We start from the raw sequence: 115,343 nt of genomic DNA on the forward strand, positions 1-115,343 counted from the left end.
ACTGCACCACCGGCATATCCAGCCGTTCAGGCGGCGTCAGGTAGCCATGTTTAATCATGTAGCGCAGCGGAAGTTCGTAAATGCAGTCGCTAAACAGGGCCTTGTCATCACCGCGCACCATGCCGTGATAATGATAGCGATAGATCCAGCCTTTCCCCAGGCGAAACGGGGTCGCCGTCAGGCCCAGCAGGCGCAGGTGAGGATTCACCGCTTTCAGGTGAGCCAGGATTTGCTGGTACTGGCTGTCGTCGTCATCGCTGATGCGGTGACACTCGTCGACGATCAGCAGCGAAAATTCGCTGCGAAACAGGTCCAGATTGCGCGCCACCGACTGCACGCTGCCAAAAACCACTTTGCCGTGGCTCTCTTTGCGCTTCAGCCCGGCGGCGAAAATATCGGCTTCCAGCCCAAGCGCACAATACTTGGCGTGGTTTTGCGCGACGAGCTCTTTGACGTGCGCCAGCACCAGCACGCGACCACGGGCCAGACGCGCCAGTTCGGCGATGACCAGGCTTTTGCCTGCGCCGGTCGGGAGCACAATCGCCGCCGGCTCGCGATGTTTACGGAACCAGGCGAGGGTGGCGTCAACGGCTTCCTGCTGATAGGGACGAAGTGTAAAAGTCATGGGGTCTCGGTTTCGTTATTCCGCACATAGTATGCCACGAAACTTTTTCCCTTGAGTGGCGCAACCAGACCATTATACTGAACCGTTCCAGACTGCTTCTTTTTTCGGACCCGTTGTCCGACTTCCAGCACCATTAAGGCTAAAAAGATTTCATGCGACTTGATAAGTTTATCGCTCAGCAACTCGGCGTAAGCCGCGCTATTGCCGGGCGCGAAATTCGCGCCAGCCGCGTTACCGTGGATGGCGACATTGTGAGAGACAGCGCGTTCAAACTGCAACCTGACCATCAGGTGGAGTATGACGGCAATCCGCTGACCCAGCAGCACGGTCCGCGCTATTTCATGCTCAATAAGCCGGAAGGCTACGTCTGCTCAACGGACGATCCCGATCACCCGACGGTGCTCTATTTCCTCGACGAACCGGTGGCGCACAAGCTGCACGCCGCAGGCCGCCTCGACATCGACACCACGGGTCTGGTACTGATGACCGACGACGGGCAGTGGTCGCATCGCATTACTTCCCCGCGTCACCACTGCGAGAAAACCTATCTGGTCACGCTGGAGTCGCCGGTGTCGGATGACACGGCAGAGCAATTCACGAAAGGCGTTCAGCTGCATAATGAAAAAGATCTGACCAAACCCGCCGTGCTTGAGGTGATTACGCCGACGGAGGTCCGTCTGACCATCAGCGAAGGGCGTTACCATCAGGTGAAACGTATGTTTGCCGCGGTGGGGAACCACGTTGTTGGCCTGCATCGTGAGCGGATTGGTGCGATCGAACTCGATCCCGACCTGGCGCCAGGCGAATATCGCCCGTTAACGGAAGAAGAGATCGCCAGCGTCGGTCTGCCTTCGCACTAATTTCAGGAGAGCTCTGTGACCACCAGGCCACACTCGTCGTTCAAAATCGTCTTCATTCTTGGCCTGCTGGCCATGCTGATGCCGCTGTCTATTGATATGTACCTGCCCGCGCTGCCGGTCATTTCCGCGCAGTTTGGCGTTCCAGCGGGCAGCGCGCAGATGACGCTCAGCACCTATATTCTTGGCTTTGCCCTCGGCCAGCTGTTTTATGGCCCGATGGCGGACAGCCTTGGACGCAAGCCCGTTATTCTGGGCGGGACGCTGGTCTTTGCAGCTGCAGCGGTGGCCTGTGCGCTGGCGCAGACCATCGATCATCTGATTATCATGCGCTTCTTCCACGGTCTGGCGGCGGCAGCGGCAAGCGTGGTGATTAACGCCCTGATGCGCGATATCTACCCGAAAGAAGAGTTCTCCCGCATGATGTCGTTCGTGATGCTGGTGACGACGATTGCGCCGCTGGTGGCCCCGATGGCCGGTGGTGCGGTGCTGGTGTGGTTTAGCTGGCATGTGATTTTCTGGATCCTGGCTCTGGCCGCGCTGCTGGCCTCGGCGATGATCTTCTTCTTTATTGATGAAACGCTTCCCGTCGAGCGCCGTCAGAAATTCCACATCCGAACCACAATCGGCAACTTTGCCTCGCTGTTTCGCCACAAGCGCGTGCTCAGCTATATGCTGGCAAGCGGGTTCAGCTTCGCCGGGATGTTCTCCTTCCTGAGCGCCGGGCCGTTTGTCTACATCGAGCTGAACCACGTTTCGCCGCAGCATTTTGGCTACTATTTCGCGCTTAACATCGTCTTCCTGTTCATCATGACCATCATCAACAGCCGTTTTGTCCGGCGGGTGGGGGCGCTGAACATGTTCCGCGCCGGGCTGTGGATCCAGTTTGTGATGGCTGTCTGGCTGGTGGTGAGCGCGTTTCTGGGCGTGGGCTTCTGGGCGCTGGTGGTCGGCGTAGCGGCCTTTGTTGGCTGCGTGTCGATGGTGTCATCTAATGCGATGGCGGTGATCCTGGATGAGTTTCCGCATATGGCGGGCACCGCCTCTTCCCTGGCGGGGACGTTCCGCTTCGGCATCGGCGCTATCGTCGGGGCGTTGCTTTCAATGGCTACCTTTACGACGGCATGGCCCATGCTGTGGGCGATGGCTTTTTGCGCAACCAGCTCGATACTCTTCTATCTTTACGCCAGTCGACCGCGAAAAGTGGCCCACTAAAACACAGAGAAGGCCCGGCAGGGCCTTTTTTGTTGATGCATATCAACCAAACCCCCGTTCGTTTATTCCGTGTTTGTTTATTTTATGTAAAATCTATTTGTGTAAAAAGTCACATCATTGTATTCAAAAAGGTTGAGTTAGATCGCAGAAACGGGTACATATAGCGCCGACGCGAGCCTGAATACCGATAAAAAAGCGCTGAAGAGTGCAGGCTGGCGATGATGTGTTACTATAAATGTAAATAAATTGTGAAGTAAATTTTGCTTCCGGGGAACGAACGTGAATACATTACAACTTTCTATTGTCCATCGCTTGCCCCAGAGCTATCGCTGGTCGACGGGTTTTGCAGGTTCGAAAGTTGAACCGATTCCGCAAAACGTCGCGGGCTGTGAAAATTGCCTGGTGGCACTCAAGCTGCTGAGCCCGAGCGACGAAAATGCGTGGCGGGTGATGGAGCGTCTCAGTCAGGCCCTGACGGATATCGAAGTGGACAGCTCCGTGCTGGAGTGTGAAGGTGAGCCGTGCCTGTTTGTGAAAAGCCAGGACGAATTTGCCGCCACCTGCCGTCTGAAGAATTTTGGCGTTGCCATTGCGGAGCCTTTCTCCGGCCAGTACCCGTTCTGACCGCTAGTCTGCCGACAACAGCTGGCGCGTGTAGCGCTGCGTTGGCGCGCTAAATACGCGCTGGCACTCTCCCTGCTCGACCACTTCTCCCTGTCGCAACACAATCACCTGATGGCATAGCGCCCGCACCACCTGAAGATCGTGGCTGATAAAGATATAGGCCAGCCGGTGCTTTTCCTGCAGCCCTTTCAGCAGGGTCAGGATCTGCGCCTGAACGGTTCTGTCCAGCGACGACGTCGGTTCATCCAGAATAATCAGCTCCGGCTTCAGGATCAGCGCGCGGGCAATGGCGATACGCTGGCGCTGCCCGCCGGAGAATTCAGCCGGATAGCGGTGGCGCGTCCCGGCATCTAGGCCCACTTCGGCCATCACCCGCATAACTTCCTGCTCTCGCTGCTGAGCGCTCAGGCCGGGCTGATGCACGCGCAGACCCTCTTCGATAATCTGTAACACGCTGAGCCGTGGATTAAGCGAGGAGTTGGGATCCTGAAACACCACCTGCATGCGGGGCCGCACGGGCAGCATTTGGCGGCGGTTCCAGCGGTGCAGCGGCATATCGTCAAAGAGGATCTCGCCCTGGGAGGCAATTAAGCGCAGCAGCGCCAGACCGGTGGTGCTTTTGCCCGAACCAGATTCGCCCACCAGCCCCAGGGATTCTCCCGGGCGCAGCGAGAAGCGGATGTGTTTCAGCACCGGATTCTGGTCGACGATGCGTCGCAAAATCCCTTTGCGGATCGGGAACGAGACGGACAGATCCTCAACGCGCAGCAGCGGTGTGCTGTCCGCCTTGAGGGGAACCGGGTCGCCGGAGGGTTCGCTGTCGAGCAAACGCTGCGTATAGGGGTGCTGCGGCGCGCTCAGCAGCGTGGACGCGGTATTCTGTTCAACGCATCGTCCGTTTTGCATCACCGCGACGCTGTCGGCCAGCTTTCTCACAATGCTCAGGTTGTGCGTGATAAACAGCAGGCTCATGTTCAGCTCGTCACGCAGCTCCCGCAGCAGCGTCAATATTTGCGCCTGTACCGTCACGTCCAGCGCCGTTGTCGGCTCGTCGGCAATCAACAGCTCGGGTCGCGTGAGCAGTGCCATGGCGATCATCACGCGCTGGCGTTCGCCGCCGGAGAGCTGGTGCGGAAAATCATTCAGCCGTTTGGCCGCATTGCGTATTCCTGTTCGTTCCAGACAGTCCAGAATTTCTCCCCGCGCGGCCTCTCTGCGCATCCCCCGGTGCAGGGAGAGCACTTCATAGAGCTGTTTCTCCAGGCTGTGCAGCGGGTTGAGGGAAACCATCGGCTCCTGGAAGATCATGGCGATTTTGTTGCCGCGAATACCGCGCAGGGTAAGTTCGTCGGCATGCAGCATCGAGCTGCCGTGAAACAGAATATCCCCTTGCGGGTAGCTCACCGGTGGGGACGGCAACAGGCGCAGGATAGAGAGTGCCGAAACGCTCTTGCCTGAACCCGATTCGCCCACCAGGGCCAGCGTTTCCCCGGTCTGGATCTGTAGCGACAGGTCGCTGACCACGTTGCGCGTCTCGCCCTGCTTTGAAAAAGCAATCGACAGGTTATCAATACTGAGAAGAGGCTGGGTCATTTTATACCGCCTTGTTCGGATCGAAGGCATCGCGCACGGCTTCGCCAATAAAAATCAGCAGTGAAAGCAGCACGGCCACGGAAAGAAAGGCGGCGATACCTAACCACGGTGCCTGCAGGTTGTTTTTGCCCTGTAGCAGCAGTTCGCCGAGCGACGGGGAACCCAGCGGTAGCCCGAAACCAAGAAAATCCAGCGAGGTGAGGGTGGTGATCGAGCTGCACAGAATAAACGGCAGGAAGGTGAGCGTTGCCACTACCGCGTTGGGCAGCATGTGGCGGAAGATAATCCCCCGGTCGCTCACGCCAAGCACCTGCGCGGCGCGTATGTAGTCGAAATTGCGGGTGCGCAGGAACTCCGCGCGCACCACGCCCACCAGCGCCATCCAGCCGAACAGGACGGTGATGCCTAACAGCCACCAGAAGCCAGGCTGCACCACGCTGGAAAGCAGGATGATCAGAAACAGCGTTGGCATGCCTGACCAGACTTCAATAACCCGCTGGCCCCACAGATCAATTTTCCCGCCGTAGTAGCCCTGAACGGCGCCCGCCACGACGCCCATTACGCTGGAGAAGATCGTCAGCATCAGCCCAAAGAGAAGCGAGATTCGCGTGCCATACAGGATGCGCGCCAGCACGTCCCCGCCGTTAGCATCCGTTCCCAGCCAGTTTTGCGCGGAGGGCGGGGAAGGGAAGGGGGATGTGGTAGCGAAGTTAATGCTGTTTGCGCCAAAGCGCACCGGCGCCCAGAGCGCCCAGCCGTGCTGTTCGATCTGCTGGCGAAGCCACGGATCCTGATACTCCGCCGGTGTTGCAAACGGGCCGCCGAAGTCGCTTTCGCTGTAGTTGGCGATAACCGGCACGTACCAGCGGTCGTTAAAATGCACCAGCAACGGCTTGTCGTTGGCGATCAGCTCCGAACACATGCTTAAGGCAAACAGCACGGCAAAAATCCACAGCGACCAGTAGCCGCGGCGGTTGTGGCGAAAGCGGGCCCAGCGGGCCTGGTTGACGGGGCTTAAACGCGGCATCAGCGGCCCTCAAAATCGATTCGGGGATCGACCAGCGTATAGCTGATATCGCTGATGATATTCAGCAGCAGGCCAATCAGGGTGAAAATATAGAGTGTGCCAAACATCACCGGATAGTCGCGCGACACGGTCGCCTCATAGCCCAGCAGCCCCAGGCCGTTGAGCGAGAACATCACCTCTATCAGCAGCGAGCCGGTAAAAAACATGCCGATGAACGTGGCCGGAAATCCGGCGATCACCAGCAGCATAGCGTTGCGGAACACGTGTTTCCACATGATCTGCTTCTCGCTCACGCCCTTGGCGCGGGCGGTAACGACATACTGTTTACGAATTTCATCCAGAAAGGCGTTTTTGGTCAACATGGTCAGGGCCGCGAACCCGCCGATGACCGTGGCCAGCACCGGCAGCGTGATATGCCAAAGATAGTCGGTGATTTTCTGATACCACGGCAAGGAGCTGAAATCGGCGGAGACTAGCCCCCGCAGCGGGAAGAGGTCGAAATAACTCCCCCCGGCAAAAAAGACAATCAGCAGGACGGCAAACAGAAACGCCGGAATGGCGTAGCCGATAATGATGAACGTGCTGCTCCAGATATCAAACCGGCTGCCGTTATACACTGCTTTGCGGATCCCGAGCGGTATAGAGACCAGATAGATAATGAGCGTTCCCCACAGCCCCAGCGTTATCGAAACCGGCAGGCTTTGCTTGATCAACGTTAACACTGACGCACTGCGAAACAGGCTGTCGCCAAAATCAAAGCGGATGTAATCCCAGAGCATCTTGAAATAGCGCTCGTGAATCGGTTTGTCAAAGCCGTAGCGGTGGGTGATCTCGGCGATCACCTCCGGATCCAGCCCGCGTCCGCCGCGATAATGGCTTTCGCTGATATTCCCTACGCCGGTTCGCGCATGGCTCGCACCCATCCCTTCACCGCCGCCGCCGGGCATGCCGCCGCTGTTGCCAAATTCAATGGCGGCAATTGCCTGATCGACCGGGCCGCCGGGGGCGATTTGCACGATAAAAAAGTTAATCGTGATGATGGCCCACAGGGTGGGGATAATCAGCAGGAGACGACGGAGAAGATAGGCACCCATGATGATTCCTTATCGCCGCTCAGCGGGAAGTCTGGCGGCTTTGTTAACGTCATACCACCAGGTATCAAAGCCCAGGGAGTAGACAGGGCGCACGGCAGGCACGGAGAACTTGTCCCAGCGCGCAAGGCGATCTTCGCCCATATACCACATCGGCAGCATGTAGTAGTTCCAGGTCAGGACCCTGTCGAGGGCGCGCCCGAGCGGCAGGAGCTTTTCTTTATCCCCCTGCGCCGCTACTATTTTCGCAATCAGCGCGTCAATCGCCGGGCTTTTTACTCCGGGCGCATTGTATGAGGAGTCAATGTAGCTGGAGGCCCAGGAAATTTGCAGGTCCGAGCTGGGCCATGGCTGGGCGGGCCACAAGCGCTGCATCATGTCGTAATCACGGCTGCGCATGCGGCTGGTGATCTGCGCGTTATCGACCTGGCGAATGTTCATGGTCACGCCCAGCCGCTCAAGGTTGTGCTTAAACGGCAGTACCCACTGATCGTTGCCCCCGGAGGAGAGCAGCAGCTCAAAGCTGAGAGGCTTGCCCGTTTTGGCATCCACACGCTTTTGATTTTTCAGGTGCCAGCCCGCGTCGTCCAGCAGTTTGCTGGCTTTCAGCAGGTTGTCGCGGTCGTAACCGTCACCGTTCGACGCGGGCGGCTGAAACACGGTGGTGAACACCTGCGGCGGCAGCTCCGCTTTCAGCGGCGCCAGCAGAGCCAGCTCGTCGGCTTTCGGGTAATCGCGCGCGGCATATTCGGTGTTCTGGAAATAGCTGTTGGCGCGGCTGTAAGCCCCGTAAAACAGCGCTTTGTTCATCCACTCAAAATCAAAGGCCAGGGAAATGGCTTCCCGCACCCGGCGGTCATTAAATACCTGACGCTGAATATTAAACGCCAGCCAGCGGGTGTCCTGGGCAGACTCATTTTTGTGCTCGTCTTTGACGATATAGCCTTTGGCGAAATTTTTGCCTATATAGCGTGTCGCCCAGTTTTTGGCGCTGCTCTCGACGCGTAAATCAAAAGCGCCGGCTTTAAATGCTTCAAACGCTACGTTATCGTCGAGGTAGTAATCATAGCGAAGCGTGTCGAAATTCCAGCGCCCGCGGTTTACCGGCAGGTCTGCCGCCCAGTAGTCTTTCACGCGAGAGTAAACGACATATTGCCCCATGCGCCAGTCGGTGATGCGGTATGGGCCGCCTGCCAGCGGCGGCGTGGAAAGCGGGTCGCTTAGCTTATGATTTTTCCAGAACGATTCAGGCATCACCGGCAGCGAGAACAGGCTAAGCATGTTCTCTTTGTTCGGTTCGCTTAGCTCGATGCGCACGGTGAGCGGCGCAATGGCTCTGACGGAAGCCCCTTTATACACGATGCGGAACTGGGGGACGCCTTCGGTCATGAATTTATGGAAGGTGAACGCGACGTCGCTGGCCTTCACCGGCGTACCGTCGTGAAAATGTGCTCGCGGATTCAGCGAAATTTCCGCCCAGGCGAAGTTATCGGCGTAACGCACGTTCTCGGCAATCAGCGGATAATAGCTGCCGGGCTCATCATCCGAGGTGACGAAGAGCGTATCGTAAAGCGATTCCGTCCGAGCGGCCGCCACGCCGCGCAGGGCGAAGCGGTTGAAGTTGTCGAATGTTCCCGTGGCGGAAAGCGTGACCTTTCCGCCCTTCGGCGCGGCAGGGTTAACGTAATCGAAGTGCGTAAAATTGACCGCATATTTCGGCTCGCCAATCACCGCGAAGGCGATATTTTCTTTGATGGCCTGCGCCTGGCTGGACAGGCTCGTTAGTGCCAACATCAGCAACATGAAGCGCATAAGCATCTCGCGGCGGCTCCCTCTTTTACAGTCCGACTCGGTTAAGCTGAATAATAAGTGACGTCACGGGCAATGTGAAATTAATCACCCCCGGGCGAAATATCAGGCCGCCATTCGCGGAACTGCGCCAGCGGCATCGGGCGGCTAATCCAGTATCCCTGCAGGAAATTAACGCCGTGTTCGCGCAGCCAGGCGGCCTGTTCCGGCGTTTCCACCCCTTCGGCGACGGTCGACATATTCAGTCGTCTTGCCAGCGTCAGGACGGCATCCAGCACCGGCGACGTCACGGTCTCAGTGCCAATTGCATTAACAAAGCCGCGGTCGATCTTGAGATAGTCCATGGTGAAATGCTCAAGATAAATCAGCGCGCTGTGACCGGTGCCAAAATCATCAATGGCTATCTCAAACCCTTCGTTGTGTAGCCATTCGAAGAGGCTGTTGGCTTCCCGATGATTGAGCATGTCGCGCTCGGTAATTTCCAGCACGATCTGAAAGTAATCCTGCGGCAGTAGCGCTTTGAAGGTGCGCATATCGTCTTTGAAGCTTTCCGAATGCAGATGCCCCGGCGCAATGTTGATGCCCACCTTTGCCCCCGGAGGTAACAGGGTTTGTAACACGGGCGCATCATGAATGATAAGGTCAAAGAGATGCAGCGTCAGCGGGACAATCAGCTTCTGCGCTTCGGCAAAGTTGATAAACGCGTCCGGCGGAATTTCCCCCATCGTCGGGTGTTTCCAGCGCATCAGCACTTCAAGCCCGGTCATCTGGAGCGATTTAGCATCGACGACGGGCTGATAAACCACATAAAACTGACCGCGCTTAATCGCGCTTAAAATCTCTTTACCCGGGTTGAGGCGAATGCTGAGGATATAGTAGTTGAGAGATCCGGCACAAATGCCGCATACCAGCCCGAAGAACAGGGCGTAGAGAATTTCATCGCTGGTCCAGGCGTCCGCATACAGGTTCATGGTCAGGGGAACGTCTTTCAGCGTCGCGGTACGGGCCGGCGTTTCATGTAGATCATGCGCAAGGACCAGCGTGCTGGACCGCGTTGACAGCGCATGATCGCCAATAATGATGGCGATGCCGGCAAATTCGTCCTGGCGCGCGGTGTAGAGCAGATAAGGCGTCAGATTGAGATTCACCGAGGTGAACACGCCGCCGTCCTTCACTAGCGGGTTACGGTACCAGATGGCAATCGCGGGCTTGTTGGGCAACATCGGGGTGCCTGGAAGCAATGCCATATCAATCTGTTTGTCGATGTGCAGCTCGGGGATCAGCTCCTCCATGGGGACATTCATCGGCCCCGTGGCAGAAGAGCAGAACGCCATTTTGTCTCTGACCAGCAGGAATGCGCGAACGTTAACGCTAAAGGCAGCGCGCGAGGTAAGTTCCTGATTGACGTCCTGGCAGCTGTTTAACGTGAGCGGCTGGAGCACATCGATAGAATTTTTTAACTCATCGAAGTAGCTCTCCATATAGATGCTCACATCGTGGATCAGGGTGTCGAATTTGACTTCCCGCTTGTGGTAGCTCCAGAAAAATTGCAACGAACCCAGGAGCAGGGCGGCGATCAGGCCTGTGATGATGCTGAGGATCAGTATTTTGCGATTGCTGGAGAAATAGCGGGTGAACATAGACGTCGTGATTCCTGAAATGCCGCTGGATGTATTCAGTGTAACGGGCAAAAAAAAACACTGCCGAAGCAGTGCTTTTTTTCATCATATCGCCAGCCAAGGGATAACCAACGATACGATAGTCATATTAACTGCGGGTCAGTACGCGGCGTGCTTCGTTGTAGCGCTTCTTCCAGTACGGTTCATTCATGCTGGAAATGGTCACACCGCTGCTGGTGGAGGCATGTACAAACTGGTCATTACCAATGTAGATGCCAACATGTCGACCTGTAGAACCGGCACGGAACAGGACTAAATCACCGGTGCGCAGTTTGGTACGTGAAATCGACTTGCCCATCTCCTGCTGTTCATAGGTTGAACGCGGAAGATCTAACCCAAATTGCTCACGGAACGTACGCTGTACAAAACCGGAACAATCAATACCTGTTTTTGTGCTGCCGCCAAGACGATAGCGCACGCCTTTCCAGTCAGCATACTGGTCCATAATGCGGGACTTCACGTCCAGATTACGTACCATATTTTCAAATTCATCCTGAGAGGCTTGCAGTGACGAGGAATCTTCCATTCCCACAACACGCGTCTCAGGATGCATATTCTTTGCGGTGTTAGATGTACTACATGCAGACAACAGTACCGCGACTGCTATCGCCGGGATCCCCCGTAAGATATATCTCAGAAACGGTTGAGATTTGACCATTTTGTTTATTATCCCTTGAAGTCCTTAACGACAAATATCGTTATAAAAATGCCAAACGTGACGAGACTAATTATCTGTTCACATTGAGACAATTCTTTCTGGTCACATTTGTGGCACAGCGCACAAAATTATTCGCCAGTGAAATAATTATCTCTATGGGGCAAAACGAGTTCGAGATTAACCGATTGCCTGGGGTATTGCGAGAAAAAAAAGCCTTTTTTTTATAAGAAAATGTGATACAGAAAGTAAAAACATAGAATTGCTCAAAATAGCGACGGATCCGCTGCGCCAGTATGCAATTGCTTCATTTTTATCATGAATATGATGACGAGAATATGACAGTGGGGAAAGATCGCGGCGAGAACGCTATCAGGGATCATGTCGATCCCTGATAGCTCACGTTAATTTAGGTTAGTTATTTGTTTAATTATTGTTGCGCCCTGCCGGGAAGATAGCGATCGAACAGCGCTATTATCCTGTCGCTCAGTGGGGTCATTAAACACCACGGCAGCGCAATCAGCGCCACGGAGAGCGAACCGACGGCAATATCGGTAAACCAGTGAGCGCCAATCATTACCCGCGGGAAGGCAAAAACCACAAAAATAATCAGGGCTATGGCAAAGGCTTTTCTGCCAAAATACCGAAGCATAATTGCGGAAAAAATAAGCAGCATCATACCGTGATCGCCGGGGAAACTGTCCTTCGACGCATCTTTTGTTGGAATATGCAGCAGTTCGCTGACGCGATAAATATCGGTGAAGAATAGCGTTGGGCTTGAGCGCTTAACCGGAATAATCGCGGTTGCCAGCTGGTTAATGGCGACGGCAAACAGCAGCATTACCAGACCGATAATGAGAATACGCCGGCGCCCGGCTTTATCCTCCTTCAGCCAGAAAGAGAGCATCAGGCAGCCCATGGCAAGCAGCGAGAAGCCGTCGAAGGCGCGGTTGTTGGTAATTGCCACCAGCCACAGGAACGCGTTGCTCTTCACCAGCTCCTGGTTGAAGAAGTGAAAAATGGCAGAATCCAGCGGGAACCAGAAACCATGATCCGCCGGGATATACCAGGAGAAGAAAAGCGCCAGACCGGCGACATTAAGCAGTAATATCAGGGGAAATCGAGTTGTCATAACGTTCTGCATAGAGTGAAAACTGGGGCAACGTTAGCCGCCCAAACTTAAACGAATCCTCAACAGGCTGGACTGGAGGGCATTCCAGTCGGCGTTAACCGCACTAATTAACTCTATTCGGCTGTCAGGCGGCGCCACATTCTGCGTTTCAATAAAGAAATCGTCACCCTGACGGTTGATCCTCACCAGCCCGTCTGGCGTGCGCATGATCCCTTTCACGCGATCGACGGGAGCAAGTCGGGCCCACTCCAGAATCCCGATGGTGTCGAAAACGGTTTCAGCATCAAATATCCATCCGCAGGCCTGATATCCCTGGCCGCTGTTCAGGTTACGACGCCAGCGCTGATGTTCCGGCAGGCTGAGAGCAGCTAAACCCTGCTTAACCGGATGACTGTGCGAATGATCCGCGCTGGCAGGCAGCTCGGTGAGGTTCAGACGAGGAAGGTCAAGCAGGGCGCTATCAATATTCCCCTGGGTGGTCTGCACCCGCGTGCGGTTGCCGCCGAAATGTTGCCACCACGCGTCCAGCGCGGCCTGGCTTTCAGGCGTGGCGCGATCTGCTTTATTCGCGACAATAACGTCAGCCGAGGCGAGCTGATCGCGGAAATTCTCATTGGCCACCGCCTTGTCATCCAGAAGCTGACGCGGATCGAGCAGGCACAGCGTTGCGCGCAGGTCGATCCAAGGCTCGTAAACCGGGGCGGTCAATAAATCGAGGATCTGCTTCGGATGGCCCAGTCCGGTGGGCTCAATCAGCAGGCGGTCGGGTTTGCCCTGACGCAGCAGCGTATTGAGCCCGACCTGCATCGGCAGGCCATTGACGCAGCACATGCACCCGCCGGGGATCTCTTTAATCATCGCGCCGCTGGATGACAGCAACGCGCCGTCAATGCCCACCTCGCCAAATTCATTGACCAGCACGGCCCATTTCTCGGCCGGATCTTTATTCGCCAGCAGGTGGAGAATTGAGGTGGTTTTACCGCTGCCGAGAAAACCGGTGATGAGGTTGGTTTTGGTCACGTGCGCTCCAGATGAGAATGGTGATGCTATAACACTATGCTCTCTATCCTGGCGAAAAACGTGACCGGTGAGAAGGGGAAGGGCGAACGGAGGCCGAATCCGTTCGCGTTAAGCGCAATAATCGTTAAACATTTAACGTTTCAATAACAGCCTGACGCGCGCCGTGGCGGGTGATGCGCTCATAAGCCTGGCTGACAGCCTCCACAAACGCGCTGTTTTGCGCGAGATCGTGACCAAAGACCTCGCTTAGCCCCAGCAGGGCGTTAACGCGGTCGGCGTCGCTGCTGGCATTGACCATCGTGCGAATTTTATCGCTGAGGGGATCGCGAACATCAATCGCGTTGCCACGGTCGTCGGTACCGCTGACGTAGCGTATCCAGCCTGCCACGCCCAGGGCCAGCAGAGACCACGGTGTTTTTCGCTCAAGATGAACGCGGATCCCGTCCAGCATTCTTTGCGGAAGCTTCTGGCTACCGTCCATCGCGATTTGCCAGGTCCTATGCTGGAGTGCCGGGTTGGCAAAGCGCTCCAGCAGGCTATCTGCGTAGGCGGTGAGGTCGACATCCTTAATGCGTAACGTGGGCGCCTGCTCGTCCAGCATCAGCCGACGGGCGGCTTCGCGGAACGCAGCGTCCTCCATGCATTCATTAATATGGGCATAGCCCGCGAGATACCCCAGATACGCCAGGAAAGAGTGGCAGCCGTTTAGCATGCGCAATTTCATTTGCTCCCAGGGCAGAACATCCTGCACCATCTGAACGCCCGCGACTTCCCACTCCGGACGGCCGGCAACAAAATTATCTTCCACCACCCACTGAATAAACGGTTCACAGCTGATGGCGCACGGATCTTCAACGCCGAGCGCGTCGGTGATTTCCGCCAGCGAGGCGTCCGTCGCGGCGGGAACAATTCTGTCGACCATCGTCCCCGGGAAGCTCACGTGGCTATCAATCCATTCAGACAGCGCCGCGGAACGCTTTTGCGCCATGCCCAGCACCGCGTTTTTCACCACGTGCCCGTTATCAGGGATATTGTCGCAGGAGAGAACGGTAAACGCAGGCAAGCCGCGCTCGCGGCGGCGGTGGAGCGCTTCGACCAGGATCCCGGGGGCGGAATGTGGCTCTGAGGGATTCTCAAGATCGTGGATTATCCGGGCGTTGTGCAGATCGAGTTTCCCGGTCGCAGGATCGATGCAATAGCCTTTCTCCGTGATGGTGAGCGACACAATAGCGACCTGAGGCTCGCAAAATTTCTCAATAATGGCGGGCAGAGAGTCCAGCTTTGCGTTCAGGCATTCATGGACGGCGCCGACGATAATCGCCTCATTGCCTTCTGCCCCTTTCTCCAGCACGGTGAACAGGTGATCCTGCGCGCGCAGCTGGCTCATCAGCACGTCGCCGCTGAAGAGGCTAATCTCACAAATACCCCAGTCGCCGCCTTTTTCATTCAGCACCCGATTTGTTAACAATGCCTGGTGCGCACGGTGGAACGCGCCAAAGCCAAAATGGACGATGCGGGAGCGTAATTGCGCGCGATCGTAGCGAGGTTGCTGAACCCGGGCAGGAAGGGCGGTGGAGGCAATTGTCTTCATGAGATACACACCTGATTAACCATTAATTAACAATGCCAGTGTAAAGTTATATGACAGCAAATAAAATTGGTGAGCCGTAAATATCCCCGTTCTGTGAGTTTGATCAATCAATGTGAGGCGGTATATTGACCCCTGGCGGCAAACATGTATGGTAGTCGTCATTGCAGTAACGCATATTGGTATAACAACTTAAGAGGGTGAGGCAATGGAACAAACCTGGCGTTGGTACGGGCCGAACGATCCGGTTTCTCTTGATGATGTGCGCCAGGCTGGCGCAACGGGTGTCGTCACGGCGCTGCATCATATTCCTAACGGTCAGGTATGGCCGGTCGAAGAAATTCAACAGCGTCAGGCGCTGCTGGCGGAGAAGGGGTTAACCTGGTCTGTAGTGGAAAGCATCCCGGTTCACGAAGATATCAAAACCCATTCAGGGGAATACCAGACCTGGATTGCTAACTATCAGCAGAGCATTCGCAACCTGGCGGCCTGCGGCATTGATACGGTCTGCTATAACTTCATGCCCATCCTCGACTGGACGCGTACCGACCTTGAATACCAGATGCCGGACGGCTCGAAAGCGCTGCGTTTCGATCAGATCGCCTTTGCGGCATTCGAACTGCACATTCTGAAACGCCCCGGTGCCGAAGTGGATTACACCGCGGAAGAGCAGCAGCAGGCGCGTGAGTGGTTTAACGCCGCCAGCGACGCGGACATCGAAAAGCTGACCCGTAATATCATTGCGGGCCTGCCGGGAGCTGAAGAGGGGTATACCCTGGATCAGTTCCGCGCGCGCCTGGCGGAATACGGCGATATTGATAAGCAGCAGCTGCGTGAAAACATGGCGTACTTCCTGCGCGCTATCGTGCCCGTTGCTGAAGAAGTAGGGGTACGCCTCGCCGTGCATCCGGACGATCCACCGCGTCCTATCCTCGGCCTGCCGCGCATTGTTTCCACTATTGAAGATATGCAGTGGCTGAAAGAGACGGTCAACAGCATCTATAACGGCTTTACCATGTGTACCGGCTCCTACGGAGTGCGCGCGGATAACGACCTGGTGCGGATGATTGAAACTTTCGGCGATCGCATTCATTTTACGCACTTGCGCGCGACCTGTCGCGAAGAGAACCCAAAAACCTTCCACGAGGCGGCGCACCTGGGCGGCGATGTGAATATGGTGGCGGTGGTAGACGCCATCCTCGCGGAAGAGGCGCGTCGCAAGCAGGCGGGCGATGTGCGTCCTATTCCGTTCCGTCCGGATCACGGCCACCAGATGCTGGACGATCTGCGCAAGAAAACTAACCCGGGCTATTCGGCGATTGGCCGTCTTAAAGGTATGGCGGAAGTGCGCGGCGTCGAGCTGGCGCTGAAGATGACGAAGTATCCGGAGCTTCTGTAAGCTCTGTTGCCCGGTGGCGCTAAGCTTACCGGGCCTACAAAAAAACCGGCCTGAGAGCCGGTTTTTGTGTTTTTGTCGGTCGGGTAAGGCGAAGCCGCCACCCGAAAAACGCCGCAATCAGTCGGCGCGACCCATATAGCGTTTTTCTTCAATATGGATGCGGATTTTCTCGCCAGCGGAGAGGTATTCCGGCACCTGCACAACCAGGCCGGTGGTCAGGGTAGCCGGTTTGTTGCGCGCACTTGCGGATGCGCCTTTGATACCTGGTGCGGTTTCCACGATTTCCAGATCGACGGTCTGCGGCAGTTCCAGCGCCAGCAGAACGCCGTCCCAGGTCAGGACCTGCATGTCAGGCATGCCGCCTTCAGGGATGAACAGCAGCTCTTCTTCAATCTGATCTTTGGTGAAGATGTACGGGGTGTAATCTTCTTTATCCATGAACACGTATTCGTTGCCGTCGATGTAGGAGAAATCAACGTAGCGACGGGTCAGGGTCACGGTATCGACGATATCGTCACCTTTAAAGCGCTCTTCCACCTTCAGGCCGGTACGCACATCGGCGAAACGCATTTTGTACAGCGTTGCTGCACCACGGGCGCTCGGGGCCTGAATGTCGATATCTTTCACAATCAGCAGTTTGCCGTTGTAATTCAGCACCATACCTTTCTTAATTTCGTTCGCTCTTGGCATTGCAGTAATCCTGTTTACGGGAGGTAAAAAATATCGCGCCAAATTACTCGCGCGCGGCCTTTCAGGCAAGTGGAATTCGTGGCTTTTGCTATCAATACGCAAAAGGTGTTACTGTGCGCGCGATGCCCGACTACGCGGGCCATCGTCAGCGAAAGAGAGCATTTATGGATTGCCGTCCCGATTGTGGCGCGTGCTGTACTGCACCGTCCATTTCAAGCCCCATTCCAGGAATGCCGGAGGGCAAGCCTGCCAATACCCGCTGCGTTCAGCTCTCGGAAACGAACCTGTGCATGATCTTTGGCTCGCCGCTGCGCCCGAAAGTCTGCTCCGGGCTTCAGCCCACTGCAGAAATGTGTGGCAGCACGCGAGGGCAGGCGATGACGTACCTTCTTGACCTTGAAGCGCTCACCGCGCCCTAAACGTCTTTAATTCTCGCCAGACAGCCGATCGTCAGGGTACACATCACCAGCGCAATCCAGAACACCGTGTGATAGTTCCAGATTTCGGCAACGACACCGGCCATTGAGCCTGCGATAATCCAGCCCACGCGGGTGGTATTAGTATAAAGGGTGGTGGCAGAGCCTGCCTGGCCCGGCATCAGATCCTGGAAATAGAGCATGCCTATCCCGGCGAGAATGCCAATATAGATGGCGTTCAGCAGCTGTAAAGCCAGCAACAGCCCCGGCGTATGTACCGTCAGCATACCAACATAGAACAGCAGACCGGCGATGGCGGCGATGCGCATTAAAAAACGCTTTCCGAAGCGCTTTGCGTAGTAGCCCGCAATGAGCATCGTCGGGATCTCAAGCCCGGCCGCGGTGCCCATCATGATGCCCGCCAGCTTTTCCGACAGGTGCAGTTCATCAATAATAAATAGCGGCATATTGATGATATACAGGCTGTTGGTGCCCCACATCAGCGTACAGATAACAAACAGGAGCAGGGCATCGCGGCGGTTACGGCGCGGCGCTTCCAGCACGCCCGTTGCCACTTTCGGCTCTTTGCGCATGGACGGCAGGAAGAACCACACCAGCGCGCCGCACACCACAAACGCGACGGCCGCGCTCAGATACATCACCGTAAAGCCAAAACCCATCGCCAGCGCGTAGGCCAGCGGCGGGCCAATCACCCATGCCAGCGACACCTGAGCACGCAGGACAGAGCTGAACATCACCGCTTCACGTCCGGTATGGTCGGCGTGTTCGCGGGCAAGCGCAAACAGCTGAGGGTTCGCCGTTGAGCCAAAGCTGCTCAGGAATACCCCCACGAAGAGCAGAATGAAATAGTTGCGGTTCCAGGCGAACAGAACGCAGGCCATGACCCCCAGCAGACAGCAGAAAACGATCAGGCTTTTACGATCGCCTTTTCTGTCGGATCGTCCCGCCAGAAACTGGCTGACCAGGATGCCGATGATGGCGCTTCCGGTAAAAAAGAAGCCGACCATTGCCGGGCGGACGTGAACCTCATTTGTCAGAAATAAGCTCAATGTCGGCGTCTGTAACGCACCGGCAATGCCCGTGAAGAAGGCAACAACCAGGAATGCCGCGGAGGTCAAATCAAAGGGCTTCGGCGAGACGGCCGCAGGGGTGTTATGCATGTTTTATAATTAGCGAGTAGCAGAGAGGGGCGGAGTTTACGCCGTCAGCTAAAAAATAAACAGTGGGTGCGGTCAATGATGCCACGAAAAATCAAAATAGCATTTCAACTTACGTCCCACCTGGCTGACCTTAGCTGAAACTGTCTTGCTGAACTTCAGCAAAATTCAGCTGAACGAAGAAGAAATGTGCTGTATCTCTAAATTCTGATATCAGAAATACGAGTTTACTTGCAAGACATTGCAGAAAGCGCAAGACTTTTTTGAAACGTTTCAGCGCTATCTTGTTTTAACAAACGGAGCAGGCTAGCGCATTTTTTCTCATTAAAGCTGAAACGATTCAAGTTCAGCAGGAGTGGAGAACCATGTTCCAGTTATCTGTTCAGGATATCCACCCGGGCGCTCAGGCCGGGGATAAAGAAGAGGCTATTCGCCAGGTTGCCGCTGCGCTTGTGCAGGCGGGTAACGTCGCGGACGGCTATGTAAACGGCATGCTGGCCCGTGAGCAGCAGACCTCAACCTTCCTCGGCAATGGCATTGCCATTCCGCACGGTACAACCGACACCCGCGATCAGGTACTGAAAACCGGCGTTCAGGTTTATCAATTCCCGCAGGGCGTGCTCTGGGGCGACGGTCAGGTGGCGTATGTGGCTATCGGTATCGCGGCCAGCAGCGACGAACACTTAGGCCTGCTGCGTCAGCTGACGCATGTCCTGAGCGATGACGATGTGGCTGAACAGCTGAAGTCCGCGACCACAGCTGAAGAGCTGCGCGCCTTGCTGATGGGCGAAAAACAGAGCGAAGCGCTGAAGCTGGATAATGAAACGCTGACGCTGGACGTGATTGCCTCCGATCTGGTCACGCTGCAGGCGCTGAACGCGGGTCGTCTGAAAGAAGCCGGCGCGGCGGATGCCACGTTTGTGACGCGCGTGATTAACGATAAGCCGTTGAATCTGGGTCAGGGTATCTGGCTGAACGACAGTGCTGAAGGCAACCTGCGCAGCGCTATTGCCGTGAGCCGCGCGGCCAATGCGTTTGACGTGGAAGGCGAGCATGCGGTCATGCTGGTGACCGTGGCGATGAACGACGATCAGCCGGTTTCCGTGCTGAAGCGTCTGGGCGATCTGCTGCTGAACAACAAAGCTGAAAAACTGCTGAACGCTGATGCCTCCACCGTGCTGGCACTTCTGACCAGTGATGATGCGCCGACCGAAGACGTGCAGTCCGCTGAGTTCGTGGTACGCAACGAGCACGGCCTGCATGCCCGTCCGGGCACCATGCTGGTGAATACCATTAAACAATTCGAGAGTGAGATCGCCGTGGCGAATCTTGATGGCACGGGCAAACCGGCCAACGGCCGTAGTCTGATGAAAGTTGTCGCGCTGGGCGTGAAGAAAGGACATCGTCTGCGTTTCACCGCACAGGGTGCCGATGCTGAACAGGCGCTGAAAGCGATTGGCGACGCCATCGCGGCGGGTCTGGGGGAGGGCGCATAATGAGCAGACGTGTTGCGACTATTACGCTGAACCCGGCTTATGACCTGGTAGGATTTTGCCCGGAAATTGAGCGCGGCGAAGTCAACCTCGTGCGTACCACTGGCCTGCATGCTGCGGGTAAAGGGATTAACGTCGCGAAAGTGCTCAAGGATCTCGGTATCGACGTCACCGTGGGTGGATTCCTCGGTAAAGATAACCAGGATGGTTTCCAGCAGCTGTTCAGCGAGCTGGGCATTGCCAACCGTTTTCAGGTTGTTCAGGGCCGTACCCGCATCAACGTTAAGCTGACGGAGAAAGACGGTGAAGTGACCGATCTGAACTTCTCTGGCTTCGAAGTGACGCCGTCAGACTGGGAGCGTTTCGTTAACGACTCTCTGACCTGGCTCGGTCAGTTTGACATGGTCTGCGTCAGCGGCAGCCTGCCGTCCGGCGTCAGCCCGGAAGCGTTTACCGACTGGATGACGCGCCTGCGCAGCCAGTGCCCGTGCATCATTTTTGACAGCAGCCGCGACGCGCTGGTTGCGGGTCTGAAAGCCTCTCCGTGGCTGGTGAAGCCGAATCGCCGCGAGCTGGAGATTTGGGCGGGTCGTAAGCTGCCAGAATTAAAGGATGTGATTGACGCTGCCCATGCGCTGCGCGAGCAGGGTATCGCTCACGTAGTGATCTCTCTTGGTGCAGAAGGCGCGCTGTGGGTTAACGCGTCTGGTGAATGGATCGCCAAACCGCCGTCAATGGAAGTTGTCAGCACCGTTGGCGCAGGGGATTCCATGGTTGGCGGCCTGATTTATGGTCTGCTGATGCGTGAATCCAGTGAACATACTTTACGTCTTGCCACCGCCGTTGCTGCCCTGGCCGTAAGCCAGAGCAATGTCGGCATTACCGATCGTACCCAGTTAGCCGCGATGATGGCGCGCGTTGACTTAAAACCTTTTAACTAACAGCAGGAGAGGAATAATGAAAACGCTGCTGATCATTGACTCCGGTCTCGGACAGGCCCGCGCCTATATGGCGAAGACCTTGCTGGGCGCGGCGGCACAAAAAGCACATCTGGACATTATCGATAATCCAGGCGATGCAGAACTGGCCATTGTACTGGGCGACAACATCCCGGCTGACAGTGCGCTGAACGGCAAAAAAGTGTGGCTGGGCGATATTAATCGCGCGGTGGCACACCCGGAACTGTTCCTGAGCGAAGCGAAAGGGCACGCGTCTGTCTACAGCGCGCCTGTCGCGACGGCACCGGCTGCGGCCACGGGTCCGAAACGCGTTGTTGCGGTGACGGCCTGCCCGACGGGCGTGGCTCACACCTTTATGGCGGCTGAAGCCATTGAAACCGAAGCGAAAAAACGCGGCTGGTGGGTTAAAGTTGAAACGCGCGGCTCCGTCGGTGCCGGCAACGCTATCACCCCTGAAGAAGTGGCTGAGGCCGATCTGGTGATCGTGGCGGCGGATATCGAAGTGGACCTGGCGAAATTTGCCGGTAAGCCGATGTACCGCACGTCTACCGGCCTGGCGCTGAAAAAGACCGCGCAGGAGTTTGATAAAGCGCTTGTGGAAGCGAAGCCGTATCAGGCAACCGGCGCGCGTCAAACCGCGACGGAAGGTAAGAAAGAGTCTGCAGGCGCATATCGCCATCTGTTGACCGGTGTGTCTTACATGCTGCCGATGGTGGTTGCGGGCGGTCTGTGTATTGCCCTTTCGTTCGCATTTGGTATTACCGCGTTTAAAGAGCAAGGTACGCTGGCCGCTGCGTTAATGCAGATTGGCGGCGGTTCCGCGTTCGCGCTGATGGTACCCGTCCTGGCAGGCTTTATTGCCTTCTCCATTGCTGACCGTCCTGGCCTGACGCCGGGCCTTATCGGCGGTATGCTGGCCGTGAGCACCGGCTCTGGCTTTATCGGCGGTATCATCGCGGGCTTCCTGGCCGGTTACGTCGCGAAGCTCATTAGCTCGAAGCTCAAGCTGCCGCAGAGTATGGAAGCGCTGAAACCGATCCTGATCATCCCGCTGATTTCCAGCCTGGTGGTCGGTCTGGCGATGATTTACCTGATTGGTAAGCCGGTTGCGGGCATCCTGGCGGGTCTGACCCACTGGCTGCAAACCATGGGTACCGCGAACGCGGTTCTGCTGGGCGCAATCCTCGGTGGCATGATGTGTACCGACATGGGTGGTCCGGTGAACAAAGCGGCGTACGCCTTTGGTGTTGGCCTGCTGAGTACCCAGACCTACGCGCCAATGGCAGCTATCATGGCGGCAGGCATGGTGCCTCCTCTGGCGCTCGGTCTGGCGACGATTATTGCCCGTCGTAAGTTCGATAAAGCGCAGCAGGAAGGCGGCAAAGCGGCGCTGGTTCTGGGCTTGTGCTTCATTACCGAAGGGGCGATTCCATTCGCGGCTCGTGACCCAATGCGTGTACTGCCGTGCTGTATCGCGGGTGGTGCAGTGACGGGTGCGATCTCCATGGCGATTGGCGCGAAGCTGATGGCACCACACGGCGGTCTGTTTGTCCTGCTAATCCCTGGCGCCATCACGCCGGTACTGGGCTACCTGCTGGCCATCGTTGCCGGTACGCTGGTGGCGGGTCTGTCATACGCAGTGCTGAAACGTCCTGAAACGGAAGTTGTGGCGAAAGCAGCGTAAACAAGGTGTCGGGTGGCGGCTTCGCCTTACCCGACCTACAAAAAAAGCCGGGTTGCATTATGCACCCGGCTTTTTTTATGCCGCCTGTTCAGCAGTTTGCTGTGCCTTCAGCCAGGCAATTTCTTCTGCCCAGATGTCCGGATTAATGGTTTCCAGCACCATCGGAATACCGTCGAAGCGGATGTCCTGCATAATGAAGCGGAACGCATCGTGGCCAATGTTGCCTTCACCCAGGCTATGGTGGCGGTCAACGCGGCTGCCAAAGGCGCTTTTCGCATCGTTCAGGTGCATGCCGCGCAGGTACTTAAAGCCCACAATGCGCTCGAACTCATCGAACGTGGTTTTCGTTGCCTCGGTGGTGCGCAGGTCATAGCCGGCGGCAAACGCGTGGCAGGTATCAATGCATACGCCAACGCGGGATTTATCCTCCACGCCGTCGATGATCGCCGCCAGATGTTCAAACCTAAAGCCGAGGTTGCTACCCTGACCGGCGGTATTCTCTATTACCGCGGTGACGCCTTTGGTCTTGTCCAGCGTGATGTTGATGGATTCGGCAATGCGCGCCAGGCAGGCATCTTCATCGATTTGCATCAGATGGCTGCCCGGATGGAAGTTCAGCAGCGTCAGCCCTAGCTGTTCGCAGCGCTGAACTTCATCAAGGAACGCCTCGCGGGATTTTTCCAGCGCCTCTTCAACCGGGTGACCGAGGTTGATCAGGTAGCTGTCGTGGGGAAGGATCTGGCCTGGCCCGTAGTGGTACTTCTCACAGGCGGCTTTGAAATCATCAATCACTTCAGCGGTGAGCGGCGCGGCGCGCCACTGGCGCTGGTTTTTGGTGAACAGGGCGAAAGCGGTCGCCTCGATTTCGGCGGCGCGAATGGCGGCATTCGCAAGACCACCTGCAGCGCTGACGTGCGCTCCAACATATTTCATAAAAAAACTCCTGCTAACCCGAAACGCTTATGATAGCGGGTTAGCAGGAGAAGGACGAGATGGTTTATGCCATCAGGCTATGGACCGCGAGGTTAATCGCACCGCCCCCGACAATCAGCCAGATGAAGAGCACCAGCGCCATCAGCAGCGGTTTGGCACCGGCTTTTTTCAGCGCGCTGACGTGTGTGGTGACCCCCAGTGCCGCCATGGCCATCGCCAGCAGCACGGTATCCAGCGTCACCAGCATATCCACCACCGCTTTCGGCAGCAGGTGGAAGGAGTTGAAAATCGCCACCACGATAAACAGGATCGCAAACCACGGAATGGTGATTTTGCTTTTCTCGCTGCCGCCTGCCGGCGCCAGCTGCTTAACCCGCGCCGCGAGGAAAATCAGGAACGGTGCCAGCATCATCACGCGCAGCATTTTGGCAATCACCGCCGCGTTTTCGGCTTCCGGGTTAATGGCATGTCCTGCCGCCACTACCTGAGCCACTTCGTGCATGGTTGAACCGATGTAGATGCCATAGGTTTCCGGGCTAAACCAGTGGGCAACCAGCGGATACATCGCCGGGTAGAGGAAGATCGCCAGCGTACCGAAGATCACCACCGTCGCCACCGCCACCGTCACCTTGCTGGCTTCGGCTTTAACGACGGGCTCTGTTGCCAGCACCGCCGCGGCCCCACAGATACTGCTCCCGGCACCTATCAGCCAGCTGGTTTGCTTATCCAGGCCAAATATTTTCTGGCCGATAAAGCAGGCCAGTAAAAAGGTGCTGGTCAGGGTCAGGACGTCGATGGCAATTCCGCTCACGCCCACGTCCGCAATCTGCGAAAAGGTGAGCCGGAAGCCGTAAAGGATGATCCCGAGACGCAGCAGGTGCTGTTTGGCAAAGATCACGCCCCCGTCGCAGGATTTCCAGATATGTGGGTAAACCGTATTTCCCACGACCATGCCCAGCAAAATGGCCAGCGTCAACGCGCTAAAACCTGCGCCCGCGATAGCCGGGATGCTGCCGCCCCATAATGCTACGGCGGTCACTGCTGCGCTAAGCGCGAGGCCCGGCACGAAGTGCCACATTGTACGATGATGTTGTAAGGTGATTTCTGACATAACCTTCTCCTTTGTCTGGCTAAAGGTTACGGTGCTCTGGCTTAAAAATAAAATTGATTATATACTTATAATTAATCTATATAAGTGGTAAGCAACCATGCACATTACATTGCGTCAGCTGGAAGTGTTTGCCGAGGTGCTGAAAAGCGGTTCGACAACCCAGGCGTCACAAATGCTGGCGCTCTCGCAGTCTGCGGTCAGCGCGGCGCTGACCGATCTTGAAGGGCAGCTGGGCGTGCAGCTGTTCGACAGGGTAGGGAAGCGGCTTGTGGTCAACGAGCACGGTCGTCTTCTTTATCCACGGGCGCTGGCGCTGCTGGAGCAGGCTATCGAAATCGAACAGCTGTTCCGCGAGGACAACGGCGCGATCCGCGTCTATGCCAGCAGCACCATTGGGAACTACATCCTGCCGGAAGTGATTGCCCGCTATCGCCGGGATTTCCCGACCCTGCCGCTGGAAATGAGCGTAGGCAATAGCCAGGACGTTATCAACGCGGTGATCGATTTCCGGGTGGATATCGGCCTCATCGAAGGGCCCTGCCATAACGTCGATATCATTGCCGAGCCCTGGCTGGAAGATGAGCTGGTGGTGTTTGCATCCCCGGCCTCATCGTTACTGCAGGGCGAGGTGACGCTGGAGCGCCTGGCGCAGGCGCAGTGGATCCTGCGCGAGCAGGGCTCCGGCACGCGTGAAATTGTCGATTATCTGCTGCTTTCCCATCTGCCGCATTTCCAGCTGGGGATGGAGCTGGGGAACTCAGAGGCGATTAAGCACGCGGTGCGTCATGGCCTGGGGATCAGCTGTCTTTCCCGGCGCGTCATTGCCGAACAGCTTGAGACGGGGTCGCTGGTTGAAATCCCGGTTCCATTGCCGAAGCTGGTGCGCACGCTATGGTGCATTCATCACCGCCAGAAACACCTTTCCAGCTCTCTGCAGCGTTTTCTGCGCTACTGCGCCATTTAACGTTCCCCGGTGGCGCTTCGCTTACCGGGGCTACGCGCGCCTGTCACCCCACATTTTTATGCTTTACTTATAATCCTGGCCGAGTCATGAAGCTCTCTTATAACTGAGTATTTCTGCCGGAAGGAACGCGGATCGTCTGCTACAATCGCGCCTCATTTATTAAATGGACAGCATTTTCATATGGTTTCAGAAATTAAAACCACAGAAGCGCCCACGCTACGTCGTGAACTCAAGGCGCGTCACCTGACGATGATCGCCATTGGCGGCTCTATCGGTACAGGTCTTTTCGTTGCCTCTGGCGCAACGATTTCGGCAGCAGGCCCGGGTGGGGCACTCTTCTCTTATATCCTGATTGGCCTGATGGTGTACTTCCTGATGACCAGTCTCGGCGAACTGGCCGCGTACATGCCGGTATCCGGTTCGTTCTCGACCTACGGTCAAAAATACGTTGAAGAAGGCTTTGGCTTCGCGCTGGGCTGGAACTACTGGTACAACTGGGCGGTCACCATCGCCGTTGACCTTGTCGCCGCACAGCTGGTGATGAACTGGTGGTTCCCGGATACGCCGGGCTGGATCTGGAGCGCTCTGTTCCTGGCCGTCATCTTCCTGCTGAACTACATCTCCGTGCGCGGTTTCGGCGAGGCGGAATACTGGTTCTCTTTGATCAAAGTGGCAACCGTCATCATCTTTATCGTCGTCGGTGTGGCGATGATCGTTGGTATTTTCAAAGGCGCAGAACCTGCGGGCTGGAGTAACTGGGCGATAGGCGATGCGCCGTTTGCCGGTGGCCTTTCGGCGATGATTGGCGTGGCGATGATTGTCGGCTTCTCCTTCCAGGGGACAGAGCTGATTGGTATCGCCGCCGGTGAGTCAGAGAACCCGGAGAAAAATATTCCGCGTGCGGTTCGTCAGGTCTTCTGGCGTATCCTGCTGTTCTATGTGTTCGCGATCCTGATTATCAGCCTGATCATCCCGTACACCGATCCAAGCCTGCTGCGTAATGACGTAAAAGACATTAGCGTCAGCCCGTTCACGCTGGTCTTCCAGCACGCCGGTCTGCTTTCAGCCGCGGCGGTGATGAACGCCGTTATCCTGACCGCTGTGCTTTCAGCCGGTAACTCCGGGATGTACGCGTCCACCCGTATGCTCTACACGCTGGCATGCGACGGTAAAGCCCCGCGTATCTTCGCGAAGCTGTCCCGTGGCGGCGTACCGCGTAACGCGCTTTACGCCACAACGGTGATTGCCGGTCTGTGCTTCCTGACCTCTATGTTTGGCAACCAGACGGTGTACCTGTGGCTGCTTAACACGTCCGGGATGACGGGCTTTATTGCCTGGCTGGGGATTGCCATTAGCCACTACCGTTTCCGCCGCGGTTTCGTCAAGCAGGGTCACGATGTTAACTCGCTGCCGTATCGCTCCGGCTTCTTCCCACTGGGTCCTATTTTCGCCTTCATTCTGTGCCTGATCATTACGCTGGGACAGAACTATGAAGCGTTCCTGGCGGACACCATTGACTGGGGCGCCGTGACGGCGACCTACATTGGTATTCCGCTGTTCCTCGTCATCTGGTTTGGCTACAAGCTGACGAAAGGAACAAAATTCGTTCGCTACAGTGAAATGGAATTCCCGGAACGATTTAAACAATAATCGAACTTCCTCTCTTTTAACCCGCTCATTCGAGCGGGTTTTTTTATGCCCGCATCCTGAAACAAAGATATATTTCTTAACAATTTAATTGATAATAATTATCGTTTGCTTTATCGTTATCAAAAATAAGCGTGTCACCGACCCACCGCAGACGTGGGCGGCAAGGAAGACGCTGTGAGCAATGATGATTTGATTTAGTTGTATTTACCTCATGGAGATATGGAATGTTTAGGTTGAATCCCTTCGTCAGGGGAGGACTTTGTGCGTCCGCAATGTCCCTGGCCCTGCCTGTTATCGCAGCGGAATCCGGCGACACAATGGTTGTAACGGCCTCCGCGACCGAGCAAAACCTGAAAGACGCACCGGCAAGCATCAGCGTAATTACCCAGGAAGATTTGCAGCGCAAACCCGTTCAGAATCTGAAAGATGTGTTACGGGAGGTGCCGGGCGTTCAGCTCACGAGCGAAGGGGACAACCGTAAAGGGGTAAGTATTCGTGGACTGGACAGCAGCTATACGCTGATCCTGATCGACGGCAAGCGTGTTAACTCGCGTAACGCGGTATTCCGCCATAATGATTTCGACCTCAACTGGGTGCCGGTTGACGCCATCGAACGCATCGAAGTGGTGCGCGGACCGATGTCTTCTCTGTACGGTTCCGATGCGCTGGGCGGCGTGGTGAACATTATCACCAAAAAAATCGGCCAGAAATGGACGGGTACCCTGAGCGCCGATTCCACGATTCAGGAGCACCGCGACCGTGGAGACACGTACAACGGTCAGTTCTATACCAGCGGTCCGCTGGTGGACGGCCTGCTGGGGCTGAAAGCCTACGGTAGCCTCGCGAAGCGTGAGAAAGACGGTCAGCAGAAATCCTCCACCACGGCGAGCGGTGAAACGCCGCGCATTGAAGGCTTCACCAGCCGCGATGCGAATGTGGAATTCGCCTGGACGCCGTCTGAAAATCACGACTTTACGGCGGGCTACGGTTTCGACCGTCAGGATCGCGACTCGGATTCCCTCGACAAAAACCGTCTTGAGCGTCAGAACTACTCTCTCAGCCACAACGGCCGTTGGGGCGTCGGCAACAGCGAGCTGAAGGTTTACGGCGAAAAGGTGGATAACAAAAACCCGGGCAACAGCAATCCGATCACCTCCGAGAGCAACGCGGTGGACGGAAAATACGTGCTGCCGCTTGGCGAAATCAACCAGCTGCTGACCTTCGGCGGCGAATGGCGTCACGATAAGCTGAAAGATCCGGTCAACCTGACGGGCGGTTCCAGCAGCAGTACCTCGACAAGCCAGTATGCCCTGTTCCTTGAAGATGAGTGGCGTCTCTTTGAACCTCTGGCGCTGACCACCGGCATCCGTATGGACGACCATGATACCTACGGCGATCACTGGAGCCCGCGTGCCTATCTGGTCTATAACGCGACCGATACCGTAACGGTGAAAGGGGGCTGGGCGACCGCGTTTAAAGCGCCGTCACTGCTGCAGCTGAGCCCGGACTGGGTCACCGGCTCGTGCCGCGGTGCCTGTGAGATTGTCGGTAACCCGGATCTGAAACCGGAAACCAGCGAGAGCTTCGAATTCGGTCTGTACTACAGCGGGGAAGAAGGCTGGTTAGAGGGCGTGCAGGCCAGCGTCACCACCTTCCAGAATAACGTGGATGACCGCATCAGCATCAGCCGTACGGCCAATGCAAAACAGGCCCAGGGCTACCCTAACTACGTTGGACTGAATGCGGACGGCGAACCAATTTTCCGCTACTACAACGTTAACAAGGCGCGCATCCGCGGGGTGGAAACCGAGCTGAAATTCCCGCTGGCGGACGACTGGAAACTGACCCTTAACTATACCTATAACGACGGTCGTGATATCAGCAACGGCGGCAACAAGCCGTTGTCGGATCTGCCGTTCCACACCGCCAACGGTACCGTTGACTGGAAGGCAACGCAGGACTGGTCGTTCTACGTTCAGGGCAACTACACCGGTGAGAAACGCGCGCTGACCAGCAGTGCACCAACGCCGGGTGGCTATGTCATCTGGAATACCGGCGCCGCGTGGCAGGCGACGAAAAGCGTGAAGCTGCGTGCGGGCGTGCAGAACCTGCTGGATAAAGATCTGAGCCGTGACGATTACAGCTATACGGAAGATGGCCGTCGCTACTTTGTGGGCGTGGATTATAAGTTCTGATGCGGCCAGGGTAAAAGCAAAACGGCAACGTAAGTTGCCGTTTTTAGTGTTTGTTCCCTCTCCCTGTGGGAGAGGGCCAGGTTGAGGGCATCAGAGCGCACGCAGCCGCACTTACCCAAACAAATGCTCCGCATGGAAGCGGAGATGATCCTCAATAAAGGACGCGATGAAGTAATAGCTATGGTCATACCCCGGCTGGATGCGCAGCGTCAGCGGCCAGTCCTTCTGGCGTGCCGCTTCTGCCAGCACCGCAGGCTGTAGCTGTCCGGCGAGGAACTGATCCGCATCGCCCTGATCGACAAGCATCGGGATCGCATTTGCTGAGCTGCTGGCCAGCATCAGCGCACAGCTGTCCCATTCTTGCCATTTTGCTTCATCTTCACCCAGATAGTTTGTGAAGGCTTTCTGCCCCCACGGCACCTGCGCTGGATTCACAATTGGCGCAAATGCCGACACGCTGACGTATTTTCCTGGATTTTTTAGCGCCATGATCAGCGCTCCGTGTCCGCCCATAGAATGTCCGCTGATGGCGCAGCGGTCGCTTACCGCAAACCCGGACTGAATCAGCGCGGGCAGCTCGTCGCGAATGTAATCATACATGCGGTAGTGGCGCGCCCAGGGCTGCTCGGTCGCATTGAGATAAAACCCGGCGCCTTTGCCCAGGTCGTATCCTGCATCGTCGGCTACATCATCGCCACGCGGGCTGGTATCAGGCATCACCAGCGCAATACCCAGCTCGGCGGCAAGTCGCTGCGCGCCCGCTTTAGTGGTGAAGTTTTCGTCGTTGCAGGTCAGGCCTGAAAGCCAGAACAGAACCGGCGGATTTTCCGTCGGCGGAAGGAAAATGCTGAACGTCATCGCACAGTTCAGGACGGTGGAGTCATGCCGCCAGCGCTGCTGTCGACCTTCAAAACAACGGTGCTCTTCGAGCAGTTCCATGCAGGGCTCCTTAATGAGAATGCGTATTCATAAAAACCATAATACAGCCTTTTCATTGACCTGTGAGTAACTTTCACTTTCGCCAGACGGCGAGATGCTGCATCATAAATTTACTTTTCTTTAACAATTGGAGCGGTCATGGCGCTGCGTATTGCGCTCAGTGGGTTTGTCGTTCTGGTGGTGGCGATGGGGATAGGGCGCTTTGCCTTTACGCCTCAGGTGCCGCTCATGATTGCTGCAGGACAGCTTACGCTGACCAGCGCGGGTCTGGTGGCGGCGATGAACTATCTGGGCTATCTGGTGGGCGCATGGGATGCAATGCGTGCACACCGCTTTGTGGAAACGCGCCTCTGGCTTGGCATCACCGGTGCGGTTGCGCTGACGCTGCTCTCCGCGGCGGCGGATAACGCCGTTGTGCACGGCCTGCTGCGCTTTGTGATTGGCTGCATGAGCGGCTGGTCGATGGTACTTATTGCCGCCTGGACCAACGAGCGGCTGGGGCAGCTGGGTAAACCGGGTCTGAGCGCCGCCGTGTTTGCCGGACCGGGAGCGGGCATTGCCCTGAGCGGGCTTCTCGCCGTCTATATCCAGGCGAAATCCCTTTCGGCGGGGGCGGCATGGCAAATCTACGGCGTGCTGGCGCTGGTGCTGATTGCGCTGGTGGCGCGCTACCTTCCGCGATCCGGTCAGCTCCATCGCCCCGGTACCGCGCCGGAGCCGCTGGTGCTGACGGCGGATTTAAAGCGCCTGGTCTGGAGCTACAGCCTGGCCGGGTTTGGCTATATCCTCCCGGCGACATTCCTGTCGCAAATGGCGGCGGTGCGTTTTCCCGGCAGCCTGTTTGCCCAGTTTGTCTGGCCGATTTTTGGTATCGCCGCCGTGGTGGGCATTGCGCTCAGTATTCTTTTACGCCACACCTCAACGGCTAACCGCAGGCTGGCTATCGTGCTGTGGTTACAGGGGGCTGGCGTGCTGGCGGCCTGGCTGCTGCCGGGGATTGGCGGTTTGCTGACGGGCGGGCTGCTGGTGGGCGGCGGCTTCTTGTGTGCCGTGCAGCTCTCTCTTTTATACGGTCGCGAGCTAGCGCCAAACCACACGCGCTATATGGCAGGCCTGCTAACCACCGGGTATGCGATTGGTCAATTGATTGGCCCGGTCACCTCGGCGTTATCAACCTGGCTTACCCACCGGCTGGAGCCCGCGCTGGGGCTTGCGGGCATTGCGCTGTTCGTCGGGGGAGCCCTGGTCTGGAATCGTCACGCTGAAAGGCAACAGCAATTGCAATAATTATCGTCGTGAATACTGGATTATGTGCGCCGCCTCACGCACAATGAGCGCATACTTTTGCCACAACGAGGGCAAAAGACGCCACACCTGCAGGAGAACAAAATGTCATCACTCAGTAAAGAAGCTGCCCTGGTCCACGAAGCCCTGGTTGCGCGCGGTCTTGAAACGCCACTGCGTCCGCCCGTACAGGATTTGGACAATGAAACCCGCAAGCGTCTGATTGCCGGTCATATGACCGAGATCATGGAGCTGCTGAATCTCGATCTGAGTGACGACAGTCTGATGGAGACGCCGCACCGCATCGCGAAAATGTACGTCGACGAAATTTTCTCCGGGCTGGATTACGCCAACTTCCCGAAAATCACCGTCATTGAAAACAAGATGAAAGTGGACGAGATGGTGACGGTACGCGATATCACGCTGACCAGCACCTGTGAACACCACTTCGTGACCATCGACGGTAAAGCGACCGTGGCGTATATCCCAAAAGATACGGTGATTGGCCTGTCGAAGATCAACCGCATCGTGCAGTTCTTTGCCCAACGTCCGCAGGTGCAGGAGCGTCTGACGCAGCAGATCCTGACCGCGCTGCAAACGCTGCTGGGCACCAATAACGTGGCCGTTTCTATCGATGCGGTTCACTACTGCGTTAAGGCGCGCGGCGTGCGTGATGCGACCAGTGCAACGACCACGACGTCGCTGGGCGGCCTGTTTAAATCGAGCCAGAATACTCGCCAGGAGTTCCTGCGCGCCGTACGTCACCACAACTAAGTCTTACAGGGCAGGAACCATGGAGCGAAACGTCACGCTCGATTTTGTTCGCGGCGTCGCCATTCTCGGTATCCTGCTGCTCAATATCAGCGCCTTCGGCCTGCCGAAGGCGGCTTATCTCAATCCTGCCTGGTATGGCGACATCACGCGCAGCGATGCCTGGACCTGGGCTGTCCTCGATCTCTTCGCACAGGTTAAATTCCTCACGCTGTTTGCCCTGCTGTTTGGTGCAGGTCTGCAACTCCTCCTCAAACGCGGTACGCGCTGGATCCAGTCGCGCCTGACGCTGCTGGTTCTCCTCGGCTTTATCCACGGCCTGTTCTTCTGGGACGGCGATATTCTTCTCGCGTATGGGTTAGTCGGGCTCATCTGCTGGCGTCTGATTCGCGATGCGCACAGCGTAAAAAGCCTGTTTCACACCGGCGTGATGCTCTATGTCATGGGGCTTGGGGTCCTGCTGCTGCTGGGGATGATCTCCGGCGAGGCGACGAACCGTTCCTGGATCCCGGATGCCGCTAACCTGCAGTACGAACAGTACTGGAAGCTGAAGGGCGGTACGGAAGCGATAAGCAACCGCGCGGATATGCTGGGGGATAACCTCCTTGCGCTGGGCGCGCAATACGGCTGGCAGCTGGCGGGCATGATGCTGATGGGGGCGTCACTGATGCGCACCGGCTGGCTGAAAGGGGAGTTCAGCCTGCGTCACTATCGGCGAACGGGTGTCGGGCTGGTGCTGATCGGCGTGCTGATTAACCTCCCGGCGATAATCACGCAGTGGCACATCCACTGGGATTACCGCTGGTGCGCGTTCCTGCTCCAGGTGCCGCGCGAACTGAGCGCGCCGTTTCAGACTATCGGCTACGCGGCGCTGATCTATGGCTTCTGGCCAACGCTTTCCCGCCTGTGGATCGTCAGCGCTATCGCCTGCGTGGGCCGCATGGCGTTGAGCAATTACCTCCTGCAAACGCTTCTTTGCACCACGCTTTTCTATCATCTTGGCCTGTTTATGAAATTCGACCGCCTCACGCTGCTGGCGTTTGTTATCCCGGTCTGGGTGATTAACCTGGCGTTTTCTGTTCTCTGGCTACGCTATTTCCGCCAGGGACCGCTGGAGTGGGTGTGGCGTCAGTTAACCGCACATGCTTCAGGGGTATCATTGAGGAACACATCCAGATAACGATCTGGATCACAATCATTAACAAAACGGATGTAAGCGTTTTCATGAGTGTGAGCTTCTTCACGTAGTCCCCTTTCTCTCGCTGCCAAAATAGCCACCTTGCTAAACACAGGGGGTGTCTGTGAGTTGCTGCAATTCTTTGAAGGATGGTGAATATGATCACCATTCGTGACGTCGCCCGCCAGGCGGGCGTTTCTGTGGCTACCGTCTCACGCGTGCTGAATAATAGTGCGCTGGTCAGCCCTGAAACCCGTGAAACCGTAATGAAAGCCGTGACCCAGCTCGGGTACCGGCCAAATGCCAATGCCCAGGCGCTTGCGACGCAGGTCAGCGACACCATCGGCGTGGTGGTGATGGATGTATCAGATGCCTTTTTCGGCGCGCTGGTCAAAGCGGTCGACGTGGTCGCCCAGCAGCATCAGAAATATGTTCTGATCGGCAATAGCTATCATGAGGCGGAAAAGGAGCGCCATGCCATCGAAGTGCTGATCCGCCAGCGCTGTAACGCCTTGATTGTCCACTCAAAAGCCTTGAGCGATGAAGAGCTAACCGGATTTATGGATCAGATCCCGGGCATGGTGCTGATCAACCGCATCGTCCCCGGCTATGCCCACCGCTGCGTCGGGCTGGATAACGTCAGCGGTGCCATGATGGCGACGAAAATGCTCATCAACAACGGGCATCAGCGGATCGGTTATCTGGCCTCCAGCCATCATATTGAAGATGACGACCTGCGGCGCGAGGGGTGGCAAAACGCCCTGAAAGAGCACGGCATTACGCCGTCAGAAAGCTGGACGGGCACCGGTACGCCGGACATGCAGGGCGGCGAGGCGGCAATGGTGGAGCTGCTGGGCCGCAACCTGCAGCTTACCGCGGTGTTTGCCTATAACGACAGCATGGCGGCAGGCGCCCTGACGGCGCTGAAAGATAACGGCATTGCGGTGCCACAGCATTTATCACTCATTGGTTTTGATGATATTCCGATTGCCCGTTACACCGACCCGCAGCTGACAACGGTGCGCTATCCCATTGCCTCTATGGCGAAACTGGCGACTGAGCTGGCGTTACAGGGGGCGGCAGGGCTGCTGGATCCGGGGGCAACACACTGTTTCATGCCGACTTTAGTGCGTCGGCACTCTGTCGCGGCCCGGCAAATTGTGGTTCCGATCACTAACTGATTACTTGAGGTGATGTAACCGTTTTCAATCTGTGAGTAAATTCACAGTATCTTAACAAGGCGCTGACTATGATGTCAGCGTTTTAGGGGCTGAAACGCTATGTAACGGTGATTATTCACTTTCACTATAGCCAATGTGCCGCAAACAACGAATAAAACGCATTTCTGGATCGTTACCGAACACGGAAGATAGAAATTTTATAAGTGAACTTCGGCTGTCAGTAACGTTTTATTAACACCTGCCCGCCGATCGTTATTCACAAGAACTACCCTGCATAAAAAAACCGGAGATACCATGAATAAGAAGGTGTTGACCCTGTCTGCCGTAATGGCAAGCATGCTTTTTGGTGCAGCAGCGCACGCTGCGGATACCCGTATTGGTGTGACCATCTATAAATACGACGACAACTTCATGTCTGTTGTGCGTAAAGCGATTGAGAAAGATGCGAAAGCAGCGCCAGACGTTCAGCTGCTGATGAACGACTCCCAGAACGACCAGTCCAAACAGAACGACCAGATCGACGTTCTGCTGGCGAAAGGCGTTAAAGCCCTGGCCATCAACCTGGTTGACCCGGCTGCAGCAGGCACGGTTATTGAAAAAGCGCGCGGCCAGAACGTGCCAATCGTCTTCTTCAACAAAGAACCTTCCCGTAAAGCGCTGGATAGCTACGACAAAGCGTATTACGTCGGTACCGACTCCAAAGAGTCCGGTATTATTCAGGGCGATCTGATCGCAAAACACTGGGCGGCGAACCCGAACTGGGACCTGAACAAAGACGGTCAGATTCAGTTCGTGCTGCTGAAAGGCGAACCAGGCCACCCGGATGCTGAAGCCCGTACCACTTACGTTATCAAAGAGCTGAACGACAAGGGTCTGAAAACCCAGCAGCTGGCGTTAGATACCGCGATGTGGGATACCGCTCAGGCGAAAGATAAGATGGATGCGTGGCTGTCCGGCCCTAACGCAAACAAAATCGAAGTGGTTATCGCCAACAACGATGCGATGGCAATGGGTGCGGTAGAAGCGCTGAAAGCACACAATAAATCCTCCATCCCGGTATTCGGCGTAGATGCACTGCCAGAAGCGCTGGCGCTGGTTAAATCCGGTGCGATGGCCGGTACCGTTCTGAACGATGCCAACAACCAGGCGAAAGCGACCTTCGATCTGGCGAAAAACCTGGCCGATGGCAAAGGCGCGGCAGATGGCACCGGCTGGAAAATTGAAAACAAAATCGTTCGCGTACCTTACGTGGGCGTAGACCAGTCCAACCTGGCTGAGTTTATCGGTAAATAAGTTAGCGGTACTGTCTCCACTGGGCGCAATTCGTTGCGCCCTTTTATAACGCGATATGCGAGGCCAACAAGGTATAATTATGGTCAGCACAACTACTCAGTCATCCGGTGAATACCTGTTGGAAATGAGCGGTATCAACAAGTCTTTTCCCGGCGTTAAGGCACTCGATAATGTTAATTTAAAAGTGCGTCCTCACTCTATTCATGCTTTGATGGGTGAGAACGGTGCGGGTAAATCAACATTATTAAAATGTCTTTTTGGGATCTATCAAAAAGATTCTGGCAGCATTCTTTTTCAGGGGAAAGAGATCGATTTCCATTCAGCCAAAGAAGCACTGGAAAACGGTATCTCGATGGTTCACCAGGAATTAAACCTGGTGCTGCAGCGTTCAGTCATGGATAACATGTGGTTGGGACGTTATCCAACCAAGGGTGTCTTTGTCGATCAGGACAAAATGTATCGCGACACCAAAGCGATTTTTGATGAGCTGGATATTGATATCGATCCGCGCGCCCGCGTGGGAACATTATCCGTCTCCCAGATGCAGATGATCGAAATCGCCAAAGCGTTCTCCTATGATGCGAAAATCGTCATCATGGACGAACCGACATCTTCATTAACGGAAAAAGAGGTTAATCACCTTTTTACCATTATTCGTAAGCTAAAAGATCGCGGCTGCGGCATTGTGTATATCTCCCACAAAATGGAAGAGATCTTCCAGCTATGCGATGAGATTACGATCCTGCGCGACGGTCAGTGGATTGCCACGCAGCCGCTGGAAGGGCTGGACATGGACAAGATCATCGCCATGATGGTCGGCCGTTCCCTGAACCAGCGCTTCCCGGACAAAGAAAACAAGCCGGGCGAAGTGATTCTGGAAGTGCGCAATCTGACCTCGTTACGCCAGCCGTCTATTCGCGATGTCTCCTTCGACCTGCACAAGGGGGAAATCCTGGGGATTGCCGGTCTGGTCGGGGCAAAACGTACCGATATCGTGGAAACCCTGTTCGGTATCCGTGAGAAAGCCGAAGGCACTATTACGCTGCATGGTAAGAAAATTAACAACCACAACGCCAACGAAGCCATTAATAATGGTTTTGCGCTGGTGACGGAAGAGCGTCGTTCGACCGGTATTTATGCCTATCTGGATATTAACTTTAACTCGTTAATTTCTAACATTCGCAATTACAAAAACAAAGTCGGACTGCTGGATAACTCCCGCATGAAGAGCGATACCCAATGGGTTATTGACTCCATGCGCGTGAAAACGCCGGGACACCGCACCCAAATTGGTTCGCTGTCAGGCGGTAACCAGCAGAAAGTCATTATTGGCCGCTGGTTATTAACCCAGCCAGAAATTCTGATGCTGGATGAACCGACCCGCGGCATTGACGTCGGCGCGAAGTTTGAAATTTATCAGCTGATTGCCGAGCTGGCGAAAAAGAATAAAGGGATCATTATTATTTCTTCCGAAATGCCGGAATTGTTAGGGATCACGGATCGTATTCTGGTTATGAGCAATGGTCTCGTTGCCGGTATTGTTGACACCAAAACGACAACGCAAAACGAAATTTTGCGTCTTGCGTCTTTGCACCTTTAAGATCAGGGGCTCCTCATGAGTGCGTTAAATAAAAAAAGTTTTCTCACTTACCTGAAAGAAGGCGGTATTTACGTTGTTCTTTTAGTACTGCTGGCTATCATCATTTTCCAGGACCCTACGTTCTTAAGCCTGCTGAACCTGAGTAACATTCTGACCCAGTCCTCCGTGCGTATTATCATTGCGCTGGGCGTGGCGGGCCTGATCGTAACCCAGGGGACGGACCTTTCTGCCGGTCGTCAGGTGGGGCTGGCGGCGGTTATCGCGGCAACCCTGCTGCAGTCGATGGAAAACGCCAACAAGGTGTTCCCGGAAATGGCCACCATGCCGATTTTCGTGGTGATCCTGATTGTCTGCGCCATCGGTGCGGTGATTGGTCTGATCAACGGTATTATCATCGCCTACCTGAACGTGACGCCGTTTATCACCACGCTGGGTACGATGATCATCGTTTACGGTATCAACTCCCTGTACTACGACTTTGTCGGTGCTTCCCCAATCTCGGGTTTTGACAGCGGCTTCTCGACCTTTACGCAAGGGTTTATCGCGCTGGGCAGCTTCCGCCTGTCGTATATCACCTTCTATGCGCTGATTGCGGTGGCCTTCGTCTGGATCCTGTGGAACAAAACGCGCTTTGGTAAAAACATCTTCGCAATCGGCGGTAACCCGGAAGCGGCGAAAGTGTCCGGCGTGAACGTTGCCCTGAACCTGCTCATCATTTATGCCCTGTCCGGCGTGTTCTACGCTTTCGGTGGTATGCTGGAAGCGGGCCGTATCGGTTCTGCAACCAACAACCTTGGCTTCATGTACGAGCTGGATGCGATTGCAGCCTGCGTGGTGGGCGGCGTCTCCTTCAGCGGCGGCGTGGGTACGGTACTGGGCGTGGTGACCGGTGTGATCATCTTCACCGTCATCAACTACGGCTTGACCTATATCGGCGTGAACCCGTACTGGCAGTACATCATCAAAGGCGCCATCATTATCTTCGCGGTTGCGCTGGATTCACTGAAGTACGCGCGTAAGAAATAATTGCTCCTCGCGTTATCCGGCCCGCTCACCGAGCGGGCTTTTTTATGCCTTATGCCAGCTGTGACTCCTCTCGGGTCACAATGCGCTCAAACCAGTCGAGTTCAGAGAGCTTGCAGGCGACCCACTGTTCGGAAAAGGCGTTGCCCAGGCTGTCGGTGAGGTACTGACAGCGGGTAAAGGTCTCAATCGCCTCCTGCTGAAACAGCGGCAGTTCGGGTTGATCGTGCTGCGGTTCGGGCAAATCCTCGTCGTCGGTGTTTTCCAGCCCGTACAGCATGCCGGTCAGGATCGTGGCAGCGACCAGATACGGATTGGCATCGGCCCCGGCCAGCCGGTACTCGATACGACGGTTGTGGTCATCCGAGCAGGGAATACGCAAAGCGGCGGAGCGGGTGTTATAGCCCCAGGAGTTAAATACGGGCTCCGTCAGGTTTTTACGCAGGCGACGAAACGCGTTAACGCCCGGCGCAAGAATGGCGACAGATGCAGGCATCAGCGCCAGCTGCCCCGCGATGCACAAACGCATCATGCTGTTAAGCGCGTTCACCGGGGAAGCAAAGACGTTTTCGCCGTGACGATTGTTCAGGCTGAAATGGAAGTGCAGGCCGCTGCCGGACAGCTGGCTGAAAGGTTTAGCCATAAAGTTGGCCTGCAGGCCGTGCTTTTCGGCAACGTATCGGGTCAGGCGACGAAGCGCCAGCACATTATCGCAGACCTCAACGACGCGATGGCTGTGCTTCAGGTTTAATTCGTACTGACCCGACTCGGCTTCCGCCACGATCCCGGACAGCGGGATGCGCTGAAGGTGCGCCAGCTGTTCCAGCTCGTCAAACAGGGCCGCATGGGCCGTCGTAGTATCCATGTGAAAACAGCCCTGATTTTGCGGATCCCGATCGCCCTGTCCCGTCAGGTAAAACTCGATTTCCGGGGCAATCACCGGGAAGAGACCGTGCTGGTGGAAGCGGGCCAGCACGTTCTGCAGTATCACGCGCGGCTCAAGCGGGCAGGGAGTATCGTCGCTGTCTTTCATCGTCAGCAGGATCTGCGCGTTGTGCTGCGGATCCTGCGGGGAGGGGCGCAGGGAGCCGGTGACAGGAACGCAGAGCCGGTCCGGTTCATCGTGAAGCGGGGCGGCGATTTTTCCTTTCTGATCCATCGAGTAAACCGAAAGGGGAAAATAACAGCCTTTTTCCAGGCTCAGCATGCTCTCCACCGACAGACGCTTGCCGCGAATCGTGCCGTTGATATCGTTCAGGTAAACGTCTACATGTTTCGTCTGCGGGTAACGTTCCAGATAATCTGCCACTTCCACTGAAATGTTGTGCTGCAGGGCGTCAATTTTTTCATCAAGCCAGAGACCGGAATTGAGTGCGCCAGGAAGTGATAAACCGGGAAAGTTAAAATACGGACGGAGACTTTTGAGGAAAAACGCATTCATTATTGAGTTCATAGTCATTCTTCAATGAAGCCGTAGCGGCAGTGAACTCAGCTTAAAAGAGCCGACGTAAAGGGGGGATAAAAAGCGTCAGGCCCGGCGTAAAGAAAGTATAAAGAAGGTCCCGCTATTTCTCTTTTTTCTGCATATCAAGTAGCTGCTCGGGCGTGACGGCCGGGTAACCCTGCGCGTCTTCCGGCACTTCGTGCATCGCCGGAATCGGCACCAGCGGGCCTAAAAAGCGCGGTTCGCGTTTGAAGATATATAGATCGGCCAGGGCGCCAAAGCGCGCGCCGAACTCACGGACGCGCACGCTCAGCATGTCCTTTGGCGACGGCACCGCGTAACACTGTGCCTGAATGCCCATATGCAGCGCGATAAATAGCGCGCGCTCGCAGTGGAAGCGCTGGGTGATGATGATGAAGTCGTTGGTGTCGAAGACTTTGCGCGTGCGCACGATGGAGTCCAGGGTGCGGAATCCGGCGTAGTCGAGCACGATATCGGCAGGGTCCACGCCCGCGGCAATCAGGTCCTTACGCATCGTCACCGGTTCATTGTAGCTTTGCAGGGCGTTATCGCCGCTCAGCAGCAGGTAGTTCACCTTGCCGCTGTTGTAGGCGTTCAGCGCACCCTGAATGCGGTAACGGTAATACTGGTTAATCACGCCGGTGCGGTAATACTTGGCGGTGCCGAGCACCACGCCAACCTGACGATAGGGCAAGTCCTGCAGGTCATCAAAGATGTAGGGGGCGGTTTTCCAGCTCATCCAGCGGTCGAGACCCAGCACGATCAACAGCAGTATGCCGACCAGGACAGACAGGCTGTAAAAAACGCGCTTTAACATGGAGATGGCTCGTTCGTGGATGAAATTTAACTCAGGCTACTTTACCCGCCTGGTTAGCGCAAGAAACAGCGACTCAACTGAGGGGTTTTTCAGCAAACTGGCGGGCATTTCTGCCCGCCGGAAGGATTACGCAAGCAGTACGCGGTCAATCGTCGTGCAGCCCAGCGCTTTAAGCGTCGCGGCGGTCGCATCCCACTGAATCAGCGGCGCATCGGCAATTTCTGCCAGAATAGCGCGCTGAATGTCCGGATAGTCATAGCCGTTCAGACTCAGCAGGTTAAGCGCGCCCTGCAGCGGAGGCAGGGTTGGGTTAAATGCGGCGTTTTCCGCGTAGCTGCCGCTAAAGATCCGGCCATCGCGGCACTGCAGCGCCACGCCGCTCGGGGACTTGCTGTACGGCGTGTGGCTTTTGTTGGCCGCGCGAATGGCCGCCTGGCTCAGGTCATCGCCGGACAGGGCGTAACCGTGGTCCTGCTCGTCCATCAGCAGCGTTTTGATCTCCAGATCTTTCGGGCCAAACGCGTCAGGCAGATAATCTCCCAGCGTGTGCGGCGCGCGGCCTGGCAGGTTGATGCGCAGCTGTAGCCCGCTGTTCAGCTCGTTCATAAACTGACGGCAGTGGCCGCAGGGGGTGTAGTTAACGGTAATGGCGCTCAGGGCTTTTTCACCGCGCAGCCAGGCGTGGCTGATGGCGCTCTGCTCGGCGTGAACCGTTTGCTGCATGGTCGCGCCCAGGAACTCCATGTTGCCGCCGAAGTACCAGGTTCCGCTGACGCCGCGCGCAATGGCCCCGACGTTAAAGTGGGAGAGATCGGCCCGCGCACAGGCGGCAGCCAGGGGAAGCAGTGCGAAAGCCAGCGCGTCTTCGTCCAGTCCCGTTGCCTGTTTCAGCATCGTGACCTGCTCCGCGTTCAGCAGGGCGGGGAAGTGTGCATCTGCCAGAACGGGAGCCAGGGCTGACTGCAAATTCTCTGCAAGCCGGGCGAAAGCAGCTTGAAAACGTGGGTGCATGGCGTATGCCTCATAAAGGTTAATGGATCGGTAGTTTACGGAGCCGTCAGGGCTTTATATGTGATCCACTTCTCATTATGTATGCAACTTATGAAATCAAAATGAAATTTGCGCGACGCATCGCAAATTTTAGCCCGTCACCGCCAGAATCAGCGGGAAAATGAACGGGGCCAGCAGGGAGGTGATAATCCCGCAGATCACCAGCGCTAGCGAGCTAAACGCCCCTTCCTGATAATCCAGCTCCGCACAGCGGGCGGTGCCCAGGGCGTGGGAGGCGGTCCCCATCGACAGCCCCCGTGCCGCTTTAGTATGAATACGCATCCCGTTCAGCAGGGTGTGACCAAACACCGCCCCGAGAATACCGACGAAAATGACGCACATCGCGCTGATGGCCGGGATCCCGCCAAGGCTGCCACCGACCGCCATCGCGATAGGCGTGGTCACCGATTTAGGCAGGATAGAGGCGGCGATCTGCGGGGAGGCGCCCATCAACAGCGCTACCGACGTGCCGGTGATCATCGCCACCAGGCTGCCCACAAAACAGATGGTAATGATGGATTTCCAGCGGGCGCGGATCTGGTGAAGCTGCTCATATAGAGGAAAGGCGAGCGCCACAACGGCAGGCTGCAGCAGGTCGTTTAAAATTTTGCTGCCGGCAAAGTAGCGTTCGTAGGGAATGCCGGCGAGCAGCAGGAACGGAATAATCACCACCATTGCCACCAGCAGCGGGTTCAGCAACGGCATTTTAAAACGTGCGGCAAGCTTGCGCGCGGCGAAGAACACCGCCAGGGTTAACGGCAGCGACCACCAGATATTGGCCATCATTTTTTTGTTTTCTCCCCGACCACGTTACGTTCGCCATGCACCAGATGCGAACTCCAGCTCACTACCAGGAAAACCACCAGCGTACTGACCGCGCAGGAGACCACAATCGGGCCGAACTGGGCTTTGAGCAAATCAAAATACTGCATGACCCCGACGCCGATAGGCACGAAAAGCAGCGCCATGTAGCGAATAAGGACGAAGCAACCGGGATTGACCCATTTTGCGGGCAGGATTTGCAGCGCCAGCAAAACGAAGAGGATCAGCATGCCGATAATGCTGCCGGGAATGACGATCGGCAGCAGCGACGCGATGAAAATCCCGGCATACAGGCAGGCGTAAATCAGGACGAATGCGCGCAGATATTGCCAGATAATGTTCAATGATTTGCTCATGGAGTTAGTCCTTGCTGAAACGCATTCATCATACAATTAAACCTAAAAATGTGCCACGGATCACATCATGAAATTTGAGCATACCAGACATTCCAGAATGGAACGTCCGGTATCACCTTACAGGGGCAGGCTACAGTTTAGAGGAAAGGGAGTGCGGTGGCGAAGTGACGCGCCAGAGATTGCATCAGCGTCAGGCGGTCAGTTTATCGAGAAAAGAAAACAACGCCTGATTCATTTCGCGATAATCATGCGAGCGAAGTTTTTCCGCCGTTTCGACAAAACGGAATTCAGCCGCGCGGCGGAGGTCGTTCTGCGAATGCTCAATCAGCAGCTCTACGACCTCCGGCGTCAGTTCCATATGGCACTGAAAACCGTAAACCCGTTCGCCGTATTGCACGATCTGTCGGGGACAGCCCTCGCTGTAAGCGAGAACCTTAGCCTGTGGCGTCAGCCCTGGCATGTCGTTATGCCAGTGACCGACGTTCAGCTCGTGGCCAAAATCCTTAAATAGCGGGTTCGCCTTGCCTGCATCCGTGAGCCTGACGGGAAATTTGCCGATCTCTTTTTCCGGGCTATGGCAAAACGCGGCGCCCAGCGCTTCACCGATAAGCTGCGAGCCCAGACAAACGCCAATCACCGTTTTACCTGCCTCAATTGCGCGGCCTATGAGTGCCTTTTCCGCCTGCGCATCAAACCAGGGGCACTCCTTAAGCGTGGTGGCAGGTGACTGCGGGCCTCCCATGATGATAAGCAAGTCTGTGCTCAGCAGATCCTCGGGTAACGGATCGCCCTGATAAACTCTGGAGTAGCTCATACTACAGCCGCGATTTTTCCCCCAGATTTCATATGCGCCTGGCGCTTCGAAATGTTCATGAATGATAAAATGAATGTGCATTGCGTCTCTCTCCGGTTACGTGTACAAGCAGCATCATAAGAGGAAGGGAGGAATGTGAAATGCCAACCGTTATCGATAAAACGCCAATTCACGACGATGTCATCGGATGGTCCAGAGGGGCAATTCGCTATACGCGCGGCGAAATCGATCCGCCTCACCAGCATTCACAGGGGCAGCTTTTGTTTGCCATCAAAGGGGTGATGTTGGTCGAAACCGGCAATAAGCGTTGGGTCATACCGCCACAGCGCGCGCTGTGGATCCCTCCCTTTCAGGAACATACCTACAGCGTGTTATCCGCAACGGAGCTCCGCGCGGTCTGGTTTAGCCCCGCGCTGATATCGCAATGCGGATCTTTTAAACGGAAAGAAGAGGTTCACGTGATTATGGCGACAGCGTTGTTCAAAGAGCTGATTGCCGGGCTGTTCAGTGAGCAATACCGGCCAGCCAGTCAGCGCAGCATGGCCGTTTTGCTGCTCGAAATCCTCAGCGAGGCGCAGCAGATTTCGGCCGAATTACCGATGCCCGTGGATGAGCGGTTACATCGCGTTGCCTGTGACATCATTGCCAGCAATCTCTGGGACGTTTCGATGGACAGGCTGGCGGAACAGGCCGCGATGTCTGAACGCACATTCTCACGCGCGTTTATCAAAGATACCGGCTTTAGCTTCCGGGCCTGGCGACAGCGAGCAAGGATTTGTGCCTCGCTGGACCTCCTCGCCAATGGATACCCGGCTAAGCAGGTGGCCTGGATGCTGGGGTTTTCCGGGCAGGCGGCATTTGCGGCGGCGTTTCGCGCCATTGTCGGGGCAACGCCGGCTGACTTTCTCCCTGAACAGAAGCGCTTCCCAGCGATATAGAGAGCGGCTACTATAGCGCGTCTTTTTTCACAGGTACTGCTATGCGTGTTTTACTGGCCCCAATGGAAGGCGTGCTCGACTCCCTCGTGCGCGAGCTTCTGACCGAGGTGAACGATTACGATCTCTGCGTGACGGAATTTCTGCGCGTGGTCGATATGTTGTTGCCGGTAAAATCCTTCTTCCGCCTGTGCCCCGAGCTGCACAACCAGAGCCGGACCTCTTCCGGCACGCTGGTGCGTATTCAGCTGCTCGGCCAGTATCCCGAATGGCTGGCGGAAAACGCCGCCCGCGCGGTTGAGCTGGGTTCTTACGGGGTGGATCTCAACTGCGGCTGCCCGTCGAAGCTGGTGAACGGCAGCGGCGGCGGAGCGACGTTGCTGAAAGATCCTGAGCTGATTTACCGCGGCGCGAAAGCCATGCGTGAGGCCGTGCCTTCGCATCTGCCGGTGACGGTGAAGGTGCGCCTGGGATGGGACAGCGACGCGCGGCAGTTTGAAATCGCCGATGCGGTGCAGCAGGCCGGGGCCACCGAGCTGGTGGTGCATGGCCGCACCAAAGAAGATGGCTACAAGGCCGAGCGCATTAACTGGCAGGCGATCGGCGAGATCCGCAAGCGCCTCACCATTCCGGTCATCGCCAACGGTGAAATCTGGGACTACGAGAGCGCGCAGGCCTGTCTGGAGGCCACCGGCTGCGATGCGGTGATGATCGGTCGCGGCGCCCTGAATGTGCCGAACCTCAGCCGGGTGGTGAAATATAACGAGCCGCGAATGCCGTGGGTAGATGTCGTTACTCTGCTGCAAAAATACAGCCGACTGGAAAAGCAGGGCGATACCGGTTTGTATCACGTCGCGCGAATTAAACAGTGGCTGAGTTATTTACGCAAAGAGTACGATGAAGCGCTGGGATTATTTCAGGAAATTCGGACATTACAGACTTCGACTGATATTGCCCGGGTGATTCAGTCAAAATAATAAGCGTTAAATTGCTCACACTTTTTTAAACCAGAAAACAGTTCTGGTTTTCAACGTGGCGCGACGGTGTTAATGTGCCACTGTTTTCAACGCAGGATTGTTACTGGCTAACAGGCAAAACCTAAGCGTTTCACAGCATTTTTGCTGTGGAGCGCTTAGGTTTTTTTTTGCCTCTCGTTTACGCAGGAGAGAAATTTGGCTTAGCGCTTTTTACTGATTTTAAAAAAATGAAATATCGACAGGAAATAGAAAAATTTCCTGCGGCCGGTTACGCACAAAATACTCAATCACAGGTTGTTATCATGGCATATAAAAATAAACTCTATGCGTTCGCCTTATTGACGATATCCCCGCTGTCGGTGGCGCAAGACTGGAACGGAACGGTATTGGGCTTTGAGGCTCCACCGGCTCCCCTTCTCGGCGATATGCTCGGCGTGCGTAAAATCCTCAACGATAACGGCTTTACGTACAATCTCGGCTATTTGAATGAGATCGGCTGGAATGGCGGCGGTGGCTATAATCACGATCCCCACGTGGCGTATATCGACCAGTTTGCGCTGACCTTCAACCAGGATCTGGAGCGCTGGACCGGTATACCGGATGCGCGTATCGAGGGGAACATCGTCAACCGCAACCACAATGACGACCTCACCACCAAACGCGTACAGGATCCGCGCGTTAACTTTAACGATCTGACCCAGGAGAGCTGGGGCGGGCAGTCGATTACTCGTCTCGGCTGGCTGACCTTTGCCCGCAGCTTTGACGACCGGCGTCTGACCTGGCGCATCGGGATGATGAACAAGGTGCAGACCTTCGATCAAATCATCCCCTGCGATTTCCAGCTGCTGTCGCAGTGCGGCGGGAAGTCAGCCAACTCGCTGACGTGGAACAACTGGAACGTTCACACCTGGGGCACCACGCTTGCCTATAAATTAACGCCGACGCTGACCTTAAAAGGTGGCGTGATGGAGCAAAATCCGGAGGCCTCCAGCCGCAGCCACGCCTGGAGCTGGTCGACGAAGGGCAGCAAAGGGGTTTTACTGCCGGTTGAAATCGAAGCGCGTCCGCTGATTTACGGCCTGCCGGGCGCGTACAACCTGGGCGTGGTGTTTACCAATGCGCCGCAAACCGATCTCTATCGCGGCAAATCCGGCGGTGCGGGCGCGACGGACCCGAACGGCTTTGATACCCACAGCCGGACCTGGTTCATGTACGCCGGGCTGAACCAGCAGCTTACGCAGCATCAGGATGACCCGAATCGCGGGTTGAGCACCTCTTTCAGCATGAGCCTTGCGGATCAGCGCAGCAATTACATGCATCAGGTGTATGCCGCCTCGCTGCGCTACCGCGGGCTGTTTGACGCGCGACCGGAAGACTGGATTGGCTTTGGCTTAACCTGGATTGATATGAGCAGCCAGTACGCCCGCAATCAGCGTTACCTGAACAGCCAGAGCGGCGTTAGTGATTACAACAATCCGGCATATCACCCGGTGCCGGGCCATTCCCTGAACGGCGAGTTTTACTACCGTTTTCGTCCAGTGCCGTGGCTTGAGCTGCAGCCGGGCATTCAGTACTGGCACCATCCCGGCGGCGTCAGCCGCACCCAGGATGCCTGGGTTACCGAGCTGAAAACGGTGGTGAGCTTCTGATATCACCGTAGCAAGTTCGATCCACGTCACGTTTCTGACGCGTGACGTATTGAGGCTATGAATGAAACTGATAGAGTGCCAGAACTGGATTGTTACTGCTTAGGCAGGCAAAACCTGATTTTCTGGCATCTGCCGGAGGTCAGGTTTTTTTGTTTCTGGGGTTCAGATGAAAATCGCCAAGATACTCAATAATAACGTGGTGGTTGTTCAGGATGAGCGCGGGCGCGAACAGGTGGTGATGGGCCGTGGGCTGGCCTTTCAGAAGCGCGTCGGTGAAGCGCTGGATACCGCGTTGGTTGAAAAGGTGTTTGCGTTACAAAGCGATGAACTGGTGCGTCGACTCGGGGAGCTGCTGAGTCAAATTCCGCTGGAGGTAATGACCACCTGCGACCGCATCATCGGGCTGGCGGCGCAGCGGCTGGGCAAGCTGCAGGAGAGTTTGTATATCACCCTAACCGACCACTGCTACTTTGCGATTGAGCGGCAGAAGAAAGGGCTGGCCATCAAAAACGTGCTGCTGTGGGATATTAAACGGCTGTATCCGAAGGAGTTCGAATTAGGGCAGGAGGCGCGGGCCATTATCGCCAGACGCCTGAACGTCGCACTGGAGGAGGATGAGGCCGGATTTATCGCGCTGCATCTGGTCACCGCGCAGCTGAACAGCGAAATGCCGGAGGTGATGCACGTGACGCGGGTGATGCAGGAGATCCTGCAGCTGGTTAAGTATCAGCTGCAGCTTGAGTATGATGAAGACTCGCTCAGCTATCAGCGTTTTGTCACCCACCTGAAGTTTTTTGCCCAGCGGATGCTGACCCGCACCGTGGTGGAAGATGACGATGTCTCGCTGCATACGGCAGTAAAAGACAACTACGCGAAAGCGTGGAAATGCGCCGAGAAAATCGCGCAGCACCTGAACAAAAGCTATCAGCGAGAGCTGACAACGGAAGAAATTATGTTCCTAGCCATTCATATCGAGCGGGTGAGAAAAGAGGGGCGTTAAGCCTCAAAACAGGATTGTTACTGCATCACGCAGGCAAAACCTGAGCGCGGCCTTCGTCAGAAGGTCGTTCTCGGGTTTTTTTATTTTTTGTACTCAGTCAACAGGTGCCTGCAGGCATCGGATGTAAGGAAATCGAGATGGAATACCAGGCTTTAGCGAAGGATATTCTCGGCCACGTTGGCGGAAAAGAGAACATCGTCAGTCTTGTACACTGCGCGACCCGGCTTCGCTTCAAACTAAAAGAGAATCAACGGGCGGATGCGGAAGGGCTCAAGAAAAACCCGGGCGTCATCATGGTGGTCGAAAGCGGCGGCCAGTTTCAGGTAGTGATTGGCAACCACGTCCACGACGTCTGGCAGGCGGTGCGCAATGAGGCAGGCCTTACCGATGACGCGCCCGTCGTGGAAGAGAGAGGCGAAAAGAGTAATCTGCTGGGCCGCCTGATTGACATCGTCTCCGGGATCTTTACCCCGTTTATCGGCATTCTGGCCGCGTCCGGTATTCTGAAAGGGCTGCTGGCGCTGGCCGTGGTGTGCGGCTGGCTCAGCACCGAGAGCGGTACCTATAAAATCTGGTTTGCCGCCAGCGACGCGCTGTTCTTCTTCTTTCCGCTGGTGCTGGGCTATACCGCCGGGAAAAAATTCGGCGGCAACCCGTTTATTACTATGGTGATCGGCGGGGCGCTCACCCATCCAATGATGATTGCGGCGTTTAACGCCAGCCAGCAGCCGGGCGCGGTATCGGAAGCCTTTTTGGGCATTCCTGTCACCTGGTTTAACTACAGCTCGTCGGTGATCCCGATTATCCTCGCCGCGTGGGTGAGCTGCTGGCTGGAAAAACAGAGCACCAGGCTGCTGCCTTCATCGATGAAAAACTTCTTCGCGCCGCTGATCTGTCTGGGCGTGACCGTACCGCTGACTTTCCTCGTTATCGGGCCGCTGGCGACCTGGCTGAGCCAGATGCTGGCGAACGGCTATCAGAGTATTTACGTTCTGGCACCGTGGCTGGCGGGCGCGGCGATGGGCGCGCTGTGGCAGGTCTGCGTTATTTTTGGTCTGCACTGGGGGCTGGTGCCGCTGATGATTAACAACCTGGCGGTGCTGGGGCATGATTCCATGCTGCCTATGCTGCTGCCAGCCGTATTCGGACAAGTCGGGGCGGCGCTGGGGATCTTCCTGCGAACCCGCGATGCCCGCCAGAAGATGCTGGCTGGTTCATCGGTGACGGCCGGGATATTTGGTATCACCGAACCGGCCGTTTATGGTGTGAACCTGCCGCTGCGCCGCCCGTTTATTTTTGGCTGCGTGGCGGGGGCAATCGGCGGGGCGATTGTCGGCTTCAGCGATACCCACGTTTACTCCTTCGGCTTCGCCAATATCTTTACCATCGCCCAGATGATTCCGCCGGGTGGGATAAACGCCACGCTATGGGGCGGCGTGATCGGCACCGCGGTAGCGCTGGTGCTGAGCTGCGGCCTGACGCTGGTGGCAGGTATGCCGGGACGCACAGCGCCGGAAGCTGCGGTTACGGCAGGGGAAAACGATGTCTTATCCCCGATGACCGGAACCGTTCTGGCGCTCGACCAGGTGCCGGATACCACGTTTGCCAGCGGCCTGCTGGGCAGCGGTGCCGCGATTATTCCCTCCGATAACAAAGTGGTGGCCCCGTTTGCCGGCGTGGTGGCCTCGCTGTTTCAGACCAAACACGCCATCGGCCTGCTCAGCGACAGCGGTATTGAAGTGTTGATCCACGTGGGTATCGACACCGTGAAGCTCGACGGCAGGCCGTTTACCGCCCACGTGAAGGTGGGCGACAGGGTACAGCCCGGCGATCTGCTGCTTGAGTTTGACCGACAGGCGATTATCGATGCCGGATACGACCTGGCGACCCCGATCATTATCAGTAACAGCGATGAGTATCGTGACGTGGTGACCGTGGCGGCAACGTCCGTCAGCGCCGGTGCGCCGCTGCTCAGCGTAAGCCATCAATAACAGGAGAACGTAATGAAAACTTTCCCGGACGATTTTTTATGGGGCGGCGCGGTTGCCGCGAATCAGGTAGAAGGCGCATATCTGGAGGAGGGGAAAGGGCTGTCCACCTCAGACGTTCAGCCGCAGGGTGTCTTCGGCCCGGTGGTTGAGCGCGTGGCGGGCGACAGCGGCATCAAGGACGTCGCCATCGACTTCTATCACCGCTACCCGGAAGACATCAAACTGTTCGCTGAGATGGGCTTTAGCTGCCTGCGCGTCTCCATTGCCTGGACCCGCATTTTTCCGAACGGCGACGAGCAGCAGCCTAACGAAGCGGGGCTGGCGTTTTACGACCGGCTGTTTGACGAGCTGGCCGCGCACAACATGACCCCGCTGGTGACGCTCTCGCATTACGAAATGCCGTGGGGGCTGGTGAATCAGTACGGCGGGTGGGGCAGCCGCCAGACCATTGGGTTCTTCGAGCGCTACGCCCGCACCGTGTTTGCGCGCTACAAGGAGAAGGTGAAGCTCTGGCTGACCTTCAACGAGATCAATATGTCTCTGCACGCGCCGATGACCGGCGTGGGCCTGCCGGAAACCAGCAGCAAAGGGGAGGTGTACCAGGCGATCCACCACCAGCTGGTGGCCAGCGCGCTGGCCGTGAAGGCCTGCCACGAGATTATCCCGGATGCCAGAATCGGCAACATGCTGCTGGGCGGCCTGATGTATCCGCTGACCTGCAAGCCGGAAGATGTTCTGGAGACGCTGCAGGAAAACCGCGCGTGGCAATTCTTTGGCGACGTGCAGTGCCGTGGCGCCTATCCGGGGTATATGCAGCGCTTCTTCCATGACAACGGTATTCAGCTTGAGGTAAAGAATGCCGACCGCGAGGCGCTGAAATCGACCGTCGATTTTATCTCCTTCAGCTACTACATGACGGGCTGCGTCACCGCAGATGAGGCCCTCAACCAGCAGGCGCGCGGCAACATCCTGAGCATGGTGCCAAACCCGCATCTGGCAAGTTCCGAATGGGGCTGGCAGATTGACCCGATAGGCCTGCGTACCCTGTTAAACGTGCTCTGGGATCGCTATCAGAAGCCGTTGTTTATTGTAGAAAATGGCCTGGGTGCGAAGGATAAACCGGACGCTGACGGCGTGGTGCAGGACGACTATCGAATCAGCTACCTTAACGATCACCTGGTGCAGGTGCGTGAAGCCATTGACGACGGCGTTGAGGTGATGGGGTATACCAGCTGGGGGCCAATCGACCTGGTGAGCGCGTCTAAAGCTGAACTCTCTAAGCGCTACGGCTTTATTTACGTCGATCGCGATGACGGCGGAAAAGGCACCTTAGCGCGCAGCCGCAAAAAGAGTTTCTACTGGTATAAAGAGGTTATTGCCACGAAAGGGGCTTCGCTGAAAGCCTGATATCAATGACGTTGCCCGGCGCTGAGCCGGGCAAATAGATCAGAAAATCATTTTGAATACGCCGGTGACCACTAAGAGCCCTATCAGAAATATAATCAAAATAATCCACAGTAATATTTTCATTCCCTTCTCCCGCTCATGTATGTCCTGAATAAGTGTAGCAGTGTATTCATGGTTGGCATGAATGCATTAAGTTTAATTATTATTTTTAGGAATAAATCTCCAGGTATTAAAATGTATGACAATTTGCGGATTGCCACGCATTACTAAAAAAACGAACAACATCGAGCGTAACGTGCGCCTTTATTTTTTGAGCTTATGGCGTCATGAAACGTTCTCTTATTCTATCTCTGAGTGTTCCCTTCGTTTTTATTCTGTCTGCCTGTGCACCTGAACATGCCACGGTGTCCCCCATTAAAACGCAAACTACTGCGGCGTCGGTGAATACGGTGCTGAATCATCAGGACTGGCCGAAAAATGAGTGGTGGAGAGAGTATAACGATCCGGAACTTAATTCGCTGATTGCGAAAGCGTTGAGCGATTCGCCGGATATGCAGATTGCCCGTCAGCGCATTACGCTTGCCGAAGCCCAGGCCAAAGCCGTTATGGCCACCGATGGCCCGCAGATTGATTTTTCCGCCGATGCGGAACGCCAGAAAATGTCCGCCGAAGGGGTGATGGGGCCTTTTGCCCTTACCGACCCGGCGGCAGGCACCACCGGCCCGTGGTACACCAACGGCACATTTGGCCTGACCGCGGGCTGGGATCTCGATCTGTGGGGTAAAAATCGCGCCCGGGTCGAGGCCCGAATTGGCAAAGTGAATGCGCAAAAAGCGGAGCTGGAGCAGACCCGCCAGCTGCTGGCCAGCAGCGTGGCGCGGCTTTACTGGGAGTGGCAAACTCAGGCCGCCGCGCGGGAGGTTCTCGCACAGATCAAACATGAGCAGGACAATATTATTGGCGCCGATCGCGAGCTGTATCAGCAAGGAATCACCTCCTCCGTGGAGGGAGTGGAAACCGATATCAACGCCAATAAAACCGAAGAGCAGCTGGCAGAAGTCAACGGGAGGATGAAAGCCGTAGAGGCGCGTCTGGTCGCGCTGACGAATTCTTCCTCCGTGACGCTTACGCGCCATGCGCTGCCGACGGTAGACGCCTCGTTACCGCCGACGCTCGGTTATGAACTGCTGGCACGCCGTCCGGATCTTCAGGAAGCGCACTGGTATATCGAAGCCTCTATGAGCGAGGTGGAGGCCGCCAGAGCGGCTTTCTATCCTGACGTGAACCTGATGGCGTTCTTACAGCAGGATGCCCTCCATCTGAGCGATCTGTTTCGCTCTTCAGCGCAGCAGATGGGCGTGACCGCCGGGCTGACGCTGCCAATCTTCGACAGCGGCAGGCTGAACGCCAGTCTGGATATCGCCCAGGCGCAGAACAACCTCTCGGTCGCGAACTACAACAAAGCGGTGGTCGAAGCGGTCAATCAGGTGGCACGCACGGCAAGTGAAGTCGAAACGCTGACGGCGAAGAACCGCCATCAGCAGCAGGTCGAAAAAGATGCAGCGCGGGTTGTGGCGCTGGCGCAGGCGCGTTTCAACACGGGGATCGTTGCGGGCTCCCGTGTCAGCGAAGCCAGAATACCGGCCCTCAGGGAAGACCTCGCCGGATTGTTGCTGAAAGGCCAGTATGTCGACGCCACGCTGCAGCTCACCTCGGCGCTGGGCGGTGGCTATCACCACGGCTAAAAAGGTCATTATCTATACTTACCTCTTTGCAGTTTTTCAGGAGGTGAGTATGACCAGAGTAGCGATAGTGACCGCATCGGATTCCGGGATTGGTAAAACCACGGCGCTGATGCTCGCAGAGCGCGGGTTTGATATTGGCGTCACCTGGCATTCGGATGAAAAAGGAGCGCTGGAAACCTGCCGCGAAGTCGAAGCGCAAGGGCAGCGCGCAGAAGCTATCCATCTTGATTTAAGCACGCTGCCGGAAGGCGCAGAGGCGATTGAAACGCTGATTGCGCGGTTTGGTCGGCTGGACGTGCTGGTCAACAATGCGGGGGCGATGACCAAAGCGCCGTTCCTTGATATGCCGTTTGACGACTGGCGGAACATTTTCACCGTCGACGTGGACGGCGCGTTTCTCTGTTCACAGATTGCCGCCCGCCAGATGGTGAAGCAGGGGGAAGGGGGGCGAATTGTGAACATTACCTCGGTGCATGAGCACACGCCGCTGCCGGAGGCCAGCGCCTACACGGCGGCAAAACACGCGCTCGGTGGGTTAACCAAATCCATGGCGATGGAACTGGTTAAGCACAATATTCTGGTGAACGCCGTCGCGCCGGGTGCCATTGCCACACCGATGAATGACATGGACGACAGCGAAGTGAAGGAGGGTTCAATGCCGGAAATCCCGCTGGCAAGACCGGGCCACACCAAAGAGATTGCCAGCCTGGTCGCGTGGCTGTGCGACAGCGACGCCAGCTACACGACGGGGCAATCGTTTATTGTCGACGGGGGCTTTATGCTGGCGAACCCGCAGTTTAAGCCGGAGGGGTAGTTTTCCCCTCTCCCTGTGAGAGAGGGGGTTTTTAGTTCCCTCTCCCTGTGGGAGAGGGTCAGGGTGAGGGCATCAGGCCGCACCCGGCTACTCCTCATCCCGCGTCTTTTCCCGATGCTTCAGCCACAGCCTGACCCCAATCACCGCCACCACCACCAGAATCAGCCACGCCCAGTGCTTCAGGTGCTGGTCGAGATTATGCAGCCACGGGCCAATCACTTCGCCCCCTACGTAGCCGAGCGTCGTAAAGATCAGCGCCCAGGCAATCGCACCAAGAACATTGAGCGGCAGGAAAATTTTTGGCGGCAGATGGCTGGCGCCAATCAGTATCGGCCCGATAATGCGAAAGCCATACATAAAGCGCGTGCCGATGACGAACAGATAGGGATGACGCTGAATGAGCCGTTGAGCACGACGGATTTTCTTCTGGTGCTTTGCGAAACGCTTAAGCAGCGTGGGTCCGAAGCGCAGCCCGAGAAAGTAGAGTAGCTGATCGCCAATCATTCCACCGAGCGCGACCGCTGCGACGACCAGCGGGAATTTCAGCAATCCTTGATGCGCGGCCACGCCGCCTAACAGCGTGATGGTTTCACCTTCTGCCACGCTACCGACGACCAGCGCGGCATATCCATATTGTTCAATAAGTGCGTTAATATCCATTACCTGAATGTTATCTCCCTCTGCTTACCTCGTTTAATCATATACCCCATGAATCAACAGCGGGGAAATCAACGGAAATTTCCCACTGTACAGAAAATAATCTAAAGCCTGCATTATACTTAAGGTATCGCTGACGGGCCGACAACAAGGGGGCGCTATGAACCATGTCTGGGGACTTTTCTCCCATCCCGATCGTGAAATGCATGTCATTAAAAGTGAGAACGAAACGGTCTCGCATCATTACACGCACCATGTGCTGCTGATGGCTGCGGTGCCGGTAATATGCGCCTTTATCGGAACAACACAAATCGGCTGGAACTTCGGTGATGGCACCGTGGTTCAGCTTTCCTGGTTTACCGGGCTCTATCTGGCCATCGTTTTTTATGGCCTGATGCTGGCGGGTGTGGCGGTAATGGGGCGCGTCATTCACTGGATGGCGCGTAACTACCCGCAACGTCCATCGCTGGCGCACTGTATGGTCTTTGCCGGATATGTCGCGACCCCGCTGTTCTTAAGCGGTATTGTTGCGCTCTATCCACTGGTCTGGCTGTGCGCGCTGATCGGTACTATTGCCCTCTTTTACACCGGATATCTGCTGTATCTGGGGGTTCCAACCTTCCTGAATATCAATAAAGAAGAAGGCCTGAGCTTTTCCAGTTCAACACTCGCTATTGGGGTGCTGGTGCTGGAGGCGCTACTGGCGCTGACGGTTATTCTTTGGGGTTACGGATACCGTCTCTTCTGAGTTCATTGCATTGCTGGCGTAAATGCCAGCAATGCAGCATCTGTTCACGATTATCCGCTGGCGACAACGCCCGGTGACCGCTATGATGCCGAAGCCAGCCTGTGTTTATCCGTTGATACAGGCGGTGTACGTCATGACGTGCGTGAATAATTATCAGAAGTCTCACCATGCTGAAATTCCGAGTCTCTTTACTTAGCCTGGCACTGCTGCTGGGCGCGTCCGCTGCCGTGCCGGCCGTCGCTAAAACGCCCGCGGTGACCGCCGCCGCCGCCCAACCGCAAATTGCGTCCGGCAGCGCGATGATTGTCGATCTCAACACGAATAAGGTGATCTACGCCAGCCATCCGGACCTGGTGCGCCCGATCGCCTCGATTACCAAATTAATGACCGCGATGGTGGTGCTTGATGCACATCTGCCGCTGGACGAAAAATTGAAAGTGGATATCAGCCATACGCCGGAGATGAAAGGGATCTACTCTCGCGTGCGGCTGAACAGTGAAATCAGCCGTAAAAATATGCTGCTGCTGGCGCTAATGTCGTCTGAAAACCGTGCGGCGGCGAGCCTGGCGCACCACTATCCGGGCGGCTACGACGCCTTTATCCGCGCGATGAACGCGAAAGCCAAAGCGCTGGGAATGACCAATACGCATTATGTTGAACCGACGGGACTGTCGATTAACAACGTCTCCACGGCCCGCGATCTGACGAAACTGCTGATTGCCAGCAAACAGTATCCGCTGATTGGTCAGCTCAGCACCACCCGTGAAGAGATGGCGACCTTTGCGAACCCGGCCTATACGCTGCCGTTCCGCAACACTAACCATCTGGTATACCGCGATAACTGGAATATTCAGTTAACCAAAACCGGCTTTACCAACGCGGCAGGACACTGTCTGGTGATGCGCACCGTGTTTAACGGTAAACCGGTGGCGCTGGTGGTGATGGATGCCTTCGGCAAATATACCCACTTCGCGGACGCGAGCCGCCTGCGTACCTGGATTGAAACCGGGAAAGTGCAGCCCGTTCCGGCCGCAGCATTGACGTATAAAAAGCAGAAAGCGGAACAGATGGCGACGGCGCAGAACGACTGAGTCGTTTGTGCGTGCTGATGCCCTCACCCCGACCCTCTCCCACAGGGAGAGGGAGAAAACACTAAAAACGGTAACCCAGGTTACCGTTTTGCGTTTATTCCGGCAGCGTCCAGTCCCCATCGTTGAGCGAGCGCTGCATAATCACCGTATCCCGCCAGTCACCTTTTTTATAGCCTACGCTGCGCAGCTGACCGACAATCTCGAAGCCGTGCTTTTTATGCAGCCGCAGCGAGCCGGAATTATTGTTGCCATCTCCCACAACGGCAATCATCTGCCGCCACGGGCCTTGCTCGCAGCGGGCGATTAGCGCATCCATTAATGCCGAACCAAAACCGCGCCCGGTTATGCTGGCATCCACGTAAATCGACTCTTCCAGGGTATAGCGGTAGGCGTGTCGCGGGCGGTAAGGCGTGGCGTAGCAGTAGCCCACCACGATGCCGCGATACAGCGCGATAAGCCACGGCAAACCGCTCTCAGCCACGCTTTTCATACGCTGACGCATCTCGTCGATGGTAGGGGGGACTTCTTCAAATGACGCGCGCCCGTGCAGCACATGCCAGGCATAGATGGCGGCGATGGCATGCACATCATCGGGAAGGGCATCGCGCACTTCCAGTTCGGTCTCGGATAAAACATCAATAGCCGACATGATGTGCCTGCTCCTCGTTATAGAATGCCGGAGAAACGTTCCTCCGGCGTCAGAGCGTCACTCTATTACGATTAAGGCACGCTAAACAATCTCTCAAATTTGGCTGTAGGAATTAATCAGACGCTTGCGTTACGCGCTGCTCCACATCTGCCTCTTCTTTCCAGTATTTCTTCCGCGTTGTTTTACCAATGCCGGGATTCATGCTGTTTGTAGGGTCATTCTCGCGATAAAACTGCTTAAGTGCGTCAGGGGCTTTATAAAGATGCCCGACGTTATGTTCCGCAGGATATTGTGCGCCGCGTTCACGCAGCAGGGCGAGCATCTGCTCCTTCAGCTCGTGCGCATCGACTCCTTTTTTGACGATGTAATCCTGGTGGAAGACGTAACACATAAAGTGGCCGTAATAGAGCTTATGCACCAGCTTGCTGTCGATTTCCGGCGGGAGGTGCTCAAACCACTCGGTGTCGTTACGTCGCAGGGCGATATCCAGCGCCAGAATATCTTCCACCTCTTCGGAATGCACCGCCTGATAACGGATGGCGGCGCCTGCGGCGGCAAAACGGTGCAGGAACGCTTTGCTACCCTCTTCAGGCGTACAGGCAAAGAAATCCCCTTCGGCGGTTTTGAAGAATTCGGTCAGCCAGGACTGCGCTTCGGCAATTCCGTCCCCGGCCATTTTCAGCAGCAGGTGGTGCTCGTACTTATCGCGCCAGGTTTTCATTCGCTCCGGTAAGTGCGCCGGGAAAACGTCGCCCAGCTTCTGCATAAAGCGGTCGGTGAAGTGGGGTTTGAACAGCGACACTTTCTCCAGCATCGCGTCGGTGCGGCCCTTCATGGTGAAGAAGAACGGCATTTTGTCGGTGCCGAGCTTGTCGATCATCAGGAACGTATCTTTTCCGTAACGCTCGGCGATGTCGTAAATGTCCCGGTGCATGTACTCGCCCGCCACCGGCAGATGGGTGAATTCGCCCAGAATATGACGACGAATTTCGGTCAGAACCTCAGGCTGATTGGTGCCAATGTAAAACACCTGCTGCTTTTTCTCCGCCGGGAAGGTATCCAGACGTACGGCAAACACGGCCAGCTTCCCGGCGCAGCCGGAGGATTCAAACAGGCGGTCCGGGTCGGCGTTGTAGCGCGCCGGCGTATCGGCGTCGATATCCCGCACGCGGGTCACGTAGTCGTGATCGTGCGCATGACGACCGTCGTGCTGCACGTCTTCGTCCTTCACGCGATCGTCGTCGAGCTTGCTGAGGATCTGCTCTGGCGTCACGCCGAGATCGATTCCCAGATGGTTCACCAGCGTCAGCTTGCCGTTTTCGTCAATACGGGCAAACAGCGACATCTCGGTGTAGGCTGGGCCGCGCTGGACCAGCGAGCCGCCGGAGTTGTTGCAAATCCCGCCAACCACCGAGGCGCCAATACAGGAGGAGCCAATCACCGAGTGCGGCTCACGGCCCAGCGGCTTAAGCGCTTTTTCCAGGGAGTAGAGCGTCGTGCCGGGGAACGCGAGCACCTGCTCGCCTTTATCCAGCAGGTGCAGCTTGTCGAGGCGCAGGGTGCTGATAATCACGATGTCGCGATCGTAATCGTTGCCGTTCGGCGTGGAGCCTTCGGTTAGGCCGGTATTGGCGGCCTGCATTAAAATAATCTTGTCGGCGGCGACGCAGGCGCTCAGCACGCGCCACAGCTCCAGCAGCGTGCCGGGGAAGACCACCGCCAGCGCCTCGCCCTGACCGGAGCGGAAACCTTTGCGGTAGCGGGCGGTTTTGGCCGGGTCGGTAAGCAGGTGAGAGGAGCCAACCAGGCGCGACAGTTCGTTAATAAAAGCCGTGTTATCGTTTGTTCGAACAGAAGTCATCTTCCACTCCTTGTGGTGGGGCAAATTTCTCGCTGTAAAGCATAGCGCGATTAACTGTTAAGCGGTCGAGTATTCACGAGAAAAATCAGAGAATAACCCTGCAACGTTTCGAGGGTTTGTGGCACACTGCGCTTTTCGCACGGTATGGCCGAGATCGTCCGGCGGTTATTGATGAGAGAGTAAAACGACATGAAATGGCTATGTTCTGTAGGTGTCGCCGTCAGCCTGGCGCTGCAACCTGCGCTGGCAGAGGATTTGTTTGGTAATCACCCGCTCACGCCTGAAGCACGGGACGCGTTTGTCACGGAATTGCTCAAGAAAATGACGGTTGATGAGAAAATCGGCCAGCTGCGTCTTATCAGCGTCGGTCCGGATAACCCGAAAGAGGCCATCCGCGAGATGATTAAAGACGGGCAGGTTGGGGCCATCTTTAATACTGTCACCCGCCAGGATATCCGCAAGATGCAGGATCAGGTGATGGATCTCAGCCGCCTGAAAATTCCTCTGTTCTTTGCCTATGACGTGGTGCACGGTCAGCGTACCGTTTTCCCGATTAGCCTCGGTTTAGCCTCCTCCTTTAACCTCGACGCGGTGAAAACCGTCGGGCGCGTGTCGGCTTATGAAGCGGCGGACGACGGCCTGAACATGACCTGGGCGCCAATGGTGGACGTCTCGCGCGATCCGCGCTGGGGCCGCGGCTCGGAAGGCTTTGGTGAAGACACCTATTTAACCTCCACGATGGGTAAAACCATGGTGGAAGCGATGCAGGGCAAAAGCCCGGCGGATCGCTACTCGGTGATGACCAGCGTCAAACACTTCGCGGCCTATGGCGCAGTCGAAGGCGGCAAAGAGTACAACACCGTCGACATGAGCCCGCAGCGCCTGTTCAACGACTACATGCCGCCGTACAAGGCAGGGCTGGATGCGGGCAGCGGTGCGGTAATGGTGGCACTGAACTCGCTGAATGGCACGCCTGCGACCTCTGACTCCTGGCTGCTGAAAGACGTGCTGCGCGACCAGTGGGGCTTTAAAGGCATCACCGTTTCTGACCACGGCGCGATTAAAGAGCTGATCAAACACGGTACCGCCTCCGATCCGGAAGACGCCGTGCGCGTGGCGCTCAAGTCCGGCATCAACATGAGCATGAGCGACGAGTATTACAGCAAATACCTGCCGGGGCTGGTGAAGAGCGGCAAGGTAACGATGGCGGAGCTGGACGATGCCGCGCGTCACGTGCTGAACGTGAAATACGACATGGGGCTGTTTAACGATCCTTACAGCCATCTGGGACCGAAGGATTCTGACCCGGCAGATACCAACGCCGAAAGCCGTCTGCACCGCAAAGAAGCGCGTGACGTGGCGCGCGAAAGCCTGGTGCTGCTGAAAAACCGCCTCGACACGCTGCCGCTGAAAAAATCCGGCACCATTGCCGTGGTGGGCCCGCTGGCCGACAGCAAGCGCGACGTGATGGGCAGCTGGTCTGCCGCGGGCGTGGCTGACCAGTCCGTGACCGTGCTGACCGGGATTAAGAGCGCAGTGGGTGATAACGCCAAAGTGGTGTACGCCAAAGGGGCGAACGTCACCAACGATAAAGATATCGTCACCTTCCTCAACCAGTACGAGGAAGCGGTGAAGGTCGATCCGCGCACGCCGAAGGAGATGATCGACGAGGCGGTGAATACCGCGAAACAGTCTGACGTGGTTGTCGCGGTGGTGGGCGAAGCGCAGGGTATGGCGCACGAAGCCTCCAGCCGTACCGACATCACCATCCCGCAGAGCCAGCGCGACCTGATCGCCGCTCTTAAAGCCACCGGCAAGCCGCTGGTGCTGGTGCTGATGAACGGGCGTCCGCTGGCGCTGGTGAAAGAGGACCAGCAGGCTGACGCCATTCTGGAAACCTGGTTCGCCGGTACCGAAGGCGGTAACGCCATCGCCGACGTGCTGTTTGGCGATTACAACCCGTCGGGCAAGCTGCCGATGTCCTTCCCGCGCTCCGTCGGGCAGATCCCGGTCTACTACAGCCACCTCAACACCGGTCGCCCGTATAACGCCGACAAGCCGAACAAGTACACGTCCCGTTACTTCGACGAAGCTAACGGCCCGCTGTATCCGTTTGGTTACGGCCTGAGCTACACCACCTTCAAGGTTTCTGACGTGAAAATGTCGGCACCGACCCTGAAGCGTGACGATAAAATTACCGCCAGCGTTGAGGTGACCAACACCGGCAAGCGCGAAGGGGCAACGGTAATTCAGATGTACGTGCAGGATGTCACCGCCTCGATGAGCCGTCCCGTCAAGCAGCTGCGTGGCTTCGAAAAGGTCAACCTGAAGCCAGGCGAAACCCAAACCATCTGCTTCCCGATTGACGTGGACGCGCTGAAGTTCTGGAACCAGCAGATGAAATACGATGCGGAGCCAGGCAAGTTTAACGTCTTTATCGGGGTGGATTCCGCCCGCGTGAATAAAGGCGAGTTCGAGCTGCTGTAACCTTCCCTCCTTTGCATCCCCCGACTTCCGGGGGATGCGTCTTACGTTATGCTAAAAAGGCATTTTGCCGGGTAAATCCGCTGTTTTAAGCTACGCTTTTCTCTCAAGCCTCTGAAAAAGGCGATAAAAAAATGAGGATAGCGGAATGACGATTGCAAAGGGGATGTTGGGATCTGCGGTGCTGCTGGCGGCGCTAAGCCTGCCGTTACAGGCGGCGGAGCCGGTAAAAGTGGGCTCAAAGATCGATACCGAAGGCGCGCTGCTCGGCAATATTATTTTGCAGGTGCTGGAAAGCCACGGCGTGAAAACCGTCAATAAAGTTCAGCTGGGCACCACGCCCGTCGTGCGCGGGGCGATTACCTCCGGCGAGCTGGATATCTATCCGGAATACACCGGCAACGGGGCATTCTTCTTCAAAGATGAAAACGATCCGGCATGGAAAAACGCCAAAGCCGGGTATGAGAAAGTCAAAAAACTCGACGCGGAACAGAACAAGCTGGTCTGGCTGACGCCGGCCCCGGCCAACAACACCTGGACTATCGCCGTTCGCAAGGACGTGGCGGAGAAAGGTAAGCTGACGTCTCTGGCGGATCTCAGCCGCTATCTGAAAGAGAAGGGCGACTTTAAGCTGGCTGCGTCCGCAGAGTTTATCGAGCGTCCTGACGCGCTCCCGGCGTTCGAAAAAGCCTACGACTTCAAGCTCGACCAGGCGCAGCTGCTCTCGCTGGCGGGCGGGGATACGGCGGTAACCATCAAGGCGGCGGCGCAGCAAACTTCTGGCGTTAACGCGGCAATGGCCTACGGCACAGACGGCCCGGTGGCGGCGCTCGGCCTGCAAACCCTGACCGATCCAAAAGGCGTTCAGCCGATTTACGCTCCGACCCCGGTCGTACGTGAGTCGGTGCTGAAAGCCTATCCGGATATTGCAGAATGGCTCAAACCGGTCTTCGAAAAACTGGATGAAAAAACGCTGCAACAGCTGAATGCCAGCATTGCCGTCGAGGGGCTGGATGCCAAAAAAGTGGCCGCCGACTTCCTGAAACAACAAGGGCTTGTGAAGTAACGGGAAAGGGCTGTGCCAATAAAATGTCATAACCGCGTACTGCTGCTGCTGGCCTGCGTGGCCATCGCGGCGGTCGCGCTGCCGTTTGTGAATGTCGCACCTAACCGCCTGATGTCAGGGGAAGGGCGCTATCTCTGGGAAGTGTGGGCGTTCACGCCGTGGTGGCTGGCCGCGGCGCTGGGCGCGTGGGTTGCGCTATCGTTCTGGCAAGGGCGCACGGCGCAGTGGCTGACGCTGCTCCTCGCTGAAGGGCTGTTTATCATTCTGTTCTGGAGTGGCGGGCAGGCGGCGACGCATATGGCGTCGGCGGAAAGCCCGCTGGCGAGAACCACGGTGGGCAGCGGCCTCTGGCTGTGGCTGGCGCTGTGTCTGCTGGCCAGCAGCGATGCCATTCGTCGACTCATCTCCAGCGCCGTCTGGCGCTGGGTGCTCAACGCGCAGATATGGTGTATTCCCTTGTTCCTGCTGTTCAGCGGTGAGCTGAACAATCTCTCGTTGCTGAAAGAGTACGCCAACCGTCAGGAGGTGTTTGATGATGCCCTGGCGCAACACCTGACGATCCTTTTTGGCACGCTGATCCCGGCTCTGCTGATCGGGATACCGCTCGGCATGTGGTGCTATCGCCATCCTTCACGCCAGGGTGGGATCTTTGCCGTGCTCAACGTGATCCAGACCATACCTTCCGTCGCGCTGTTTGGCCTGCTGATTGCCCCGCTGGCGGGGCTGGTGAAGTCATTTCCGGTGCTGGGAACGCTTGGCATAGCCGGAACGGGGTTAACGCCCGCGCTTATCGCGCTGGTGCTGTATGCGCTGCTGCCGCTGGTGCGCGGCGTGGTCGCGGGCCTGAGCCAGATCGCGCCGGATGTGCTTGAAAGCGCCCATGCGATGGGGATGAGCGCGCGGCAGTGTTTCTGGAAAATTCAGCTCCCCCTGGCGCTGCCCCTGCTGCTGCGCAGCCTGCGGGTGGTGGCGGTACAAACCGTCGGCATGGCGGTGATTGCGGCGCTGATTGGTGCGGGCGGCTTTGGCGCACTGGTGTTCCAGGGGCTGCTCAGCAGCGCCCTCGATCTGGTGTTGCTGGGCGTGGTGCCCACGATTGCGCTGGCGGTTGTCGTCGACGCGCTGTTTGCCTTATGGCTCGCGCTGCTCAGGAGAAGAGCCAATGATTGAATTTCATGATGTCAGTAAAACCTTTGCCGGTCGCCCGGCGGCGAGCCATCTGAACCTGAACTTTGCCGAGGGGGCTTTTTCCGTGCTGATTGGCACCTCGGGCTCGGGAAAATCCACCACTCTAAAGATGATCAACCGCCTGGTTGAGCATGACAGCGGGGTGATCCGCTTTGCCGGAGAAGAGATCCGCAGCCTGCCGGTGCTGGAGCTGCGTCGCCGGATGGGCTATGCCATTCAGTCTATCGGCCTGTTTCCCCACTGGACGGTGGCGCAGAACATCGCCACCGTGCTGCAGCTGGAGAAATGGTCGCGGGCAAAAATCGCTGACCGGGTAGATGAGCTGATGGCGCTCCTGGGCCTGGAGCCCGCGCTGCGCGATCGCTATCCGCACCAGCTTTCCGGAGGCCAGCAGCAGCGCGTGGGCGTGGCGCGCGCGCTGGCGGCTAACCCGCAGGTGCTGCTGATGGATGAACCCTTCGGCGCGCTGGATCCGGTCACGCGCGGGGCGCTGCAGGCGGAGATGACCCGCATTCACCGCATTCTCGGACGCACGATCGTTCTCGTGACGCACGATATTGATGAAGCTCTGCGCCTGGCCGACCATCTGGTGCTGATGGATCATGGCGAAGTGGTGCAGCAGGGCTCGCCGCTTGAGCTATTAACATGGCCGAAGAACGACTTTGTGCGCGAGTTTTTTGGCCGCAGCGAGCTGGGCGTGAGGCTGCTCTCACTGCGGACGGTTAGCGACTATATGCGTCGGGAGGAGGTTCCGGTGAGCGGCGAACCGCTGCAGGCGCAGATGAGCCTGCGGGATGCCCTCTCGGCGTTTGTCGCGCGCCAGTGCGAGGTATTGCCCGTCTCGGACTCGCGCGGTATGCCGTGCGGAACCTTACATTTTCGCGATCTGCTGGCCGGGGAGGTGACGCGTGAAGGCACTGCGTGATCCGCTCCTCTGGCTGGTAGCGCTCTTTGTCGCCTTACTGTTTCTGATGCCCCACAGCGCGGCGCTATTTAATGCTCTTTTCCCGGGGCTGCTGCGGCCGGTCTATCAGCAGGAGAGCTTTATTAATCTCGCTCTGGCGCATCTCTGGCTGGTGGCGCTCTCAAGCGCCATCGCGGTTGTGTTGGGGGTAGGGGCAGGCATCGCGGTCACGCGGCCTGCGGGGAAGGAGTTTCGTCCGCTGGTGGAGACGATAGCGGCGATTGGCCAGACGTTTCCCCCGGTGGCGGTGCTGGCAATAGCGGTTCCGGTGATGGGCTTTGGCCAGCAGCCCGCCATTATTGCGCTGATTTTATACGGCGTATTGCCGGTGCTGCAGGGCACGCTGGCGGGCCTCGCGGCGGTACCGGCGTCAGTGCTGAGCGTGGCTGAAGGGATGGGGATGAGTCGCGGCCAGCGGCTGCGCAAGGTTGAACTGCCGCTTGCGGCACCGGTGATTATTGCCGGGATCCGCACGTCGGTGATTATTAACATCGGGACGGCGACCATTGCGTCTACGGTCGGTGCCAATACGCTGGGAACGCCGATTATTATCGGCCTGAGCGGGTTTAATACGGCTTATATCGTGCAGGGGGCGGTGCTGGTCGCGCTGGCGGCAATCGTCGTCGATCGCCTTTTTGAGCGGCTGGCGCTGTACCTCAGCCGACACCGCCGCGAACAATAAACGAGTATCCTGCCAGCATCACGCCGCCAATACCGCTCACGGCCATCAGGACAAAAAGGGTAATAATGGCCAGTTTGGTTGCCTTCATCATGTGCTCCTGTTGTTAACGGAACAATTATACGGTGAAGCGCAGCTGTTAATGAACCATTAAATGCCGTTATGGCTCATCCGGGCCAAGGGAATAAACCGGGTAACCATTCTCTCGCCATTGTGTCAGCAGCTGCTGCTGCGTGGCGGAGGGCACTTCCCCACACCAGACCAGCAGGGTCTGACCGTCGAAAAACTCGGGCTTAAGCTGCGCCAGCGAGTGCGCCAGGACATCCACGCGCCAGCCCTTCTGGGTCGCAATCCACGCTTCCAGCCACAGGCGGGTGGTATCGTGCACGTTCCAGCCGACCACCAGCGCATCTTTTCCGGCTTTGTTCTTCGCTGAGGCAAGGCAGACGGCAATATAGTTGATCAGCACCCCGTCGAGCATGCTGAGCAGCGCCTGCAGGGTGGACTGCTGGCACTGAAGACGTCGACGGAGCGGAATGAAAAGATGGCTGATCAGCGTCTGTGCCGGATAGTCGCGGCCCTGCTCTTTTATCCATGCGCGCAGGCGCTGAAGGTTGCCCGCCTGCAGGAGTCTCAACAGGGTTTCCTGTTGTTCGCGCCAGAGGTGTTGCGTGTCCGGGTCGTCATGGCTCAGCAGGGACTTCACTTTGCCGACCTGCACTCCGTTGTCGATCCAGCTTTTAATTTCGCGGATGCGGTCGATATCGGCCTCATTGAAAAGGCGATGCCCACCGTCGGTCCTCTGCGGTTTAAGCAATCCATACCGTCGCTGCCACGCCCGTAGGGTAACGGGATTGATATCACAAAGGAGTGCCACTTCACCTATCGTGTAAAGCGCCATATTCGCCCCCTGGCTTACGCGTTCCCAGCTTAACTGTAGACCCACTTTGGCGAACCAGGAAGGATTGATTGATTTTTGAACAAACAATGCGAAGCATGCGCGATATTCAGAAAAAGGTGTGATAACGGACACGATTTTGCGCTTTTTTGGGATTCTTCAAAGAAAGTAAATCCGCATCAGTGTATGTTACGCGTTTTTAGCGTGTGCGGTTTTGAGTATGTACGAGTTTAATCTGGTGCTGCTGTTGCTTCAGCAGATGTGCGTGTTTCTGGTCATTGCCTGGCTGATGAGCAAAACGCGCCTGTTTATCCCGCTGATGCAGGTCACCGTCCGCCTGCCGCATAAATTCCTCTGCTACGTCGTATTTTCTATATTCTGCATTATGGGGACCTGGTTTGGTCTCCATATCGAAGACTCTATTGCCAACACGCGCGCTATCGGCGCGGTGATGGGCGGTCTGCTGGGCGGTCCCGTCGTCGGTGGGCTTGTCGGCTTAACCGGGGGGCTGCATCGCTATTCCATGGGCGGGATGACGGCGCTCAGCTGCATGATCTCCACAATCGTGGAAGGGCTGCTCGGCGGGCTGGTGCACAGCTACATGATCAAACGCGGCCGCCCGGATAAAGTCTTTAGCCCGCTTACCGCCGGTGCCATTACCTTTGTGGCCGAAGTGGCGCAGATGGCGATCATTCTGCTCATTGCCCGTCCGTTTGAGGATGCGCTGCACCTGGTCAGCAGTATTGCCGCTCCGATGATGGTCACCAACACCGTGGGTGCGGCGCTGTTTATGCGCATTCTGCTCGACAAGCGCGCCATGTTTGAGAAGTACACCTCGGCGTTTTCCGCCACGGCGCTGAAGGTCGCCGCCTCGACCGAAGGGATCCTTCGCCAGGGGTTTAACGAAGAAAACAGCATGAAGGTCGCGCAGGTGCTCTACAAGGAGCTGGATATCGGCGCGGTGGCCATAACCGACCGCGAGCGGCTGCTGGCCTTTACCGGCACCGGGGACGATCACCATCTGCCGGGTAAACCGATCTCCTCAGCCTATACGCTGCGCGCCATCGAAACCGGTGAGGTGGTGTATGCCGACGGTAACGAAGTGCCTTACCGCTGTTCGCTGCATCCGCAGTGCAAGCTGGGCTCCACGCTGGTGATTCCGCTGCGCGGGGAAAATCAGCGGGTGATGGGGACTATCAAGCTGTATGAGGCCAAAAACCGTCTGTTCAGCTCCATCAACCGCACGCTGGGGGAGGGGATAGCCCAGCTGCTGTCCGCGCAAATCCTCGCCGGGCAGTATGAACGGCAGAAAGCCCTGCTGACGCAGTCCGAAATTAAGCTGCTGCATGCTCAGGTCAACCCGCATTTCCTGTTTAATGCCCTCAACACGCTCAAAGCGGTGATCCGCCGCGACAGCGATCAGGCCGCGCAGCTGGTGCAGTTTCTGTCGACCTTTTTCCGTAAGAACCTGAAACGGCCGTCTGAGATCGTGACCCTCGCCGATGAGATTGAGCACGTGAATGCCTATCTCCAGATCGAGCAGGCGCGTTTCCAGTCGCGCCTGCAGGTGTCGCTCTCCGTTCCGGACGAGCTGGCGTATCAGCATCTCCCTGCCTTTACCCTGCAGCCTATTGTCGAAAACGCCATTAAACACGGCACGTCACAGCTTCTGGGAACGGGGGAGATAACCATTGCCGCCAGCCGTTTCAACCACCATCTGGTGCTGGATATTGAAGATAATGCCGGGCTTTACCAGCCTTCCGCCTCGGGCGGTTTAGGGATGAGCCTTGTGGATAAACGCCTGCGCGCCCATTTTGGCGACGACTGTGGCATTACCGTCGCCTGTGAGGCAGACCGATTTACCCGTATTACCGTACGACTGCCGCTGGAGGAAAACGCATGTTAAGAGTGCTGATCGTGGATGACGAGCCGCTGGCACGAGAAAACCTGCGCGTTCTGCTGCAGGAGCAGCCAGATATCGAGATTGTGGGCGAGTGCGCGAACGCCATTGAGGCCATCGGCGCGGTGCACAAGCTGCGCCCGGACGTGCTGTTCCTCGATATTCAGATGCCCCGCATCAGCGGGCTGGAGATGGTCGGCATGCTCGACCCGGCGCATCGCCCCTATATCGTGTTTCTGACGGCGTTCGACGAATATGCCGTTAAGGCCTTTGAGGAGCACGCGTTTGACTATTTACTCAAGCCGATTGAAGAGAAGCGTCTGGAAAAAACGCTCGCCCGTTTACGCCAGGAGCGAACCGTACAGGACGTCACGCTGCTGCCGGAAAACCAGCAGCCGCTGAAGTTTATCCCCTGCACCGGGCACAGCCGGATTTATCTTCTGCAGATGGATGATGTGGCGTTCGTCAGCAGCCGACTGAGCGGGGTGTTTGTCACCAGCGCGGAAGGGAACGAAGGGTTTACCGAGCTGACCCTGCGCACGCTGGAGAGCCGCACGCCGCTGATCCGCTGCCACCGCCAGTATCTGGTGAACATGGCGCACCTGAAGGAGATCCGCCTGGAAGATAACGGCCAGGCCGAGCTGGTGCTGCGTGCCGGGCAAACGGTACCCGTCAGCCGTCGCTATCTCAAGAGTTTGAAAGAGGCGATTGGCCTGTAAAACTGGTACACTGCGCGCCATTGCATCATCGACATTCGAAGGCTCTATGCTAAGTAACGATATTCTTCGTAGCCTGCGCTACACCCTGAAAGCAAACAATAACGACATGGTGCGCATTCTTGCGCTGTCGGACATGGAATCCACGTCTGCCGGTTTCGATACCTGGATGACCAAAGAAGACGAAGAGGGCTTTGTTCGCTGCCCGGACATCATTCTGTCGGGTTTCCTGAACGGTCTGATTTACGATAAGCGTGGCAAAGATCCGGCCGCGCCGGAGCTGGCGCTGGAGCGTCGCGTGAACAACAACACGGTGCTGAAAAAGCTGCGCATCGCGTTCTCGCTAAAAACGGACGATATTGTGGCGATCATGACCGAGCAAAAATACCGCGTATCCGTGCCGGAAGTGACCGCCATGATGCGCGCGCCGGATCATAAAAACTACCGCGAGTGCGGCGACCAGTTTCTGCGCAATTTCCTGCGCGGGCTGACCCACCGGGTGCATCACCCGAAGGCGTGATTTTAGCCGGGTGGCGGCTTCGCCTTACCCGGCTTACAAAACCCGTAGTCCCGTGCAAGCGTAGCGCCGCCGGGCAAAAAAAAGCCGGAGAGAATCTCCGGCTTTTTTGTTATTTCACCTGCTGCCCAGGCTTCGCGCCTTCGTCAGGGCTTAACAGGAAGATATCTTTCCCGCCAGGGCCTGCGGCCATTACCATCCCTTCAGAGATGCCGAAGCGCATTTTGCGCGGCGCCAGGTTCGCCACCATCACGGTCTGACGACCGATCAGCACCTGCGGGTCCGGGTAGGCTGAACGGATGCCGGAGAAGACGTTACGCTTCTCGCCGCCCAGATCCAGCGTCAGGCGCAGCAGCTTGTCAGATCCTTCCACGAATTCCGCGTTTTCGATCAGCGCCACGCGCAGGTCAACTTTGGCGAAATCGTCAAAGGTAATGGTTTCCTGAATCGGATCGTCTGCCAGCGGGCCGGTAACCGGTGCCGCAGCCGCCTTCACCTCTTCTTTAGACGCTTCCACCAGAGCTTCAACCTGCTTCATCTCGATGCGGTTGTACAACGCCTTGAAGGTGTTCACCTTGTGGCCGAGCAGCGGCTGCTGGATGGCATCCCAGTTCAGTTCGGTGTTCAGGAACGCTTCAGCACGGGCTGCCAGCTGCGGCAGAACCGGCTTCAGGTACGTCATCAGCACGCGGAACAGGTTGATGCCCATGGAGCAGATGGCCTGCAGGTCGGCATCGCGGCCTTCCTGTTTCGCGACAACCCACGGTGCCTGCTCGTCGACATAGCGGTTCGCCAGGTCAGCCAGGGCCATGATTTCGCGCACCGCTTTGCCGAACTCACGGGTTTCCCACGCGTCGCCAATGGTGGCTGCCGCGTCGGTAAAGGTTTTGTACAGGGCAGGATCAGCCAGTTCAGCGGCCATCACGCCGTCAAAGCGTTTGGCAATAAAGCCCGCGTTACGGGAGGCCAGGTTCACCACCTTGTTGACAATGTCCGCGTTCACGCGCTGCACGAAATCTTCCAGGTTCAGGTCGATGTCGTCGATGCGGGAAGAGAGCTTAGCGGTGTAGTAGTAGCGCAGGCTGTCCGCGTCGAAGTGGTTCAGCCAGGTGCTGGCCTTAATGAACGTCCCGCGAGACTTGGACATCTTGGCGCCGTTCACCGTCACGTAGCCGTGTACGAACAGGTTGGTTGGCTTGCGGAAGTTGCTGCCTTCCAGCATCGCCGGCCAGAACAGGCTGTGGAAATAAACGATGTCTTTACCGATAAAGTGATACAGCTCTGCCGTGGAATCTTTCTTCCAGTATTCGTCGAAGCTGACGGTGTCGCCACGCTTGTCGCACAGGTTCTTGAAGGAGCCCATGTAGCCGATTGGCGCATCCAGCCAGACGTAGAAGTATTTGCCCGGCGCGTTCGGGATTTCAAAGCCGAAGTACGGCGCATCGCGGGAGATATCCCACTGCTGCAGGCCGGATTCGAACCACTCCTGCATTTTGTTCGCCACCTGCTCCTGCAGCGCGCCGCTGCGGGTCCACGCCTGCAGCATTTCGCTGAAGGACGGCAGGTCGAAGAAGAAGTGCTCGGAGTCACGCATCACAGGCGTGGCACCGGATACCACGGATTTCGGCTCGATAAGCTCGGTCGGGCTGTAGGTCGCGCCGCACACTTCACAGTTATCGCCGTACTGGTCCGGGGATTTACATTTCGGACAGGTGCCTTTGACGAAACGATCCGGCAGGAACATGCCTTTTTCCGGATCGTAAAGCTGAGAGATAGTGCGGTTTTTGATAAAACCGTTCTCTTTCAGACGGGTGTAGATCAGCTCCGACAGCTCGCGGTTTTCGTCGCTGTGCGTGGAGTGATAGTTGTCATAGCTGATATCAAAGCCAGCAAAATCGGTCTGATGCTCCTGACTCATTTCGGCAATCATCTGCTCCGGGGAGATCCCCAGCTGCTGCGCTTTCAGCATGATCGGCGTGCCGTGAGCATCGTCCGCACAGATGAAGTTAACCTCGTGGCCGCGCATTCGCTGGTAACGGACCCAGACATCAGCCTGGATATGCTCCAGCATGTGGCCGAGGTGGATTGAGCCGTTGGCGTACGGCAGTGCGCACGTTACCAGAATTTTCTTCGCGACTTGAGTCATAGTAGGCATTACTTCTTTTAACTGTGAAAAGGGTTTTTGATATTACCAAAAGGGGCATTATTAAGTAAGCACAAACCACGGCCTTTCAGGTAAACTTGTTCATCTAAGGTCTTATTCACAAGAACAAAGGAGTCGGGATGAGTTCTCAATCCCAGGCCAAATCACCGGAAGCCTTACGAGCAATGGTCGCCGGGACGCTGGCTAACTTTCAGCATCCAACCCTGAAGCACAATCTCACTACGCTGAAAGCGTTACACCACGTTGCCTGGCTGGACGATACCCTGCACATTGAGCTGCAGATGCCGTTCGTCTGGACCAGCGCTTTTGACGCGCTGAAAGAGCAGACCAGCTCTGAGCTGCTGCGCATTACCGGTGCGAAGGCGATCGACTGGAAGCTGAGCCACAGCATCGCCACGCTGAAGCGCGTGAAAAACCAGCCTGGCGTGAACGGCGTGAAAAATATCATTGCCGTCAGCTCGGGCAAGGGCGGGGTAGGGAAATCTTCTACCGCCGTTAACCTGGCGCTGGCGTTGGCAGCGGAAGGGGCAAAGGTCGGTATTCTGGATGCCGATATCTACGGTCCGTCTATTCCGAACATGCTGGGCGCGGAAAACCAGCGGCCCACCTCGCCGGACGGGACCCACATGGCGCCAATTATGGCTCACGGTCTGGCGACCAACTCGATCGGTTACCTGGTGACCGACGATAACGCCATGGTCTGGCGCGGCCCGATGGCCAGCAAAGCGCTGCTGCAGATGCTGCAGGAGACAATGTGGCCGGATCTGGATTATCTGGTGCTGGACATGCCGCCGGGCACCGGTGACATTCAGCTGACGCTGGCGCAGAACATTCCGGTCACGGGGGCGGTCGTCGTGACTACGCCGCAGGATATTGCGCTGATCGACGCCAAAAAAGGCATCGTGATGTTCGAGAAGGTGGAAGTGCCGGTGCTCGGTATCGTCGAGAACATGAGCGTGCACATCTGCAGCAACTGCGGTCACCACGAACCTATCTTCGGTACGGGTGGTGCAGAAAAACTGGCTGCGAAGTATCACACTCAGCTGCTGGGGCAGATGCCGCTGCACATTACCCTCCGTGAAGATCTGGACAGCGGAAAGCCGACGGTGGTCAGTCGGCCGGACAGCGAATTCGCGGAAATGTATCGCCAGCTGGCGGGATGCGTTGCGGCGCAGCTCTACTGGCAGGGCGAAATCATTCCGGGGGAAATCGCGTTCCGCGCGGTGTAGTTCCTCAGCTCCGAATTGCCGGGTGGCGCTTCGCTTTACCCGGCCTACAAATTGCACCATCACGTAGGTCGGGTAAGGCGAAGCCGCCACCCGACTTTAACCCAACCGATAGTGCATCAAATAATACTCTCCGTCCGGAGAATCACCCGTCGCCTCAATATGCCAGCCGTGTCGCTGGTAAAACGCAATAGCCCGCGCATTCTTCACCAGGCACTTAAGCGAACCCGTACTGGTAAACGTTTTCTGTACGTGCTCAAGCAACTCATGCCCGACGCCCATGCTCTGATACTGCGGATCGACAAACAGGTTGTGCAGGAAATTATCGTTCGTCCAGACGGAGGCAAAACCCAGACGATGACCGTTCTGAGCAGCAACCCAAATCACTTCGTCACGGGTTGCTGCGTCAAAGTCTTCAAGCTGCCAGTCTGCACTGTCCAGCCATGGCCAGGCTTCACGCCGGGCGTGGAGGTAGAGCGTGCGCAGGAAAGGGCGGTCACTTTCCTGCCATGGGCGAATCACAATTGAGTTAGCGGTGATAGAAAATATCTCCATTGTAGGCTTTGTAGATCTTGCCATCGGCATCGCCGATCAGCACGTAGTTCTCACCCATATAGGTCCAGTGGGTTCCGGCATCCGGAGCCGGCAGGTTACGTAACTGGTACTGTTTGATGGTGTACTCCGGCGTTTGATACTGCGCCGGCGCCGTGTCGCCAATCTTGAATTTCGTAAAGTCAGCGATGAACTCTTGTTCTTCATAGGCCTTGATGCCCGATGGCGCAGCGGCCGTTTGCGGGGCAGCGAATGCAGATCCCGCCAGAGACAGTAATACACCCAGAAGCAGCAATTTACGCTTAGCCATTTTTTCTCCAGTGATATCGTTACAGATACTTTTCGTCTGCAGGTCGTGCAAAGCGGAGCAGACAGTCCATTTTAAGTATCAACGCAGGGTATGTTTGAAAAAAAATGTAACAAAAGTGGACGGTTTTGTGTAGTCGAATGGGATGATGTTTATCACTGTGGTGAATATTGCCTGCTCTTTATATTTTTAAAATTTATTATTTCACTAATTAATTCTGAAAATAACTTTTGACATCAAAATTGGACTGATGTGTGAATGCTTTCTCTCTGAAGACGATTTAATATGCCTTCAGGTGAAGCGGTCTGACTTCCTTTTTTCTTACAGGGTTGAGTATTGCTTTCGTGTCTTAGAGAGAGGTTTGTCCACATTTTACAATGTCAGAATTTCATATTGCATGAAAATAATCAATTAAATTTCATGGCGTTAGGTTTGATCTCTTTGCAGGGTTAACGATAAGCGCAACGTTAAAAAGAAATATTTATACAAATGAAAAGTACAACTGCATTTTCGCTGTTATTTCTCACCGTTAGTCAGTTAACGGGGTGTGTATTTTCCCCCGGCCAGAACTTAAGTGTGTCCGGGAAAAAAGTCATTGCGGCAGAAGACGTTAATTATAATCTTGATAAGCGCGTGGAAATTTTCCCATTAACGCCGGGATTGATTGAAAAACTGCGTCCGACCGTATCGAAATCTCAGGCAAATCCTAATCTGGATGAGCAGATCAAAAACTGGGAATACCGTATTGGCACAGGCGACATCCTGACGGTCACCGTCTGGGATCACCCTGAATTAACGACGCCCGCGGGACAATATCGTAGCGCAAGCGATGCAGGCAACTGGGTCAACGCCGATGGTACGCTCTTTTATCCCTACGTCGGTAAGCTGCGGGTCGCGGGAAAAACGGTTTCACAGGTACGTGAGGAGATTACAGAGCGACTGGATAAAGTCATTGAGAGCCCGCAGGTGGACGTCAGCATTGCCGCCTTCCGTTCGCAAAAAGCCTATGTCACCGGAGAGGTCGAAAAATCGGGCCAACAACCCATAACGAATATTCCACTGACGGTGATGGATGCGGTTAACGCCGCTGGCGGTCTTTCTGCGGATGCCGACTGGCGTAACGTCGTGCTCACGCATGATGGCAAGGATTCCCGACTTTCGCTCTATGCGCTGATGCAGCATGGCGATTTGACTCAAAATAAACTGCTTTATCCGGGTGATATCCTGTTTATTCCCCGGAACGACGCGCTGAAAGTGTTCGTGATGGGCGAAGTGGTCAAGCAGAGTACGCTTAAGATGGATCGTAGCGGCATGACGCTGGCCGAAGCCCTGGGAAATGCTGGTGGACTTAACCAAAATATGGCCGATGCAACCGGCATTTTTGTTATTCGGCAGGTATCTAAAAAAGGCGACACGGACAAAATTGCCAATATCTATCAACTGAATGCGGAAGATGCGTCAGCCATGGTGCTGGGTACGGAATTCCAGCTGGAGCCGTATGACATCGTTTACGTCACTACGGCACCATTATCACGCTGGAATCGCGTAATCACCCAGCTGGTGCCTACCATCAGCGGCGTCCATGACCTGACCGAAACCGTTCGTTACATCAGATCGTGGCCGCAGTAATGTTTCAGTCAATCTTAGTGGTCTGCACCGGCAATATTTGCCGCTCACCGATTGGTGAGCGGCTGTTGCGTCAGCAATTACCCGGCAAGCAGGTGACCTCAGCAGGTATTTTTGGACTTGAAGGACGCCCGGCGGATGCGGCTGCGCAGGCTGTCGCCTGGCGTCATGGCGTTTCGCTGGAAGGGCATGTTGCCCGAAAGGTGACGCGCAGCCTGTTGCAACAATCCGATTTGATTCTGGTAATGGAGCCGGAACACCTCCGTTTTATTGCCGCAATGACCCCGGAGAACCGGGGAAAATCGCTGCTCTTTGGACAATGGCTGGAGACCAGGGACATTCCCGACCCGTATCACAAAAGTCGCGAAGTCTATGAATATGTTTTCGAGCAATTGGGGAAAGCCAGTCAGGAATGGGCTCGTCGTTTGAGTCAACAAGGAATGAAGCCGTAATGTCGTCTTCTAAATCAGACAAATATAGTGCTGCGACACCGCAGAATAATGAAATCGATCTTCTTCAGTTGCTTGCTGAGATGTTTGACAACCGGGTGACGATCGCGTGCGTCACGCTCTTGCTCACGGTATGCTCGGGTATCTACGCGTTCAGCGCCACGCCAGTTTATCAGGCTGATGCCATGGTGCAGGTAGAAGCGAAGCAGAGTAACTCACTGCTCAAGAATCTGACCCCTTTCGAGTCTGAACTCTCGCCAGAGGTCGCGCCGGAACTTTTACTCCTTAAATCACGGATGATTCTGGGAGAGACCGTTGATCAATTAGGGTTGACGTACAACGCCAGGCGACGCGTGTTTCCTGTCATCGGGCCGTTATGGGAACACGTGCGGGGACGTAAATCCGATGAAATAACGATTGGCGCGCTGACTATTCCCCTTCTGGAAGGTAAGCCACAAACGCTTTTACTCACCGTACAGGGGAAAGGGCGGTATCGTCTTGAGGGAAAAACGCTTCAAGCAGAAGGCACAGTGGGGAAAACGCTGGTTAAAGACGGAATGTCGCTTCTGGTGACATCCCTCAGCGCGGAACCAGGAACCGAGTTTACCCTCGAAACCATAACAAGGCTTGACGCGATCAACGCCATTCAGAACAGGCTTACGGTTGGTGAGTCGGCGAAACAGAGCGGTATGATCGCATTAACGTTAATGGGTGAAGACCCCGCCAGGATCGCCACGGTACTTAATACCATTGCTGAAAATTTTCTCAGCCAGAATATTGCGCGCCAGGAAGCCAAAGATTCCCGCAGCCTCACGTTCTTACAGGAGCAATTACCTAAGATCAGTCGGGAGCTGGATGAAGCTGAAGCGCGTCTGAATGCCTACAGAGAGCAACGCGATTCAGTCGACTTATCTCTGGAAGCAAAGTCAGTCCTTGATCAGGTTGTTAACGTGGAAAATCAGCTTAACGAGCTGACGTTCCGCGAAGCAGAGGTTTCACAACTTTTCAAAAAGGACCATCCCACCTACCGTGCCCTGCGGGAGAAAAAACAAACGCTTGAACGCGAGCGTGCGCGCCTGAATAATCGCGTCTCAACCATGCCTTCCACGCAGCAGGAAATCTTACGGCTGAGTCGTGACGTTGAATCCGGGCGTACCATATACCTGCAGTTGCTGACGCGTCAGCAAGAGCTGAGTATTTCGCGTTCCAGCACTATTGGGAACGTGCGGATTATTGACCCGGCCGTGGTGCAGCCAGAGCCGATCAAACCGCGCAAAGCGCTCATTATCCTACTGGGTATGCTGATGGGGTTGATGCTCTCTGCCGGCATAGTTTTAGTGCGCTCAGCCTTTAATCGGGGTATTACCTCGTCTGAACAACTAGAAGTGCAGGGGATACCGCTTCTGGCGACGCTTCCGCGCTCGGTGTGGCTCTGGAAAAAAACGCACCTGCGCAGGAGAACCTTGTTTGCTTCCCACTGGGAGCACAGGACGTCGAACGTTCCTTTTCTGCCCGTTGACCGCCCGGCAGATAGGTTTGTCGAGGCGGTGCGAGGGCTGTGCACCAGTCTGCATTTTGCCATGATGGATGCCACAAACCGGATTGTCGTGGTGTCTGGACCCACGCAGGACTGCGGAAAGACGCTGGTCAGTACTTCAATGGCGTCGATTGCCGCTCAGGCCGGACAGCGAGTGCTGTTTATTGATGCGGATATGCGCAAGGGATATGTCCACAATGTGTTCAAACTGAGCAATCATCGGGGATTATCCTGCGTGCTCGGAGGAGACATTGAATGGCAGGCGGCTGTTCAACGCGTTGAGAAAGGCGGTTTTGATGTATTGACCTGCGGACCCCAACCTTCACATCCCGTTGAGCTGCTCATGAGTGAACGCTTCCAGGCCGTGATGTCGCAGATAGATAAACTGTATGACATCGTGATTGTCGATACCCCACCTGTGCTTGCCGTAACGGATGCCTTGCTGATAGCCCGAGCAGCGGCGACCACGCTGCTGGTCGCCCGCTTTGGTAAAACTAACGTCAAGGAGATCGAGAACTGCCTGAAGCGTCTGCAGCAAATGGGCGTGCAGGTGAATGGCGCGATCCTCAATGATATCGTGAAATCTGCCGTGCTTTATTACAACTCGGGATATAGCCATTACGACTACGGTTATACCCAGGAATAAACCTGACGCGACATTTCTTTACAGCGTGATGGCATATTGCCCGTTAAGATGACCTTCGTTCAAACATGAGGTCATAATGGATAACCGCAAATTCAGTCGACTGCGCCGCTGGGCGCGGGAAGGGATAATACTCGTTCTGCTGACGCTGGCCGTAGTGTGGGGTGTTGATCGGTATCGAAAACCGTCACTCCCCGCCAGTTTTAGTGCAACACCGATGCAGAGCATCGACGGCAACGTTCATGATATCTCGGCGCTAAGCCAGGAACGCCCGCTGCTGATTTACGTCTGGGCCACCTGGTGCAGCATATGCCGTTACACGACGCCTTCCGTTAATCAGCTGGCAGAAGAAGGCGGGAACGTGATTAGTATTGCCATGCGTTCCGGTGATAACGCAAAGCTTGCGCGCTGGGTTGAAAAGAAACAGCTGAAAATGCCGGTGATTAACGATGTAAACGGTGCGTTGTCGCAGCAGTGGCAGGTGAGCGTAACGCCGACGCTGGTCATTGTGTCGAAGGGTAATGTGGTCAGTACCACGACGGGCTGGACGAGTTACTGGGGATTAAAATTAAGGATGTGGTGGGCAGGCGTATAAAATAACCCCTCTCCCGGCGGAAGAGGGGTCTGTATTACTTAGCCAGAACTTCCTGCGCGGTGCGCTCAACCAGAGACAGCAGGATTTTAATATCTTCCAGCGTCACGGTTGGGTTCAGCAGCGTCAGCTTCAGGCAGGTGACGCCGTTGTGCTCGGTCACACCAACGTTAGCACGGCCAGATTCCAGCAGCGCATCACCAATTTTCTGGTTCAGCAGGGCGATTCCCGCGTCATCCATCTGCACTTGTCCGCGGAAGCGGAACAGAACGCTTGCCAGCTGTGGCTGCATAACCAGTTCCAGAGCAGGCTGCTCTTTCACGTAGGCAGCAACCTGCTGCGCCAGGGTCACGCCGTGATCGATGATCGCCGCGTATTGCTCCTGACCCAGCGCTTCCAGGCTCATCCACAGCTTCAGCGCGTCAAAACGACGGGTGGTCTGCAGAGATTTGGACACCAGGTTAGGTACGCCCGCTTCTTCATCGAACTCAGAGTTCAGATAGGCCGCCTGATAGCGCATCAGCTCATAGTGACGCGCTTCTTTCAGCAGGAACGCGCCGCAGCTGATGGTCTGGAAGAACTGCTTGTGGAAGTCCAGGGTGACGGAATCCACCAGCTCGATGCCGTCCAGGTAGTGACGATACTGCTCAGACATCAGCAGCGCGCCGCCCCAGGCCGCATCAACGTGAACCCAGATGTTCTGCTTAGCGGCCAGCTCTGCAATTGCACGCAGCGGGTCAATAGCACCGGCATCGGTGGTACCTGCCGTCGCGACGATCGCCAGAATCTGCTCGCCGTTCGCATTGCACTGCTCAATTTTCGCAGCCAGATCGGTCAGATCCATGCGGGAGAATTCGTCCGTTTTCACCTGCACCACGGACTGGTAGCCCAGACCCATCAGCGCCATGTTTTTCTGCACGGAGAAGTGTGCGTTTTCGGAGCACAGCACGCGAATTTTGCGCAGATCGCCTACCAGGCCGTCCTGCTGAACGGAGTGGCCCTGACGCGCGAAGAACGCATCGCGAGCCAGCATCAGGCCCATCAGGTTGCTCTGGGTGCCGCCGCTGGTGAAGACACCTGCGTCGCCGGCCTGATAACCCACGCGGGTACGCAGCCACTCGATCAGCTTGATCTCAATAATGGTTGCGGACGGGCTTTGATCCCAGGAGTCCATACTCTGGTTAGTGGCGTTGATCAGCACTTCCGCCGCCTGGCTTACTACCAGGCTTGGGCAGTGCAGGTGCGCCACACACTGCGGGTGATGAACGGACAAGCTGTCTTTCAGGAAGAACTCCACGGCGCGTTCAATTGCCGCTTCGTTGCCCAGCCCTTTCGGGTTGAAATCCAGCTTAATACGGTCGCGCAGTTCTGCGACCGTTTTGCCCTGGTACATCTCAGGCTGTTTCAGCCACTGCATCACAGCCTGAGTGCTTTGTTCGATCGCCTGCTGATAAGCTTCAATGCTCTGCGCAGAGGAGAACAAAATTGGGTTTGAATCAGACATCGTAATCAATAACTCCGGTTACGCCGGGCGAACGCCCGCAGCAAGCAGTGCCTGCTCAAATTTATCCAGGAAGATTTTCAGCTCTTCGTCGCTGATCAGCAGAGACGGCAGCAGACGCAGAACGATACCGTTACGGCCGCCGCGCTCCAGAATCAGACCGGCTTCGAAGCACTTCTTCTGAATCAGTGCAGACAGCTCGCCGTCGCCCGGGAAGCAGCCCATGTGGTCAGCGGCTTCGTGTGGCTTAACGATCTCAATACCGATCATCATACCCAGACCGCGCACGTGGCCGATAACAGGATAGCGTTTCGCCATCTCTTTCAGCTGGCCTTTCAGCCATTCGCCCTGAGCGGCCACTTTGCCCGCGATGTTCTGGTCTTTCAGGATTTTCAGCGTGGTCAGGCCGGTCGCCATCGCCAGCTGGTTGCCGCGGAAGGTACCGGTGTGGTGGCCTGGCGCCCATGCGTCGAACTGCTTTTTGATACCGAGCACGGCCAGCGGCAGACCGCCACCTACGGCTTTAGACATCACGATAATGTCTGGCTCAATACCCGCGTGTTCGAAGGCGAAGAATTTACCGGTACGGGCAAAGCCAGCCTGAACTTCGTCGAGGATCAGCAGAATGCCGTGTTCCTGAGTCACTTTACGGATGCGCTGTAGCCACTCAGCCGGAGCCGGGTTCACGCCGCCTTCGCCCTGAACGGCTTCCAGAATCACCGCAGCAGGTTTACGCACGCCGCTTTCAACGTCGTTGATCAGGTTATCGAAGTAGTAAGTCAGCGCTTTCACGCCCGCTTCACCACCGATACCCAGCGGGCAACGGTACTCGTGCGGGTAAGGCATGAACTGTACTTCTGGCATCATACCGTCAACTGCTTCTTTCGGAGACAGGTTGCCGGTCACGGACAACGCGCCGTGGGTCATACCGTGGTAACCACCAGAGAAGCTGATGATACCGCTACGACCAGTCACTTTTTTCGCCAGCTTCAGAGCCGCTTCAACGGCGTCAGCACCGGATGGACCGGTGAACTGCAGGCAGTACTCTTTGCCCTGACCAGGCAGCAGAGAGAGCAGGTATTCAGAAAACGCGTCTTTAAGAGGCGTAGTCAGATCCAGGGTATGTAACGGCAAGCCGCTGGTAATGACATTTTGGATGCTTTTCAGCACATCAGGATGGTTATGGCCAAGCGCAAGGGTTCCTGCGCCTGCTAAACAGTCAAGGTATTCTTTATTATCTGCATCGGTGATCCACACGCCTTCTGCTTTAGTGATGGCTAAAGGCAGTTTGCGCGGATAACTCCTGACGTTAGATTCAAACTCGGCCTGACGGGCCAGATAGGTTTCGTTGCTTTTGTGGGCATCTACGGTGTCAATACGGACTTTATCCGTCATCATATCACTCCTACAACCGCCGCTTCGTTATGAGCCACGATTGAATAAAAAGTTAAAAAACAGATGGGGGCCTGAAAAAAACGCCGCCAATATAGAGCCTTTTGCCACGGGGCTCAATGGTTAATTTGTTTACTGTTTTGTGACATGGCGCTCAGGAGAAGGGATATCCCCTTTTTAAGAAAGAAAATTGCGCTTTATGATAAATAAAAACAGACTGTTACGTGTGTTCTGCCCCGACTGTAAATTCATAAAAAAGAGTGTGACAAATCGTGCCATTCGCTGACCAAAAAGGAGGCAGACAGCCTCCTTGTTAGCTTTATTTCTGCGATACCTGCAAAATGCCGTGGTTACGCCCCGCCGTCTTATTCCAGGACGCCGCCGTAATGCCGTTCTCATCAAGGCTTAGCGATATAACAAAACCATTACCGTGAATCTCATAGAAATGAGTATTCAGACGTTTCACGATGGCCTTTTTGCCGTTAATGGTGGCGTCAAGAAAGCCGTTTGAAATCGTGGCGTTAACCGCATCCGATGTGAAAATGGCTTCACGCAAAGGGTCGTGGACCGCAGCTGTTGTGTGCTGTGCCGCATTTTGGGCTTTTGTTTTGTGAATATCACAAGAGCCGTCATTCGCGTTCATCTCAGTACATCCTGAACGTTCTAATTGAACACGATAGTGCGCGTTAATCGCATGAGCCGGTGTTGTCGCTACCGTCAACATCAGTGCAATCCATATTAATTGAGTTTTCATGGCTAAACTTTTGTCCACCTTATAAAACGCACAGATAATAAGAGACGTACATCATGCCGATCCAAATACCGACACCAATGAGCATCAGATACAGGGTCGCTGAAATAATGATATGTCTGAGCATGTTTTTTCTGTCATTGCTATTCTTGCCGGAGGCAAGCGGGTTATTAACTTAACGGCGTCAGTTAATAATGCTTAACTTGTATTTAGTTAAAAGCCCATTCCGACGCCAACTGACGCTCCCATATTATTGGCGGTATCATCAGAGAAGCTCACTTTCGCGATGACATGTGAATTGAAGTTAACGGATGCCCCGACGGCAAGGGCGCTTTCATTATTGTACGTTGCACCGCCAGCAGAGAACATAACATGCTGATTCGTTTGTACCTGCGGTAAACCTGCCATCGCCATGGCGCCCGAGATACCGGCGTTGGCCTGCTTCTTATTATTATCCACTTCGTCATGCAATGATTTGAATTGCTGATTGGTGTTGTTATTCATTGCCTGTAACGTCTGCTTTGTTGCCTGAAGTTCTTGAGCGGTGGCGGTAACAGCCTGGCTGTTGTTGGCCACTTTCGTTTGCGTCGCTGCGTCTACCTGCACGCGCGTTACGGTAGTTGCCACACCATCTTTACCATTATGACCATCTGCGCCGTCACGTCCGTTAACTCCTGCTGCCCCCTGTGCGCCCGTATCTCCCTTATCACCTTTCGCGCCATCTTTTCCATCTACGCCGTTGACTGGTTTTGGCATATTCTCTAAAGAGGTGATGCGTTGCTCATGGTCTGTCAATACGTTGCCTTGTAATTGGGTTTGGTTTTGAAGCTGAATGATACCAGAGCCATTTTTAGCAACGTCTAATAAAGCAGTGTCTGCTTTTTGACTAGCGGTATCAGCAAGAGCACCGGCACGTTTAGCCTCACCATCAACACGATTAATTTCATCTACCCTATTACGTGATTCAGCATCTAAATCGCCGCGTAAAAGGGATATTGACGTGGTGTTAGAACTTACCCCACCTTTAAGCTTATCAATATCATCTAAATCATAAGATTTGATTGATTCGTCTTGACCATGAATGGAAAGAAAAACGTTGCTACCATCAGTTGTCTGAATCATCGCTTCAGCAGCTGTAGCAACATGGAATGAACCACCAGCAACCACATACAGTGCAAAAACAGAAATAATAGATTTATTCAAAGGTTTCATTTTAAATGACCACATCTTTAATGTATTGAAAAAATAATATTTAGCTGAACGGTTTTCATGAGACAGAGATTAACCATCAATGATGGTTGAACTCTGTCTTAATCTTTTTTAGTAACGTGAATTAACTATCAATTAAACCCAAACTAATGATTTTGATCTAAATCATAAATGATATGAATAAGTACAGCGAAGGGGTGTGGTAACTCTATGATTTATTTAATGTATACATTTATTTGTGAGTTGCACGTTAATTTTATAACTCGCTTTAAGTAATTGATTGAAAAATGAATATTTAACGTTGTTAAACAGATGAGTGAATCCTTTTTATTTCGTATGAAAGAAGTTTATATGTCTTATAAAAGAATAAATCACACGTAACAGGGCTGAAAAAAATAATAGCCTTAGTAAAAGTGCACAATAAAGATTGTCAATAACACGTTAACAATTATTGAACCAGAATTAACTAAAGCGTAATAAATATACGCAAATGACTGGAAAGTACGTCTGGAGATTTCCGCTGTGACAAACGGGGTGATAAATCGAAACTCCTTGCGCCTGGCCTACGGCCCCGGTTACACTACATTACGTTAATGAGTTTTATAACTCACTGTTTTAAAAGTGTTTTGACTCGGGGTGCCCTTCTTTGTGAAGGCTGAGAAATACCCGTATTACCTGATCTGGATAATGCCAGCGTAGGGAAGTCAGATGCCTTCCCGGTCATCGCTTCTTCACGCAAGGCAGGAGCGAACCCATGCAGCCTGACCTGCTCGATTTACACGTTTTACACCACTTCCGAACCCGTTCTCCGCTGACCCACTGTATGACCAACGATGTCGTACAGACCTTCACGGCCAACGTTTTGCTGGCGCTTGGCGCATCACCCGCGATGGTGATTGAGGCCGAAGAGGCTGAACAGTTTGCCAGCATCGCCGATGCGCTGCTGATTAACGTTGGTACGCTGACCTCGCCGCGTGCCCAGGCGATGCGTCGGGCAATAGAAAGCGCGGTGGCTGCAGGCAAGCCCTGGACGCTGGACCCGGTTGCTGCGGGCGCCCTGACGTTCCGCACCCGTTTTTGCCATCAAATCCTTACCCTGAAACCGGCCGCCATTCGCGGCAATGCCTCCGAAATTCTGGCCCTTGCCGGAATGAGCGCGGGCGGACGCGGCGTCGATACAACCGATACCGCAGCCAGCGCGGTGCCCGCCGCACAGGCGCTGGCTCGCCAGACCAATGCCGTTGTGGTCGTCACCGGCGAGGTGGATTACATCACTGACGGGCAACGTACCCGCACGGTAACGGGCGGCGATCCGTTGATGACGCGCGTAGTGGGAACCGGATGCGCGCTTTCTGCCGTTGTGGCGGCGAGCTGCTCGCTGCCGGGCGACCGGATGGATAACGTCGCTGCCGCCTGCGGATGGATGAAGCGAGCCGGAACGGTGGCCGTTGCGCAGTCGCGTGGGCCAGGCAGTTTTGCCAGCGCGTTTCTGGATGCGCTCTATACGCTGGAGGAGCAGGCATGAAGCGGATTAACGCCCTGACCATTGCCGGCACCGATCCTAGCGGCGGCGCGGGTATCCAGGCCGATCTCAAAACCTTCTCGGCCCTTGGCGCGTACGGCTGCTCGGTCATTACCGCGCTGGTGGCGCAAAACACGCGCGGCGTGCAGTCGGTCTACCGTATCGAGCCGGATTTTGTTGCCGCGCAGCTGGATTCAGTGTTCAGCGATGTGCGCATCGATACCACCAAGATCGGCATGCTGGCCGAGACGGATATTGTGGAAGCGGTGGCCGAGCGGCTTAAACGCTATCAGGTGCAAAACGTGGTGCTGGATACCGTCATGCTGGCTAAAAGCGGCGACCCGCTGCTCTCCGCCTCCGCCGTGGAGACGCTGCGTACAAAGCTACTGCCGCAGGTGGCGCTTATCACGCCCAATCTGCCGGAAGCCGCCGCGCTGTTAGGCACATCGCATGCGCAAACTGAACGCGAGATGAAAGCGCAGGGAAACGCGCTGCTGGCGATGGGCTGCGGGGCGGTGCTGATGAAGGGCGGTCATCTTGATGACGCTGAAAGCCCGGACTGGCTCTTTACCCGCGACGGCGAAGTGCGTTTTACCGCTCCGCGCGTGCAGACCAAAAACACCCACGGCACGGGCTGTACGCTCTCCGCCGCGCTGGCGGCGCTGCGCCCGCGGCATGACGGCTGGGCCGATACGGTGCGCGAAGCGAAAACCTGGCTCTCGGCGGCGCTGGCAAAAGCCGATACTCTGGAAGTGGGTCACGGTATTGGGCCGGTTCATCATTTTCATGCATGGTGGTAACCCAGTATACTGGCAGGAAACATCACGCCTGAGAAAACAGAGATGGAACAAGCGCATACCCGGTTAATCGCTCAACTGAATGAACGGATCGCCGCGCCTGACAACGCGCCGCTGTACCTGAAATTTGCCGAAACGGTAAAAAACGCTGTGCGCAGCGGGGTGCTGGAGCACGGGAATATTTTGCCCGGCGAGCGCGATCTGAGCCAGTTAACCGGGGTGTCGCGCATCACCGTGCGAAAGGCGATGCAGGCGCTGGAGGAAGAGGGCGTTGTCACCCGCTCCCGTGGCTATGGCACGCAAATCAACAACATCTTTGAATATTCGCTGAAAGAGGCGCGCGGTTTTTCCCAGCAGGTAGTGCTGCGCGGCCAAAAGCCCAATACGCTGTGGGTCAACAAGCGGGTGGTGAAGTGCCCGGAAGAGGTCGCAAACCACCTGTCTATACCTCCGGACAGCGAGGTCTTTTTGCTCAAGCGCATTCGCTATGTGGATGACGATGCGGTGTCGATTGAAGAGTCCTGGGTGCCGGTTGGCCTCATTCCCGATCCCGATGCGATTGGCATTTCGCTGTACGATTACTTCCGCAGTCAGAATATTTTTCCGCAGCGCACCCGTTCACGGGTTAGCGCCCGAATGCCGGACAGCGAGTTTCAGGCGCACATTAAGATGGACGAAAAAATACCGGTGCTGGTGATCAAGCAGGTTGCGCTTGACCAACAGCACCGGCCGATTGAGTACAGCATCAGCTACTGCCGCAGCGATCTATACGTCTTTGTGTGCGAGGAATAATTCGTCGCGAGTCGGGGCGCAGTCCCCGCCGCGGTGGCTGACTACCCAGGACGCCACGGCATTCCCCAGCAGAACGGCGTCTGCCAGTGACCATCCCGCCGCCAGCCCGGCAAGCGTGCCGCCCGCGTGGCTGTCGCCAGCGCCAATGGTATCCACAACCGTCGCCGGAAACGCCGGAACAACGCCTGAGGTATTACCGTCATACCACGCGGCGCCGTCTTTATCATGGCGCACAATCAGCGCGGCGCCGAAGCGATGCTGCCACTCCACACCCAGGTTTTCAGCCGCTACGCCCAGCCGTTCGGCTGCGATCTCCGCTTCCTGACGATTGAGCGACACGATCGGCCTGCGAGCCATAATCCGCGCCATCAGCGCGTCGGGAATATCCGCGATGCGTGGGCCGAAATCGATAAATGCCGTCACGTCCTGCAACCCCTCCAGCCAGCGTGTCAGCAGCTCGCCGCACGGTGAGGCCAGCTGATAGCCGGATAAATAGACCAGGCTGTTCGACGGGATGTTGAGCACATCAAGCCAGCGCTGCTGCCACTGGTTCTCCACGCCGCTAAAGGACATAAAGGTGCGCTCGCCGTCTGGCTCCACCAGCGCCAGGCACCAGCCGTTATCGCCGGTTTCGGCCGCAATGGCGCTGTGCAGATCCTGCTTCGCCATGGCGTTGCGAATAATATCCGCCCAGACGCCGTGACCGACGGGCAGGGCGTTTTGCGACGCAATGCCGAGCCGTTTCAGGGCGATGGCAATGTTTAGCGCGCAGCCGCCAATATTCACGCCCTGCTGTTTGAGCTCGATATCGCACCCGCGCCAGGGCAGGGCGTAGGCGTCGGCGATGACGTCTATCACCGCTGCGCCCAGCACCGTCACCGGGCGCGCGGCGTGCAGGGTGTCGAGACGTTGGGCAAATGAACTCATACGCCCTCCCTTTGCTCCCGGTAGTGCAGCAGTTTCTCGCAATAGTGGCCGAAATCGAGCCGGTTGACGGCGTCGAGTTCGGCTTTGAGCGCCGGGTCAATCGCCTGCACGCCATGGAGCGCGCCGCAGATGGCCGTCGCCATCGCGCCAATAGTGTCGGTATCGCCGCCCAGGTTGGCGCATAAAATGGCGCAGCGGTTCGGGTCGGTTCCCGCCAGTTCGACCATCGCAATGGCCGCCGGAACGGACTCAATGGTGCTGGTTCCGGCCCCCACGAGCTGGTAAACCTGCTCGCTGGCGGACTCAACCCCGTTGGCTTCCCGCACGGTCTTAAGTGCCAGTTCAATACGTGCCGCCAGCGACGCGCTGAAGGTGGTGGTTTTCGCCTCCTGCGCATAGCGGGCGATACCCGGCAGCGCATCGACGATGTTCTGCCAGCTTTCACCGTCGATAGCGCGGGAAACCGCCCAGGCAATCACCACCGCGCCGGCAATAGCGAGGTCCGATTTATGGGTCGGGCTGGAGGCCAGCGCCACCTGCTCAACAAAGTGTTCCAGACGCGTGGCCGGAAGCAGGCAGCCCAGCGGGGAGGCGCGCATCGCCGCCCCGTTAGTCACGCCGTTGTTGTCCAGTTCGCTAACCGGTTTGCCGTCGCGAATCGCGTTAAGCGCGATTTTGGAGGTCGGGCCGAGCACGTTCTTATTAAACGCGTCGAAATCGAGCGCCCAGCGCAGAATATGCTTGCCGATAACGTCCGCGTTGATGTCTCCCTCACACTCAATAATCGCATCCGCCAGGCACAGCGCCATTGAGGTATCGTCGGTGAACTCTGCCTGTCTGAAATAGCAGGCCGCATTATTCTCTGCCGGGCCGGGTAAAAAGCGGTCGATCCAGCCGAAGTGCGCCTTGACGCGCTTTCTCGGCCACAGCTCCGACGGCATGCCCATCGCATCCCCTAACGCCTGCCCGTAAAGGGCACCGAGAACACGTTCTTGTTTCATTTAACTTCCCCTTGTGTCAGCGCGGCATCGCCATCAACCACCGCAATTGCGGCGATCTCTTTATCCGATTCGCGGAAAAACAGCATAAACAGCACTGCAATCACGGCAATCATGATTGCACCAAACGTCCACATTCCGGCCCAGTTGAAGGTCAGCCCATTCACCGGCTCTTTGTATGCGAACATTTTTTCCATCATCACGCCGCCCAGGCGGTAACCCAGCAGGCTACCAAAGCCCTGACAGCACAGCGTAATCAGGCCTTGCGCGGCGGTGCGCATATGCACCGGCGCTTTTTTGTCCACGTAGATGTACGCGGTGACGTAATAGAAGTCGTAGCTAACGCCGTGCAGCAGAATGCCGAGGAACAGCAGGGCGTAGGTGAAGTACTGTTCCGCTCCGCCGTAAACGAAGAACCCGTAGCGGATGGCGGCGGTAATCAGGCCCAACAGTAAGACCTTCTTAATACCAAAGCGTTTGGTAAAGAACGGCAGGGCGAGCATAAAGAAGATTTCGGAGAACTGGCCGAGCGTCATCCAGCCGGTGGCGTTTTTCATCCCCACTTCGGTGAGATAGCCGTTGGCGAAGATGTAATAGAAGGCCAGCGGCATGGCGAACAGGAACGAGCAGAAGAAGAACACCAGGAAGTTTCTGTCGCGCAGCAGGATCAGCGCGTCCAGCCCGAGCATCACTTTGAAATCCAGCTTGCCGGTACTTTTCGGCGGCGTATTCGGCAGGAACAGGGCAAAGATGCCGAGCAGGGCGGAGCTGGCTGCCGTCATCAGCAGCGGAATATTGGTATCGGAAATATCGCTGTAGCCCAGCATCTGCGGCAGGAACCCGCACGCCAGCCCGGAGGCGATCCAGCCGATGGTGCCCATCACGCGGATGCGCGGGAAATCGGCCTCGACGTCGTCCACGTTGGCAAAGGCGATACTGTTGGTCAGCGCGATGGTTGGCATATAGGTCAGGGAGTAAACCAGCAGCAGCGGGAAGAAGGTGCTGAACTGGGTTTGCTGTGCGGCGAAGTAGATCAGAATGGCTCCGGCGAACATCAGCGCTGACAGCACTTTCTGCGCGGCGAAGAAGCGGTCCGTCAGCGAGCCGACCAGAATCGGGGAGAGGATCGCGGCAATGGCGGTACAGGCGTAAGACCAGCCGATTTCTCCGGCGGTAAAACCGCTTTTGCTCAGCCACAGCCACAGCGGCACAAACCACGCGCCCCAGATAAACCATTCAACAAACATCATGAATGACAGTTGGACTTTCGTTTTCATTTTTTAATCCTGCATGTCAGAGAGGGTACGCCTTTAACATACCACTCAATAATACCTTTTAAATACCTTTGTGGCGATTGTTTGATCAATGTAACAGTTTTGTTGTACACGAATCGAGCCAGCAGATTGTGCTGAAAAAGAATGCAAAAGGTGGAAAATCTGTTAAGTCGGTACCAGGCTTAGTCTGCCCATAAAAGATGGGACTGGATAAACACACACCGACACGACGTCGGACTTACGGGAGTATCACATGACTGATATTGCGCAGTTGCTTGGCAAAGACGCCGACAGCCTTTTACAGCATCGTTGTATGACCATTCCAGCCGACCAGCTGTATCTGCCTGGTCACGACTACGTTGACCGCGTGATGATCGATAACAACCGTCCGCCTGCGGTCCTGCGAAATATGCAGACGCTCTACAACACCGGGCGGCTCGGCGGCACCGGGTATCTCTCTATCCTGCCGGTGGACCAGGGCGTTGAGCACTCTGCGGGCGCCTCTTTTGCGGCGAATCCGCTCTACTTCGATCCGAAGAACATTGTTGAGCTGGCGATTGAAGCGGGCTGTAACTGCGTGGCCTCTACCTACGGCGTGCTGGCCTCGGTTTCGCGTCGCTATGCCCACCGCATTCCGTTCCTTGTGAAGCTGAACCATAACGAAACTCTTAGCTACCCAACCGAATATGACCAGACCCTCTACGCCAGCGTCGAGCAGGCGTTCAACATGGGCGCGGTGGCGGTAGGGGCGACGATTTACTTCGGCTCCGAACAGTCCCGTCGTCAGATTGAAGAGATCTCTGCGGCGTTTGAGCGCGCGCACGAGCTGGGCATGGTCACCGTACTGTGGGCATATCTGCGCAACAACGCGTTCAAAAAAGACGGCGTGGATTACCATGTATCCGCCGACCTGACCGGGCAGGCGAACCACCTGGCGGCGACCATCGGCGCGGATATCGTGAAGCAGAAAATGGCCGAGAATAACGGTGGCTATAAAGCGGTGAACTTTGGCTACACCGACGATCGCGTTTACAGCAAGCTGACCAGCGATAACCCGATCGACCTGGTGCGCTACCAGCTGGCGAACTGCTACATGGGCCGCGCGGGGCTGATTAACTCAGGCGGCGCGGCGGGCGGTGATACCGACCTGTCAGACGCGGTGCGTACGGCGGTTATTAACAAACGCGCGGGCGGCATGGGGCTGATCCTTGGCCGTAAGGCGTTTAAGAAATCGATGGCCGACGGCGTGAAGCTGATCAATGCGGTTCAGGACGTCTATCTCGACAGCAAAGTCACGATTGCCTGACGGCTCCATCTCCCTCTCCCGGTGGGAGAGGGCATCATCGCGCACCGTGCGAAACATCAGCGCAAAAGCACGCAGTCCGGCGGCAGCCGACACTGTAGCGCGCCGGGCAACACCTCAATGCGGAACTGCGTCCCGCTCAGCGGCTCTCCGTCGAGGTTAAAGGTCATCCCGTGGGGAGCATTCACTTCAAACCACGCCGATTTCCCGGCGATGATATTTGGACTCTCTTCCGGCTGCGTCAGCGTGGTAAACAGCGCGGGCAGCAGGCCGTCGCCAGTGAAAATACGCAGCTGGAGCTGACCGTCATTAATCAGCGCCTCCGGGCACAGCTGCTGCCCGCCGCCAGCCTGGCGGCCATTGCCAATCCCAATCACCAGCGCGTCCCCCTGCCACTGAAAATCCTCGCCGCGAATTTCGCAGCGGTCAGGCTTGAGGGTGTCCATGCGCATCAGGCCGTGGATCAGGTACGACACGCCGCCCAGCGCCGCCTTCAGCTTTTCCGGCGTTTCGCTGGTGATGCGCGTGCCAAACCCGCCCGTCGCCATATTGATAAAACAGGTTTTATCATTCACCTGCGCAATATCCACAGCAGTGGCCTTGCCGAGGATCGCCAGCTGGAGCGCCTTCTCTAACTCCTCCGGGATCCCGGCGCTGGTGGCAAAATCATTGGCGGTGCCTAGCGGTAAAATGCCCATCACCGGCCGGTTTGCCGGGGGCAGGTCGATAAGCGCTGACGCAATCTCATTGATGGTGCCATCGCCGCCGCCGGAAATGATGGTGCTGACGCCAAGCCCAAGGGCTTCATTGATATAGCGTGCCGCGTCGCCTTTTTCCCACGTCACCCTGACGTGAATGCGCGCGCCGTCTTCACGCAAACCCTGAATTGCCTGACGCAACAGATCGTTGCCTGCGCTTTTGCCATTGAGAATCAATAAACTGTCTGGATAGGTTGCCATCCGCGCTGCTCCCTTTTTTAGCGTTAGTAAGAGTGTATAGCAGAGAGGAAAAAAGCGGGTAAGAACAGGATGAAAGGGAGAAAATAAGGCTGCGGAAAGGGGATTTATCCCCCTTCGTGGCGTTTACCTTTTATACGCCGGTCCCTCAATTGACGCTTGGTCAACGTTTGAGCCCTGCCATTTGCCTGTTCTCGATTTTCAACTGCTTACGCCATACCCGATTATGTAGCGTTAGCGCAATTGAACGGTAAAAGACAGATGTATTCATCCACACGATATTCAGGCAGAAAAATCCCAATCCTAATAATGAGGTTATTTGCGGTGTGTAATTCTCTACAGAGCCGAATAAAAGCGAGATCCACGTCCAGATAAAATAAACGATGCTCATCAAGCCAGTCAGTGTAATGACAGAAATATGCAGTTTATATCCCGTTAAGGACCCTCTGGCAGTTAAAAACATCGTGCTCATTACAATCATGCAATACACCACTGCTGCAAGGAATACTCCCATCATTACCTTAAATTCAGGTAAGCCGAGCAGGCGAAATAGCAACATCCAGACAGACACTTGTAGCATAGCGTAGCAAAAAATAGTGAGTAATGTACTTATTGCTAAGGGAATACCTGTCATATGTACACCCACAGGAACACCGAACTGACCTTTTAAGCGATCTTTCAATGATTCAAGCCGTTGGCAATCGTCAGTCGCCATTTCACCTGTTATCACAGCACTTAATGCAAGGCTCTTTTTGATGTAATTTATCATGTCCGGGTCAATAACTTCCTGTAAATGAAAATGACTGAATCAAACCAAAAACGTATTTACCAGATTGTGTAATATTCTGAGGATTCCGGATTGTACCCGAGATAGCACTGCCAACAAATGCTGAGGAGTTTGAAATAGCATTCAACAGCTCTCGCTGTAAGAGCAGCTGCAGCGCTTCCGAGGGGTAACGTTTAGGGTAAACGCCAGCTTTCATCGCTGCTTTAACCCCTGAATTAGAGATCCCGGGATTTCGAATACGAATGATTTCCTCAGTTAACCGCGTGCGGTCCGCTCGGCTCATTTTTTGTAATAACGAGAGTAAACTTTCGGACGTCGAGCGATTAAGTAGGCGGTAGGTTAATACTGCGCTTTTTAGACCCGCAGCAGCCCCGGCAAGTGAAATCGCATCAAGAGCAGTATTGGTTGCGGTATACCACTCCTGGGAATCCATCCACGCAACATAGTCATTATGATTCATGGCAATAAGTGACAAGCGGCCAAGCCCGTTTGCACACTGAATTCCTGTTGCTACACCACCAGCGACAATCACAGCGGCAACAGCACCGGAAGAACCTGCGGTGAGAGGAATGGCCATACCTGCACCTGCAGCAAGTACGACAGTAAGAATGGCAGCTCCGCAAGAAATCGCCGTAGAACCTATTTCAGTCGCTAATGATGGTGACTGAATCGTCGTCGTCGTTGCCTGGAGAGGGTTACTTGATGAGGCGTTTACTTTAGTGATGACGACATGACTTACCGAGCTTTCGTTTGGCGTCGCAATCCGTCTTGAGGGTCTCACTAACCACTGACGCGCACCGTCTGAGTAGATGATCCCAACCTGGCTAAAGTTACGGCTGCAGTCCAGCTGATTGGCAAGGGCGGTGAAATTAATATCGCCCCCGGAGGCTAGACCCAGACTGCGTGCGAGTTCGTAATCCGGAATATCCTTTGAAATCTGACCAGGAAAAGTCATGTTGTCTCTCCGTCCGTGTGAAATCGTATAACGCTGAGAAATTAAGAGTAAAGGGCATGCTATGGACAGGAATTAGGAATGATCCGAATAGCGCGCCATCCTGCCAGAACCAATGAAAATTGTGATGGATATCTTATACCCGCCCGATTTTCGTAAAAGATCTTCCAGCAGACGCTGTCGCGAATCAACACCCTTCATTTGGTGGGGCGGTACAATTTCATTCTGACTCAGTGGACTGAATTGTACAAAAAATAAGCCCGCGTAAGGGAGATTACGCAGGCTAAGGAGGTGGTTCCTGGTACAGCTAGCATTTATGGGTTATGTTTTTCAGCGGGGGGATAATACCCGTATTGAACGAAGCGGTATGTGATCCGATTCTAAGAATTATCCCAGCGCGAAAAAATTCCCCTGATTAACTATTTGCCGTGTGGGTTTCGGGTGCTTTCACCGTTAAAGTTACGCATCAGCAGCGCAAACTTCAGCTCTACTTCTTCCGGAACCGGCAGCCAGACGGTATGGCCGTCACCCGGCGCCACGTCAATCGCCTCGCCTTTGCCGTTTTCCAGATGTTCCAGCGTGAAGTTCATGTTGCCCTGCGGGGTCATCAGCTCCAGGCTGTCGCCTTTGGTGAATTTGTTTTTCACCGCCACGGCCGCCAGCGCGCCTTTGCGCTCGCCGGTGAAGTCGCCGACAAACTGCTGGCGCTCGGAAACGGAGTAGCCGTGCTCGTAGTTCTGGTAGTCATCGTGAGTATGACGACGCAGGAAGCCTTCGGTATAGCCGCGGTGCGCCAGGCCTTCCAGAGTTTCCAGCAGGCTGGTATCGAACGGTTTACCGGCCGCAGCATCGTCAATGGCTTTGCGGTACACCTGCGCGGTACGCGCGCAGTAGTAATAGGATTTAGTGCGGCCTTCGATCTTCAGAGAGTGCACGCCCATCTGGGTCAGACGCTCAACGTGGGCGATGGCGCGCAGATCTTTCGAGTTCATGATGTAGGTGCCGTGCTCGTCTTCAAAGGCGGTCATGTACTCGCCCGGGCGTTTGGCTTCTTCAATCATAAACACGCTGTCGGTTGGCGCGCCGATGCCCAGCGTCGGCTCGACGTTGGTCACCGGGATAGGCTCGTGCTTGTGCACAATATTACCGACGTCATCCTCTTTGCCTTCCTGGACGTTGTATTCCCAGCGGCAGGCGTTGGTGCAGGTGCCCTGGTTCGGGTCGCGCTTGTTGATATAGCCGGAGAGCAGGCAGCGGCCGGAGTAGGCCATGCACAGCGCGCCGTGAACGAAGATTTCGATTTCCATATCCGGCACCTGGGTGCGGATCTCTTCGATCTCTTCAAGAGAAAGTTCGCGGGACAGGATGACGCGAGTCAGCCCCATCTGCTTCCAGAACTTCACCGTCGCCCAGTTGACGGCGTTAGCCTGGACGGAGAGGTGAATATCCATCTCCGGGAAGTTCTCCCGAACCAGCATGATTAAACCCGGGTCCGACATGATCAGCGCGTCCGGCCCCATATCCACCACCGGCTTCAGGTCACGAATGAACGTTTTCAGCTTGGCGTTGTGCGGCGCGATGTTCACGACCACGTAGAATTTCTTGCCCAGGGCATGCGCTTCGTTGATGCCGAGCTGCAGGTTCTCGTGGTTGAATTCGTTGTTACGCACGCGCAGCGAGTAGCGCGGCTGGCCCGCGTAAACGGCGTCGGCACCATAGGCGAAAGCGTAACGCATATTTTGCAGCGTTCCCGCCGGGGAAAGGAGTTCCGGTTTAAACATGTTTGTTCTCGTTCTGATGACAGGTCAGATCCGCGGCACCAGGTGCAGCGGTAAGGGGAGATCCCCCACTTTAAGGGCGGGCATTGTAGCGCTGCGGGGCGGGGAGGTAAAGCGCCGGGTCGCGTCACCGCTCTCCCGGCGCGCGTCGTGCTGTCAGGTGTTGTCTTTTACCGTCTGGGTAGACCCGTTAGTTTTGACCGAGGCGATGCCCTTATCACGCGATTGTTCCGTTGCATAAAGCTGGCTGCTGCCAATCACCTGATGGTTGCCCGCCTTTAGATTGAAATGGAACTTACCGTTAGAGGCCGTTTTCTTCTCATAGCGCTCGTCCAGGGGGCTGTTCGTGCGTACGGAGGCAATGCCGTTTTCGGCGGCACTTTTGCTGGTGTAAAGCTCGCTGGTCAGAACGATCTCTCCGTTTCCAGCCTTCAGCACAAACCTGAACTGACCATCACTGCTTTTACTTAATTCGAACCAACCAGACATAGGAACTCCTTGATCGAAAGTAAAATGAGAGGCACCAGTTATCAGTAAGCGAACCGGTAAAAAGAGTATGGTTGATTCCTGAATTGATTCCAGAAAAGAAAAACCCGCCTTAGGGCGGGTTTCTTCGTCGAAAGGTCACGCAATCCTGCACGCATCCGCTTCCCAGCGATACCCCACGCCATACACCGCGCGGATAAAAGACTGCTCGGCGTCCAGCGCCTCCAGCTTGCGGCGCAGGTTTTTGATATGGCTGTCGATGGTGCGGTCGGTCACCACGCGGTAATCGTCATACAGGTGGTTCAGCAGCTGTTCGCGGGAGAACACTTTTCCCGGCTCGTGGGAGAGGGTTTTCAGCAGGCGGAACTCCGCAGGCGTCAGGTCCAGCAGCTTGCTGCGCCAGCTCGCCTGGAAGCGGCTTTCGTCGACAATCAGCGGGCTTTCGGCGTCCAGTACCTGAAGCTCGCGCTGCGGCCTGCAGCGGCGGAGAATGGTTTTCACGCGGGCGACTACTTCACGCGGGCTGTAGGGCTTGCAGATGTAATCGTCCGCGCCAATTTCGAGGCCCAGAAGGCGGTCAATCTCTTCAATTTTGGCGGTGACCATGACGATCGGCACGTCGGAGAAGCGACGAATTTCCCGGCACAGGGTCAGCCCGTCAACGCCCGGCAGCATTAAATCAAGCAGGATCAGATCCGGCGGGGTCTGGCGCACGTATGGCAGCACCTGGTCGCCGTGGCTTATCAGCGATGGAGCGTAGCTGGCCGCGCGTAAATAGTCGATCAGAAGCTGCCCAAGCTTCGGCTCGTCTTCCACGATCAAAATGCGCGGCGTGTTTTCGTCAATCGGTAACTCGGTCATACTTCTCTCGATAAATCCCGTTCCAGAGGTAACTCTACTGTAATGCTAACCCCGCCAAAAGGCGAATGGGCGGCGCGGATCGTGCCATTATGCGCCTCAACGATGTTAACGCAAATCGCCAGCCCCAGGCCGGAACCGCCGCTGGCGCGGTTGCGGGAGCCTTCGGTACGGTAGAAACGTTCAAACAGTTTTTCCAGCTGCGCGTCCTGCACGCCGGGGGCGGAATCCGCGAAGGTGAGGGCAAAGCGTCCGTTTTCCTGCCTGCCGGAGATATGCAGCCCGCCGCCGCTGTCGGTGTAGCGCAGGCTGTTTTCCAGCAGGTTATTGAACAGCTGCATCAGCCGGTCTTTGTCGCCAAACACCACCGCGCTGTCCGGCAGGGAGAGGTCGATTTTCAGGTTGCGGCTGGCAAACCGCTCGCGGAACGCGCCGCTGATCACTTCCAGAATGTTAATCACGTCCACCGGCGCCTTCTGGTAGGCCAGCGCGCCTTCGTCGGACATGGAGAGCTGGTGGAGATCGTCCACCAGCTTGGTGAGCGTGCCCACCTCTGCCTGCAGAGAGGCCACCGATTCGGGCGTAAACTGGCGCACGCCGTCCTGTATGGCCTCCAGCTCGCCGCGCAGCACCGCCAGCGGCGTGCGCAGCTCGTGGGAGATATCGGCCATAAAGTCGCGGCGCATCTGCTGGTTCTTCTCCAGCGTGCTGGCGAGCTGGTTAAAATCCTGCGCCAGCTTGCCCAGTTCGTCCTGGCTGCGGGTATCGACGCGGGTGGTAAAATCCCCTGCGGCCAGCTTGTGCGTGCCTTCCACCAGCCGTTTCACCGGGGCGAGCAGGCCGCGCGCCAGCGGGAAGGTGGCGAGCGCGGCGAGCAGGGTGGAGAGGGCGACAATCAGCCAGCTGGTCCGGCGCTGCTGGCGATCAAAGTTGATGTCGGTGTTGCGCGTCAGGCGCTCTACCGGCGAGGCGATAACCCAGCCGACGGTCGCATTATTCACCTTAATCGCCCGGCGGGCGCCGTCCGGTGGTATCGGCGCACGCGGACCCACCAGCGTGCGCATGTCCTGATCAATCACCCAGAACTGGGTGCGCCAGCCGTGCGGCGGCATGCCCGGCCCCGGGCGATCGTCACCGGTATCGTGCTCAAGCGAGCGCAGGATCTGGAAAATAAAGCGGTCGTTATTGCGCAGAAAACGCCAGTTGCCGTGCTGGGCGTACTGTTCACTCAGCGCATCGCTTAAGCCCTGTAAACGCTGTTCATTGCCATGCTTGATGTAATCAATAAAACCGCGCTCAAAGCTGATCCGCACCGCCCAGTGCATGGTGATCAGCAGGACGATACAGGTGGCAAATATCGCCACGAAGAGCTTGCCGGTAATGCCCGGACGCCAGAATTTCATGAACCACTCCTTTTGCCGCGCCTGATGACGACGTTCTTGCTGGTATCATCCGGCACTCTGGCGAAGATGAAAGCGGGCAGGGCGATGATGACCGCCATGCTGAGATAGGTATACAAAAAGACCTGATGCGCCACCGGCGTGTCGACGCTGAGATGGTGCTGGCCGTACATGCCGAGCAGTAAACCCGCGATGGTCACCCCGACGCTCATCGAGAGCTGCATGATCATCGACAGCAGGCTGTTGCCGCTGCTCGCCAGATCGTCCGGCAGGTCCTTCAGCGTCAGGGTATTCATCGACGAGAAGCGCATGGAGTTTACGATCCCCTGGCAGAACAGCACCAGCGGCAGAACGTAGTACCAGCCCATCAGCGCCACGGCCATAAACAGCAGACTCACCAGCGCCAGCCCCAGCGTGGCGGTCACCAGCACGTGACGGTAGCCAAAGCGGTTCACCACCTGCACCACGATGCGCTTCATTCCCATGCTGCCGAGTACCATCGGGATCATCATCAGGCCCGCGTGGAACGGCGAAAATCCCATTCCGATTTGCAGGAAAACGGGCGTCATAAACGGCAGCATGCCGCTGCCGACGCGCCCGGCGAAGCTGCCGAACAGGCCAAGGCGATAGGTGGGGTTTTTAAACAAGCTCAGGCTGAACAGCGCCTTATCGTTACCTCTGGCATGCCGCAGATACCACAGTATGGCGGTAACGCCGAGCGCGATCAGAAGCCCGAGCGTCAGGGGCGAAATCCCCAGCCCTTTTTGCCCGTCGAGCGCCAGGGTAAGCGTGGCCATGCCCGCCGCCAGCAGGATAAAGCCAAAGAAATCAAAGCGCCGCGTCTGCATTTTGTAGTTCGGCATCAGCGTCAGGGTGGCGATGGCGCCGATGATGCCAACAGGAAGATTGATTAAGAAGATCCAGTGCCAGGAGGCGTACTCCACCAGAATGCCGCCGAGCGCCGGGCCCAGCAGCGGCCCCACCTGGCCGGGCAGGGTCACAAAGGTCATCGCCGCCATGTACTGCTCGCGCGGCACAATCTTCATCACCGTTAGCCGCCCGACGGGCACCATCATCGCCCCGCCGATGCCCTGCAGCACGCGCGCCATCACCAGCTGGTCGAGCGTGTTGGCCTGGGCGCAAAACAGCGAGCCGGTGGTAAACAGCACGATGGCGGTAAAGAAGATGTTCCGCACGCCCACTTTGTCCGCCAGCCAGCCGCTGGCAGGCAGCATGACGGCCACCGTCAGCACGTAGGAGACAATCACCATATGCATATGCAGCGGGCTCTCCCCCAGGCTTTTCGCCATGGAGGGGAGGGCGGTGTTGACGATGGTCGTATCCAGCGACTGCATAAAGAAGCCGAAGGCGACTATCCATAATTGCCAGCGAACGTTGCTGGGAAGCTCGGTCATTTACCCGTTTACCGTTTCTCTGTTTTTACGCGAAAAGCGCAGCCGCAGGCGGTCGAAGAACAGATAGACCACCGGCGTGGTGTACAGCGTCAGCAGCTGGCTCATCACCAGGCCGCCGACGATGGTGATCCCCAGCGGCTGGCGCAGCTCTGAGCCGTCGCCGCCCGAGATAACCAGCGGCAGCGCGCCAAACAGCGCCGCCAGAGTGGTCATCATGATCGGACGAAAACGCAGCAGGCAGGCCTGGAAGATCGCCTCTTCCGGCGACAGATTGCCGTTGCGCTGGGCGTCCAGGGCGAAATCGACCATCATGATCGCGTTTTTCTTCACAATGCCGATCAACAGCATGATCCCGATGAGCGCGATCAGGCTGAACGGCGCGCCAAACAGCTCCAGCGCCAGCAGCGCCCCTACGCCCGCCGACGGCAGCGTCGAGAGAATAGTCAGCGGGTGAACGTAGCTCTCATACAGCACGCCCAGCACAATATAAACCGTGGCGATGGCGGCCAGAATCAAAATCACCTGCGAGTTCATCGTCTCCTGGAACACCTGCGCGGTGCCGGCAAAGCTGCCGCGTACGGTGGACGGCACGCCAAGCTGCGTCATCGCGCGGTTAATTGCGTCGCTGGCTTCAGAAAGCGACGAACCGGCGGGCAGGTTAAAGGAGATAGTCGACGCCGCCGATAGCCCCTGGTGGTTCACCGACAGCGGCGCGTTGGCCGGCTGCCAGCTGGCAAAGTAGGAGAGCGGAATCGCCTTGCCGTCGTTGTTAATCACAAACATTTTGTCCAGGGCGCTGATGTCCTGGGTGTAGCGCGGATCAACTTCCATCACCACCTTGTACTGGTTCATCGGCTGGTAGATGGTGGAGATCTCGCGCTGGCCGAAGGCGTTGTTCAGCAGGCTGTTGGCGGCTTCAACGTTAATGCCCAGGCGCGACATGGTTTCGCGGTCGTAGGTCAGGGCCATCTCGGCGCCGTTGTCCTGCTGATCGGAGTTGACGTCCGCCAGCTGCGGCAGGGCGGCCAGCGCCTTGCGGATCTTCGGCTCCCACTCGCGCAGGGCGGCTAAATCGTCCGAGAGCAACGTGTACTGATAGCTGGCGTTCGCCTGACGGCCGCCGACGCGGATATCCTGAACGGCCATCAAAAACAGGTTTGCCCCCGGCTCTTTGGCGAGCTTCACCCGCAGGCGGTCAATCACCTGCTGGGCGGTTTCGTTGCGCTCGCCGCGCGGTTTCAGGGTAATAAACATCATCCCGCTGTTGACGCGTGACCCGCCGGTAAAGCCGGTGACGTTATCCACGGCTTTGTCTTCACGAATGATCTTCATAAAGTCCTGCAGCTTGCCGCGCATCGCCTGGAACGAAATGCTCTGGTCCGCCTGAATCCCCCCCATCAGCACGCCGGTGTCCTGCTCCGGGAAGAAAGTTTTCGGGATGGTGATGTACATCCAGACGTTGAGCACGATGGTACCGATCAGCACCAGGCCGACCAGCCGGGTATGGTTCAGCACCCACTTCAGCGATTTGCCGTAGCCTTCCTGCATCGCCATCAGGAAGCGACCAAAGCCTTTGCGGCGCGGCTGCGAATGGGGCTTGCTGCGCTTGAGCATCCAGCCGCACATCATTGACGTCAGCGTTAGGGAGATCGCCAGCGAAATCCCGATGGCGACGGAGAGGGTGACGGCAAACTCGCGCAGCAGCCTGCCCGGCAGCCCGCCCATCAGCAGCAGCGGCAGGAATACCGCCACCAGCGACAGGCTCATGGAGAGCACCGTAAAGCCCACCTCGCGCGTGCCCTGCAGGGCGGCCTGCAGCGGCTTCACGCCCGCTTCCAGGTGGCGGGAAATGTTTTCCAGTACCACGATGGCGTCATCCACCACGAAGCCCGTCGCTATCGTCAGGGCCATCAGCGACAGGTTGTTGAGGCTAAATCCGCACAGGTACATGGCGGCAAAGGTACCGATCAGCGAGACCGGCACGGCCACTGCCGGGATAAGCGTCGCGCGGCCGGAACGCAGGAACAGGAAGACCACCAGGATCACCAGCGCGACGGAGATAATCAGCGTTTGCTCCACCTCTTCAAGCGAGGCGCGAATGGTCGGGGAGCGATCCTGGGCAATTTGCAGATCGATTGCTGCCGGGATGGTCTCCTGCAGGTCCGGAAGACGGGCGCGAATGCTGTTCACCGTCTCAATAATATTCGCTTCCGGCAGCTTGCGGATCATCAGCAGAATGGCCGGTTTAGCGTTGGTCATCCCGGCGTTGCGCACATCCTGCACCGAGTCGGTGACGCTGGCAACGTCGCTCAAGCGCACCGCCGCGCCGTTGTTGTAGTGAATAATGAGCGGCTGATATTCCGCGGCGGTTTTCAGCTCGTCGTTGGTGTGGATCTGCCAGCGGTGGTTGCTGTCCTCAATCGCCCCCTGCGGTTTGCGGACGTTGGCCGTGCTGATGGCGGAGCGCACGTCATCCAGCGACACGCCCTGGTTGAACAGCGCTTGCGGGTTTAAGCCCACGCGCACGGCGGGCAGGGAGCTCCCGCCGACGCTCACGTCACCGACGCCGTTAATTTGTGAAATTGTCTGCGCCAGCTGGGTAGACGCAAAGTCGTAAAGCTGCCCCTGAGAATACGTGTCCGAGGTCAGCGTCAGGATCATGATCGGCGCATCGGACGGGTTGGCCTTGCGGTAGGTTGGGCGGCTCGGCATCCCGCTCGGCAGCAGGCTTTGTGCGGCGTTGATGGCCGCCTGCACGTCGCGCGCCGCACCGTTAATATCCCGGTCGAAGCTGAACTCCAGAATGATGCGCGTGCTGCCCAGCGAGCTGCTGGAGGTCATCTCGTTGACCCCCGCAATCCGCCCAAGGGAGCGTTCCAGCGGCGTGGCAACCGACGAGGCCATGGTCTCCGGTGATGCGCCCGGCAGCGAGGCGCTGACCATGATCACCGGGAAATCCACCTGCGGCAGAGGCGCTACCGGCAGCAGCCGGAAGCCCAGCACGCCGCAGAGGGTAATGGCGAGCGAGATTAAAATCGTCGCCACCGGGCGATAAATGAAGAGGGCGAAAAACTTCACTTATGCCTCCTCTTCACGTTTCGGGAAGCGGCTTTTGGTCCACAGCGCCAGGCGGTCGAACAGCAGGTAGATCACCGGCGTGGTGAAGAGCGTTAGCACCTGGCTCACCAGCAGACCGCCGACCATGCCGATACCCAGCGGGCGGCGCAGCTCCGCACCGACACCGGTGCTGAGCATCAGCGGCAGCGCGCCCAGCAGGGCGGCCAGCGTGGTCATCAGGATCGGACGAAAACGCAGCAGACAGGCCTGGAAGATGGCGTCGCGCGGCGACATGCCCTGCTCGCGCTCGGCGGCCAGGGCGAAGTCGATCATCATGATGGCGTTTTTCTTCACGATCCCGATAAGCAGGATAATGCCGATGATGGCAATGACGTCCAGCTCGCTGCCCGCCAGCATCAGTGCCAGCAGCGCCCCAACGCCCGCCGTCGGCAGGGTAGAGAGGATGGTGATCGGGTGGATAAAGCTTTCGTACAGCACGCCAAGCACGATGTACATCGCCACGACCGCCGCGACGATAAGCCAGATGGTGTTACCCAGCGCGGCCTGAAACGCCAGCGTGCTGCCCTGGAACTGGGTCTGAATATCGGACGGGAAGCTGAGCTCTTTTTCAGCAGCCTGAATGGCCTCCACCGCTTCGCCGAGAGAATAATTGTCCGGCACGTTGAAGGAAATGGTGGTGGACGGGAACTGATCCAGATGGTTGATCGACAGCGGGGTATAGCGTTCTTCCACCGTGGCGATAGCGCTCAGCGGCACAATGCCGCCGTCTTTGCTGGTCAGGCGCACCGAGTCCAGCCCCGCCAGGCCGGGCGTATTCTCCGTGTTATGCTCCAGTACCACGCGATACTGGTTGGCCTGGGTGTAGATGGTGGAGATCAGGCGCTGACCGAAGGCGTTGTACAGGGCGTTGTCTACATCCGACATGGTGATGCCCAGGCGGCTGGCGGTATCGCGGTTGACGTTCACGTATGCCGCCAGGCCTTTGTCCTGCCAGTCGCTGCTGACGTCGGCGAGCTGCGGCAGGGTGTTTAGCTTATTCACCAGCTGCGGTACCCAGGTGCTGAGCGCGTCCAGCGTGGTGGCCTGCAGCGTGAACTGGTACTGCGTGCGGCTGACCTGGGTATCAATGGTCAAATCCTGAATCGGCTGCAGGTAAAGCTCAACGCCCGGCACCCGCGCGACGGCGTTTTGCAGACGCTCAATGACGACGTTGACGCGATCGTCGCGTTCATCCAGCGGCTTGAGGTTGATCTGCAGACGCGCGCTGTTGAGCGACGGGTTGGTGCCGTCGACGCCCACGTAGGAGGTTAGGCTCTCGACCGCCGGATCCTTCATGATGATTTCAGACACCTGCTGCTGGCGCTGGGCCATACTGGCGAAGGAGACCGACTGCGGGGCCTGAAGCGTGCCCTGAATAATGCCGTTGTCCTGGATCGGGAAGAAGCCTTTCGGAATGAAAATCCACAGCATCACGCTTAGCGCCAGGGTTCCCAGCGCCACGCCGAGCGTGGCCCACGGATGGTTCAGAACTTTCGTCAGCACGCGGCCGTAGGCGGCAATAATACGCTCGAACATGCGCTCGGAGGCGCGCGAGAAGCGGTTTTGCTTGCGCAGGGACTCGTGGCTCAACATGCGGGCGCACATCATCGGCGTCAGGGTCAGCGACACTACGGCGGAGATCAAAATGGCGACCGCCAGCGTCACGGCAAACTCGCGGAACAGACGTCCGACGATATCGCCCATAAACAGCAGCGGGATCAGCACCGCAATCAGCGAGAAGGTCAGCGAGATAATGGTAAAGCCGATTTCGCCCGCGCCTTTCAGCGCGGCCGCCAGCGGTTTTTCACCTTTCTCGATATAGCGCGAAATGTTCTCGATAACGACGATGGCGTCATCCACCACGAACCCGGTGGCGATGGTGAGCGCCATCAGCGTCAGGTTGTTAATCGAAAAATCGAGGAACACCATCACCGCAAAGGTCCCGACCAGCGAGAGCGGCACGGCAACGGCGGGAATAATGGTTGCCGGGACGTTACGCAGGAACAGATAGATGATCATGACCACCAGCGCAATCGCCAGCATCAGCTCAAACTGGGTGTCGGTGACCGACGCGCGAATGTTCGTGGTGCGGTCGGAAAGCACCTTCACGCTGACCGATTTCGGCAGGCTTTCGATCAGCTGCGGCAGCATGGTGCGGATGCTGTCGGCGGTTTCGATGATGTTAGCGCCCGGCTGGCGCTGCACGTTCATCACGATCGCCTGCTGCCTGTTGGCCCAGGCGCCGAGCCAGCTGTTTTCCGCGCCTTGCTCCACGGTCGCCACGTCGCCCAGACGCACCGGGGCGCCGTTCTGGTAAGCAATAATCAGCTGACGGTATTCATCGGCGGACTGCATCTGATCGTTGGCAGAGAGCGTCACGGCGCGGGTAGGGCCGTCCAGCGAGCCTTTTGCCGAGTTAACGTTGGCGCTGCTGATGGCGGTGCGGATGGTTTCGCTGGTCAGGCCCAGCGCGGCAATCGCCTGCGCGTTAAGCTTCACGCGCACGGCGGGGCGCTGGCCGCCCGCCAGCGTGACGAGGCCGACGCCGGAGACCTGTGAAATTTTCTGCGCCACGCGCGTTTCGACCATGTCTTCGACCTGGGTCATCGGCATGGCGGAGGAGGTGACGGCAAGCGTCATGATTGGCGGATCGGCCGGGTTCACCTTGCTGTAGACCGGCGGGTTGGGCAGGTCTGACGGCAGCAGGTTGGTGGCGGCGTTGATGGCGGCCTGCACCTCCTGTTCGGCGACGTCCAGCGACAGCGTCAGCTGGAACTGCAGCGTCACAACGGATGCCCCGCCGGAACTCTGGGAGGACATCTGTTTTAGCCCGGACATCTGGCCGAACTGGCGCTCCAGCGGAGCGGTAATGGCGGACGTCACCACGTCCGGGCTGGCGCCTGGATAGAGAGTGACAACCTGAATCGTTGGGTAATCCACCTCCGGCAGCGCCGACACGGGCAGGAAGCGATAGCCGATAATCCCGGCGAGCAGGATCGCGACCATCAGCAGCGTGGTGGCGACAGGACGGAGGATAAACAGGCGTGACGGCCCGCCTGTAGAGCCTGGGGGCATCACCTGCATCAGGATTTCTCTCCCTGTTTCGCAGGTTCAACCACTTCCACTTTGGCCCCTTCGGTCAGACGGTCAATGCCGTCGGTGACCACGCGGTCGCCTGCGGAAAGGCCGGCGGCGATGACCACCGTCTGGCTGTCCTGGATACCGGTTTTCACCAGGTGCTTGCTGACCTTATTGTCGCTGTTAAGTACCCAGACGAAATTACCTTCGTTACCCATCTGCAGCGCAGCTGTGGGGATCACTACCGCGTTCTCTTCGGTGGCGACCAGCATACGCGCGTTGACGAACTGGTTCGGGAAGAGGGCATCGTCCTGATTGTTAAAGCGCGCCTTCAGCTTGATGGTGCCGGTGGTGGTGTCGATCTGGTTATCCAGACTGAGCAGAGAACCTTCGCTCAGCTTCTGCTTGTTGCTGCGGTCCCAGGCTTCCACCACCAGCCCTTTACCGGCTTTTTGCGCCTGCACCACGGTCGCGATTTCGCTTTCCGGCAGGGTAAAGACTAAATCAATCGGGTGGGTCTGGGTGATCACCACGATGCCCGTGGTGTCGCCGCTGGAGATCTGGTTGCCGATATCGACCTGCTTCAGGCCCACGCGCCCGTCAATCGGCGCGGTGATGCGGCTCCAGTCCAGCTGCAGCTGTGCGCTGGCGACGGCGGCCTCGTCGGCTTTGATGGTGCCCTGCGTTTCGCTGACCAGAGACTGCTGGGTGTCCAGCTCCTGACGAGATACGAGGTTGGTTTTCACAAGCTGCTGGTAGCGGGCCAGATCGCGGCGGGCGTTGGCGAGCGTGGCTTTGTCTTTCGCGAGCTGCCCCTGCGCCTGGGCGAGGGCGACTTTAAACTGGCTCGGGTCTATTTCGGCCAGCAGATCGCCCGCTTTAACCTGCTGACCTTCCTGGAAGTGAATGGCCATCAGCTGTCCGTCGACGCGGCTGCGCACCGTCACGGTGTTGGCGGCGGTAATGGTCCCAAGGCCAGTAAGATAGCGCGGAACGGCTTTATTCACCGCCGTTGCCGCCTGTACCGGCGCCAGCGCGCCGCCGCGCATGCCGTGACGCCCTCCGCCTGTCGGGCGCTGTGCCTGACTGCTGGCACCGGCGGGAGCAGCGGAGTTCGCGGATTGACTGTGCCAGTACCATGCGGCGGCAAGGACCACCACAATGATGCCTGCGGCAATTGCCCAGCGGGATTTGTTACTGCCTTTCATCGTTATACGTTCTCATCCTGAAGACTTCGGGGAATGATACTAGTTTAGTCAGCTAACACAGCGGAAAAATGGAGGAAATATGGAAGACTGTCAGGAATGGTCTGAATGGAGGTAAACGCAAAACGGCAACATCCGTTGCCGTTTTTGATATTTTCGCCCTCTCCCTGTGGGAGAGGGCCGGGGTGAGGGCACCAGACCGCACCGTAACAACGCTAGCTAAACATCACCTGAGCCCAGCGCGCCAGACCAGCGGTAACGGAGCCAAAGTCATCCCCACCGGCAATTGGAATGCCAGGCAGCTGTTCCGCCAGCGCTTTCTTGATCAGCGGCGAGCGGGCGCTCCCCCCGGTCAGGTAAATCACGTCCGGCTTCTCTTTGCCGTTCTCCAGCGCCAGCTGCACCTGCTCCAGAATACGCTGCAGCGGCTGCGCGAGCGCCGTCTCCAGCCCGTCCTGTGAAATCGCGGTAGCCAGATCGTCGCTGATAAACGGCAAGGAGACCGCATGCTCAGCACGGTCGGAAAGGGCTATTTTGCTCTCTTCGGCAGTACGCACCACGCGGTAGCTCAGGCGCTGACGCCACACTTTATACAGCAGGGCGACTTTTTCGGCGTCCTGCGCGTCGCGCACCAGATCGTTAAGGAAGCGGCCGTTCGCGGTGCTGTAAAAATCACTCTGCGCAGGCACGTCGTTGATGGCAATTGCGTTCCACCACGGCAGGATCGGCAGGGCGATGCCTTTTTCGGTTTGCCCGCCCATGCCGAGCAGCGGCATCAGGCTCTTGAATGCCAGCGCGATATCGAGATCGTTACCGCCTACGCGGCAGCCGCTGTGCCCCAGCAGGCTATTTTCGCGATCGCGACGATTATGCCACTGCGGCCCCATCAGCAGCAGCGAGCAGTCCGTTGTGCCCCCGCCGATATCCACGACTAACACGCGCTTCTCTTCCGTCAGCGTGGCTTCAAAATCCAGCCCCGCGGCAACCGGCTCGTACTGGAACACCACGTCGCGGAAGCCTGCGCGGTGCGCCGCGCGTTCAAGGATCCCCTGCGCCTGCTGGTTGGCCTCGTCGCCGCCCAGCCCCTGGAAGTTGATAGGGCGGCCAATGACCGCCTGGGTAATTGCATCGGAGACCTGCGTCTGCGCCTGATTGCGAATATGCAGCATCATCGCGCACACCAGGTCTTCGAACATCGCCACCTGCTGCGGCTTCAGCCCGCTGGCGCCGAGGAAGGATTTTGGCGACTTAACGAAGTAAACCTCTTCAGGATCTTCAATGTAGTGCCCGAGCGAAGAGAGGCCGAACTGCACGCTGGACGGCGTAACGTCGATATCTTCCTCACGGTTAAAGCTGACCGCCCGGCGCAGCAGCGCCTGGGTCTCCGCCGCCGTGGCCGGAACCTGATGGTGGCGGAACAGCCATTCGCTCACCGCTTCACGCGTCGGCGCGCAGAGCATTGACGGCAGCAGCGTGCTCTCTTTTTCCATTTTCAGGAGCTGTGGCTGTCCGTTTTGCATAATCGCAACCGAGCAGTTTGCCGTACCGTAGTCGAATCCAATAAACACGATGAATCCCCATGCCAGTGAGAAGGGGCGAGACTTTAACGAAATGTCTTCATGGCGACAACAGGAATATGAAAGCAAGGCAATACAAGGTCTTTACGTTTATGCTGATAAGAACAAAAAAGGAGCAACGATGTACACCCTGAACTGGATTCCCCCTTACGACTGGCAGTGGATGTTTGGCTTTCTTGGCGCGCGTGCGGTGACGGGCATTGAAACCGTCACACGCGACTACTACGAGCGCAGTTTTGCCTGTGAAGGGCATCAGGGGATATTTCGCGTAACGCCGGATATCGCCACCCATACGCTGACCGTGACGCTCAGTCCGGGGTTAGTTCCGGTTGTGCAGACGTGCCTTGAACGCATCGAGCGCCTGTTCGATCTCGCCTGCAACCCGCAGCACATCGCGGATACGCTGGGCGATCTCGGTGCTGCCCGGCCAGGCTTGCGTTTGCCGGGGGCGATGGACGCCTACGAGCAGGGCATACGGGCGATCCTCGGGCAGCTGGTGAGCGTGGCGATGGCGGCGAAACTGACGTCGCGCCTGGTGGCGCTGTACGGCGAACCGATCGCGGATTGTCCTGGGTATCTCTGTTTCCCCACGCCGGACGCGCTGGCTGCAGCGGACCCGCTGGCGCTGAAAGCGTTGGGCATGCCGGTAAAACGCGCGGAGTCGTTAATTCATCTGGCGCAGTCGGTCATCGACGGGACGTTTCCGCTTTTCCCGCCCGCGAATATTGAGGCCGGGATGAAGGCGCTACAGCAGCGGCCGGGGATAGGGCGCTGGACGGCAAACTACCTGGCCCTGCGCGGCTGGCAGGCGAAAGATGTCTTTCTGCCGGATGATTATCTGATTAAGCAACGCTTTGCCGGGATGACGCCCGCGCAAATTCGGCGTTATGCCGAGCGCTGGCAGCCGTGGCGCTCTTACGCGCTGCTGCACATCTGGTATACCGACGGCTGGACGCCGTCAGTTGATGGCGAAATAGCTGGTGTTGAGCAGTAGATCCAGCGGCTGCGGCTCGGCGATGGTGTCGCCATAGATAAAATCAATACCGATGCCGGAGAGCGTATCCATCATGATAGGCTGGTTGCAGGGGCCCGCGATGGTTTTCATCCCCAGATGCTGGGCGTGGCCCTGCACAATGGTCACCATCATCTCGTCCATCAGGTTGCCATACACGTTGCTTACCACCTCCGCGTCCAGCATCAGATAGTCGGCCATATTGGCGGTCAGGTGGGTGAAGACGTTCATGTCGCGACCCACCTGGCTGAAGATCACGCGGCAGCCCGCCTGGCGAAGCTTTTGCAGACTCCGCTGCAGGTTTTTATCCGGGCTGCACACCACGTCGGCAGAGATAACCAGATGCAGGAGACGACCCGGCATCGGGCTTTTATCAAGCAGGTCGAGAAGCTCATCGACCAGCGTTACGCTGGCTAAACCGGCCTCAGAAAGCGGCAGCGCTACCCCCATGCCTTTACTGGCGACCTGTGCGGCAGAGGCGCGGAAAAACTCATTAAAAATGCGCCTGTCGAGGGCGTGCAAAAGTTCAGGCTCGGCCAGACCCGAGCGGAAGGCATGCTCTTCCTGGACTTCGCCCTGGCTGGTCCACAGGCGTAACGACAGCAGCCAGAAATTACTGCTTTCCGGGATGCGCGGGGAGGCGACGCTGCGGGCAATCATCATCAGGTGATTGTCTTTAATCATGTGCCACTGTTCATCAAGCGACATCATGCTGCGCGTGTTGTGATCCCGCTCCTGCTGGGGTTCGTAAACCGTCACCATGCCGCGCCCGCTGTTTTTCGAGGCATAACAGGCTATATCCGCCTGCGACATCACCTCCGACGCCTGATGGTTATTTTCATCAATCAGCGTGATGCCTGCGCTGGCGCCGATCCGGTGCAGGCGGCCTTCCCACATAAAGTGATAGTCATTGATCGTGTGGATCAGGCGCCCGGCGATATAGCGCGCGCTTTCAATATTGCAGTCCGGCAGCAGTAATCCGAACTCATCCCCACCCAGACGCGCCAGCACGTCGCTGGAGCGGAGCATGGTCAACATCAGCGAAGAGAGTTCCCGCAGCAGGGCATCGCCCGCCGCATGGCCTGCCGTATCGTTGACGGCTTTGAAGCGATCGAGATCGATAAAGACCAGGGCATGGCGCTGGCGCGTTTCGCGAACGGTCTGCAGGAGCCGTTTAAGATGATTTTCGAAGCTGACCCGGTTTGCCAGGTGGGTCAGGGCATCGTGGGAGGCGCTGTAGCTCAGCTGTCGCAGCATTTTGCGCGACTCGGTCACGTCCTGAATCACGATAACCGAGCCTATATTCTGCCCGTCCAGCGTGCTGAGCGGCGTAATGCTGTAGTGAATATCAAAATTACCGCCGGTACGGCAGTTCAGCACCACGTCCTGATCGATATCGGAACGGGACATATCGCCGCTGTGAATATTTTCCATCAGCGGCCCTTTTTCACCAAAGGTGATGTGCAACACCTTCAGGATCGGCTGGCCGATAGCCTCGGTCTGCAGCCAGCCGCTCATTTTCTCGGCCACCGGGTTCATAAAGGTGACGTTCATGTTGATATCGGTACACAGCACCGCTTCACCGATGGAGTCGAGGGTGATGTGCAGACGCTCTTTTTCCTGGAAGAGGGCCTCGTTGAGCTGCTTAACCTCGGTCATATCCATGTTGATTCCGAGCAGCCGTTCGACTTCACCCTGCTTATTGAGCACCCGGTTCGCCAGGGAGCGAATATGGCGCACGCCTTCCTTCACGCGGATGCGGAATTCCAGCTTAAACGGCAGGCGGGAAATCAGCGAGTCCCGCAGCACCTGCTCGGCGTGGGCACGATCTTCCGGCAGCATCGTGTCGTGCCAGAGCTGCCAGGTAGGCTTGATGTGCGGAGGGATTTCATATAGCTCAAACATCCGCTTGTCCCAGCTGATAATGTCTGGCTCCAGATCCCACTCCCAGATGCCGATGCCGCCCGCTTCGTTAGCCAGCGTAATGCGCTCCATCAGGCGTTTGTTGACCCACTCGGTCTGCTTCAGGTCGTTAATGTCTTCAATCTGGGCGATAAAATAGAGCGGCGAGCCGTCGGCATGGCGCACGACGGAGACGGCAAGAAGCGCCCAGACTACTTCCCCGTTGCGGGTGTAATAGCGCTTCTCGAGGGTATAGGTATTGATATCGCCGTTGACCAGCTGTTCGAGCTGTTCCAGGTCGGTGTGCAGATCTTCCGGCCAGGTGAGCTGCTGGAAGGTCAGCGACTGGAGCTCCGTCTGGCTGTAACCGAGGAAATTGCACAGCGCCTTGTTAGCCTGCAGCCATTTGCCCTCAATGCTGACCAGCGCCATACCGATGGCGGAATACTCCATCGCATTGCGGAAGCGCTCCTCGCTTTCGGTGATGTGCTTGCGCTCGGCGCGGAAGGCGTACATCACCATGGTCATCACGTTGGCAGGCAGGAGCAGCATCAGGAACGGCAGCCAGGGGGCGTTCAGCATCGCCCCGACGTGCTGGGTTGTCAGCGCCACCGGGTTTTGGGCAATCATCAGCGACACAACCATCACGGTGACCAGAAACACCAGGAACGCTTCCATTCGCGGCAGGCGCACGGCACTCCACATAAGCAAAACGATAACGCAGGTGAAAGGCCACGGCAGCCAGGTGATGGCTGCCCAGCTGAGGGCCAGCGTCACGGCCAGCGTGGTCAGCGTTTCCAGGAGCAGTCTCGGGTCTCGGTGGCGCAGCAGATAGTGCGGTTTAAACAACAGCCCCAACGGTACCACCGCCAGTGCGCCAATGGCTTCGGACAACACCCAGACGAAGAAATTACGCAGGGGTTCAGGACCGGGAGCCAGCAGAGATACCAGGACGCCGCCAACCAGCGGCGGTATCACGGCGCTGCCGATGGCCACGCGGATCCAGTCATTCAGATTCTGCAGCGGGTTGTACCACGGGAGCAATTTGCGAAGTAATAGCGCACCGGTAAAAGCTTCAACCACGTTAATTGAGGTGTAGGTGAGGCTTATCGATCCCCACGAAAACAGCATCCAGGTGGCAAGAATATTGCCAAACGAACAGGCCAGGGCGATTCCCGGCCACATTTTTCCTGCATGGCGGTAAAACGCCACCATCATAATGGCGGTGGGGAACCAGAGCGGGGCCAGCAGGGTGCCGAACCGGGTGAGCTCCAGGGAAAATAAGGTAAAGATAAAGGTGACCAGGCCCAGACAGACAAGTCGTATTAAAGGATGTGGGGTGGTAACCAAAACCCGCTGGTATTGTTTATTCATTACCGCTTTATCCAGAGACGCCATGCCGTCAGGGAAGATGTCCGAACGCGTGAATTAGATAATTTGGTTTATGCTAGTACAAACAATTTACAATTCATATGGTGACCGCTCAGAATTTGACACCACAGACTTATTAAATAGAGGCTCCGTGAAAAAAAACGGTTAAACGCTGAAAAAACGTTCATTTAAATTTCACTCAGGGAATAAGATGTCACTTTTCGGCCAGTCTCGCAGAACCTGTGCTTTCGACTGGTATCACGCCCGCGAAATCCCTATAATTGCCGCGTTTGACGCTCCGGCGTCGTCCTTCCTTAACATCCAGGTTAATCAGGTCGCTAAATTTATGACTGATAAGTCTCATCAGTGCGTCATTATAGGCATCGCCGGCGCATCGGCTTCAGGTAAAAGTCTAATTGCCAGTACGCTTTATCGCGAACTGCGTGAACAAGTAGGTGATGAGCATATCGGCGTCATTCCCGAAGACAGCTATTACAAAGATCAATCCCATCTGTCGATGGAAGAGCGCGTAAAAACCAACTATGACCACCCGAATGCAATGGATCACAGCCTGCTGTTCCAGCATTTAGAAGCGCTTAAGAGCGGCCAGGCGATTGAGCTGCCCGTTTACAGTTACGTAGAACACACCCGCACCCAGGAAACCATCCGCATCGAGCCGAAAAAGGTCATTATCCTCGAAGGCATCCTGCTGCTGACCGACGCTCGCCTGCGTGAATCCATGAACTTCTCGATTTTCGTTGATACCCCGCTGGATATCTGCCTGATGCGCCGCATTAAGCGTGACGTGAATGAACGCGGGCGTTCGATGGACTCCGTTATGGCGCAATACCAGAAAACGGTCCGCCCGATGTTCCTGCAGTTTATTGAGCCATCCAAACAATACGCCGATATCATCGTGCCGCGCGGGGGTAAAAACCGCATTGCGATTGATATCTTAAAAGCGAAAATCAGTCAGTTTTTTGAATAAGCCGCGTGAATTGTGTACCGTTCAGAGATTACCTGGTTTTACCCTGAGCGCTTATCGCCTCAGGGTACGATGCATGAAAGGAGAAAGTGGCATGCGTCTTTGCGATCGCGATATTGAAGCCTGGCTGGATGAAGGCCGTTTGTCTATTACCCCGCGTCCCCCGGTGGAGCGTATCAATGGCGTGACCGTTGATGTAAGGTTGGGGAATAAATTCCGCACCTTTAGCGGTCACACTGCGCCGTTCATCGATCTCAGCGGGCCGAAGGACGAAGTCAGCGCCGCGCTCGATCGCGTGATGAGTGATGAAATCGTTATCGACGAGGGCGAAGCCTTTTATCTCCATCCGGGTGAACTGGCCCTGGCGGTGACGTTTGAATCCGTCACTCTGCCTGCGGACCTGGTCGGCTGGCTTGATGGCCGTTCTTCGCTGGCGCGACTGGGGCTGATGGTTCACGTGACCGCGCACCGTATCGATCCTGGCTGGTCGGGGCGTATCGTGCTGGAATTTTTCAATGCCGGTAAATTGCCGCTGGCGCTGCGCCCGGGCATGATGATCGGCGCGTTAAGCTTTGAACCGCTGTCAGGCCCGGCAGATCGTCCTTACAACCGTCGGCAGGACGCAAAATATCGCGACCAGCAGGGCGCGGTTGCCAGCCGTATTGATAAAGACTGAGCGTTAGCCCATTGAGGATGCCATGAGAAGAGTTCTGACAACGCTGATGATTTTGCTGGTGGTGCTGGTGGCTGGCCTTTCGGCGTTGGTTCTGCTGGTTAACCCCAACGA

At 56.5% G+C, this 115,343-nt stretch carries 97 protein-coding genes, 1 pseudogene and 1 riboswitch (2 of these 99 running past the window's edge); of the genes and pseudogenes, 49 read left to right on the forward strand and 49 right to left on the reverse strand.

What is annotated here, in order from left to right; genetic code table 11:
• Positions 1-625, reverse strand: the 5' end (the start) of a protein-coding gene (locus tag UTM25_RS04505; protein ID WP_194400503.1) for a DEAD/DEAH box helicase. 1,136 nt of this gene lie to the left of the window's left edge; only the first 625 of its 1,761 coding nucleotides appear in the window; its start codon is at positions 623-625; its stop codon lies off the left edge, out of view.
• Positions 626-777: 152 nt separating this feature from the next.
• Here UTM25_RS04505 and rsuA point away from each other — a divergent pair, with 152 nt between their 5' ends.
• The 3 genes from rsuA (at position 778) to UTM25_RS04520 (ending at position 3,321) form a co-directional block, all read left to right on the forward strand.
• Complete coding sequence (rsuA, locus tag UTM25_RS04510) at positions 778-1,485, forward strand: 16S rRNA pseudouridine(516) synthase RsuA (protein WP_023312495.1); 708 nt, start codon at positions 778-780, stop codon at positions 1,483-1,485.
• A gap of 15 nt (positions 1,486-1,500) precedes the next feature.
• A complete protein-coding gene (locus UTM25_RS04515) occupies positions 1,501-2,697 on the forward strand; it encodes a Bcr/CflA family multidrug efflux MFS transporter (RefSeq protein WP_194400505.1) in 1,197 nt (398 codons plus the stop codon).
• 279 nt (positions 2,698-2,976) lie between these two features.
• A complete protein-coding gene (locus tag UTM25_RS04520; protein WP_045334337.1) occupies positions 2,977-3,321 on the forward strand; it encodes a YejG family protein in 345 nt (114 codons plus the stop codon).
• A 3-nt stretch (positions 3,322-3,324) separates the two neighbouring features.
• On the opposite strand, the gene yejF is transcribed toward UTM25_RS04520, so the two are convergent.
• From yejF to UTM25_RS04565, 9 genes are all read right to left on the reverse strand, one after another.
• Positions 3,325-4,914, reverse strand: coding sequence for a microcin C ABC transporter ATP-binding protein YejF (yejF, locus tag UTM25_RS04525; RefSeq protein WP_194400507.1), 1,590 nt, complete (start codon positions 4,912-4,914; stop codon positions 3,325-3,327).
• Between the two features lies 1 nt (position 4,915).
• Complete coding sequence (locus tag UTM25_RS04530) at positions 4,916-5,941, reverse strand: ABC transporter permease (protein WP_194400509.1); 1,026 nt, start codon at positions 5,939-5,941, stop codon at positions 4,916-4,918.
• Complete coding sequence (locus UTM25_RS04535) at positions 5,941-7,035, reverse strand: microcin C ABC transporter permease YejB (protein WP_045402802.1); 1,095 nt, start codon at positions 7,033-7,035, stop codon at positions 5,941-5,943. The genes UTM25_RS04530 and UTM25_RS04535 overlap by 1 nt, the downstream gene beginning before the upstream one ends.
• Before the next feature lie 9 nt (positions 7,036-7,044).
• The gene (locus tag UTM25_RS04540; RefSeq protein WP_194400511.1) at positions 7,045-8,850 is read right to left on the reverse strand and encodes an extracellular solute-binding protein; all 1,806 of its coding nucleotides are present in this window, start codon (positions 8,848-8,850) and stop codon (positions 7,045-7,047) included.
• Between the two features lie 74 nt (positions 8,851-8,924).
• Complete coding sequence (locus tag UTM25_RS04545; protein WP_194400513.1) at positions 8,925-10,481, reverse strand: cyclic di-GMP phosphodiesterase; 1,557 nt, start codon at positions 10,479-10,481, stop codon at positions 8,925-8,927.
• 127 nt (positions 10,482-10,608) lie between these two features.
• Positions 10,609-11,178 (reverse strand): bifunctional murein DD-endopeptidase/murein LD-carboxypeptidase, encoded by a 570-nt coding sequence (gene mepS, locus UTM25_RS04550; RefSeq protein ID WP_008500946.1) that lies wholly within the window; start codon positions 11,176-11,178, stop codon positions 10,609-10,611.
• 427 nt (positions 11,179-11,605) lie between these two features.
• Entirely contained in the window at positions 11,606-12,307 is a 702-nt protein-coding gene (locus UTM25_RS04555; RefSeq protein ID WP_169815238.1) for a phosphatase PAP2 family protein, read from the reverse strand.
• Between the two features lie 33 nt (positions 12,308-12,340).
• A complete protein-coding gene (locus UTM25_RS04560) occupies positions 12,341-13,327 on the reverse strand; it encodes a GTP-binding protein (RefSeq protein ID WP_194400515.1) in 987 nt (328 codons plus the stop codon).
• A 124-nt stretch (positions 13,328-13,451) separates the two neighbouring features.
• Positions 13,452-14,918 (reverse strand): mannitol dehydrogenase family protein, encoded by a 1,467-nt coding sequence (locus UTM25_RS04565; protein WP_194400517.1) that lies wholly within the window; start codon positions 14,916-14,918, stop codon positions 13,452-13,454.
• A 205-nt stretch (positions 14,919-15,123) separates the two neighbouring features.
• Between UTM25_RS04565 and uxuA the strand changes: the two genes are divergently transcribed.
• Entirely contained in the window at positions 15,124-16,314 is a 1,191-nt protein-coding gene (uxuA, locus tag UTM25_RS04570) for a mannonate dehydratase (RefSeq protein WP_194400519.1), read from the forward strand.
• 117 nt (positions 16,315-16,431) lie between these two features.
• Here uxuA and yeiP read toward each other — a convergent pair whose 3' ends face one another.
• Entirely contained in the window at positions 16,432-17,004 is a 573-nt protein-coding gene (gene yeiP, locus UTM25_RS04575; RefSeq protein WP_008500940.1) for an elongation factor P-like protein YeiP, read from the reverse strand.
• Positions 17,005-17,168: 164 nt separating this feature from the next.
• Between yeiP and UTM25_RS04580 the strand changes: the two genes are divergently transcribed.
• A complete protein-coding gene (locus UTM25_RS04580; protein ID WP_109845336.1) occupies positions 17,169-17,423 on the forward strand; it encodes a YkgJ family cysteine cluster protein in 255 nt (84 codons plus the stop codon).
• Here UTM25_RS04580 and setB read toward each other — a convergent pair.
• Positions 17,420-18,601, reverse strand: coding sequence for a sugar efflux transporter SetB (gene setB / locus UTM25_RS04585; RefSeq protein WP_194400522.1), 1,182 nt, complete (start codon positions 18,599-18,601; stop codon positions 17,420-17,422). The genes UTM25_RS04580 and setB overlap by 4 nt on opposite strands.
• A gap of 362 nt (positions 18,602-18,963) precedes the next feature.
• Here setB and fruB point away from each other — a divergent pair, with 362 nt between their 5' ends.
• Genes fruB through fruA form a run of 3 tightly spaced genes read left to right on the forward strand, consistent with a single transcriptional unit; the run spans position 18,964 to position 22,734 of the window.
• Entirely contained in the window at positions 18,964-20,094 is a 1,131-nt protein-coding gene (gene fruB, locus UTM25_RS04590; protein ID WP_194400524.1) for a fused PTS fructose transporter subunit IIA/HPr protein, read from the forward strand.
• On the forward strand, positions 20,094-21,032 hold the full coding sequence (gene fruK / locus UTM25_RS04595) for a 1-phosphofructokinase (RefSeq protein ID WP_008500936.1): 939 nt from the start codon (positions 20,094-20,096) through the stop codon (positions 21,030-21,032). Before fruB ends, fruK begins: the two co-directional genes overlap by 1 nt.
• 16 nt (positions 21,033-21,048) lie before the next feature.
• Entirely contained in the window at positions 21,049-22,734 is a 1,686-nt protein-coding gene (gene fruA / locus UTM25_RS04600; protein ID WP_194400526.1) for a PTS fructose transporter subunit IIBC, read from the forward strand.
• A gap of 75 nt (positions 22,735-22,809) precedes the next feature.
• On the opposite strand, the gene nfo is transcribed toward fruA, so the two are convergent.
• Together nfo and UTM25_RS04610 are read right to left on the reverse strand one after the other, a co-directional pair.
• On the reverse strand, positions 22,810-23,667 hold the full coding sequence (nfo, locus tag UTM25_RS04605; protein ID WP_194400528.1) for a deoxyribonuclease IV: 858 nt from the start codon (positions 23,665-23,667) through the stop codon (positions 22,810-22,812).
• A gap of 64 nt (positions 23,668-23,731) precedes the next feature.
• Positions 23,732-24,778 carry a YeiH family protein gene (locus UTM25_RS04610; protein WP_194400530.1) on the reverse strand — a complete coding sequence of 349 codons (1,047 nt, stop codon included), beginning with the start codon at positions 24,776-24,778 and terminating at the stop codon, positions 23,732-23,734.
• A gap of 97 nt (positions 24,779-24,875) precedes the next feature.
• On the opposite strand from UTM25_RS04610, the gene yieE reads away from it, so the two are divergent.
• The 3 genes from yieE (at position 24,876) to cirA (ending at position 29,587) form a co-directional block, all read left to right on the forward strand.
• The gene (gene yieE, locus UTM25_RS04615) at positions 24,876-25,742 is read left to right on the forward strand and encodes a DNA-binding transcriptional regulator YeiE (RefSeq protein WP_023312476.1); all 867 of its coding nucleotides are present in this window, start codon (positions 24,876-24,878) and stop codon (positions 25,740-25,742) included.
• A 180-nt stretch (positions 25,743-25,922) separates the two neighbouring features.
• Positions 25,923-27,392 (forward strand): amino acid permease, encoded by a 1,470-nt coding sequence (locus tag UTM25_RS04620; RefSeq protein ID WP_023312475.1) that lies wholly within the window; start codon positions 25,923-25,925, stop codon positions 27,390-27,392.
• 224 nt (positions 27,393-27,616) lie between these two features.
• Positions 27,617-29,587, forward strand: a complete 1,971-nt coding sequence (gene cirA, locus UTM25_RS04625) for a catecholate siderophore receptor CirA (RefSeq protein ID WP_194400532.1) — start codon at positions 27,617-27,619, stop codon at positions 29,585-29,587.
• 111 nt (positions 29,588-29,698) lie between these two features.
• Here cirA and fghA read toward each other — a convergent pair whose 3' ends face one another.
• Complete coding sequence (gene fghA / locus UTM25_RS04630) at positions 29,699-30,526, reverse strand: S-formylglutathione hydrolase (protein ID WP_194400534.1); 828 nt, start codon at positions 30,524-30,526, stop codon at positions 29,699-29,701.
• Positions 30,527-30,664: 138 nt separating this feature from the next.
• On the opposite strand from fghA, the gene UTM25_RS04635 reads away from it, so the two are divergent.
• From UTM25_RS04635 to mglC, 7 genes are all read left to right on the forward strand, one after another.
• The gene (locus UTM25_RS04635; RefSeq protein WP_194400536.1) at positions 30,665-31,813 is read left to right on the forward strand and encodes a YbfB/YjiJ family MFS transporter; all 1,149 of its coding nucleotides are present in this window, start codon (positions 30,665-30,667) and stop codon (positions 31,811-31,813) included.
• Between the two features lie 102 nt (positions 31,814-31,915).
• A complete protein-coding gene (gene folE / locus UTM25_RS04640; RefSeq protein WP_023312471.1) occupies positions 31,916-32,584 on the forward strand; it encodes a GTP cyclohydrolase I FolE in 669 nt (222 codons plus the stop codon).
• 19 nt (positions 32,585-32,603) lie between these two features.
• Entirely contained in the window at positions 32,604-33,761 is a 1,158-nt protein-coding gene (gene yeiB, locus UTM25_RS04645; RefSeq protein ID WP_194400538.1) for a DUF418 domain-containing protein YeiB, read from the forward strand.
• Between the two features lie 155 nt (positions 33,762-33,916).
• Positions 33,917-34,939 (forward strand): HTH-type transcriptional regulator GalS, encoded by a 1,023-nt coding sequence (gene galS, locus UTM25_RS04650; RefSeq protein ID WP_029740403.1) that lies wholly within the window; start codon positions 33,917-33,919, stop codon positions 34,937-34,939.
• 294 nt (positions 34,940-35,233) lie between these two features.
• Entirely contained in the window at positions 35,234-36,232 is a 999-nt protein-coding gene (gene mglB / locus UTM25_RS04655) for a galactose/glucose ABC transporter substrate-binding protein MglB (RefSeq protein ID WP_194400540.1), read from the forward strand.
• A gap of 79 nt (positions 36,233-36,311) precedes the next feature.
• Positions 36,312-37,832 (forward strand): galactose/methyl galactoside ABC transporter ATP-binding protein MglA, encoded by a 1,521-nt coding sequence (mglA, locus tag UTM25_RS04660; protein ID WP_008500922.1) that lies wholly within the window; start codon positions 36,312-36,314, stop codon positions 37,830-37,832.
• Positions 37,833-37,847: 15 nt separating this feature from the next.
• Positions 37,848-38,858: a galactose/methyl galactoside ABC transporter permease MglC gene (gene mglC / locus UTM25_RS04665; protein WP_008500921.1), complete on the forward strand. Its 1,011-nt coding sequence runs from the start codon at positions 37,848-37,850 to the stop codon at positions 38,856-38,858.
• A gap of 49 nt (positions 38,859-38,907) precedes the next feature.
• On the opposite strand, the gene UTM25_RS04670 is transcribed toward mglC, so the two are convergent.
• The 6 genes from UTM25_RS04670 to UTM25_RS04695 form a co-directional block, all read right to left on the reverse strand.
• Positions 38,908-40,296, reverse strand: a complete 1,389-nt coding sequence (locus UTM25_RS04670) for a glutamine synthetase family protein (protein ID WP_194400542.1) — start codon at positions 40,294-40,296, stop codon at positions 38,908-38,910.
• A gap of 124 nt (positions 40,297-40,420) precedes the next feature.
• A complete protein-coding gene (sanA, locus tag UTM25_RS04675; RefSeq protein WP_008500918.1) occupies positions 40,421-41,137 on the reverse strand; it encodes an outer membrane permeability protein SanA in 717 nt (238 codons plus the stop codon).
• A 126-nt stretch (positions 41,138-41,263) separates the two neighbouring features.
• The gene (gene cdd, locus UTM25_RS04680) at positions 41,264-42,148 is read right to left on the reverse strand and encodes a cytidine deaminase (protein ID WP_194400544.1); all 885 of its coding nucleotides are present in this window, start codon (positions 42,146-42,148) and stop codon (positions 41,264-41,266) included.
• Between the two features lie 129 nt (positions 42,149-42,277).
• On the reverse strand, positions 42,278-42,973 hold the full coding sequence (locus tag UTM25_RS04685) for a CidB/LrgB family autolysis modulator (RefSeq protein ID WP_194400546.1): 696 nt from the start codon (positions 42,971-42,973) through the stop codon (positions 42,278-42,280).
• Positions 42,970-43,365 carry a CidA/LrgA family protein gene (locus UTM25_RS04690; RefSeq protein ID WP_023312463.1) on the reverse strand — a complete coding sequence of 132 codons (396 nt, stop codon included), beginning with the start codon at positions 43,363-43,365 and terminating at the stop codon, positions 42,970-42,972. Before UTM25_RS04690 ends, UTM25_RS04685 begins: the two co-directional genes overlap by 4 nt.
• Positions 43,366-43,555: 190 nt before the next feature.
• Positions 43,556-44,260 (reverse strand): type 1 glutamine amidotransferase, encoded by a 705-nt coding sequence (locus UTM25_RS04695; protein ID WP_194400548.1) that lies wholly within the window; start codon positions 44,258-44,260, stop codon positions 43,556-43,558.
• Between the two features lie 59 nt (positions 44,261-44,319).
• Between UTM25_RS04695 and UTM25_RS04700 the strand changes: the two genes are divergently transcribed.
• From UTM25_RS04700 to UTM25_RS04735, 8 genes and pseudogenes are all read left to right on the forward strand, one after another.
• Positions 44,320-45,117 carry an AraC family transcriptional regulator gene (locus UTM25_RS04700; RefSeq protein ID WP_194400550.1) on the forward strand — a complete coding sequence of 266 codons (798 nt, stop codon included), beginning with the start codon at positions 44,320-44,322 and terminating at the stop codon, positions 45,115-45,117.
• A 41-nt stretch (positions 45,118-45,158) separates the two neighbouring features.
• Entirely contained in the window at positions 45,159-46,091 is a 933-nt protein-coding gene (gene dusC / locus UTM25_RS04705) for a tRNA dihydrouridine(16) synthase DusC (protein WP_194400552.1), read from the forward strand.
• Positions 46,092-46,393: 302 nt separating this feature from the next.
• The gene (locus tag UTM25_RS04710; protein ID WP_194400554.1) at positions 46,394-47,740 is read left to right on the forward strand and encodes a carbohydrate porin; all 1,347 of its coding nucleotides are present in this window, start codon (positions 46,394-46,396) and stop codon (positions 47,738-47,740) included.
• Positions 47,741-47,906: 166 nt separating this feature from the next.
• The gene (licT, locus tag UTM25_RS04715) at positions 47,907-48,740 is read left to right on the forward strand and encodes a BglG family transcription antiterminator LicT (protein ID WP_194400556.1); all 834 of its coding nucleotides are present in this window, start codon (positions 47,907-47,909) and stop codon (positions 48,738-48,740) included.
• 24 nt (positions 48,741-48,764) lie between these two features.
• A pseudogene (gene bglF, locus UTM25_RS04720) lies at positions 48,765-50,731 on the forward strand (PTS beta-glucoside transporter subunit IIABC).
• A gap of 12 nt (positions 50,732-50,743) precedes the next feature.
• Positions 50,744-52,138, forward strand: a complete 1,395-nt coding sequence (locus UTM25_RS04725) for a glycoside hydrolase family 1 protein (RefSeq protein ID WP_194400560.1) — start codon at positions 50,744-50,746, stop codon at positions 52,136-52,138.
• 326 nt (positions 52,139-52,464) lie between these two features.
• Entirely contained in the window at positions 52,465-53,883 is a 1,419-nt protein-coding gene (mdtQ, locus tag UTM25_RS04730) for a multidrug resistance outer membrane protein MdtQ (RefSeq protein WP_194400562.1), read from the forward strand.
• 49 nt (positions 53,884-53,932) lie between these two features.
• Complete coding sequence (locus tag UTM25_RS04735; protein ID WP_194400564.1) at positions 53,933-54,697, forward strand: SDR family oxidoreductase; 765 nt, start codon at positions 53,933-53,935, stop codon at positions 54,695-54,697.
• A gap of 87 nt (positions 54,698-54,784) precedes the next feature.
• On the opposite strand, the gene UTM25_RS04740 is transcribed toward UTM25_RS04735, so the two are convergent.
• Positions 54,785-55,357, reverse strand: a complete 573-nt coding sequence (locus tag UTM25_RS04740) for a DedA family protein (protein ID WP_032658928.1) — start codon at positions 55,355-55,357, stop codon at positions 54,785-54,787.
• A 157-nt stretch (positions 55,358-55,514) separates the two neighbouring features.
• Between UTM25_RS04740 and UTM25_RS04745 the strand changes: the two genes are divergently transcribed.
• Together UTM25_RS04745 and pbpG are read left to right on the forward strand one after the other, a co-directional pair.
• Positions 55,515-56,102, forward strand: a complete 588-nt coding sequence (locus UTM25_RS04745) for a Yip1 family protein (RefSeq protein WP_023312454.1) — start codon at positions 55,515-55,517, stop codon at positions 56,100-56,102.
• A 167-nt stretch (positions 56,103-56,269) separates the two neighbouring features.
• Entirely contained in the window at positions 56,270-57,193 is a 924-nt protein-coding gene (gene pbpG / locus UTM25_RS04750; protein WP_023312453.1) for a D-alanyl-D-alanine endopeptidase, read from the forward strand.
• Between the two features lie 94 nt (positions 57,194-57,287).
• Here the strand turns inward: pbpG and UTM25_RS04755 are convergent, their stop codons facing one another.
• On the reverse strand, positions 57,288-57,842 hold the full coding sequence (locus UTM25_RS04755) for a GNAT family N-acetyltransferase (RefSeq protein WP_194400566.1): 555 nt from the start codon (positions 57,840-57,842) through the stop codon (positions 57,288-57,290).
• Between the two features lie 112 nt (positions 57,843-57,954).
• Positions 57,955-59,703, reverse strand: a complete 1,749-nt coding sequence (dld, locus tag UTM25_RS04760; RefSeq protein WP_194400568.1) for a D-lactate dehydrogenase — start codon at positions 59,701-59,703, stop codon at positions 57,955-57,957.
• A gap of 189 nt (positions 59,704-59,892) precedes the next feature.
• Here dld and bglX point away from each other — a divergent pair, with 189 nt between their 5' ends.
• The 5 genes from bglX (at position 59,893) to UTM25_RS04785 (ending at position 66,087) form a co-directional block, all read left to right on the forward strand.
• The gene (gene bglX, locus UTM25_RS04765; protein ID WP_194400570.1) at positions 59,893-62,190 is read left to right on the forward strand and encodes a beta-glucosidase BglX; all 2,298 of its coding nucleotides are present in this window, start codon (positions 59,893-59,895) and stop codon (positions 62,188-62,190) included.
• A 145-nt stretch (positions 62,191-62,335) separates the two neighbouring features.
• Positions 62,336-63,253, forward strand: a complete 918-nt coding sequence (locus UTM25_RS04770) for an ABC transporter substrate-binding protein (RefSeq protein ID WP_126796633.1) — start codon at positions 62,336-62,338, stop codon at positions 63,251-63,253.
• Between the two features lie 12 nt (positions 63,254-63,265).
• Positions 63,266-64,423 carry an ABC transporter permease subunit gene (locus tag UTM25_RS04775; RefSeq protein ID WP_194400572.1) on the forward strand — a complete coding sequence of 386 codons (1,158 nt, stop codon included), beginning with the start codon at positions 63,266-63,268 and terminating at the stop codon, positions 64,421-64,423.
• Positions 64,416-65,366 (forward strand): ABC transporter ATP-binding protein, encoded by a 951-nt coding sequence (locus UTM25_RS04780; protein WP_194400574.1) that lies wholly within the window; start codon positions 64,416-64,418, stop codon positions 65,364-65,366. The genes UTM25_RS04775 and UTM25_RS04780 overlap by 8 nt, the downstream gene beginning before the upstream one ends.
• A complete protein-coding gene (locus tag UTM25_RS04785; protein WP_194400576.1) occupies positions 65,350-66,087 on the forward strand; it encodes an ABC transporter permease subunit in 738 nt (245 codons plus the stop codon). Before UTM25_RS04780 ends, UTM25_RS04785 begins: the two co-directional genes overlap by 17 nt.
• Here UTM25_RS04785 and UTM25_RS04790 read toward each other — a convergent pair.
• A complete protein-coding gene (locus UTM25_RS04790) occupies positions 66,062-66,175 on the reverse strand; it encodes a protein YohO (RefSeq protein ID WP_008500895.1) in 114 nt (37 codons plus the stop codon). The genes UTM25_RS04785 and UTM25_RS04790 overlap by 26 nt on opposite strands.
• Positions 66,176-66,244: 69 nt before the next feature.
• Positions 66,245-66,985, reverse strand: a complete 741-nt coding sequence (mlrA, locus tag UTM25_RS04795) for an HTH-type transcriptional regulator MlrA (protein ID WP_194400665.1) — start codon at positions 66,983-66,985, stop codon at positions 66,245-66,247.
• Positions 66,986-67,202: 217 nt separating this feature from the next.
• On the opposite strand from mlrA, the gene UTM25_RS04800 reads away from it, so the two are divergent.
• Genes UTM25_RS04800 through UTM25_RS04810 form a run of 3 tightly spaced genes read left to right on the forward strand, consistent with a single transcriptional unit; the run spans position 67,203 to position 70,118 of the window.
• Positions 67,203-68,888: a sensor histidine kinase gene (locus tag UTM25_RS04800; protein WP_194400578.1), complete on the forward strand. Its 1,686-nt coding sequence runs from the start codon at positions 67,203-67,205 to the stop codon at positions 68,886-68,888.
• Positions 68,882-69,601, forward strand: coding sequence for a two-component system response regulator BtsR (btsR, locus tag UTM25_RS04805; RefSeq protein ID WP_126796629.1), 720 nt, complete (start codon positions 68,882-68,884; stop codon positions 69,599-69,601). The genes UTM25_RS04800 and btsR overlap by 7 nt, the downstream gene beginning before the upstream one ends.
• Before the next feature lie 46 nt (positions 69,602-69,647).
• Positions 69,648-70,118, forward strand: a complete 471-nt coding sequence (locus tag UTM25_RS04810; RefSeq protein ID WP_023312442.1) for a DUF1456 family protein — start codon at positions 69,648-69,650, stop codon at positions 70,116-70,118.
• 109 nt (positions 70,119-70,227) lie between these two features.
• Here the strand turns inward: UTM25_RS04810 and metG are convergent, their stop codons facing one another.
• On the reverse strand, positions 70,228-72,261 hold the full coding sequence (gene metG, locus UTM25_RS04815; protein WP_194400580.1) for a methionine--tRNA ligase: 2,034 nt from the start codon (positions 72,259-72,261) through the stop codon (positions 70,228-70,230).
• Positions 72,262-72,398: 137 nt separating this feature from the next.
• On the opposite strand from metG, the gene apbC reads away from it, so the two are divergent.
• Positions 72,399-73,508, forward strand: coding sequence for an iron-sulfur cluster carrier protein ApbC (apbC, locus tag UTM25_RS04820; protein ID WP_194400582.1), 1,110 nt, complete (start codon positions 72,399-72,401; stop codon positions 73,506-73,508).
• Between the two features lie 96 nt (positions 73,509-73,604).
• Here the strand turns inward: apbC and UTM25_RS04825 are convergent, their stop codons facing one another.
• Both UTM25_RS04825 and UTM25_RS04830 read right to left on the reverse strand, forming a co-directional pair.
• Positions 73,605-74,060, reverse strand: coding sequence for a GNAT family N-acetyltransferase (locus UTM25_RS04825; RefSeq protein WP_230598703.1), 456 nt, complete (start codon positions 74,058-74,060; stop codon positions 73,605-73,607).
• On the reverse strand, positions 74,035-74,367 hold the full coding sequence (locus UTM25_RS04830; protein ID WP_023336316.1) for an RcnB family protein: 333 nt from the start codon (positions 74,365-74,367) through the stop codon (positions 74,035-74,037). The genes UTM25_RS04825 and UTM25_RS04830 overlap by 26 nt, the downstream gene beginning before the upstream one ends.
• A gap of 486 nt (positions 74,368-74,853) precedes the next feature.
• Between UTM25_RS04830 and UTM25_RS04835 the strand changes: the two genes are divergently transcribed.
• From UTM25_RS04835 to UTM25_RS04850, 4 genes are all read left to right on the forward strand, one after another.
• Entirely contained in the window at positions 74,854-75,993 is a 1,140-nt protein-coding gene (locus UTM25_RS04835) for a polysaccharide export protein (protein ID WP_109845306.1), read from the forward strand.
• Positions 75,993-76,442 carry a protein tyrosine phosphatase gene (locus tag UTM25_RS04840; protein WP_063440815.1) on the forward strand — a complete coding sequence of 150 codons (450 nt, stop codon included), beginning with the start codon at positions 75,993-75,995 and terminating at the stop codon, positions 76,440-76,442. The genes UTM25_RS04835 and UTM25_RS04840 overlap by 1 nt, the downstream gene beginning before the upstream one ends.
• Positions 76,442-78,622 carry a polysaccharide biosynthesis tyrosine autokinase gene (locus UTM25_RS04845; protein WP_194400587.1) on the forward strand — a complete coding sequence of 727 codons (2,181 nt, stop codon included), beginning with the start codon at positions 76,442-76,444 and terminating at the stop codon, positions 78,620-78,622. The genes UTM25_RS04840 and UTM25_RS04845 overlap by 1 nt, the downstream gene beginning before the upstream one ends.
• A 76-nt stretch (positions 78,623-78,698) precedes the next feature.
• The gene (locus UTM25_RS04850; protein ID WP_194400589.1) at positions 78,699-79,214 is read left to right on the forward strand and encodes a protein disulfide oxidoreductase; all 516 of its coding nucleotides are present in this window, start codon (positions 78,699-78,701) and stop codon (positions 79,212-79,214) included.
• 34 nt (positions 79,215-79,248) lie between these two features.
• Here UTM25_RS04850 and UTM25_RS04855 read toward each other — a convergent pair whose 3' ends face one another.
• The 4 genes from UTM25_RS04855 to UTM25_RS04870 form a co-directional block, all read right to left on the reverse strand.
• Positions 79,249-80,715, reverse strand: coding sequence for a pyridoxal phosphate-dependent decarboxylase family protein (locus tag UTM25_RS04855; RefSeq protein WP_023312433.1), 1,467 nt, complete (start codon positions 80,713-80,715; stop codon positions 79,249-79,251).
• An 18-nt stretch (positions 80,716-80,733) separates the two neighbouring features.
• Positions 80,734-82,110 (reverse strand): diaminobutyrate--2-oxoglutarate transaminase, encoded by a 1,377-nt coding sequence (locus tag UTM25_RS04860; RefSeq protein WP_014884533.1) that lies wholly within the window; start codon positions 82,108-82,110, stop codon positions 80,734-80,736.
• 313 nt (positions 82,111-82,423) lie between these two features.
• Positions 82,424-82,858: a hypothetical protein gene (locus tag UTM25_RS04865; RefSeq protein ID WP_194400591.1), complete on the reverse strand. Its 435-nt coding sequence runs from the start codon at positions 82,856-82,858 to the stop codon at positions 82,424-82,426.
• 210 nt (positions 82,859-83,068) lie between these two features.
• Positions 83,069-84,067: a YadA C-terminal domain-containing protein gene (locus UTM25_RS04870; protein WP_233469396.1), complete on the reverse strand. Its 999-nt coding sequence runs from the start codon at positions 84,065-84,067 to the stop codon at positions 83,069-83,071.
• A gap of 619 nt (positions 84,068-84,686) precedes the next feature.
• Positions 84,687-84,783, forward strand: a riboswitch (TPP riboswitch).
• Between the two features lie 35 nt (positions 84,784-84,818).
• Here UTM25_RS04870 and thiM point away from each other — a divergent pair.
• Genes thiM through UTM25_RS04885 form a run of 3 tightly spaced genes read left to right on the forward strand, consistent with a single transcriptional unit; the run spans position 84,819 to position 87,175 of the window.
• On the forward strand, positions 84,819-85,589 hold the full coding sequence (gene thiM / locus UTM25_RS04875; protein ID WP_194400593.1) for a hydroxyethylthiazole kinase: 771 nt from the start codon (positions 84,819-84,821) through the stop codon (positions 85,587-85,589).
• On the forward strand, positions 85,586-86,386 hold the full coding sequence (thiD, locus tag UTM25_RS04880; protein ID WP_023312429.1) for a bifunctional hydroxymethylpyrimidine kinase/phosphomethylpyrimidine kinase: 801 nt from the start codon (positions 85,586-85,588) through the stop codon (positions 86,384-86,386). The genes thiM and thiD overlap by 4 nt, the downstream gene beginning before the upstream one ends.
• 42 nt (positions 86,387-86,428) lie before the next feature.
• On the forward strand, positions 86,429-87,175 hold the full coding sequence (locus UTM25_RS04885) for a GntR family transcriptional regulator (protein WP_194400595.1): 747 nt from the start codon (positions 86,429-86,431) through the stop codon (positions 87,173-87,175).
• Here the strand turns inward: UTM25_RS04885 and UTM25_RS04890 are convergent.
• From UTM25_RS04890 to UTM25_RS04900, 3 genes are read right to left on the reverse strand one after another with little or no spacing between them, the layout of a single operon-like run.
• Positions 87,149-88,102: a PfkB family carbohydrate kinase gene (locus UTM25_RS04890; RefSeq protein ID WP_194400597.1), complete on the reverse strand. Its 954-nt coding sequence runs from the start codon at positions 88,100-88,102 to the stop codon at positions 87,149-87,151. The two genes, UTM25_RS04885 and UTM25_RS04890, sit on opposite strands and share 27 nt — an antisense overlap.
• Positions 88,099-89,103 (reverse strand): ADP-ribosylglycohydrolase family protein, encoded by a 1,005-nt coding sequence (locus tag UTM25_RS04895; protein ID WP_194400599.1) that lies wholly within the window; start codon positions 89,101-89,103, stop codon positions 88,099-88,101. The genes UTM25_RS04890 and UTM25_RS04895 overlap by 4 nt, the downstream gene beginning before the upstream one ends.
• Positions 89,100-90,377, reverse strand: a complete 1,278-nt coding sequence (locus UTM25_RS04900) for a nucleoside permease (protein WP_320714387.1) — start codon at positions 90,375-90,377, stop codon at positions 89,100-89,102. Before UTM25_RS04900 ends, UTM25_RS04895 begins: the two co-directional genes overlap by 4 nt.
• A gap of 250 nt (positions 90,378-90,627) precedes the next feature.
• Between UTM25_RS04900 and fbaB the strand changes: the two genes are divergently transcribed.
• Positions 90,628-91,680: a class I fructose-bisphosphate aldolase gene (fbaB, locus tag UTM25_RS04905; RefSeq protein WP_023312424.1), complete on the forward strand. Its 1,053-nt coding sequence runs from the start codon at positions 90,628-90,630 to the stop codon at positions 91,678-91,680.
• Positions 91,681-91,736: 56 nt separating this feature from the next.
• Here fbaB and yegS read toward each other — a convergent pair whose 3' ends face one another.
• From yegS to yegD, 12 genes are all read right to left on the reverse strand, one after another.
• Positions 91,737-92,636, reverse strand: a complete 900-nt coding sequence (yegS, locus tag UTM25_RS04910; protein WP_029739883.1) for a lipid kinase YegS — start codon at positions 92,634-92,636, stop codon at positions 91,737-91,739.
• A gap of 160 nt (positions 92,637-92,796) precedes the next feature.
• On the reverse strand, positions 92,797-93,402 hold the full coding sequence (locus UTM25_RS04915; RefSeq protein WP_194400601.1) for a hypothetical protein: 606 nt from the start codon (positions 93,400-93,402) through the stop codon (positions 92,797-92,799).
• Between the two features lie 7 nt (positions 93,403-93,409).
• Positions 93,410-94,375 carry a hypothetical protein gene (locus tag UTM25_RS04920; RefSeq protein ID WP_194400603.1) on the reverse strand — a complete coding sequence of 322 codons (966 nt, stop codon included), beginning with the start codon at positions 94,373-94,375 and terminating at the stop codon, positions 93,410-93,412.
• 416 nt (positions 94,376-94,791) lie between these two features.
• Positions 94,792-96,153 carry a tRNA 5-hydroxyuridine modification protein YegQ gene (gene yegQ, locus UTM25_RS04925; RefSeq protein ID WP_023312421.1) on the reverse strand — a complete coding sequence of 454 codons (1,362 nt, stop codon included), beginning with the start codon at positions 96,151-96,153 and terminating at the stop codon, positions 94,792-94,794.
• A gap of 153 nt (positions 96,154-96,306) precedes the next feature.
• Complete coding sequence (locus UTM25_RS04930; protein WP_090419592.1) at positions 96,307-96,639, reverse strand: YegP family protein; 333 nt, start codon at positions 96,637-96,639, stop codon at positions 96,307-96,309.
• 135 nt (positions 96,640-96,774) lie between these two features.
• A complete protein-coding gene (gene baeR, locus UTM25_RS04935; protein ID WP_032642850.1) occupies positions 96,775-97,497 on the reverse strand; it encodes a two-component system response regulator BaeR in 723 nt (240 codons plus the stop codon).
• The gene (baeS, locus tag UTM25_RS04940) at positions 97,494-98,897 is read right to left on the reverse strand and encodes a two-component system sensor histidine kinase BaeS (protein ID WP_194400605.1); all 1,404 of its coding nucleotides are present in this window, start codon (positions 98,895-98,897) and stop codon (positions 97,494-97,496) included. The genes baeR and baeS overlap by 4 nt, the downstream gene beginning before the upstream one ends.
• Complete coding sequence (locus tag UTM25_RS04945; protein WP_194400607.1) at positions 98,894-100,309, reverse strand: MFS transporter; 1,416 nt, start codon at positions 100,307-100,309, stop codon at positions 98,894-98,896. The genes baeS and UTM25_RS04945 overlap by 4 nt, the downstream gene beginning before the upstream one ends.
• On the reverse strand, positions 100,310-103,387 hold the full coding sequence (gene mdtC / locus UTM25_RS04950) for a multidrug efflux RND transporter permease subunit MdtC (protein ID WP_194400608.1): 3,078 nt from the start codon (positions 103,385-103,387) through the stop codon (positions 100,310-100,312).
• Positions 103,388-106,510: an MdtB/MuxB family multidrug efflux RND transporter permease subunit gene (locus UTM25_RS04955; RefSeq protein ID WP_194400609.1), complete on the reverse strand. Its 3,123-nt coding sequence runs from the start codon at positions 106,508-106,510 to the stop codon at positions 103,388-103,390. It lies immediately after the preceding gene.
• A complete protein-coding gene (locus UTM25_RS04960; RefSeq protein WP_194400610.1) occupies positions 106,510-107,712 on the reverse strand; it encodes an MdtA/MuxA family multidrug efflux RND transporter periplasmic adaptor subunit in 1,203 nt (400 codons plus the stop codon). Before UTM25_RS04960 ends, UTM25_RS04955 begins: the two co-directional genes overlap by 1 nt.
• Before the next feature lie 212 nt (positions 107,713-107,924).
• The gene (gene yegD / locus UTM25_RS04965) at positions 107,925-109,277 is read right to left on the reverse strand and encodes a molecular chaperone (protein ID WP_063441295.1); all 1,353 of its coding nucleotides are present in this window, start codon (positions 109,275-109,277) and stop codon (positions 107,925-107,927) included.
• Positions 109,278-109,407: 130 nt separating this feature from the next.
• Here yegD and alkA point away from each other — a divergent pair, with 130 nt between their 5' ends.
• Positions 109,408-110,280, forward strand: a complete 873-nt coding sequence (gene alkA, locus UTM25_RS04970; RefSeq protein ID WP_194400611.1) for a DNA-3-methyladenine glycosylase 2 — start codon at positions 109,408-109,410, stop codon at positions 110,278-110,280.
• Here the strand turns inward: alkA and UTM25_RS04975 are convergent.
• Entirely contained in the window at positions 110,245-113,574 is a 3,330-nt protein-coding gene (locus UTM25_RS04975; RefSeq protein ID WP_194400612.1) for a diguanylate cyclase, read from the reverse strand. The genes alkA and UTM25_RS04975 overlap by 36 nt on opposite strands.
• A gap of 343 nt (positions 113,575-113,917) precedes the next feature.
• Between UTM25_RS04975 and udk the strand changes: the two genes are divergently transcribed.
• The 3 genes from udk to asmA all read left to right on the forward strand — a co-directional run.
• A complete protein-coding gene (gene udk, locus UTM25_RS04980; protein ID WP_008500855.1) occupies positions 113,918-114,559 on the forward strand; it encodes a uridine kinase in 642 nt (213 codons plus the stop codon).
• A gap of 91 nt (positions 114,560-114,650) precedes the next feature.
• A complete protein-coding gene (dcd, locus tag UTM25_RS04985; protein WP_194400668.1) occupies positions 114,651-115,232 on the forward strand; it encodes a dCTP deaminase in 582 nt (193 codons plus the stop codon).
• Positions 115,233-115,254: 22 nt separating this feature from the next.
• A protein-coding gene (gene asmA, locus UTM25_RS04990; protein ID WP_320714393.1) for an outer membrane assembly protein AsmA crosses the window boundary here: on the forward strand, positions 115,255-115,343 show its beginning. It continues 1,762 nt past the right edge of the window; 89 of the gene's 1,851 nt are visible here — the first part of the coding sequence; the start codon lies at positions 115,255-115,257; the stop codon falls past the right edge of the window.

This window comes from Enterobacter sp. 61D5, assembly GCF_034107965.1.
In the GTDB taxonomy this organism is placed as follows: Bacteria; Pseudomonadota; Gammaproteobacteria; order Enterobacterales; family Enterobacteriaceae; genus Enterobacter; species Enterobacter cloacae_M.

Excerpts from the sequence above, each read along its gene's own strand:
- rsuA (WP_023312495.1), top strand. The coding sequence starts at position 778 with ATGCGACTTGATAAGTTTATCGCTCAGCAACTCGGCGTAAGCCGCGCT.
- yejF (WP_194400507.1), bottom strand. The coding sequence starts at position 4,914 with ATGACCCAGCCTCTTCTCAGTATTGATAACCTGTCGATTGCTTTTTCA.
- UTM25_RS04530 (WP_194400509.1), bottom strand. The coding sequence starts at position 5,941 with ATGCCGCGTTTAAGCCCCGTCAACCAGGCCCGCTGGGCCCGCTTTCGC.
- UTM25_RS04535 (WP_045402802.1), bottom strand. The coding sequence starts at position 7,035 with ATGGGTGCCTATCTTCTCCGTCGTCTCCTGCTGATTATCCCCACCCTG.
- UTM25_RS04540 (WP_194400511.1), bottom strand. The coding sequence starts at position 8,850 with ATGCTTATGCGCTTCATGTTGCTGATGTTGGCACTAACGAGCCTGTCC.
- UTM25_RS04545 (WP_194400513.1), bottom strand. The coding sequence starts at position 10,481 with ATGTTCACCCGCTATTTCTCCAGCAATCGCAAAATACTGATCCTCAGC.
- mepS (WP_008500946.1), bottom strand. The coding sequence starts at position 11,178 with ATGGTCAAATCTCAACCGTTTCTGAGATATATCTTACGGGGGATCCCG.
- UTM25_RS04555 (WP_169815238.1), bottom strand. The coding sequence starts at position 12,307 with ATGACAACTCGATTTCCCCTGATATTACTGCTTAATGTCGCCGGTCTG.
- UTM25_RS04565 (WP_194400517.1), bottom strand. The coding sequence starts at position 14,918 with ATGAAGACAATTGCCTCCACCGCCCTTCCTGCCCGGGTTCAGCAACCT.
- uxuA (WP_194400519.1), top strand. The coding sequence starts at position 15,124 with ATGGAACAAACCTGGCGTTGGTACGGGCCGAACGATCCGGTTTCTCTT.
- yeiP (WP_008500940.1), bottom strand. The coding sequence starts at position 17,004 with ATGCCAAGAGCGAACGAAATTAAGAAAGGTATGGTGCTGAATTACAAC.
- UTM25_RS04580 (WP_109845336.1), top strand. The coding sequence starts at position 17,169 with ATGGATTGCCGTCCCGATTGTGGCGCGTGCTGTACTGCACCGTCCATT.
- setB (WP_194400522.1), bottom strand. The coding sequence starts at position 18,601 with ATGCATAACACCCCTGCGGCCGTCTCGCCGAAGCCCTTTGATTTGACC.
- fruB (WP_194400524.1), top strand. The coding sequence starts at position 18,964 with ATGTTCCAGTTATCTGTTCAGGATATCCACCCGGGCGCTCAGGCCGGG.
- fruK (WP_008500936.1), top strand. The coding sequence starts at position 20,094 with ATGAGCAGACGTGTTGCGACTATTACGCTGAACCCGGCTTATGACCTG.
- fruA (WP_194400526.1), top strand. The coding sequence starts at position 21,049 with ATGAAAACGCTGCTGATCATTGACTCCGGTCTCGGACAGGCCCGCGCC.
- nfo (WP_194400528.1), bottom strand. The coding sequence starts at position 23,667 with ATGAAATATGTTGGAGCGCACGTCAGCGCTGCAGGTGGTCTTGCGAAT.
- UTM25_RS04610 (WP_194400530.1), bottom strand. The coding sequence starts at position 24,778 with ATGTCAGAAATCACCTTACAACATCATCGTACAATGTGGCACTTCGTG.
- yieE (WP_023312476.1), top strand. The coding sequence starts at position 24,876 with ATGCACATTACATTGCGTCAGCTGGAAGTGTTTGCCGAGGTGCTGAAA.
- UTM25_RS04620 (WP_023312475.1), top strand. The coding sequence starts at position 25,923 with ATGGTTTCAGAAATTAAAACCACAGAAGCGCCCACGCTACGTCGTGAA.
- cirA (WP_194400532.1), top strand. The coding sequence starts at position 27,617 with ATGTTTAGGTTGAATCCCTTCGTCAGGGGAGGACTTTGTGCGTCCGCA.
- fghA (WP_194400534.1), bottom strand. The coding sequence starts at position 30,526 with ATGGAACTGCTCGAAGAGCACCGTTGTTTTGAAGGTCGACAGCAGCGC.
- UTM25_RS04635 (WP_194400536.1), top strand. The coding sequence starts at position 30,665 with ATGGCGCTGCGTATTGCGCTCAGTGGGTTTGTCGTTCTGGTGGTGGCG.
- folE (WP_023312471.1), top strand. The coding sequence starts at position 31,916 with ATGTCATCACTCAGTAAAGAAGCTGCCCTGGTCCACGAAGCCCTGGTT.
- yeiB (WP_194400538.1), top strand. The coding sequence starts at position 32,604 with ATGGAGCGAAACGTCACGCTCGATTTTGTTCGCGGCGTCGCCATTCTC.
- galS (WP_029740403.1), top strand. The coding sequence starts at position 33,917 with ATGATCACCATTCGTGACGTCGCCCGCCAGGCGGGCGTTTCTGTGGCT.
- mglB (WP_194400540.1), top strand. The coding sequence starts at position 35,234 with ATGAATAAGAAGGTGTTGACCCTGTCTGCCGTAATGGCAAGCATGCTT.
- mglA (WP_008500922.1), top strand. The coding sequence starts at position 36,312 with ATGGTCAGCACAACTACTCAGTCATCCGGTGAATACCTGTTGGAAATG.
- mglC (WP_008500921.1), top strand. The coding sequence starts at position 37,848 with ATGAGTGCGTTAAATAAAAAAAGTTTTCTCACTTACCTGAAAGAAGGC.
- UTM25_RS04670 (WP_194400542.1), bottom strand. The coding sequence starts at position 40,296 with ATGAATGCGTTTTTCCTCAAAAGTCTCCGTCCGTATTTTAACTTTCCC.
- sanA (WP_008500918.1), bottom strand. The coding sequence starts at position 41,137 with ATGTTAAAGCGCGTTTTTTACAGCCTGTCTGTCCTGGTCGGCATACTG.
- cdd (WP_194400544.1), bottom strand. The coding sequence starts at position 42,148 with ATGCACCCACGTTTTCAAGCTGCTTTCGCCCGGCTTGCAGAGAATTTG.
- UTM25_RS04685 (WP_194400546.1), bottom strand. The coding sequence starts at position 42,973 with ATGATGGCCAATATCTGGTGGTCGCTGCCGTTAACCCTGGCGGTGTTC.
- UTM25_RS04690 (WP_023312463.1), bottom strand. The coding sequence starts at position 43,365 with ATGAGCAAATCATTGAACATTATCTGGCAATATCTGCGCGCATTCGTC.
- UTM25_RS04695 (WP_194400548.1), bottom strand. The coding sequence starts at position 44,260 with ATGCACATTCATTTTATCATTCATGAACATTTCGAAGCGCCAGGCGCA.
- UTM25_RS04700 (WP_194400550.1), top strand. The coding sequence starts at position 44,320 with ATGCCAACCGTTATCGATAAAACGCCAATTCACGACGATGTCATCGGA.
- dusC (WP_194400552.1), top strand. The coding sequence starts at position 45,159 with ATGCGTGTTTTACTGGCCCCAATGGAAGGCGTGCTCGACTCCCTCGTG.
- UTM25_RS04710 (WP_194400554.1), top strand. The coding sequence starts at position 46,394 with ATGGCATATAAAAATAAACTCTATGCGTTCGCCTTATTGACGATATCC.
- licT (WP_194400556.1), top strand. The coding sequence starts at position 47,907 with ATGAAAATCGCCAAGATACTCAATAATAACGTGGTGGTTGTTCAGGAT.
- UTM25_RS04725 (WP_194400560.1), top strand. The coding sequence starts at position 50,744 with ATGAAAACTTTCCCGGACGATTTTTTATGGGGCGGCGCGGTTGCCGCG.
- mdtQ (WP_194400562.1), top strand. The coding sequence starts at position 52,465 with ATGAAACGTTCTCTTATTCTATCTCTGAGTGTTCCCTTCGTTTTTATT.
- UTM25_RS04735 (WP_194400564.1), top strand. The coding sequence starts at position 53,933 with ATGACCAGAGTAGCGATAGTGACCGCATCGGATTCCGGGATTGGTAAA.
- UTM25_RS04740 (WP_032658928.1), bottom strand. The coding sequence starts at position 55,357 with ATGGATATTAACGCACTTATTGAACAATATGGATATGCCGCGCTGGTC.
- UTM25_RS04745 (WP_023312454.1), top strand. The coding sequence starts at position 55,515 with ATGAACCATGTCTGGGGACTTTTCTCCCATCCCGATCGTGAAATGCAT.
- pbpG (WP_023312453.1), top strand. The coding sequence starts at position 56,270 with ATGCTGAAATTCCGAGTCTCTTTACTTAGCCTGGCACTGCTGCTGGGC.
- UTM25_RS04755 (WP_194400566.1), bottom strand. The coding sequence starts at position 57,842 with ATGTCGGCTATTGATGTTTTATCCGAGACCGAACTGGAAGTGCGCGAT.
- dld (WP_194400568.1), bottom strand. The coding sequence starts at position 59,703 with ATGACTTCTGTTCGAACAAACGATAACACGGCTTTTATTAACGAACTG.
- bglX (WP_194400570.1), top strand. The coding sequence starts at position 59,893 with ATGAAATGGCTATGTTCTGTAGGTGTCGCCGTCAGCCTGGCGCTGCAA.
- UTM25_RS04770 (WP_126796633.1), top strand. The coding sequence starts at position 62,336 with ATGACGATTGCAAAGGGGATGTTGGGATCTGCGGTGCTGCTGGCGGCG.
- UTM25_RS04780 (WP_194400574.1), top strand. The coding sequence starts at position 64,416 with ATGATTGAATTTCATGATGTCAGTAAAACCTTTGCCGGTCGCCCGGCG.
- UTM25_RS04790 (WP_008500895.1), bottom strand. The coding sequence starts at position 66,175 with ATGAAGGCAACCAAACTGGCCATTATTACCCTTTTTGTCCTGATGGCC.
- mlrA (WP_194400665.1), bottom strand. The coding sequence starts at position 66,985 with ATGGCGCTTTACACGATAGGTGAAGTGGCACTCCTTTGTGATATCAAT.
- UTM25_RS04800 (WP_194400578.1), top strand. The coding sequence starts at position 67,203 with ATGTACGAGTTTAATCTGGTGCTGCTGTTGCTTCAGCAGATGTGCGTG.
- btsR (WP_126796629.1), top strand. The coding sequence starts at position 68,882 with ATGTTAAGAGTGCTGATCGTGGATGACGAGCCGCTGGCACGAGAAAAC.
- UTM25_RS04810 (WP_023312442.1), top strand. The coding sequence starts at position 69,648 with ATGCTAAGTAACGATATTCTTCGTAGCCTGCGCTACACCCTGAAAGCA.
- metG (WP_194400580.1), bottom strand. The coding sequence starts at position 72,261 with ATGACTCAAGTCGCGAAGAAAATTCTGGTAACGTGCGCACTGCCGTAC.
- apbC (WP_194400582.1), top strand. The coding sequence starts at position 72,399 with ATGAGTTCTCAATCCCAGGCCAAATCACCGGAAGCCTTACGAGCAATG.
- UTM25_RS04825 (WP_230598703.1), bottom strand. The coding sequence starts at position 74,060 with ATGGAGATATTTTCTATCACCGCTAACTCAATTGTGATTCGCCCATGG.
- UTM25_RS04830 (WP_023336316.1), bottom strand. The coding sequence starts at position 74,367 with ATGGCTAAGCGTAAATTGCTGCTTCTGGGTGTATTACTGTCTCTGGCG.
- UTM25_RS04835 (WP_109845306.1), top strand. The coding sequence starts at position 74,854 with ATGAAAAGTACAACTGCATTTTCGCTGTTATTTCTCACCGTTAGTCAG.
- UTM25_RS04840 (WP_063440815.1), top strand. The coding sequence starts at position 75,993 with ATGTTTCAGTCAATCTTAGTGGTCTGCACCGGCAATATTTGCCGCTCA.
- UTM25_RS04845 (WP_194400587.1), top strand. The coding sequence starts at position 76,442 with ATGTCGTCTTCTAAATCAGACAAATATAGTGCTGCGACACCGCAGAAT.
- UTM25_RS04850 (WP_194400589.1), top strand. The coding sequence starts at position 78,699 with ATGGATAACCGCAAATTCAGTCGACTGCGCCGCTGGGCGCGGGAAGGG.
- UTM25_RS04855 (WP_023312433.1), bottom strand. The coding sequence starts at position 80,715 with ATGTCTGATTCAAACCCAATTTTGTTCTCCTCTGCGCAGAGCATTGAA.
- UTM25_RS04860 (WP_014884533.1), bottom strand. The coding sequence starts at position 82,110 with ATGATGACGGATAAAGTCCGTATTGACACCGTAGATGCCCACAAAAGC.
- UTM25_RS04865 (WP_194400591.1), bottom strand. The coding sequence starts at position 82,858 with ATGAAAACTCAATTAATATGGATTGCACTGATGTTGACGGTAGCGACA.
- UTM25_RS04870 (WP_233469396.1), bottom strand. The coding sequence starts at position 84,067 with ATGAAACCTTTGAATAAATCTATTATTTCTGTTTTTGCACTGTATGTG.
- thiM (WP_194400593.1), top strand. The coding sequence starts at position 84,819 with ATGCAGCCTGACCTGCTCGATTTACACGTTTTACACCACTTCCGAACC.
- thiD (WP_023312429.1), top strand. The coding sequence starts at position 85,586 with ATGAAGCGGATTAACGCCCTGACCATTGCCGGCACCGATCCTAGCGGC.
- UTM25_RS04885 (WP_194400595.1), top strand. The coding sequence starts at position 86,429 with ATGGAACAAGCGCATACCCGGTTAATCGCTCAACTGAATGAACGGATC.
- UTM25_RS04890 (WP_194400597.1), bottom strand. The coding sequence starts at position 88,102 with ATGAGTTCATTTGCCCAACGTCTCGACACCCTGCACGCCGCGCGCCCG.
- UTM25_RS04895 (WP_194400599.1), bottom strand. The coding sequence starts at position 89,103 with ATGAAACAAGAACGTGTTCTCGGTGCCCTTTACGGGCAGGCGTTAGGG.
- UTM25_RS04900 (WP_320714387.1), bottom strand. The coding sequence starts at position 90,377 with ATGAAAACGAAAGTCCAACTGTCATTCATGATGTTTGTTGAATGGTTT.
- fbaB (WP_023312424.1), top strand. The coding sequence starts at position 90,628 with ATGACTGATATTGCGCAGTTGCTTGGCAAAGACGCCGACAGCCTTTTA.
- yegS (WP_029739883.1), bottom strand. The coding sequence starts at position 92,636 with ATGGCAACCTATCCAGACAGTTTATTGATTCTCAATGGCAAAAGCGCA.
- UTM25_RS04915 (WP_194400601.1), bottom strand. The coding sequence starts at position 93,402 with ATGATAAATTACATCAAAAAGAGCCTTGCATTAAGTGCTGTGATAACA.
- UTM25_RS04920 (WP_194400603.1), bottom strand. The coding sequence starts at position 94,375 with ATGACTTTTCCTGGTCAGATTTCAAAGGATATTCCGGATTACGAACTC.
- yegQ (WP_023312421.1), bottom strand. The coding sequence starts at position 96,153 with ATGTTTAAACCGGAACTCCTTTCCCCGGCGGGAACGCTGCAAAATATG.
- UTM25_RS04930 (WP_090419592.1), bottom strand. The coding sequence starts at position 96,639 with ATGTCTGGTTGGTTCGAATTAAGTAAAAGCAGTGATGGTCAGTTCAGG.
- baeR (WP_032642850.1), bottom strand. The coding sequence starts at position 97,497 with ATGACCGAGTTACCGATTGACGAAAACACGCCGCGCATTTTGATCGTG.
- baeS (WP_194400605.1), bottom strand. The coding sequence starts at position 98,897 with ATGAAATTCTGGCGTCCGGGCATTACCGGCAAGCTCTTCGTGGCGATA.
- UTM25_RS04945 (WP_194400607.1), bottom strand. The coding sequence starts at position 100,309 with ATGACCGAGCTTCCCAGCAACGTTCGCTGGCAATTATGGATAGTCGCC.
- UTM25_RS04955 (WP_194400609.1), bottom strand. The coding sequence starts at position 106,510 with ATGCAGGTGATGCCCCCAGGCTCTACAGGCGGGCCGTCACGCCTGTTT.
- UTM25_RS04960 (WP_194400610.1), bottom strand. The coding sequence starts at position 107,712 with ATGAAAGGCAGTAACAAATCCCGCTGGGCAATTGCCGCAGGCATCATT.
- alkA (WP_194400611.1), top strand. The coding sequence starts at position 109,408 with ATGTACACCCTGAACTGGATTCCCCCTTACGACTGGCAGTGGATGTTT.
- UTM25_RS04975 (WP_194400612.1), bottom strand. The coding sequence starts at position 113,574 with ATGAATAAACAATACCAGCGGGTTTTGGTTACCACCCCACATCCTTTA.
- udk (WP_008500855.1), top strand. The coding sequence starts at position 113,918 with ATGACTGATAAGTCTCATCAGTGCGTCATTATAGGCATCGCCGGCGCA.
- dcd (WP_194400668.1), top strand. The coding sequence starts at position 114,651 with ATGCGTCTTTGCGATCGCGATATTGAAGCCTGGCTGGATGAAGGCCGT.